Here is a 109,921-nt window from a genome sequence, read left to right on the forward strand (position 1 = left end):
CCCCCCCCTCCGCCCCCCTCCCCCCCCCCCCTTCCCCCCTCCCCCCCCCCCCCCCTCCCCCCCCCCCCCCCACCCCCCCCCCCCCCCCCCCCGCCCCCCCCCCCCCTCCCCCCCCCCCCCCCCCCCCCCCCCCCCCCCACTGCTCGGGGCGCGGGCCAGCCGCTGCTGCGGCCGTTGTCGGCTGGCCGGTACGAGCCGGGCGGTGCCGAGTTGGCTTGGCGCAGGGTGGTAATGCGGCCGAGGTCGTCTGCGGTCATTGCCGCCGGGTCTCAGGGGTTGAGGGGCTGGCCAGGTACGGCGTCGGCGGGTCGGGTCGGGAGGATGCGGGCGGTGATGGTGCAGCAGAGGCGCTGGGCGCTGGTGGCGGCGCCGGTGGTCCGGGCGTTGTCCCAGCGGTAGTAGGGGGGCTCTTCGCCGAAGCGGTCGAGGAACTGGTAGAAGAAGTTGGTGCCGCGTTCGATGATCACGAGCTGGCAGTACCGGCCCTTGCAGGCCAGGTGGAGGATCGCGCCGGCGTCGCCGTGCCGGGTCTGGTGGGGGTGGGCGGAGATTCCGGCGGCGGTGAGGGCGGCAACGATCGGGTTGAGCGGTTCGGGGGGCGCGGGCTGCCAGTCGGCCGGGGTGCCCCATTCCACCGTCTCCAGCTGGTCGGGCCCGCGTCCGGTGCTGTTGGCGACGGTAAGGCGGACGGCCGGGCTGTGGGGCACGTGGGCGGATAGGTCGAGGGGTTGGACGTTGAGGATCGGCGCGTCGGTGACGTTCGGGCCTCCGAAGATCCCTTCGGGGGTGCGGTAGATGGTGGGGCCGGTGTAGGTGCGGCGTGCGGTCATGGCTGCTGCTCCAGGTTCGGGGTGTGGAGGCGTACCGGGTCGGTGATGGGCTGGCAGTTGGCGGGGCAGGTCAGGTATTTCCAGGGGCGGCCGTTGGGGTATCGGTGGTGTTCGTGGTGGCGGTCGGGGTCGTCGTGGGTGCAGCGGACGGGGGTTCGGCCGCGTGAGCCGCAGTGGGGGCAGAGGTTGAGGGGGTCGGTGTTGTTGGCGGTGACGGGGTGGGGGTAGGGACGGGCGGATCCGTCGACGGGGCGGCCGGTGTCGGGGTTGAACTGGTAGTACGACGAGCGAGGGTGGATGGGGATGGACCACCAGCGGTGGGTGGGGTTGCTGGTGAGGATGTGGCGGCTGTTGTGGATGGTGCGGCCGTTGTGGTGGATGTGGGCCCAGCGGACGTGGGCCCAGCCGTTGCCGTGGTGGCGGTGGTGGATGCGGGTGGCGTCGCGGGGGTGTGCTTCGGGGATGGCGGGGGCTGCTTGTTCGAGCTCGCGGCGGGTCCGGGCGATGATGACGGGGACGAGGTCGAGGGGCAGGTTGGTGAGGTCGATTTCCACGGTGGTGGTGTCCTCCGGGGGGTGGGGCCGGGCAGGTGGTGTGCCTGCCCGGCCGGGGCGGTCAGGTGCTCGGCGTGCCGGAGCCTGGTGGGAGGCGGCGGAGGATGCCTTGGCTGTCGCCGATCAGGGCGGCGAGGTGGGCGGCGTCGGGGTGTCCGGCCCAGGTGACGGTCCGGCCCTTCTCCGGGGTGGTGATGGTGAACTCGGTGTCGGGGAACAGGTCGGCGAGCCGCTGGGCGAGGTCGGTGTCGGAGAGTCGGGCGCTGTAGGTGCTGGGGGTTCCGGTGCAGCCGACGTGCCGGCGGTTGTGTCCTCGGCTGGCGCGCAGGTGGCTGTAGAAGAGGTGGCCTGTCCAGTCGCAGCCGGTGCGGCCGCAGTGCAGGTGCCAGTGGACGTCGCTGCCGGGGTAGGGGGCGAGGGGGATGAGTTCGAGTTGTTCGAGGCGTGCGAGTGCCTTGCGGGCGGAGTCGGCGTTGCGGCGGGTGGTGAGGTCGAGCATCGGCGGGTCCCTGGGGGTTCAGTTGGCGGCGGGCTGGTGGGCGGGTATGCCGCTGCGCAGGAAGGAGTCTTCGGTGAACAGGCGCAGGATCGTTTCGTCGCTGGCCGGTTGGGTGTGGGGGCTGCGGATGTGGTTGAACCAGCCGCCGTCGATGCGCTCCCAGATCACGTCGCCGTGAACGACGTGGTCGCCGTCGGCGAAGCTGACGGGCACGGCCGGGTAAGGGACCTTGGGCAGCGTGTCGGGGTCGACGTGACGGTGCGCAGCGACGGGCACGAGAGTGCTTCCGCTGTGGCGCAGGGTGCTGGGGAACTGCCACCAGGTGGCGGGCAGGCTGGTCATGGGGCCGCGTGCGGCCGGGGTGATGGTGCGGGCGGTGCGCTTGTACTCGCCTCGGCCGAGGTGCCGGATCGCGGTGACAACGGATTCGTGGCCGGTGGCGGCGTGCACGATGACGTCGCCGCGGCGTAGGAGCCTGGCCGGGAGGTCCATGATGCCGTTGGAGACGCGGCGCTCCGGGTGGCGGGCTGCCGGGCTGTTCGGCCAGTTGGTGACGTAGGTGGCGATGGTGTCGACCATGTCGGCGAGGGCCTTGGCCCTGTTGCTTCTGCGGTCGAGCTTGTGGTCGAAGAGGGTGATCTCTTCGCTGGGCTGGGCGTCGTGCGGGTCGCCGAGGTGGTGGATCGCTGAGAGTCCGTGGGCTTCGGCGAGGCTGGTGTCGACGCTGCCGTCGTGGTCGGACGTCCAGATGGCGGTGCCGTCGGGCAAGTTGATGGTGAGCCAGCTGCGCTTGCCGCCGAGGTCGTCGCCGTCCTGGGTTGCGGTGACAGCGCGCCGGTGGAGACCGGTGGTGATCAGTTCGTGCAGGGTGGTGTCGTTCATCGCGGTTCCTTGGCTGGCCCGGGGAAGGTTTCGGCCCTTTCCCGGGGCTGGTTGCTGGTTAGGCGGTGGTCTTGGTGCCGCGCCGGGTGCGCGTTGTGGTCTTGGCCGGGGTGTCCGCCATGTCGGTGGTGGTCTTGGCCGTCGTTTTGCGGGTGCGGGTGGTCTTGGTGGCGGTGGTCTTGGGGGTGCGGGGGGTCTTGTCGGTCGGGGCCTGCTGGGCTCGGGGGGTGCTGGCGGTGCGTTTGCGAGTCGCTTTGGCCTTCGGCGTGGGGGTCTTGGCGGGGACAGGGGTGGCCGGTTGCGCGGGCTCGTCGGCGGCCGGGGCGGTCTCGTCGGCCGGGGGCGTGTCGGGGTCGGGGGTGTCTGCTGCGGTGTCGGTCTGCTTGGTGGTGGTGTCGGCTTCGGCCGGTGGGGCGGTGTCGTGCGGGTTGGGGTCGGTGTCCGGGGTGGGCGGGGTGGTGTCCGCCGGCTGGTCGTCGGCGCCGCTGTCGGCGGCTTCCCAGGGGCGGTGGCCGATGCACAACGGCTTGGTGTCGAAGGCGGGCAGGAGGTCGCGGGTGAGGGTGTCGTGGATCAGTTGGGCTGGGTCGCCGTCGAGGCCGTGGAGGTGCATGACGGTGTGGTAGCTGCGGCCGGGCTGGAGGGGGCCGGTGCGGATGGGGCGCGGCTCGCCCGGGCGGATGCCGGGGGCGGTGATCCACAGTTGGAGGGTCATGCTCTCGATGCGGGTGCGGGCGCCGATGGTGCGGCCGTCGGTGTTGGTGAGGCGTTGGATGTTGGGGTCGTCGTCGGGCCTGGGGGCGAGGGTGTAGCCGTCGAGGTGGGTGGTGAGGTTTTCGAAGGCGGTGGCGAGGGTGGATGCGGTGAGGATCACGACGGGTTCCTTGGCGGGTGGGTTGGGGGTTCCCAACCCACCCGATCGCTAGATTTAATACTCACATTGGGTATGGGTGGCCGCCGGGGCGGCCGGTTGAGCTAGCAGCCCCCGCAGTCGGGGTCGTTCTCGTGCCCGAAGACGCGGAAGTGCGTGACCGTGCGCTTGAGTTCGGTGAAGACCTGCTCGCAGGTGCGGTGATGGAAGGTCCGGCGACTGCCATAGAGGCCTTCTCCGGCGGGGTCGACGCGGCTGAACTCGATGAGGTTTCCGTCCCAGCGCCCGCGGCGGTAAGTGACGGTCATGCGGATCACGAACCCCTGGGCCCGGCCGTCGCGGTCGCGGGGCGCGAGAGTGGGCGTTCGCCGCAGGTTTCCGCGCTGGCGACGTTGAAGGTGTCCGCAGCGAGCCATTCGCCGACCTGCTTGGCGGTTTTCGCGTACATCGAAGCTCCCCTCAGCTAGGAACTCCCTCCTTCCATGTAATTAGATTCTATACTCACTTAGGGGTGGGTGTCCACTCGGCTTCCCCAGGTCAGGCCGCCGGGTCCGCCACCGCCCCGGCCATCATCGCCTCGGCCCTGCCGATGGCGGCGATCATCGTCGCGCCGCCCAGCAGGCTGTCGCGGTGTTTGAAGATCGCGGCCCTCTCCTCCAGGGCGCGACGCTCGGTGTCGCCTTGGGCGAGAACGTCCCCGCGCCAGACCGTGGCGTTCGGGCCGAGGCCCCACAGGATCACGTTGACGGCAGCTCCCGCCGCGGCGATCGGGTCGATGTCGTTCAGGTGCCAGCGCATTGCCGCCGGGTCGATCTGGTGCTCGCGCAGGAGCTGGGCGGCGGCGCGGGTCATCCCGCCGGTGCCGCCGGCGGGGTCGCAGAAGCTGAAGCCGGGCTGGACGTCGGAGCAGTCGCCGAGTTGCATGCGGGCCATGAGTTCGCAGATCTCCGGCGGGGTGTGGTACTCCCCCAGGCCCTTCGTTGCGCCCCTGCTGCGCAGGCCGGTGATCATCCAGGACATCAGGTCGAACTCGGCGTGGTCGTAGGGGTCGCAGGAGCCGGTGAGGTCGAGCAGACTGTTGGTGATTGCGGCGTGGGCGACGGCCTTCACGCAGGCGAGTTCGTGTTTGCTCAGGGGCTCCTCCGTCCAGGTGGCGATCGGCGCGGCCCGGTGTACCAGGTCGGGGCGGCGGATCCACCAGTGGGCCCAGCACTTGCGCATCATCTGGACGAGGTCGTTGGCGTCGAGGCCGAGCATCCAGTCGGCCTGCTTCGGGGCGTCGGGGCCCTTGAGCGGCCACAGGGAGAGGGCGGCGACCACGCCTACGGGGATCTCCATCCGGCTGCCGCCGTGGTGGCTGTGCCAGGCGTCGGCGGTGGCCTCGGCTATTCGCTGCGCGGCTTCGTGCGCTCGGGTCCCGTACAGCACTGGGAAGGTGCGGGCCTTCGGCTTCAGCTTCGTCGGCGGTGCGGGCGCAGCCGCGTCGTCGGCGGGGACCGCGGCGGGCGCCGGGACGGCGGTCAGTACCGGGCGCGGCCGGGGCTCTGCCTTCTGCTGGAAGAAGTCGAACTCGTCGTCCTCGTCGGGGCGCGGGGCGAACAGGTCTATCTGCTGAGACCGCTTCATGACGGTTTGTCCTTTATTTCTGGGCATGAAAAAGGCCCGGCCGGTGGCGGACTGCGACCGGCCGGGCCGCGTGGACGTGCGAGGAGAAGAGCAGGAGGGTCAGTCGGCGGGCTTGTCCCGTGCAGCGTCTTCGAGGTGCTGCGCCTGCGTCTCGACGAGGTGACGGGCGACGGCCACGGCGTAGCGGCTGCCGATCGGCCCGCCTCCGGCGAGCCGGGAGGCGATCGCGAGGGTCAAGGTGTCGGCCCGCCCGTAGTCGAGGCTGTTCAGGTACTCGGCGGCGGCGCGCACCTCAGCTTCGAGGCCGGGCGTGGTGTCGGCCAGGCCCGGCTCCGCGTGGAAGACGCCGCCGCGGGGGCATCCGATCCGGGGGCGTGACCGACCCGCAGGCGCGGCGGGCGGGTCGGACGGCGGACCGGCCAGCGCGCGGTCCAGGATGTGGAGGACGTGGGCGGCGGCGCGCGCGTACTGGCCGGACAGGTGCAGCGCGGTGTACGTGTAGACCGCCACGACGGCCTCGTCTGTGAGCTGGGCCTCGTACTGTTCCGGGCTCAGCGCCTGTTTCTCCTCCGGCCGGTGGCCGTAGGCGCTGGCGAGCACGATGTCCAGCGCGGCGCGGGCGGCTCGCTCGATCTGTGGGTTCAGGCGCAGGCGGGTGCTCTCTGCGCGCAGGGCCTCGTCGGTGGTGCTGTTCATCGGTGGTCGCTCCCGGTGGTGGCCTCGCTGTCCACCAGGTGGTGGTCGGGGATGTCCCTGCCGTGGTCCAAGAGGTCGTCGAGGACGGTCAGGGCCCGTTCGTGGGCCGACGGCAGGGAGTAGGCCCGCACGACGAAGACGGTGTGGCCGGTGTCGCCGATGGCGCGCGCCTCGGCCTTGCTGAGGACTCCCCGCCGGATCTGCGCGATCTCCGCGTACTCGTCGAGGACGACCGTCCACTGCGGCGCGGTCGGCAGGTCGTCGTGGACGCCGCAGGCCTCGCAGCCCCGGTGGGGGCGGTGGTACTCGCGGGCCAGCTCGGCGAGGCGCTGCGCGACGGGCTCCGGGGCGCCGGGCGCGTCTTCGACGGTCTGTGCCCAGGCGTGGGGGCGGCCTTCGTTGGCCGTCCCGGAGTCGACGACGTGAAGGTGCAGGCGCGGCTCGTCCGGGTTGAAGCGGACCTCGGAGTGCACGACACGGCGACCTTCGAGGTAGCCATGGATCTTGGTGCGGCCGGTCAGGACGTCACGGTTGACGATCAGGTCGAGGCGGGCGGGCTCGTCCTGCAGTGCGGCCTGCATCGCACCCAGGCCGGTGAGGGAGGTCATAGCGTCGGCCAGGGCGCCGGCGACGGTGGGTTCGGGCGTGGTCATGGTGTGCTCCGTCGACGCAGCGGTGGTGGTCAGCGGTGGAGGTGGCAGTCGCTCGCGAGTGCGGTCGCGACGAGGTCTGCCATGTGGTCGACGCGGCGGAGGTCGCCGTGGTGGTGCAATGCCGCGTGAAAGAGGTCGTCGTAGTGGAAGTGGCCGACCGTGTCGTGGAACTGGCTGAGGTCGAGGCTGCGCAGGGTGTCGGGGCGGCGTGCCCATGCGACGGTGATGGCCTGCTGGAGCAGCGTGCCGGTGGCCATGACGAGCTCGGGGCAGACCTCGTGGCCCACGATCGTCGACACCACCTTGGGCAGGTGGTTCTCGGGAACGAAGTACAGGTCGTCGGGGAGGCTGGGGGTGGGTCGGGTGATGCTGGTGTGCACGGTCGTTGTGCCCTTTCGAGGTTGGTGAGGGGCGGGTCGATCAGAGGTTGAGCTGCGGGTCGCTCAGGAGCGCGACCGCGATGTCCGAGGCGACCTCGGCGATCCGGTCGAAGTCGGCGTCCAGTGCGAGGGCCCGGCGGTAGAGGTCGGCGTAGTAGCGGTCGCGGACGAGCTGGTGGAACTGGGTGAAGGTGAGGGCGTGGACGCTGTCCGGGCGGATGGCCCAGCCGACGGAGACGGCGTGTTCGACCAGGCTGAAGGCGCTGCGGACGGTGCCGATGCTGATCGGGTCGGTCGAGGCGAGGATGTCGAGGATGGCGAGCTGGTGGTGCTCGGGGCCTCGGATCTCGACTCCCACGACGGAGATGGAGGCGATGTCGGTGGTCATGGCGTTCTCCGGTTGGTGCTGGTGATCGCCCCAGGGCTGTTCGCCCCGGGGCCGGGGTGGTGGGGTCAGCGGGTGAGCTGCGGGTCGAGGAGCAGCGCGGCGTTGATCTCGGAGGCGAGATCGCCGGTGTGGTCGGCGTGGCCGAGGTCGAAGGCTCGGGCGAGGAGGGTGGCGAAGTGGGCGGCGTGTACGAGCTGCCGGTACTGGGGGAAGGTGACCGCGTGGAGGTCGGCGGGGCGCTGCGCCCAGGCGACGGCTACCGCGTCGTCGAGGAGCCGGTGGGCGGTGCGGGCTACGTCGGGGCCTTCGTCGAGGTGTGCTCGGATGGTTGTGGCGGCGGCGCGCTGGTGGTGGCGGGGCGCGGTAACAGCCGCGTCGGCCGGGAAAGTGGCGCCGGCCGGGTATCGGGACCTCAGGTCGCGTATGGCGGCGGTGGCCTGTCCTGCTGTCTCGGCGAGGGTGGTGTCGAGGCTCGGGAGCAGGAGGAGACCTGTCGTCGCCAGGTCGCCCCAGACACAGGCCTTCATGGCCAGCGGGTCGATGTCGTCCCAGTAGTCTCGTGGGGTCGGTTTGAAGGTGACGGTGAAGCCGTCCGCGCGGTCTCGGATGGCCGTCAGGCGTTCGTGGAGGCCGAGGGCCCGGGCGGTGTCCTCGGTGAGGCGTTCGGCGTGCCAGGTGGGGCCGAGCAGTTCTGCGGTGTACTCGGCCAGGTCGCTCAGGTCGAAGTCGATGCGTTCGCCGGCCAGGGGTCGGGTGTGGGTGGGGGTGGTGGGCATCGCGTTCTCCATCTGCTGGGCCCGGCCGGTGGCCGGGCCCCAGGGCGGGTTAGGTCAGGCAGTGAGGTAGTCGAGGACGGTGAAGGAGAAGCCGCCGGGGAGGGCGCCGGGGCCGGCGTCGGGGCTGGTGGCGTAGTTCTCGGCGATGGCGAGGTTGTCGAGGACGGAACTCTCGCGGTCGGGGCGGTTCAGGAGTCGGGCGACGGAGTCGAGGGCGAGGGCGGCGGCGGAGAGGGTGAGGCGGTGGGTCTCCTGCTCGGCGCGGGCGGCGCGGGAGCGGGCGAGGCGGGCGTAGTAGCGGGCTTCGTCGGCGGCGGCGGTGAGCGCGTTCACGGTGGTTCCCTCCCTGGTGGGTGGGGGCCTCTCCCCCTCCCTTCATAGTTAGATTCTATACTCATTGCGAGTGGGGGTCCACTCCTTTGAGAAGATCTCAAGAGGTGGACCCCGCCGCCTTTTGGCAGGTCAGCGCGCCGGGAGGGCCACCATGAGGGCGCTGGCGTTGTCGGCCCGATCCTCACTTCCCTTGCGGAAATTCCTCATTGCCCGCTCGACGGCGTCGCTGACCAGTTCCCCGGCCGTGGACTTGACCAGGGAGTGTTCGACGGTCACGTACGAGTACCAGTCGATGGCGGTTCTCACCCTGCCGCCATTCTCCAGAGGGTGGTAGGCGCCGTCGGTGCACAGCAGCAGCGTGTCGACGGTGCCCCGGTAGACGGTCCGCTCCCCGATGTCCCCGTATCCGACGTCGGACAGTAGGAGGTTGTGGTCCCACCGGTGCAGCGGCTTGCCGCACCGCAGCTTCACGGCGGCCAGGTTGTGGTCCTCGGTCACCGGCTCGCAGTGTCCCGACGGGCTGAACTGTAGGCCCGGGAGTCGCCGGACCAGGCGATGCGCACCTCGTCCCAGTCAGGGTGCCAGGTCGCCGCCACCGCCGTCGAGGTGGGCTCGCCCTCCAGGCCGGAGTGCCGGTGCCAGTCGGGCAGTTCGGCCCGGACCGTCCGGATCGCGTCGCCGGGAGAGCCCGCCTGCGAGGCGACTCGCGCCAGGCGCGGGGTGACGTGCTGCACGAACGCGGCCGTGGCCTCGGTGTCGCCGACGCCGTCGCAGACCACGAACGACCACACCCCGCTGGCCCGGTCCCGGTGCACGGCGAGGGCGTCGCACTGCTTGTCCCGCTGGCCCTGCAGCTGCGCCCCGCTGATGACGGGACCGCCCGGGCGCACCCACTGACGGGAGTTCGCAGCCTCGGAGAGGCGGTCGAGGTCGGCCCGGGCGAGCGGCCCATACGTGCCGTCGGGGCGCCGGCGGCCGGTGATCCACACGGCGCCCCGGAAGAACGGGGCCCGTCCGCTGCCCGCGAGCGCGGTCCACATCTGCTGCCCGTACCGGTTGGCCTCCTCCGCGTACGGCCGGGTTCCGCAGTGCACGGTGTACCGGCCGATCGGCAGCGACGAGTAGCCCACGCCGAAATTCCGGACTAGCAGATCCAACTGTTCGGCGCCACGCGGCGGCTGGCGCAGCTCGTCCTGGGTGCCGTCCGGGTCGACGGCAAGCGCGAAAGTACTACCGGGCATGGTTCAACTCTCCTTCCCTGATGGGCCTTTCAGAGCCCGCCGGTGGCCCACTGGTGGGCGTAGGTGCAGTCCTCGCAGCACAGCTCGCCGTCGACCAGGTCGACAGGGTCGCCGGGTTCGACGGTGAACGTGCACCGCGGGCAGGTGATGGATTGCAGGGCGACGAGCAACGGTCCTGCCTTCGTGCTGCGGTGATGGGCTAGCAGGGGACGCGGCGCCGGCGCTCTGACCGTTGTTCCGGGTGCGTGCGCCAGTGGTTGTCGTAGACCTGCTCCCACGGGTGGGTGAGGGTCATCACCGCGTGGGCGTCTGCCAGCAGCGACATGCCGACCAGCCCCTCGACCGCGATGCGGGCCAGGTCCTCCCGGGCCTTTCCGGGCGGCACCGTGTGCCCGCTGATGTACGGGCCCGGGTCTTCACGCCAGGCGATCCATTCGACCGCCGGGCACTCCACCCTCCACAGTGTGCGGATCTCCACGGCGCCGAGGATGTCCTGCTCCTCGGTCCATCCGGGCAGGGCCCGCAGGAAGGCAGGGCAGCCGTCCTCCCCGAAGTGCGGGATGCAGTCGCGGGCGTCACTGATGTACCAGCATGCGTCCCTCGCGGCGTCCCCCGGGTCAGAGCCCGCCTCGTCGGCCCACCGTTCGGCGTCGAGGCCGATGTGAAGGTCGATGCGGATCCTCACGTCTCGGTCGGGATGCGGAGCTCGGCCCGCAGGACGCTCATCAGCTGTTCGAGGGCAAGGCGCTGTCGGCTGTGGAGGTCAGCGGGCGCCCCGTCCCTACCAGCGGGACCCATGAACAGGGCCGGGCCTTTCACCGTGAGAGGGGCGTCGTGCCGGAGCACGTTGAAGGCCAGGCTGGCGTAGTAGTTCACCGGTATGCCGTCGTTGTCCTCCAGGACGGCAAGGCTGATCACGGGCGTGTTGTGCGGGCACGTGGCGGTGTAATAGATGCACTCGGCCTTACCACCAAGGTGCTGCTCGACCACGGCGCGCCGGGCGACCGGATCGACCGGAAGGTTCACCGGCACGGCGTCGCCGGTGGGGGTGACGAGCAGCGCGTTGGGCGGAGCGGCGGTGAGCTCCTTCGGCCAGTAGGTCAAGGGTCCGCGGGCGGTGTCGTCGTCGAGGGTCACGGCCCAGGGACCGTCCGGACCTATCTCGTCGGTGACGGTGCCGAGACAGCCTGCGCTTCCGCCAGCGGTGATGCGGACTCGACGGTCAGAGCGTGGTGCGCTCGCGGGCATGGCAGTGCTCCTTTGTAGTTGCGGGCCGGGTCGTCCGGCCCAGGGGATGTTCAGCAGTCAGCTGCGGGCGGGTATTCGTCTGGCGAGGGCCCGGTGTGCGTGTCGTAGAGGTATCGGACCCTGGCTGCCGCGCTTGCCCTGGTCGGGGCGATTACGCCGTAGGACTCGAATCCGTCGACGAGCAGGGACTCGGTGAGGTTATTGCTGGTACGCGCGCACAGGGGTTCGAGCATGATCCGGGCGATGCTCACCCCGGAGCCCTGGACCTGGATGGCGACGCGCCATCCGACAGGCTGAGCAGCAACCGGGGCCGGGGCGATGAGGGCAGCAGCGATCATCACACGAAGGAGCACGGTCTTCTCCGGGTCGTCATGGCGAGGGATTGGGCCGGGGGCCGCCGGCGTGCGGCCCCCGGGCCTAGGAGGCCTCAGGCGACCGGCGGGTACCAGAGTTCGATCACGTCGAGGAGCGTGTTGTGCAGCTGCTTAGCCGCGTTCGGGATCGAGGTGACGTCGTACTCGCCACTGGAGGTGTCGAGGGAGGCCTTCCTCGCGTCGAACAGAGTGAACTCGGCTCGGGCCCAGCCAGTGGTGGAGCCCGGGGTGAACGTGATCTTCACGGTGCGCTCGTCGTCCGGAGTGACGTCCACGTACACGGAGTTGAGGATGGCACGGGCCTGGATGCCCGGGTTGTGGATGAGCTTTGCGGCGTCCTGGGCGAGCTGGGTGAACATGTGCAGTTCCTTTCAATGGAGGGGAGGCCATTCCCTCCCCTTCGCCATGCTTTGATTCTATACTCATTCAGAGCCGGTGTCTACTCACTCGAAAACCAACTCAGACCACACGAAGGCGAGTTGGACACTACGAGTGCAAACCTTCTATGCTAAGCAGGGAAGAGCAGACCCGGGGGCCACCGGCGAGCGACCCCCGAGCCCGACGGCCTCAGTCGACCGGCGAGAACCAGACCTCGACCAGCTCAAAGACGGCCCGGTGCACCCGACCGGCCGCCCGGCCGACCGAGAGGATTCCAGTCACGGTATCCAGCGCGGCCTTCGACGGGTCAAGCAGGGCGAACTCGACTCGGACCCAGCCAGTGGTGGAGCCCGGGGTGAACGTGATCTTCACGGTGCGCTCGTCGTCCGGAGTGACGTCCACGTACACGGAGTTGAGGATGGCACGGGCCTGGATGCCCGGGTTGTGGATGAGCTTCGCGGTGTCCTGGGCGAGCTGGGTGAACATGTGCAGTTCCCTTCAATAGAGGGGAGGCCATTCCCTCCCCTTCGTTATGCTTTGATTCTATACTCATAAAGGGTTGGTGTCCACTCACTCGAAAACCAACCAGGCCTGCACAAAGGCGAATTGAGAAATACGTTAACGAACCTCCCGCACCCAAACAGGGAAGAGCACACCCGGGGGCCGCCGGCGAGCAGCCCCCGGGTCCGACAGGCCTCAGGAGGCCAGCGGGAACCAGACGTCGATCAGAGCGAAAACGGCCCGGTGCGCCCGACCGGCCGCCCGGTCGACCGGGAGGATTCCGCTCACGGTGTCCAGCGCGGCCTTCGACGGGTCAAGCAGAGTGAAGTCAACCCGCACCCCGCCCGACTCGGGGGTGAACGCGATCTTCACGGTGCGCTCGTCGTCCGGAGTGACGTCCACGTACACCGAGTTGAGGATGGCACGGGCCTGGATGCCCGGGTTGTGGATGAGCTTCGCGGTGTCCTGGGCGAGCTGGGTGAACATGTGCAGTTCCTTTCTTGAGCGGGGGACATCCCCCCTGCTTCTTAGTTCGATTCTATACTCATTCAAAATGGGTGTCCACTCCGGCGAACCCTCAACTTCCTCTCTCACTAGAGGACTTCGGGGCGCGGTGATGGACGTCGACCACCAGGACTGTGCCCTCGCCGCCCCTACCCGGGTATCCCTGGATGCGGGCGAGGCGACCCGCGGCGCTCTTCGGGTCGTCCGCGTAGCGCAGGATGTCCTCCACGAGGTAGCCGTTGCGCGACAGGTGCAGGCCTGCGTCGTGCGTGGCCAGCGTCAGCCAGGCCGTGCCGCGCAGCGGGACCTCCCGGTAGGTCACTGGTCCCACGGCGATGCCCTCGTGGTCGACTTCAGAGGTCAGCGCAAGTACCTCCCCGGGGGCTTGGAGGCGGTAGGCCGACGCCATGCCGGTCCAGGCCAGTTGGAGGAAGGCGGCATCCTCGTCCCACATCGCGACGATGGCGCCGGCCAGGGAGCGGCCCCACGAGTACGGCTCCGCTTTCACGGCGCGCAGTTGCTGCCGGATGGCGCCGAGCGGGTCTCCGGCCTGAGCGCGTGCCGCGAGAGCGGCCGCGTGTCGCCGGGCGTAGTCCCGGCCGAGTCCTCCGCCGCCGGCGTCGCACAGGGCGACTACCCGGCGGCCGGATTCGGCACCGTAGGCGACGCCGTGGCCACTGGAGCCTTCGGGGCGGCCGCCGGGTGTGGTGGCCACGCTCAGATCCCATCGGCGACGCCGGGGCCTCGGCGTGAATCGGGCGATGTCATCAATCGCGTAGACAAGGTTCTGCGGGTTGCGGGTGAGAGGTATACCAGGGTGCGGGTGGGGGCCGAACCATACGGGTCCGCGGAACATGGGAGTGGGCCCGGTTCTGGCGATCTCCCTCCAGACATGCTGGGCGAAGTGGTTGACGCTCTGGTGGTGCGCTCGCGGGTCAGTGTGGACGAGGAGGGGGCCGAGTCGAGTAGTGAGGGCGTGGGGCGGGATGGCCCACCGTTCGTAGTCGCCGATGGTGGCGGCGTGTCCATCGGCGGCGAGTCGGACGGTGAACGGGTTGTTGTTCATGGTGGGGCTCCGGGTCAGTGGCCGAGGTGGTCGGCCAGGGCGTCGAGGAGGGTGCGGGCGGTGTCGATCTCGCGCAGCGCGGTGTCGTTGTCGCGGGCGGCGGTGGCCGACAGGTGCAGGGCGGTGGCGAGGAGCGGTGCTGGCAGGTTCGCCAGCCACTCGCCGTAGGGCGTTTCGTCGCCGTGGGCCTCCCAGGTGCTGTGGGTGGCGCTCTCTGTGACGGCGGCCGCGTAGGTGGCCGCCAGTGCGCTCAGGTTCCGGTCTCGGGCCAGGTGGGTGGCCAGGGGGCTGCGGTTGTCGGCGGCGAGCAGGTCGGAGAGTGCGGGGATCTGCAGGGTGGTGGCCATGGTGCTCCTTGGCGTGGGCAGTCCCCGGCCGGGGCTGCCCACGGGCCGGTTAGTGGTGGTGGAGGCGGGGGTGAGGTCGTGGTGGCGGCCGATCCAGTTGTGCAGTTGCCCGATGGCCGTGAGGTCACGGAGGTCCGAGGGTTCGACGGCGGTGGACATTGGCTTCTCCTGCGGGGTCGGGGGGTGGGGGTTGTCGTGGGCGGGGCGCCGGCTGGGCAGTGGCCCGGCCGACGCGTGCGGGTCACGTCCAGAACCGGAAGTACGCCGCCAGCTCGGCCTCTCGCGCCAGGTACTCGGCCGCGATGGCGTCGAGACGAGCGATCTCGTCGCGGCTCTCCGGCTTCGCCCAGGTCAGGCCGTCGGGCTCGACGCCCGGGTTCGCCTCGGTCTGCGTGTATGCCGCGAAGGCGGATTCGTAGGTGGGGTGGCCGGTCGAGAGGAACCAGAAGCTGTCGTAGTGGTACTCGACGTCCCACTCGTCGTCGCAGTCGTCGTCCGGGTCGCCGTCTTCGAGCGTCCACAGACGGGTGAAGCCGTAGTAGCCGATGCTCCAGGTGCTGTCTTCTCGCTGCCAGGCGATGCCCTCGCGGTGCGTGCTCATCTTGGGTCCTCTCCTCAGCCCTTATAGTTAGATTCTATACTCTCTTTCTTGTTGGGGTTTACTCCGGCGACAGAAAATTTCCAACAACTCATCCTGGTAGCCGACTAGTTGGGAAAATTCCCACCGGCTACTACGCCCCTGGCCAGGCGGCTCCGGCGAGGGCGCGGCGGTGCTGTTCGGGCAGGGCGACCACCGGGTGGCCGAGCCAGTCGCGGCCCATGTGCGCGAGGATGCTCGCGTCCGCCTGGTCGTACCGGCCCGGGCCCTCGCACTCCAGGCCGTACCGGGAGGCGACGGCGTCGCGGACCATGCCCTTCGCCACCCGGGCCCGCATCTTCTGGGGGTGGTCCTTCGCCGGGTTGGCGACCCCACACGCGTAGATCTTGAGCGAGGCGGGCGGGACCTGGGCGTACGGGATTCCGTTCTCCCACAGGGCCTGGGTCACCATCCACCACAGTCCGGCCAGCTCGTGGTGCCCGGCCTGCGCGCCGTGCCCGTAGGCGGCGCCCTCGATGACGACGAGGTCGGCGCGGCGGACCCGTTCGGCGATCTGCCGCAGATGCCAAGCGAGGCGCGGGTGGCCGCGCAGAGTGTTCTTCGGACGCAGCGCGTCGGCCCAGTCGACGCCGGCTATGCCGGTGGAGGTGAGGGATAGGTCGAGGCCGATGACCAGGGGGGCGGGGCGCTTGGGCTGGTCGGCGCTGTCGGTGGTGCTCATCATGTTCCTTCTCGGTGGTGATCCGCGACCGGCCCCCTCGCGGGCCGCGGTGATCGAGCTGGTGGTGCGGGCGAGGTGCGCCCGGCCCGGGCCGCCGCGGTTCGCGGCGGCACGGCTGGGGCGGTTGAGGGTCCGGCTGGTGGGGCGCGGGCGGCCGACGGGGTGAGATCAGGCCGCGATCGCAAGGGCCAGCTGCTCGTCGGCGGGGTCGCTGTTGGGCTCGGTGTCGGCGGCTGCCTGGCACGGCTCGCAGGGCTGCTCGCCGACGGTGTAGTGCCGGGCGTGGCCTTGGAGGGTTCCGCAGATGTCGCGGGGCTTGCCGGGCAGCGGCAGGTCGGTGTCGTCGACGCCGTCGGCGGTCGCGATGACCTCACCGTCGAGCCACAGGCGGCCACCGGCCACGCCGTCGAACTTGGCCGGGTGGGGGCGGGTCTGGCGCATGCACATGGCCCGGTGGGGGCAGGGCACGCACTCCGGAAGGACCGGCATGCACTTCTCGATCAGGTCGTCCTTGTTCTTCCAGTCGCCTTCGGCGGGGCTGTACCGGGGGTCCCGGTAGCAGGTGGGCGTAAACAGGTCGGTGTCGGGCAGGGCGGTGAACACGGGTGGGTCTTTCTCGGGCAGGGCCTGCCTGGCCGCCCCGGAAGGGGAGCGGGGCGGCCAGGCAGGAGTTCAGGAACGGGCGGTGGGGCGCCGGTGCAGGCGCAGCAGGGTGAGGCGGCGGTCCGGGTCGTGGCACACGCAGGTGACGTAGCGGTCGTACGGCGGGCCGCTGTCCCAGCCACCTGCGCCTTCGCAGTGGCGGCAGGCCGGGTCGGGGACCTGAGCGAGGACCAGTGAGCGGCGCGGCGGCGGATCCAGGCGCAGGCGCCAGCGCGGCCGGGGCTTGGTCACAGGACTTCCAGGAGCTGGCGGCCGATCCAGTGCGCGACGTTGCACGACACGGCGTTACCGGCCTGCATCGTCTGCTCGGCGCCGGTGCCCAGGACGATGTAGTCGCCGGGGAAGCGTTGCCCGGCGAGCTGCTCGCGGGGCTTCAGCATCCTGAACCAGCAGTCCTCGATGCTCTCCGCAGTGACGACGACCGCCGCCGAGTCCCGGGTGGACAGGGTGTGGAGCGGGTAGCCGGCGTGCTTGGCAGTGCCCTTGCGGTAGGGCACCACCAGGGTGTTGCGGTCGCGCGGGTCGACGCGGCGGCCCGGCATGACCAGGCCGTGGTGGTTGCCCTGCGCGCTGATAGTGGAGACGGGGGCGTGCACCGAGGATGTGGAGGAGTGGTTGCGGAACTCCACGATGTACGGGGCGGTGAGCAGGGCTTCGGACTCTCGGGTGGTGCGGGTCCGTAGCGGCTGCTCCGCCGGGTACGGGTCGGTGTTCCACGAACCGCCGGTCGGCACGATCAGGGCCTCGCCCTGCTTGGTGCTGCGGGTCGGCATCGGGCGTTCGGCGACCGCGTAGGCCCGGTCTCCGCCGTCCTTGCCGTGGGTGAGGGTGATCGAGTACGGCTGGTGCGGGTACTTCGCCCGTCCGGCTTCGATGCGCTGCATCGTCGTGTCGGCGAGCTTCTTGCTGCGGGAGCCGATCCGCTGGCCCAGGTCCGTCCAGTCGATCGCCGCGCTGGCTGGGCGCACCCACGGCTCGATGAGGGAGCGGTTGCAGCGCGTGTGGGGGCAGCGGTAGTCGTACTGCTTGCCGTACTTGCCGATCGTGATCTTCGGGTCGCGCCACGTCTGTACGGCGTTGACCTGCTCGCCACAGTCGAAGCACCACGCTGGCGGCGACGGTGTGAGGTTGGGCTTGCGCATGCCCTTGCGTGTGAAGGTGATGTAGATCCGGTCGCGCCACTGCGGGGCGCGCAGGTTCGTCTCGTCGCCGATGTGCGCCGAACTGACGGAGGTGATCTGGTAGTTGTAGCCGAGGGACTTCATCGCGGCGATCCACGCCGGGAACAAGATCCAGTCGGTGGCAAATTCCAAGACGTTCTCCACCACCACGGCCCTGAACTTGTGGACCTCGGCGGCCCGCACGACGCACCACGCGGTCACGCGGGTTCGTTCGAAGGCGTCGTCGGGCAGGACCTTGAACTCGTCGTCGCCGTCGAGGAGGTCGAGCTGGGCGGTCTCCCGGCGGCGGCCTCCGGCGGGGCTGATCTCCGTACAGATGACGCTCGCCCACAGCACATCGGCCTTGGGCAGGTAGCGCATCGGCATGCCGGACACGTCGATGCACAGGTGGTCGGCGCGCTTGTGGTTGGCGGCGTGGGTCTCCAGCGCGAGCTGCCAGTGGTTGACTCCCAGGCGGAGTTCAAGTCCTGCTTCGACGAGCCCCGTTGAGGAGCCGCCGGCGCCGCACAGAAAGTCGAGAAAGGTGAAGGACATGGGATTGGTCTCCTCTCAGCTCTGGGGGTCGCCGGTCGGGGCTGCGGCGGGCGGGCTGGGTGGGCCGGCGGGGTCTTCGTCCGGGCGGCCGGTGTAGGGCTCGACGGCGAGGTGCGAGTGGTCGGCGGCTATGCGCACCTCGGGCGGCGGCGCCGGGGTGCTGTCGTGGGTGGTCATCAGGGAGTCCAAGAGGTGATGTCGGACACTTTGAAGTGTGCCCATACAAGTTGAGGTCAGTAGACGCGGATGCCGCGGTGCTGGACTGCCAAGCGCAGGAAGGGGATCCAGCGGCGCCAGTCGGCGAAGCAGGCTTCGAGGTCCCGGCGTTCCAGGGCGGGCCTGGCGTCGTAGGCGGCGAGGGCGGCGGTGATCTCGGCGGGGACGATCAGCCAGTGTTCGAGGTTGCTGTTGAGCTTGTAGTGCGGGATGCCACGGACGGCGGGTTCTTCGGCGGCGGCGCGTATCGCTTCGAGGGCGGCTTGGGCGGCGGCGAGGTTGGCTTCCTTGCCGGGCACGACCTGTCCGGGGCCGGTGATGTCGCTGATGGTCAGGTCGAAGGTGCTCAGCGGGGGGAGGTTGGGGGGTGTCGGCCGGGTGAGCATGCCGAGTCCGTGCATGGTGCTGCGGATGGCGGCCATTCCGAGGTTGCTGGTGTTGTACCAGGGGGATTCGATGCTGGTGCTGTCGCCGGTGGTCTCGATGTTGAGCTGGAAGCCCATGTGGTTGCTCCGAGGTTTCGGGGCCGGGCCCTCCTTGTGGGAGTGGCGCGGGCGGGCGGGTGGTCAGGCGCGGCGGATGCCGCCGTGGGCGGCGGCGCGGCGCAGGAACGCGAGCCAGGTCAGCCACGCGGGGTACCCGTCTGTCGGGTCCTCGACGGTGCGGCGCACGGAATCGGGTAGGGCGTCGTAGGCGGCGAGGGCGGCGGTGATCTCGGCGGGGCTGATGAGCCAGTTGCCGGGGCGGGTCAGCTTGCTGTCGGGGATGCCGGCGGGGTCGGGGTCCGTACTGTCCGGGTCGATCTGGAACAGGCGGCGGCGCTCCGGGCCGTCGAGGTCCGGCCACAGCAGCGGTTGGTAGTCGGTGAGCATCCCGAAGCCGCGCATGGCGTCGCGCAGCAAGTTCAGGCCGAGGGCGCTGACGGTGTGCTGGTCGTGGTCGGCGGTTGCGTCGGCGGTCACGATGGTGAAGTGCAGGGTCATGGTGGTGGCTCCGGTTGCGGGCGGGGCGGTGGGCGGTCAGGTGCAGCGGAATCCGGCGTGGTCGCCTGCGATATGGAGGAATTCGATCCAGCGGTCCCAGTCGTCGATGAGGTCGCTCACGGCGGTGCGCTCGCCGTGGGGGGCGCGCTGGTAGGCGGCGAGGGCAGCGGTGATCTCGGCCGGGGTGACCAGCCAGCCGTCGCCGGTTGCGAGTTTGTACCGGGGGATGCCGGTCGGGTCGGGGATGCTGGCCGTCAGGACGGCACGGACCTTCGCCGCGACGGCCTCCTGCGGGTCCACGGCGATAAGCGCATGGGCAAGGTCGTGAGAGCAGCCGGCGACGTGGGCCAGGTCGTAGGGCAGGTCCTGGATCATGCCGAGGCGGTCCATGGCGCGGACGACGCGGTCGTGGGTGAAGTGGTCCAGGAAGTAGGTGACGGTGGGGTCGGCGGCTTCGAGCTGGAAAGCCCTGCCCATGGCGGTCTCCTTGGGGTTGGGCCCGCCGCCGAGGGCGGCGGGCCGGGGTGGTCAGTTGGTGTCTGCGAGGGTGGTGGCGCACCGGCCGCCGTCGGTCGCGCTGACGGCGTCGAGGTCGCAGCCGGTGCCGCATTCGGTGCAGGCCCAGCCGCTGCAACTGCCGCCAGGACAGCCGGAGAAGTAGGCGGGTCCGCCACAATCGGGGCACCCACGCTCGTCGACGGCGTCGTGCTCGGAGAACGGGTTGGTGATGGCGGCCTCGACGGGGCCGCGGCCGAGGTCGACGGTGAAACGGATCTCGCTCACGGTGCTCTCCCGTGCGGGTGGGGTCGGGGATGGGGCGCCCGGGCCCGGCGGTCGGCCGGCCCCGGGGCGTCGTGGCGTTTCAGCCGCGCTTGCGGGGCCGCCGGGCTCGGTAGGCCGCGCAGGCTGCCACGGCGGCCAGTGCGAACGCGGTGACGCTCAGGGCGAGGGCGAAGTCCTCGATGGTGTTCATGGGTTGGCGCCTTCCGGGTGCTTCGGCGGTGTAGGTGGCCGTGGTGGTGGCGATGTCGGTGTGGCCGAGGTGGGAGGCGCAGCCGCGCGGGGGGCCCGCCGGTGACCACGAGAGCTCGAACGGAGGGATCACCCACTGGCCGGTGAAGTCGAGGGGCGACCGGGGGGCGTCGTCGCTCGGCGCGCGGTCGTCGGGGTCAGCCATGGGGGTTCGCCTTGCGCGCCGGGCACTGCGGGGCAGTGAAGAGACGGACCGCGGCGAGGTAAACGCCTGTCGCGTCGCCGATCTTGAGGGCGTACTTGACCTGCTGAGTGAGCTGCTGCTCCTCTCGCCGGGTCTGCGGGTGGACGAACCGGCATGCGCACTGGCGGTTCGAGGAACCGCTGTCGAGGGCGAGTTCGGCGAGGGTCGCCTGCACGACCCGGGTGTGGTCGCGTCCGACCAGCGCATGACGGGGCCACGTGGGGCTGGAGTGGCGCAGGGTGATTGCCCCGGCCAGGCCTTCAGCCAGGCCCTCAGCGATGCCCCGAACGTGGTGGGCCGCCGTCAACGCGTTCGGGAGGATCTTGCTGGCCGTGTGGGTGGCGGGACCGTGGTCGTGGACTGTGGTGACCGTGACGACGGCGGGGTGGGCGTGTGGGATGGCCGGCAGCGCGATGCCGCGCGCGGCAAGGTAGGTGTCGATGGCGACGATGAGGGGGGACAGGAGCGCGGCGTGAAGGAAGTCGGGGCCGTCGGCGGTGGAGTCGTATACGACATCGTGGACCGTCGGGTTGTCGGTGCTCTCCCTGGTGACCGACCAGGAGGTCGAGCTGTCGCAGTCGTTCGGGAGGCCGCCGGAGCCGTCGCCGGCGTCGATCCGCAGGAAGGTGCCGTCGGGCAGATCCGCGAGGATCTTCTCGGCGCCGTCGCTCTGGTCGACGTCGGTGACGAAGCCTCGGCGGCGTAGCGCGGCGATCAGGGGCTCGAAGGCCGCGTAGCGGGCCTGCCAGTCGGGGTTGTTGAGGCGGTCGTGGGTGGGCAGCGGTGCGAAGGTCATCGCGGGTCCAAGAGATCGAAGGTGGACGGTTCAGGTGAGGCGCAGGAGGCGGCGCAGGAGGCGGCGCTGCCGGACGGGGGTGGGCTTCGGGGAGGGGGTGGGGGGCAGGTAGCGGGCGAGGGCGCCGAGAAGGGGGCCTGTGTCGGTGCCGAGGTGGTGGTAGCGGCCGGTGAGGGTGGAGTCGTAGACGGTGGCGCGCTGGCCGGTGGCGAGGGTACGGGTGACCGCCCAGCCGGTGGCGCCGCTCGGCCTGCGGGCTGCTGCTCCGCCTATGCCGTCGTCGGTGATGACGAGGAGTGACCTGTCGGGCAGGTGCAGGTGGAGGCTGGTGTGGCGGCCATAGGTGGCGAGGTGGAAGGAGATGCCGTGTCTGCGGGCGAGTTCCGTGATCGGACGGTAGGCGGGGGCGAGGACGGGCAGGTCGGGCGATAGCACGGTCTCTCCTGACATGTTCGACGACTCTTGAATGAGTCCCCATACAAGTTTGGGGCGGCCGGGGGTTGCGACCCCCGGCCACCGAGGGGGGGTTAGGCCGCCTGCTCGGCGATGTGCCGGCTGGCCCAGGCGGTGAGCTTGTCGGCCATCGCGTGGAGCTTGGCAGCTTGGGCGCGGGCGTCTCCGATGTCGAACTGGTTGGGTTCGGCGGGGAATTCGTAGCGGCGGTGGCCGAGGGAGTCGAGGAACTGGTCGACGCGCTCGGAGAGTTCCGCCGCGGGTTCGTCGGCGGCGTCCCGGTCGGGCGCGGCCTTGACGTGCTGGGCAAGGTCGGCGATCTGGTCGAGGTCGTGGTCGATGCCCTCGCTGTCGGCACGCTCGGTGGCAATGTCACGGATGAGCGGGTCGAGGATGCTGGAGTAGTCGAGGGCGCAGGTCCATCGCCCCTGGTCGTCCTTGGTGTTGATGAGCGCGGGCAGCAGCATCGACGTTCCCTTCGTTCCCGTGGGGCCTCCCCCCACGTCATGATTAGATTCTATACTCATTTCTCTTCGGGGCACAACTCCCGACACCCAGTTACCTATTCGTTATCTCTGGTGTGGAGGCGAGCCGCCCGAGCGGCCTCGTACGCCTCCCGGCGCGCGGCCTGCGCCGCCTCCGCGTTGGCCTCTGCCTGCCGCCGCTGCTCCTGCGCGTCCCGCCGGAACTCGTCCATCCACTCCTGGTCCCTCTGATGCTGAGCGACCTTGCGGTGCTCCTCCTCCGACTGCCGCTGCGCCCTGGCACTGGTGCCGCACGCCCGGCAGTTCTTCGCGACCTTCCGGTGCCGCGAGCACGGCCGCGCCTTCGGCTCCTCCGGGTCCGCTGTCTCCCCCGCGGCGCCAGCCGTGGGGGGTAGGGGGGTAGGAAGGACGTAGGAAGGAACAGGAAAGGAAGGGGTTCCCCCAGGGCAACCTGCTGGGTTCCCTTGGGGCGACGTGCTGGGTTTCCCCAGAGCAACCTTCGGGCCCGGTGATGGTGGGTTTCCCTCGGGCGACCCACGGCGCTCGGCCGCCAGAAGCTCCCGCTCCTCAATGTCCCGGTACGTGCGCGCGGGAGCCGCCGGCGCAGCGCGCGGGGTGCGGGGCCGCGCCAAGCGGGGGTTTCGCGGCGCGGTGACCGCCGCCCGCTGCCGCTCGCGCAGTTCATCCCTGTCCGGGGTGGTCGGAACGCCGGACGGGAACACCCGATAGAGGGCCGCACGGCCCGGCCTGCCGACCTCCACGCGCTCGACCAAGCCCTTCTCCACGAGGTGGGTGATCAGGGTGATCGTGCGCTTCTCCGACACGCAGGTCCAGGCCGTCATGCGGCGCAGGCCGGGACTGGACAGGCGGCTCTCGTCGTCCGCACTGTCGCAGATCTTCATCAGCGCCAGCTTCTCGGCGGGGTTACTGATGACCTCCGGCGGCAGGTACGCGGCGGCGACCATGAGTTGTATCGACATGCGGGGCTTCCCCTCGGCGGCACGGTGCGGGTCGGTGCTGCACCGCGCTCACTCGCGGGCCGCCTTGACCTCGATCCGCCGCGTGGCCCTCTTGACGACCCTGCGCGTCGGCACCGCGATGCCGGCGGTCACGAGGGCCCTCACCATGCGCTCCGCGTCCGGGACCGTCGGGATCGGCGCGTCCAGGAAGTCGAACAGCTCAATCATGCCCTTGAGGTCGGGCTCCTCCGTCTCCTTGTCCTCACCCCGCCACGCCAGGTCGTTGCGCCCGTACGTGCCTGCGGCGACGCCGTCGACGGCCTTGCGCACGAACTTCTTGATCCGGTCGGCCTCCGCCCAGTCCTTGTGGGCGTCGGCGTAGTCCGCGAGGTGCACGGCCACGTCCTGGCGGTCGTGCACCACGTTGGCCTGCACCGGCCGCCCGGCCTTCGGCTCGCCCCAGCACTCGGTGACGAACGGGCAGAAGTCGCACTGGGCGTCGATACCGGGGCCGTAGAACGTGCGGGGCGCCTGCTCGGGGTGCTCGGTCTCGGTGATCCGCTCCAGCCACCACACCGCCTCTTCGGCGATCTCCGGGTCGTAGGGGAACTCCTGGACGAATTCCTCGCCGTTGTCCCGGCAGATGAACCGCATCCGAATCCGCTGAATGTCGATCGGGCCGAGTCGGGCCAGAACCCGCTGCCCGTCGACATCGGCGAAGCCGCCGGTACGCAGCAGCCGCACGTAGGTCATGACCTGACGCAGCTCACCGGCGGTGGCGCCGTAGCGCATGACCTCGTCCCAGCGGTAGATCGTGCGGGTCTTGATGTCCTCCACGGTGTTCACGTCGGCGGGCACCCGGGGGCGCAGACGTCGTGGCAGCTGCCGGGCGGTGGCCCGGTCGAGCTGGACGACGTCGATGCTGCCCCGGATCACCGAGGCGGCGACCCGCTTCTCGACGAGCCAGCCGAACTCGCGGCGGGCGGCGGTGGTCAGGCCCTCGTGGATGTAGGTGCCGAGCATCGCGGCCGGGCTGACGACGCGATCCGTCGGCTCCCAGCCGTGGTGGATGTACGCGGCACGGCGCTCGCACACGAGGTCGGACGCGCCGAGCTGGCGCTGCGCCGACCGTGGCCGGGCCTGGTCGACGGCGTCGGCGGCGACCCAGATGGATGGCGACTCCGGCAGGTCGAGAACGGAGGTGGACATGGGTGTACTGCTCCAAGAGGTCGTGAAAAACGGGGCGCGGCAGAGGCGGGCCGCGCCCCGGGACGGTGAACGTGGGTGCCGGGCCGATCAGGTGCCGGGCGGGCAGTCGCAGGGCGGGACGCATTCGCAACCGGCGCAGCCGGGGCACCAGTCCTCGGGCGGCATGCCGCACTCGGTGCAGCAGTCGCAGCGGTCGCGGCAGGCCGAGCCGTTGCAACGTGGCTCTACGGCAGGTGAGTTGGCGTTCATTTCGGATTCCTTCCGGTCGGGCCGCCCGGTCTTCGGACGGCCCGGCCGGGGCGCTAGGCGACAGCCGCCGACTCGGCGAGGACTTCGGCGTCGGCGTCAGCCTGCTGCACCTCGGCGGCGGCCCTCAGCCGGGCAGCGTCGCTCTCCTGGGCATCGTCGATAGTCGCCCGCGGCGCAGCCAGTTCCCGCACCCGAGCCTGGATGGCCAGGCGCACCGTCTTCCACTCGGCTTCGGACAGCCCGGTCTCCGGGCCCGCGTCGAGTTCCTTCCACAGAGCCACACAGGCGTCCCGGTCGGCCGCCTCGGCGATGCGCCTCATCCACGGACCGGTGCGGTCTCCGGTCAGCTCGGGCATGTCGCGGGGCTGCGACTCGATCGAGCAACCGAGCATGTCGAAGATTAGCTTCTCGTAGGAGAAGTTGAGCAGCGGCATAGGCTTACCGCTCTCGACGCGGAAGCGCAGGGTACGGGCGCGGATCAGCTCGGTGGCCTTGTCGCGGCGCATCCGCAACCAGACGGTGCTGTCGAACCCGATATCCTTCTGCGCGCTGACCTTCCACTCCTTGACGGGGCGCCCTCGGACGACGAGTGGCTGCCCGTTGCCGTCGGTGGCGGAGATCTCCTTGCCGCGACCGAGCATGATGGCGATGCCCGGCATGGTCTGGAGCATGTGGATAATCCGGTACCACCGCATGGTGGTGTCGTTCCACAGGTGGCGGCCGACATCGATGGTCGCATCAGGATTCTCAGCGAGCTTGGCGCGGTTGCTGTTGCTGCGCTTGGCCCGCTCGTAGGTCCAACTGGAGAGCATCTTCCACAGCGCCGAGCCGGAGTCTATGACGAACACGACGGGCGGCTCGCCGGCGGTCTTGGCTCGGTGGGCCTCCCACCACACCGCTTCGACCTGGTCAGCGATGGACTGGTAGGAGCCGTCGTGGACGATCACCTCGAACTTCGCGCCGGGGATGCCGGCGTACTCGTCGGCGGAGCCCTCCGCCAGATCCATCACGTACATCTGGCCGACGCGGTCACAGCCGCTGAACTCGATTGCACTGTAGGTCTTTCCGGCGCCCTCGTCGCCCTCGACGAGGATGAACGGCCAGGGCACGATGCCGGTTGGTTTACGGGAGTTGAGCTTGGGGGGCACGGGTGTTTCTCCAAGAGGTCATGTGGTGCTCAGTCCGTACGCAGGGCGCGGACCTCGAAGTAGTTCGCCCACTCCGGGTGCTGTTCGATGAGTAGACGGGCGTAGCGGCTGCGGAAGTCGTTGTTCAGCCGGAAGTCGTCGTCGCCGAGGGTGGCCCGGCCGTAGCTGTAGCGGACGATCTCGAAGAGCATCCCGAGGCTGACCTTGGCGAACTTCGCCTCGATGCACTCGGCGGTGAGTCGTTCCAGCTCGACGGCGACCCAGGGGTTCGCCGCGTGGAACTCCTCGAACCGCTCCTGGATCGATGCCGCCCGGGACAGCCGGGACACGGGCACGACGATGCGGCGAACAGCTTCCAGACCAGGCAGGTGGTCTTGAGTGACAGCGGGCACGGCGCCCCTCCCCTCTACTTGATGGGGATACTAAGCAAGAGTCCCCATACAAGTCGAATCTCCAGTCGGCCGCCCTTTCGGGATCGGACAACCGGGCGCCGCCTGCTACGCCAGTGCGCTACGGGGAACGCATCCTCATAAGCGATTCCTAACCCTGGCGGGCAAGCCCTTCGCTCGCCCTCATGAGTTACATTCTATACTCACTAGTGAGGGTGGGTCAACTCTCCTTCTTCTTCACGCCCCGCGTGAGGATCTTGGAGCCGGGCCCGTCGTACAGCCCGCGCCGCAGGCTCTCCACCACCGACTTGTCGAGCACGGGCGGCTTGACCCTGGCCACCCCCTGCATGGCCACGACGCCGGCCAGCGCGGAGTCCAACAGCCACAGCGGCGAACCGGACAGGTACCAGTCCGGCTCCGGGAACGTGCCGGCCTTGGTTGCCGCATCCATCCGGGCCGACCACTGGTTGCTGTCCTCGTTGACCATCGCGGCGGCCTCCTGCCTGCCGATGATCGGCGGCAGCTTGTCGCGGTGCACCGTCAGAGCCGACACCAGGCTGCGCCCCGGCGACTGCGCCGTCAGCAACTCCTCGACCACCGCCATGTTCGGCGCCTTCTCACGCGCGAACGTCTCCCCCAGGGTCACGGCGAACCCCAGCGGCCAGTAGGCCCGACCGCTGATGATCACCGCTTCGCTGTAGTCCAGCTGCCCGCGCTGAATCCACTGCGCCGTGTTGCGCGGCGGCCCGTCGTAGATCGCCGCGAGTTCCGTCGCGCCGACGATCACCGGCTTCGGCTCCGTACCACTCACTTTCGCCACTCCCTGCCAATCTGAAAAGTGAGTATTAAGTCTATGCCCAGGCCTGTGGAAAACTAGGTGCCGGGCCGGATGATAGAGTAGAAAATCCAAGAGGTCGGGCCCCCATTCCATACGGAACGGGGGCCCAACTTGTCTTCCCGGACGGCACTCTTCCCGCCTAGCTGCGGGCGCCACGCTGTCCCTGCCCGGTCGGTCCGACGATCACCGGGGGAGCCGGTGCACGGCAGCACGGGCAGGGCCTGCGTCACTGCGGCAGAGCAGCCTTCTCCACCGGGTAGGCAGGCGGCTTCGCGTAGCCGAGGAGCCAGCCCCACCGGGGCGACAGGCAGTGCTCGGCGAGCCGGAACACCGCGTAGTACGCGAAGGACACCACCGGCACCAGGATGCTGGCGAGGGCGCCGGAATCGAGGTCGAGGCCGTAGCGGGCGGCGACCGCGACGAGCCAGCCCACCAGGGCGGGCACGCCGGTGCGCAGCAGCGACAGGTACAGGTTCACGGGGCTCTTCTCGGGTGCGGGGGTGTTGGTCAGGACCACAGTCGGCTCCAGGTGGAGGGGCCGGGCAGGCCGTCCGCGTCGGAGCCGGCCCAGCCCTGGGCGCGCTGGAACGCGGCAACGTTCTGCCGGTCGGCCTCGCCCCAGGACCGGCCCGGCCCGACCTTGTAGGCGCCGCCGAAGCCCTTGCGGACCAGCTGCTGGCCGAGCTGGAGGATCGAGTCGTTGACCCGGCCCGGTCCGAAGGCGTCCCGGCCCGGGAACGGCGGCGGTCCGGACGGCTGCGGGGTGGGCCGGTTGCCGAGGCGGGCGGCGACCCGGGCCCGGAACTCGTTCATGTCGATGCCGCGCGGGTCCGGCTTGCCCGGCTGCCATTCCTTGTGGCCGATGACGGATCGCTCGGACCAGCCGTGCGCCCGGCACACCGCGGCGGCGGCCCGCACCATGGCGTCGACCTGGCCGTCCGGCCAGCCCTCCGCCCCGGTACCGGTGTTGATGCACTCGAAGCCGTAGAAGCGGGTGTTGCCGTCGGTGTTGGCCTGGTCGGGCGACGGCAGGGCCCGCTCGGCGATCACGGCCTGGAGGACGTCGCCGTCTCCGGCGCCGGCGTGGTTGGTCCTGCCGTAGCCGACGAGGTGCACGCCGCCGTCGCGGTCGATGACGCCGTGGCACAGCGGGCCGGGCAGCCCGGCGTAGCCGTCGCGGCAGATCTGCACGGAGTTGTCGGTGCCGGAGGTGGCGGTGTGGTGGATCACGATGCCGTTGACCGGCCCCCACGCGCCCTTGTGGTTGCGGTTGTGGTTGCGCCAGTCGCCGACTTCGGTGACGGAAAGGCCCTCACCTCGAAGGGAGTTGAGGAAGCCGTCGGCGCTCAGTGGTGTTGCCAATGTGGTTCGCGTTTCTCCCCCGCGCACCAGGTGATGTTGCTCGGCGCCAGTTGCCTACGCGTGCCCGCCCTTGGAGAGGAGCCACAGTTGCAGCGCGGCCACGACCAGCGGCGCGATGAACGCGCCGACCAGCCACCGCCGGGCGGCGACTGCCGCCGTCTCGGCGGCCTCCCGGGCCCGCCCCTCTGCCGCAAGGTCCCGCTCGATGACGACGAGACGCTGGTCGATGAGCCGCTGATCGGACGAGTAGACGTCCTTGGTCACGGCCTGCTCGATCCGCCCGGCCAGGACCTGGAGGTCAGCCCGCAGGGTTTCTCGCAGTCCGGCGATGCCGTCGCGCTGGTCCTCCCGGAGTTGGAGCAGGGCACGCTGGAGCTCCCCCAGGGTGGGTTCTGCGGTCGGCGGGACGCTCACTACAACTCCGTACAGGCGTTCCCCGCGCCAGAAACCATCGTACGGCCTGCCCGGCAGCGGGCGGAATCACCGGGTGGCCGCACGGCAGCGGGCCACACAGCAGGTCGAGGCCCACGTCGAGCCTGCGGCCCGGGTCGTGGAGCAGGCAGCCTGCCCGCGCCGTCGTCGTCGGATCGTGAACCGGCGGCGTCCCGGCGGGCGCCGGGCCTAGCCGACGGTGGGCCCGACACCCGAGTCGGTGTCGGGCCCACCGGCCTCAGCGCAGCTGTCGTCAGTCGACACAGGACCACTGCACCCCGCTGAACGAGACCCAGCCCCCGTACGACCCCGTCGTGTTCCACACCTCCACGTTCCCGTTCGGCTGGAGAAAGAGCGTCGCCGTCGGCGGGCTCGCCGCGGCCACGGTGAACACCTCACCTTCCTTGGGCCTAAGCGCCGGGTCGTCGACGACGGCCACGACCCCGCCCCCGAATTTGGCCGGGACGGCGGCGATCCCACGCAACGCCACCATCCCGTCGGGCATCCGCTTCACGCCGACCGAGCGCCACCCTGCCAGCGAAGTGCAGCCGTTCTGGAAGCTCGGCGCCACCCACGATGCGCCCTCGAACCGGACCACGCCGGTGGTGACCACGACGTCTCCGCCCTGCACCCGGATGCCGGTGCTGCTCTGCACCAACACCCCTCCGGCCAGCGCCTTGACAGTCAGCCCGGTCTTGTCGAGGTAGGTAGCGGCGACCTGGTCAACGAGCTGCACAATGTGCTGGGAGCAACTGAGCAACTGGATAGCCGACTTGGCGTTGTCCTGGCGCCGCGCCGTGGCCAGGACCATCGCCTCGGCGGACCCTGAGGTCGTTCCGGCGACGGTCGCGACCGAGGCACCGCCGGACTGCCACGCACCGACCGCTTCCAGCGTCGCCCGGCCCTGGGCGGCATATCCGGCATCCGGCCCGCCAGCGGACAGGACCAAGCGGCTGGTGTGCGCCCCGTCGGGCGTCACCTGCGGACTCGACAGGGTAGTGCTCGGCGCGCTTCCGTCGGCCGTGTCTTGGACGTAGGCGGTCAGCCTGGCCGGCGCCCTCTCGGCAGAGGCTCCCGAGTACAGAAGCGTGGAAGGCGCGGAGATGCCGTTCACGGGATCGGTCGGAGCCAGCATGACTCGCCGCCCGGTCTGGCTGGTCTGGATGGTGCCGCCGGTGACGGTTCCGCCAGTGATCGTGACGCCCTTGATCGTGCGTCCATCGATGGCGTCCGCAGACAGGGACGCGGCGGTGACCGAGCCAGCGGCGAGCTTGTCGGCGGTGATCGAGTTCGCGGCGAGCTTGTCGGCGGTGATCGACATGGCCTTGATCTCGCGGGCGGTGACGGTATCTGCGGCGATCTTGCCCGCTGCCACCGCGTCGGCGGCGAGCTTGGACGTGGTGATCGCGTTGCTGGACACCTTCGACGCCGTGACGGAGCTGGCTGCGAGCTGGCCGGTAGTGACGGCTCCGGCGGCCAGGCTGGATGTGGTCACGGCGCCGGCCGCGAGTTCGCCGGTGGTGATCGCTCCGGCGGCGATCTCGCGGGCGGTGATGGCGTCGGCGGCGATCGTGCCGTTGGTGACGGCGTCCTGGGCGATCTTCCCGGCGACGACGGCGGCCTGGCCGAGCTTGGTGGCGGTCACGGCGGCATCGGCGAGGGCCTTGTCGCTGATCGAGCCGGTGGCGATCTTCGCTGCGGTGACCGCGTCGGCGGCGAGCTGGAGTTCACCGACGATGCCGGCCAGAACTTCCTGGGCGACGACCGGGGCGGGCCCGGCGGACGCGGCGACTGACGGCGCCGACGCCTTGCCGGAGGTGGTGCGCGCCACCAGAACGACCCACACCGGGGTACTGGTCGGGACGGTGACGACGCCGCCCTGCGGGGTGTCGATGGTGGTGACGAGGGTGGCAGGTGACGGGGCGGTGCCGGCCGTAGGTGCGGCGTGGACCTCGACACGGGCCAGGTCCAGGGGGCTGGGCGAGCCGTCGGCGAACCGGCCGTCCCAGGTGACGCGGACGCCACCGAGGGCCGGTGTCGCGGTCGGCGTGGCCGGGGTGGGCGGGACGGGACCGTTGACGGCGGTGATGCCGGTGGTGCCGTCGGGCTGCTGGCCGATGATGGCGCGCAGCTTGCCGCCGGAGGTGACGGTGAGCGCGCCATCGTCGATGCTGCTGTAGGCGAGCCGGGAGGACCGGCTCGCCTCGGTCACCGACGTCTCCAACGCCGATATCCGGCGTGCGAGTTCATCGATCGGGTTGGGCACGGTCAGGCTCCGGTGGTGTAGGCGCGGGTGAGGCGCAGGGTGGCGGTCTCGGGGTTGTCGCCTTCCGCTGGGCGTAGCTGCCAGCCGGTGATGCGGCACCAGCCGTCGAAGTCGCCCCACTCGTCGTGGACGCTCACCTGGACGTCGTCGCCCACGGACCAGGAGCCCATGGGCGCGGCCGGGTGGTCGATGACAGTGATCTCGTCGACCGTGGCCGGCTGCTGGCGCCGGGCGCGTTCGGCGCGGGCGAGTTGAGCGAGGAGGCCTTGGTCGGTGACGGACGGCCGGTCGAGGACGTGTTCCATGCGCAGGCGTCCGTCGCGGACGGCGTCGGTGGCGCGGATCCGGGCAGAGCCTTCGCCTGCACCCAGCGCGACGACGACCTGAGCGAACTCGTCGGCGTCGGTGGTCACCTGTGGGGTACGGGCGATGTTGACGCCGCTCGCGAAGTGCAGGTCGTCGCGGCGAGTGCCCAGGCGCGGCCAGGCGACGGTGACGCGCCGGTCCGGGCGCTCACCGTCCCAGGCGACGGTCTCCGTCCACTCGGGGCCCCGGTCGAGCGCGGTGCAGTCCCGGACGATGTTCGCCAAGGCCGGGGCTTCCCACTCCTTGGTGGTGTAGGGGTGTTCGGTGTCGCCCAGGCGTAGCGGCGAGCCGTCGGGCGGCAGCTCGACCCGTACGCCGAGGGAGCCGTCGGGCTGCTCCTGGCAGTACGACCACACGTCGGCGATCACCCGGCACGGGTCGACGCCCGGGTAGGGGCCGCGCCCGGCCAAGTTGCCGTGCAGGTCCCTCCGTTTGGTCAGGTAGGAGCTGAACCCGGCTGCCTCGATCGGTCTGCGGTCGCCCTCGGGCAGGGCGCGCCAGATCAGCCCTCCCCACATGAGCTGCTGGTCGCGCTCGGCCCACAGGCACACCGTGCCGGCGTCGCTCTGCCGGGGGCCGAGGTGCGCGAACTTCGGTTCGAGGGTGCCGCGCATGGAGCCGGACCCGGCCAGCTCGGGCCCGAAGCTCACGTCGGTCAGCGGCAGGTCCCAGGCCAGGACCTCGCCGGTGACGGCGTGTGTCGTGAAGTACCGGTAGGCGGGGCCGGGCATCAGTAGACGCCTTCGACGAAGTCGACCTCAACGTGCATGGTGGTGTTGCCGTTGACGTCGATGTCGCCCTCCTTGGCGTAGCGCGCGGCCTGCACCGTGAGCGTCTGGCTGGTGCCGCGCTGCTCCGGGCGCCACCAGTACTGGTCGACCATCTTGGAGCGGGTACGTCCCATGTAGGAGACGGCGTCGGCGTCGACGATGTCCACGTTGCCTGCGACGCCTGCGATCATCTGCCGAAACCCGATATTGACGCTGTCGGTGATGCGCAGGCCGTTCAGTTCCGTCACCACGTACGCGGACGTCGCCCACGCGGGCACGTCGATGCTGACCTGGGCCCCAGCGGAGGCCGGCCACTCCTGCCACACCTCGGTCTTGCCGCCGATAGCCGAGTACCCGAAGGAACCGATAACCCGGACCTGGTGCTCACTTCGCGGGTTGGCGACCTTCCGCAGGTCGGTAATCATCGCGTCCGTGACGGTCTGGCAGTTCGGCGGGATCGTGATGCGGGCGAGCGGGAGCGCGGTCATACCCGGCGGCGCGCTGGCCGTCGCCGAGACGCCGGGTATGACATGGAAATAGCCGATGTCCTCCTTCACCGGGTCGCGCGTCCCTTCGAAGTCGGGGTCCTCAACCCGCTGGACCAGCAGGTCGGTTCGGCCGGTGCCGCCGGTGGGCGCGATCGGAACCAGGTGGTCGCCCACGTTGTACTGGGTGTAAGAGCCCTGGCCGAACGCCGCGCCGAGCACGATCGCGGAGCCTGCGCCGACCCGCACCCCCGGGCCGGGGGTGGCGGTCTGGCGAACCTTGAGGTCGCCGCCCTCGGTCACCCCTTGGGAGCCTCGGGACAGATCGCGGACCATCATGCGCAGGGCGCGGGCGGGGTGTACGGCGCCGGTGACCATCAGGGGCGGCTGGATGAGCGTCATCGTCAGGGGTCCTTACAGGGAGGAGTGGGCGTCTCGCCACGTCACGGACAGGCGGGCGGTGTTGGTGGCGTCCTGGGCGGTCCAGCGGACCTCGGTGCGGCCCGGCGGAATCTGGAAAGCGTCGAGGCGCGAGGCGCGGCGCAGTGCGCCGGCCGCTGAGCCCTGGCCGCCGTTGCGCAGTACCCAGCGGGTGCCGGGCCTGGTCTCGATGTCGATCCACTCGCCATCGCCGAGCGCGAGGTCGAAGTCGAGGACGGCGCCCGGGACGCCTTCGAGCCACACCTTGGGGTTGACGACCGGCCCGGTGATGCGCAGGGTCGGCCAGGCGGGCCGGTTGCCGGCGTTGGGTGCCCAGCCGGGCCGGGCGGCCGGGTTGGCGGTGCCGGTCGTCATCGGGGCCCGCAGCGGCGCTTCGAAGCCGTCCTTGCGCTGGGGGTCGACGTCCAACGCGAGGAGCACTCCGGACGGGGTGTCGGCGTACCAGGCCGGGTCGAGGCCGCTGAAGATGATCTCGACGGGGATCCACCCGAACGCGGCGGTGGCGAGGCTCACGGCGCGGGCGGTGAGGACGCGCCCGTACATGCGGCGGGTCGGCCGCCCGGGGCGCCGTACCCGCAGGACGTCCGTTGCTCCGGGGGTGCGGCGGACCTCGGTGTCGGCGGTGGCGACGAGGGCGGCGAGCCGGTCGAGCGCGGCGGCCGGATCCCCTGGGGTGCGGATGCCCGCCCGGATGCGCAGGGTCTGCGGGCCCAGCTGGTCCCGGCCCGGGTAGGCCCCGTCTTCACCGGGGATCTCCCGTGCGCCCTGTTTCTTGTCGGGGGTGCCGATGCCGTCGACGTCTTCGACCGGGATGTCCGTGCCGTGGCCGATGAGGACACCGGCCACGTCGAACTGCCAGTCGGCGATGAGCTGGTCGGTGGTCACAGCTGGCCCCCGCGCTTGAGGTGGCGAAGGCGGCTCATCACCGCGTCGGCGACGTCTTCGCCGGTCACGTTGGTGCCGGTGACGGTGATCGGCATCGAGCCGACCAGCGGCGCCGGGGCGCCCTCTCGGACGACGACGGTCGTGCCGCCGCGGGCGGGGACGAGTTTCGCCGCGACGGGCCGGGCGGCGGCCGCGGTGCGGGTGGCGGTGACGATGCCGCCGTTGGCGAGGTGCAGCTTGCCTGTGTCACCGCCGTACGTCACGGTGCCGCCGAACCTCCTGGCGGTCTCCTCCAGGATCGTCTTGGAGCGGGCGCGTTTGGCCGGTGCCAGGGGGATGTAGCTCTCCCCCAGAGTCTCCGGCTCGCCGAAGACCCGCCAGGTGCCAGCGGGGACGATCTCCGCGATGTGGTTCTCCGGGCCGCGTGGTGCCCGAAGTCCCCCGCGGATGCCGCCGTTGGCGTAGAACTCGACGATGCCGCCGTTCGCCTTGACTGCCGCGAACGGGGAGTCCCAGGCGCCGCCGTTGAAGTTCGCCGCGCCCTTGGGGGACAGCACGACTGGGATGTCGATCCGGGACGGGGCGTTGACGTCGACGTTGATGGTCTTCGATCCGGGGATGGACTTCACGGACGCGCCGATGGCGTTGAGCTGCGCCTGCACGGCGGCCATGTCGCCGCTGAGCAGCGCGGAGGTGAGGGCCTGCGCAGCGGCGGCGCCCTTGGTCTGGGAGACCTGCGCGATGAGCGTGAGCATCGACGACCACTCCGAGTTCGCGGCGCCGCCTGCGTTTTTGAACGCGCCGATGACCGCCGACAGGTCTGGTGCGTCGATCGGCTGCTTGCTGCCCCAGATCGTCTTGAGGATGTCCATCGCCGCGTTGATATCGCCGGCGAGCAACGCCTGCGAGAACGCCTTCGCCGAGTCGAGGCCCTTCGCACCGGCAACCTGGGTCACGAGGTCAAGGCCGGTGGACAGTTCGGTCTTGGACGCCTCGGCTCCGGCCCGTGCCGCGTTGGTCATATCGGTCACGGCCATCTGCTGCATGATCTTCCCGAACGCCGCGATGTCGTCGGTCTCGGCGGCTGCCGCCCAGGCGCGGGCCGTGTCCTGGCCGTACTTCTGCGCGATCATCGGGACCTGCTCCAAGCCCGCTCTGTAGGCGTTGGTGGAGCGGGCGGTGCCCTCGGTGACGATCGACTCCAGCTCGTCGGCGACCTTCGTCTGGCCGCTCTTCAACTGGCCGACCAGTTCGGCAAGCATGCCCGAGCTGGACACGCCCAACTTCGAGAAGTGGTCGGCCAAGTCCAAGCGCCCTTGGACGGCGAGTTCGGACAGGTTCGACTGGAAGTCCTTCTGGGTCTGGAGCTGGCGGCGCATCTCCCCCATGTAGTCATCCAGGCCCGCCTTGGTGACCCTGGTCAGGTCGGCCAGCTGCTCCGCTGCGCCGGACTTTCCCGCACGCAGGTTCTGCACGAGTTCGTGGGCCATGCCCGCGCTCGCGTCGCCGAGCTGCGCGAAGTGCTGGGCGAGCGGCCCGTAGCCGCGCGTGCTCAGCTCCTCCAGGTCCTGCTGGAAGCCCTTCTGGGCCTGGGCCTGCTCACTGAGGGCCTTGATGTAGCCGGACACCGACGTCTTGGCGAGGTCGAGCTGCACCGCCCCGGCGCGGCTGGACGCGGCGACGCGGTCCTGCGCCGCCTTGAACGCGTCCGCCGGCTCGACGATGGAGGCCATGACCTTGGCCATGTTCTTCATCTCGTCGGTCCACCGAGGCGTGCCGTTCTTGTCGGTCGGCAGCGACATCGACGGCGACCACACGTCCAAGTTCGCCTGCACCGAGGCCTTCATCTTGGCGGTGACGAGGTCCATCGCGGTGGCCTGCTCTGCGTCCTTCTTGACCGCGTCGGACCAGGATTGCCGCCGGTCGTCGAGGATCTTCTTCGCCTTGTCGAAGCTGGCGTCGTACCCGCCGGCGTTGGGGTCCCAGCTTTTCGCCTTGGCCATGTCGATCTTGTCGTTGAGCTGGGCGAGCTTGTCGCCGCCGCTCATGAGGCCGTCGATGACCTCGGTCATCTCCAGTCCGGCGGCCTTCAGCTTCTTCATGTCGTCGCTGCTGGCGAGGGACTGGGCGAGGGCGCGCATGCCCGCGCCGACGTCTTGCTGCTCGCGTTCGGCGCGCAGGGCCTGGGTGAGGTCGTCGGTGACGGCCTTGGCCTTCTGCTTCGACGAGGAGTACGCCGCGTAGCCGAGGACGCCGAGGGCGAGCACGCCGGTGAGGCCGGTGACGGCCAGGCTGGTGCCGCGCAGGATCGCGGGCAGCGCGGAGCCGCCCGCCTGGGCCTCGGCGACGGCCGTGCGGAACGCCGTTAGCTGGGTGGACAGTTGGGCGACGCCGGCGCGGGTGACCAGGGCGACGGCACCGAGCGCGACCAGGACGCCGATCGTCTCCTTCACCCCGGGCGGCATGGAGTTGAAGGCGCTCGTCACGATCGACGCATCCTGGGCGAGTTCTTGGAGGACGGGCAGGAGGACGCGGGCGATGTCCATGCCCAGTGCGGAGGCCTTGTTTTTGAACAGGTCCCACTGGCCTGCGGTGGTGTCCATCTGGATCGCGTAGGCGCGCTGGGTGGCGTCCGCGCGGTTGATCGCGATGGCGATGCCCTCGTAGGTGTCCGCGTAGTTCTTGCCGTCTGCCGCCCCCAAAGCCAAAGCCGCCCTGACAGCCCTGATGTCCTTGAACAGGTTGACGGTTGCCTCGGCCTGGCCGCCGGTCGCCGCGTTGACCTTGTTCATGACGGTGTACAGGCCGTCCTGCTCGATGGCACTGGCGGCGGACTCGTAGCCGAGGTCCTTGAAGAGCGCGCCCAGTTCCTTCGTGGGCTTCATGAGCCTGGTCATCAGCATGTTGAGGCTGGTCGCGGATTCGGCCGCGGGGATGCCCGCCAGGGTGATCGCCGCGAGGGCGGCGGACACGTCTTCGAAGGAGACGCCTGCGGCGGCGGCCATCGGGACGACGTCGCCGAGCTGCATGCTCAGCTCTTCGAACGAAATGACACCCTTGTTGACGGTTTGGAACATAATGTCCATAACGTCCGCCGCCTTGGACGCGGGCATGCCGTAGGCCTTGAGCACACCCAACAGCCCGGTCGCCGACGTCTCCGTGGTGGTCAGACCCGCCGAGGCGCCCATCGCCGCCACCCGCAAAATGCCCATGGCCTCGGCGCCATCGAAGCCCGTCGACACGATCTGATACAGGCCCTGCGCCAACTGGCTTGCCGTCTGCGGGAGTTCCGTCGACATTCGGACGATCTCGTCCGTGAACGCGCGGACGTTCCGGCTGTCGATCTGCTCGGAGATGGTCAGGACATTGGCCATCTCCCGCTCAAGGCGGATCGCACCGATAGCACCGGCGGCGAGAACCGCGCCGAGCGCGAGGCTGCCGGTGACCCACCCGGATATTCGGGACGCCGTGGCAGCCTGCGACGCGGCGGCGGCCTCGGTCTGCGCGCGGCTGACCTCGGCGGCGGCGGTCGCGGCACGCCGGGCGGCCTGCTCCTCGGTGGCGGCCAGCGCGGTACGGGCCTGCGCGGCGGCGGCCCCGGCCTGCGCCGCGGTGGCACTGGTCCGCTCGGCGAGCCCGGCCGCACGGGCGGCGGCTTCCTGCGCGGCAGCGGCCCGGGCGGCCTGCACCACCTGGGCCTCGGCCGCGCGGGCAGCCGAGACGGTAGCGGCCTCGGCGGTGCTCTGCGCGGCGACGGCACCCGCACCGGTGGCGGCCTGGGCGCGGGCGGCCATCGTCTGGGCGACCTCCTGGGCGCGGGTCGCCCGAGTCGTCGCCTCGACCGCGGCCGCGTGCTCGGCCTCCGCGCGGGCAGCGGCCTGCGACGCCACCACCTGGGCGCGGCCAGCTCGTTCGGCAGCGGCCGTGGCGGCCTGCTGCGCCACGGTGGAGCGTTCCGTGGCCTCACGGACCACGGTCTGGGAGGCTGCGGCCTGCTCGGCGGCGACAACCTGGGCTCGGCCCAGGCGGGCGGCGGCCGCCTCAACCCGTTCCAGCTCGCCGCGCGTGGCGGCGAGCTGCCCGTCGAACTGCCGCAACTGGGCTGCGCCACCGCGCAGCCCAGCTTGCAGCTGCGGGAAGGACGCCTGCAGTTGGACGTAGAGGGTGTAGGCGCCCGCCACGGGGCTGCTCCTAACTGGGCTGGATCAGCCCGATGCGCACCCCGCGCCCCTCGGCCCCCTCGGGGACCTGCTCTTGCTCCATCTCAATCAGCTCGCAGCCCAGGCAGCGACTGGTCTGCGCCACGTAGGCGTGCCGGTCTCCGCCCTGCTGCTCGTCCCACTCAGCGGGCCGCGTGCCGCACCCCTCGCACACGGCCGCTCGCCACGCGGCCCACGCCAGCGCCTTCGCCCGGTCCAGCGCGCTCCACCGGCCGTCCCCCGCGCCCATCAGCTGCGAGTGCGGGATCCGGTAGGCCTCGCACAGCTCCATCTCGCTGCGGAACTGCGGTTCGGCCTCTAGCCTTTTCCCAGGTCAACGCGCAGGGTCTGGTTAACGGCCAGCGCCCCGGTGAACAGCAGCTTCGCGTCGCTGTCGGACCACTCGTCCAGCAGGACCTGAGCGTCCTCCACGGTCATGCCGTCGACCTCGGCGCCGGTCTCGTCCCGCTCGACGTGGGACGCAGAGATCAGCGCGGCCGGGAACGTCTCGATGTTGTACTCCATGCCCTGGTCGGCCTGCTCCTCCGTCGGCGCGTGCGCCTTGAGCAGCGCCTCCCACGCCGGCCTCGGCAGGGCCCGGAACGTGATCCCCACCGTCGCGTCGGCCAGGGCCCGTTCGGCCGTGGCGAGCACCGAGCGGGCGATGACGACCTGAGGGTGCGCCTCCGTGAAGGCGTCCACCTCGGCGTCGTTGATGCCCTGCCCGGCGCCGGCAGTGCGGGCGGCCGCGCGGGCCTGCGCCAGCCGCATCTGCGCCTCGGTGACGGCGAGCTTGGCGTTAGCGTCGTCGCAGATGGAAACGGTCCGCTCCGGCAGCGAACGGGACCGGAGCCGGGCCATCTTGGCCCGCCAGTGCGCGTCCCGGGCCACAGCGTGCACCGGCGGCTCAACCATCATGGTCGTCATCGCCCGCCCCCTCAGACCGCGGTAGCGGCCGGAACCGGCGCGTCCAGGGTCGGCAGGTCGCTGATGCTGAAGCTGACCTTGAACTTCGCCGGCTCCGCACCCGTGCTATACGACGGCGCGCGGGAACCCACGCGCACCGGGAAGATGTCCATCGACTTGGACTGCGGGACGTCGCCCTTGCGGAGGATACAGACGTAGCCGGTCACGTCCTTGGCCAGCAGCGTCTCGACGGTGTCGCTGGTCATGTCCTCATAGAACGTCAGCGAGCTGTTCGCCGCCTTGTCCTCGCCGGGGATGCTCGTCGCGAACTTCGCACCCAGGTCCGGCGTTTCGATCGGGCTGTTCTCGAGACTCCAGCCTTCGATGTCAGAGATCTGCCGGGACAGGTCGGTGCCGGCGGTCAGCTCCTGCCGGGTCGGGACGTTCGTCGCGGCCGCGACCGCCTTGAGGAACAGAACCTTGGTGACGCCGCGGCGCATGTACCGCTGCTGCTGCGTGGATGCCACGCTGGACTCGCATTTCCGGGGACACGATCACCCGGGATGCGGTGCGCCGCCGGAGACCCGTCCCCTCGTCGCACCACCCCAGTGCAGGGCGGCGGAAGGGAGTCGGCCCGTACCGGTGGTCGGGCGTCCGTGCGGGGGTCTCCACGGTGAGATGCGGCCGCCGCAGGTGGGCGGCGGGCGGGTTCAGCTGTCAGGTGTGGTCACGTGCAGGATGATCCGCGTGATGTAACTGTATACGCCGTTGGCGACGGACTGGCCGTCCTCCTTGTCGATCTCCCGGCCGACAACGGTGTGCCCGGCCGGGAGGATCGGCGTCGCGAAGCCGCCCTTCGGAGAGCTGCCGAGGATCGCCGCGCGGACCTTGTCGGCCATCCACTCCGCCTGCTCCCCGGTCGTCGCGACGCTGGTGACCTGGTACAGCAAGCGGCCGTCGCCGGCCTGGTCGCCGAACGGCGGCCCGCTGCTGGTGCCGCCCAGCGGGTACAGCACGCTGTAGGGGATCGTGGTCCCGGCGGGCTTGTCCGCCGCGACCGGCGGCGCCCCGTACCCGCAGCTGCGGCCCGTCGCCGCAGCTATGGCGTCCCGCAGCGCCGTCGACACGACCCGTCCCTGAACCGGCATCTACTCGTCCTCCTCGTCGTCTTCGTTCCCGCCGCCGATCTGGCACGCGGTGATCTGCCCGGCTAGGTCCAGGTCGGCGTAGCGCAGCATCCCGGCCCGGTCCCACACCGGCATGTCCGTCGGCGACGTTTCCAGGAACAGGCCCAGCTCCCCCGTCTCCTCCTCAACAACCTCCAGGACGAGTACCGCGCGGGAAAGCAGCCCGGTGCCGTGCGCGCGCAGCACTCCGGCCACGACCTGGTGGATGTCGTCGGTGAGCTGACTCATCCCGCCACCACCGCTTCGGCAACACGGCCCATCGCCAGCAGGAACAGCGGCTCGACGCGCTGCACCGCGGGGGCGACGTGCGGAAGCGGCGCCTGGTGGTACACCCGGCCGAGGCTGTCCGCGCCGGTGAAGCCGTACTCCAGGCGTGCGGCCTGCGGGCGGCTGGTGCCCACGGTCGCTTCCACACCGGTGGCGGTGGCGTGGACTTCCGTGGTCCACGACCGCCGGTACTCGCCGCTCTGAACACCGGGCCCAGGACGGCCCGATGCGCCGGCGCGGATCGCGGTCTCCAGGATCATCGCGTGGTGCCGCACCACCGCCGTGGCCGCCGGCACCGCGACGGCGGCCCTCGACTCCAGCTGCGCGGCCAGGACCCCGGCGTTGCTGGTCACCTGCGCCATCAGCCGTCCACCGCCCCGGACTCGCCGGGCTGCCGCACTCCGAGCGCCCACTCGCCCAGCTGGGTGAGCAGCGCCCGCGTGAATTCGTGCGCGCCGCCGTCGAGGAGGTCGTGCCGGGCCAGGACCGCGCGCTCGGTCTCGGCCGGGTCGAGGGCGGCCAGGAACGCGGCGGCGGCCGGGCCCGGGTCCGGGTCCTCGCCGACCACGACGCGGGCGGCGCCCTCCCACTCCGGGTTGGCGGTCGGGCGCAGCAGCAGCTGGAGTTCGGGGAGCTGCCCGGCGGTGTGCCGCAGCTCGTACGAGCGGACCTGGTCGGCGAGGTCCTGGCCGTCGATCTCCAGACGCGCGGTCGGGCCGGTCGCCTGGATACGGACATGCCGCTGCTCAGGGGGATTGGTGGGGGTCATGGTCACGAGCCTAGGAGACTCGACGGACACGGCGGCCGCTCCCGACCGTGGCCCGGCAAGCACGCCCAGGCGCCGACCGCTTCGCACTCCAGCGCCACTTCACCCAACGCATCGCTCGCCGCTGACTGTTGGGCACCGCGCCCGTGGCACAGGCCGTAGTCTCGCGGCATGCACAGGACCTTTGAGGACCCTCCCACGCTGGCTCACGAGGCGGCGGCAGAAGCTCTGGAGAGGGCTCTGAGCGGACGCTCTACAGGTGACGACGCGGCTTATGCCCTGGCCGGAATCGCTCTGCACGGAGACGACCGCGACTTCGTCGAGCACTGGTGCGTGCAGACCGGCACACGGGCCGCACCGGGCAGTCCCCTGCTGGGGCTGGCCGTCCTGTGCCTGAGCCACATCGCCCGCCGCTTCGGCCGCCTCAGCGACGAAGCCCTCGACCTGGCGCGCTCCCTGGCGCAGCGGGCCGCCGCCGACCCGGCAGACGTGGACGGACGGGCCCTCGACGGCTACGACGACATCCGGACCTTCCTGCACCTCTGGTGACGGAGAGGACGGTCACGCCTGCCGAACTAGCGTCTGACAGGCGTGACCGCCTTCGCGACCGCTCGCCCGCCACCCTGGCCCGCTCTCCGAAGGCGAGGCGCCGACTACGGGGCTACGACCTCGTCGAGGCGGGTGATCCGTGCGACTTCCACCGTGCCGGCCTCGCCCGGGTCGAGGGCCTGTCAGGGCCGACGGCCACCAGGCCGCCGCGTTGCACGAGCGGCACGGACAGCGGGGTGACGAGCCCATATCAGAAAGGCGTTGCCCTACAGCCAGCGGTCGCTGGCAAGGTGCTCGACAGCGGCGAGGCCGTGGGCAGAGAGCACCGCTCCACTGCCCTCCCAGACCTTGGTCGTCGATGTGGACCCCACCGGCCCGGTTTCAACGTCCAGCGGCGGCGTGCCGGTCAGCCGACTAGGCCCAGAATGATCGGGATCCTCAGCACGGATTCCTTCAAGTGCCGCTTTTTAGAATAATTTTGACGGTTTTTTAGACACCCTGGGCATGCGTCTACCCCGACCGTCTCACCGTCTGCTTACGGTCGTTCCCGAGAGCGGCGGCCCCGGGTACGCATAGGGCGCCCGGCTTGAGCGCCGCTCGTGGGGGTGGACCTTTGCTACTACGTCGAGCAATCACGATCACCGCACTCGTGGCCCTGTACGCAGCCGGAGCCGGCAGCGCAACTGCCCAGCAGGATACGGAGGTGAACCACGCCGCCGTGGTCTTGAAGCCGGTGCGCAATGGGGACCAGGCAGCACCAGGGCCAGGTCAGACGCCTGCCGTAGCAGCGTCTCCCACGACCTGCGCGCATCCCGCCGAGGGACAGACCACGGCTTGCTTCACCGTGACCAGTCCAAACGGCTTGGCAACAACCGCCCTGGCGGCGACCCCGTCTCTAGCAGCAGGAAACCCTGCCCCCCAGTGGTGCATCGACAACGCGTTCAAGGGGCGCCTCGGCCTTCGCACCGAGGTGTGTGAGATCACCGGCGGAATCTACAACACCTACAGGAACACCAACGGCACGATCACGGTGACCGGGGAGGCCAAGCTCAACATCATCAACTACCAGTTCTCCGATACCGGACTCGAATACTGGGGACACCAGATTGAGGTCGGGGCGTACTCCGGCTGGGGCGACGCCCTCAAGGGCACAATCGAGGGAACGATGACTCCCACCGGATCCTGCACCGTCAAAAAGTCAAGCTTCCCGGCGCAGGACATCTCGCCGCTTGCGACCTGGCGCCTTGGCGAGGCGTTCCTGTCGACCACTGCCGTTGCGCCCGGCGCCGTCGGCTCCTGCAAGACAACGTGGCAGCTCAGTATGCAGGCCCCCGGGTATGCGCCGATCCAGGCCACCTTCAGTTACGAAGACATTCGGTGCGATAACGCAACCGCGGGGAACCCCAAGATCGGGTGCGTCGTCCCGTGGTACGCGTCTCCCGTGACCTACAGCCGTTCCGCAACCCCGTCACTGGTCAGCCATGTCGAGCGTGCCCAGGCGTCCGGCCTGCCCGGCGCCACGTTCGAAGCGCCCCTGACCCGCACAACCAACGACGCGTTGGTCAATGCCAACAGGGCGCAGGCATGCGGCGACGCACCCAGCATCACGGGATACAGCTGCGACGAGTACCCGCTCGCCTCGACCTACCAGGGCCTGACCGCAGGAGGGACCCGCAGGACATTCGACGGCTGCAACTTCAACCTGCCGAACCAGACAGGACCCGCCGGAGTCAGCGTCTGCATGATCCCCGAAGGTGAGAACAACTCCCAAGGTGGAACGATGTCGCAGTTCTACCGCTGGCAGCGTGTCTTCGACGGCGACCCCTACCGGGTCGTGATCGGGACCTGAGCGCCGATTCACGGGCGGTCTGCGGCACAACTCGGTCATGCCGCAGACCGCCCGCAGCACGGTTCGGCTCCCCTCACCCTCCAGAGTGCGTACCGTTGAGACAGCACCTCACGAAGGGAGTTGGGCATGTCAGCGAAGTGGGTCCATGTTCGGGCGATCGATCACTCGATCGGCGTGCTGGACAGCGGGCAGATACCCACGGAGTCGTCCGACTACTCGACCGGCCTGATCGTCCAAATGTCCGCTGGCGCGCGAATCTACACCGGGATCGACACCGGGCCCGTCCGCGTCCACGCTTCGGCCCTCGACGCGCGCCCTCCGGCGCCAACCGACATGGACGAATCCTGGTCGGAGATCGTCGAGGCCAGCGTCTTCTCTCCCTCGGGCAACCTCCGTGTGGAGTCCCTCGCCCACGGGCGGATCCCCGACCTGCCGAACCTCAGTTCCTCTGGAAGCGGCTGGTATCGGCTGCACGTGTGCGCCCGGGGCCGCGACACAGCTTTCGACCAGGTGAGCGAGGAGCCCGTCGAGGACTACCTCATCACGGTATGGCCCGAGGAGCCCTCGCAGGCCGTGACCGCACGGTCCCATGACCGATGCGGCCAAGGCCTGCGCGCCTCGGCGTCAGCCGCAAGAAACGTTCCAGTCAGGCCGACCGCCGAGAAGGCAGCATCAGTCGATGCAGAAAGGAACCGCCTTGCAGCTATCAGGCGCAAGCTCCTGGAAGCCGCTGGCCCCACGGATCCGTCTCCGGGCCCAGAGCCCGACTTGATGCCGACCACGCCTCAAGAGCCAGCCTCTCCTCCAGCGGGCTGGCAGCCCCGCCGCTAGGGGTGACGTCTTGAGGTGGGGGCGGCACCAGCCCTTACCTCCGTTTCAAGGGGCAACCACCTCGTCGAGGCGGGTGATCCGGGCGACCTCTACGGTGCTGGCCTCGCCCGGGTCGAGGGCCTGCCAGGTCCGGCCGACGGTGCCGGCGGTCGGTTCCTTCGCGGTGACGACGGTCACGAGGTCGCCGCGCTGCGGGAGCGGCGCGGACAGCGGGGTGACCAAGCCGTACCAGGAGGCGTTGTCCTCCAGCCAGCGTCCGCCGACCAGATGCTCCACGGCGGCGAGGCCGTGGGCGGAGAGGACCGCGCCGCTGCCCTCCCAGACCTTGGTCGTGGGTGTGGGCCCGACCAGTCCGGTTTCGACGTCCAGGACGGGGGTGCCGGTCGGCCTGCTGATTCGTACGGTGTCGACCATCACGGTGGTCTCCATGGTGTGGCGGACGGCGTCGAGATCGATAGGGGTACTCACGCGGCAGCACCTCCGGCCTTCTCGATGCGCATCCACGTCCTGCGGACCACCGCCAGACCGCCGGACTCCCCCGGGTCCAGCACCTTGAACGTGCGGCCGACAGCACCCGGGTCCGTGCTCTCCACGATCGTGACGGTGTTGCCCTCGGCGGCGACCGGCGCGTCCAACGGGCTGAACAGCAGGTAGCGGCCGTCGCCGTCATCCTTGTACGGCTGCCCCTCCAGGCGCAGCACGACCCCCGGACCGCCGGACGCCCGGTGCAGGCCTGGGCCCTCGTACTTCGCGACGTCGGGGCCCGGCACGTACTGGCCGGTGTTCGGGTCGAAGACCTGCGGGCCGGACTCGCTGATCCGGACCTTCTCGGTCAGGAGCAGCCGCTCGACGAGGGTGGTGACGCCGCCGGATTCGGGCGCGGCGGTGCCGGAGTCTGTGGTGGGGGTGGTCATGATCCGAGCCTAGGAACCGCTGCCGACACTCCCCCGCCACCCGGCGCGCACCGCTGCCGTCGCTAGCCTCTGCGCCATGAGCAGCAGTGATCACCTGGCGGTCACCGGCACGTGGCCAGCGTGCGGCCACGAAGCCCCGTCCAACTCCCACACCGAACCAGGTGTCGGCCGTTGTGTACGCCCGCGCGGCCATCTCGAACGCGCCGACGGCACCGGCCTCCTGCTCCACCACGACGGCGTCCACGAGTGGGAGCAGCAGCCCGACCAGCCGTGGTGGGTCGAACTCGGGCTCGGCAACAACGGCCGACTCCCGCCGCCGGGCGGGTTCGGTCAGGTGGACGCGCCGGGCCTTGGGTAACCCATCCGCTCGCAGGCGGCCGCTTCCTCATCGAGGTAAGCCAGGGCGCCCCCGTGCCCGTGGGCGTCCAGCAGCATGACCGCAGTGCAGACCGCGATCACGTGGATCTGGTCCACGAGCCCCAGGCCGTCCACTGCTTCGGCGAAGCCCGCTTCCTTCGCCGCGACCCGGCGCGCGGCGGCCGTCGTCGCGAACTCGGACTCCGGCGGCGCCAGGGCCGCCGTCTCGTCGAGGTCTCGCACGTTCATGGGCGGCTGCCCTAGATCGCCGAGGAGGTCGTCGTAGGACAAGGCCAGCAGAGCGAGTACGAGCTCCAGCCGTTCCGTGTCCAGGCCGTCGACGCACGGTGCGACCCGAGCTCGGTCCCTCGACACGTAGGCCCGCACCAGGTCGCTCCCACGCCACTTCGCGTCCACCACCCACTGACTTATCTCTGTCACACCTCCACCTCTACCGGACCTTCGGGAGTTGTGGAGGCATTTCAGGACTGGTTCGCCAGTTCGGGACGGCATCAGCACCTCGCACCTTCAAGCCGGCACGACGCCCGGCGGGGGGCCTCACCAACTCTCCGGGCGGTGCTGCCCGAGGCCCGTTTCGGACAGTTACCTATGGGGACAGTAAGCGGGCCCTCAGGGCGGTGACTCCCCATAGGTGGGGGCCCGGCAGGGGGTCGCTACTGGTACCAGTCAGGGGTTCCTTCGGGAGCCCGGTCGACGGGGTACTCGATGCGCCAGCGGTCCCGTACCTGGGTGACCTGCTCGCGAGTCGGGGCCAGGTATTCGTGCCAGCGGGCTTCGATGCCGTGCGGGTAGTCGAGGAGGTTATTCAGCACGCTGTGTACGGCGTCGTCCTCCACGTGAGTGGCGGTCGGCGGCGATGGCCAGGATGCTGCGACTGCGGCGATCTCGTCCCGGGTGAAGCCCATGAGGGTGTGGAACTCGCAGTCTTCGAAGAACGGCCCGTTCACGGCCGTGTCAAGGCACTCCTTGATGATCCGCAGCTCTTGTTCGGTCATCCGCTCGATCGTGTCCACGGCTGCAATGTTCTCATCGCTCGCCGTACCCAGACGCACACCACCCACCCGGCGGCTACGCGTCGAGCGGGATGGTGGCGATGGTGTCCCAGCAGATTCTCCAGCCCGAGATGTCCGCGCCGTCGACCGGAGCGCGCTGCCAGTACACCTCGATCAGCACGATCCGGCGCAGCGTGAAGGCGGCGTGGCCGGGCCGGACGCGGTGGATGGCCTGTGCCAGTTCGTCGGTTGCTCGGTCCGTCGCCAGCGAGGAGCAGTTCAGGACACCCCTCCGTCCACACGACTGGGCCTGTTCGCGCAGAGTTCATGAACAGATCACGCTGGCGCGCATTCACGCGACGGCGGAAGCCGTGACCGACGCCAGCACTCGGTGCGAGCTCGGGCCGTCCGCCGGTACCGTCCTTGTAGTAGCGCGGGCCTGCGGGCCGATGTGGTCGCGATCTCGGGAGGGCGACGATGCTTGAGGAACGGGAATCGATCGGCAAGCGGGTGCGGCGAGCGCGACTTCGGCTGGGGATGCCCCAGGCCGATCTGGCCGCAGCGATCGGCCGAACCCAGGGTTGGGTCTCAAAGGTCGAAAAGGGGGCAATCGAGCTCGACCGGACCGGCATCATCAACCAGTTGGCGGCGGCGCTTCACTGCCACCCCAACGACCTGATAGAGCGGCCCTACGTGGCAGGCAAGGCCTCGGAGAACCAGTGGCAGGTCTCTGCGGCCTCCATCCTGCGGGAGCTCCGCCGATACGACCTGACACCGGTCTTCGACGGGCAGCCACGTCCGGCGGCAGAGCTGTGGCTCGACACTGAGCGGCTGCACCGGCTGCGGGACGCGGCGGCCAACGTCGCCATCCTGAAGGTACTGCCGGACATGTTGCGTGAGTCCCGGGCCCTGGCCGAGGTGTCCTCCGGGCGTGATCGCGAGGAGGCGTTCGCGATCTACGCGGTCGAGTGCAAGTTCGCGCACACGGCCGCACACGCGCTGGGCCACCCGGAGTTGATCGCCATGGCCTGCGAGCGGGCGTCGTGGTCGGCCCGTCTCTCCAGTGATCCCGTCATGGAGGCGGTGACGGACTGGATGCGGGTGTGGGACATGTGGGCAACGGCCGACTGGGACGACTCGCTCGCCCTGTCAGACAAGGCCCTGCGATCGATCGAGGACCTGTACGACTCCGGTGATCCACTGGCTGTTCGCGCGTGGGGCACGATTCACCTTCGCGCCGCGGTGGCCGCCGCACGCGCCGGCCGCACCCTCGAAACGGAGGACCGGATTCGGAACGCCGAGGTGGCGGCTGGCCGGATGGATACCGGCGGCGAGCCGCTGTTCGACCGCCACTCACTGACCTTCTCCAGCGGGAACGTCCAGATCCACGCTGTGTCGGTGCAGTTGGAGATGAAGGACCACGTCAAGGCCCTGGTCCTCAACGAACGCGCGGACCCGACCAAGGTTGCCGCCCTACCGGGCTCCCGGCGCGGCCACCACCACATGGACCTCGCTCGGGCGTGGCTGTGGGACGGCAACCGCGACAAGGCCATCAAGGAGTTGGAGACAGCGGAGAAGATCGCCCCGCAGCTCGTACGGAACCATCCGATTGGCCGGGCGACCCTGCGCAAGATCGTGTACGCGGAGAGGTCGGGTACCCGCGAGAAGCTGCGTCGGATGTCCGACCGCTTTCACCTGGACGGATAGGGCAGTATTCCGCTGATTCATATTCAGCAGTAGCCGACTGCTTACCTTCTGTCGGCATGAGCGGACGACGCACAACTCCCAAGGCCGCGCACGACCCCGCACCGCCGACCTGGACGCCCCGCCTGGGCGACCTCGCGTTCGACAGCTCCGTCAACGAGACGGGCGTCGTGGTCGAGGTACCGGGCGAGGGCGTCTACAGCTACCACCTCCGCCCCAAGCCCGGCGAAGTCGGCGACGAGTGGACGGCGCCGGCGAACGGCTCCACCCTCAGCCCGGCTGACAACGCCCCCAAGGGCGTCTGAGCCATGGCCGCCATCACCAGGGGGGAGCCGAGGAGCACCCCGGTACTCGTCGGTCTTTCGCACGCCAAGGGCCTTCACCGTGGCCAGCATTCCGACCCGATCGGCACCTTCCTGACCAGCCTATGGGCTGTCGGCAACCTGGCTGCGATCTCCCTGATCGGGGTCGTCGCCCACGACCAGCTCGCTGGCCGTCACGTCTCCGCGGCTATGGCCAAGGACGTACCAACCTGGGCCTCCGACGACCGTCCGTTCTGAACGCATCCCTGATAGGCCGGCTCGGGCCGCCGCCTCCCGGTTGCCCACGCTGCAACAGCAGCTTGGCAGCCTCCTGCACCCAACTACCCATGCACTGGGGAACCTTTATGCAGACCACCCTGACACACCCCCGGACCACTCTGACCAGGGCGGTCGTCACCGGAGCGGCCGGATTCATCGGCTCGCACCTGGTCGACGCCCTCCTCACCGACGGAACGACCGTCATCGGCGTGGACCGCCGCAACCCGCATACCGACCCGAACGCGGCAGCCAACCTCGCCGGAGCCCTGGACCACCCCGGCTTTACATTCGTCGCCGCCGACTTGAGGACCTGCCCGCTTCAGGCCCTCTTCCTCCAGACCGACGCTGTCTTCCACCTCGCCGCCCTGCCGGGCGTGCGCGGCTCCTGGGGTGAACGGTTCGCCGAGTACACCGCCTCCAACGTCTTCGCCACCGAACGCGTGCTGGCCGCCTGCGAGGACGTCCGCGTTCCCCGGCTCGTCTATGCCTCCTCGTCCAGCGTCTACGGGACCACCAACGGCGGCCCCACCAACGAGGAGAACACGCCGAGTCCCGAATCTCCGTACGCAGTCAGCAAGCTCGCGGGAGAACAACTGTGCCTGGCCCACGCGGGCCAGGTCACGTCTGCGGTCACTGCGGTGGCGCTCCGGTTGTTCACCGTCTACGGCCCCCGCCAACGCGACGACATGCTGATCGGCCGCGCTCTGACGACGGCGCTCGGAGGCCCGGCGCTCGACCTCTACGGGGACGGCAGCCAGCACCGCGACTTCACCTACGTCGGCGATGTCGTCCAGGCCGCCATCGCCGCCGCGACCACCCCGATCAGCACGACTGTCCTCAACATCGGCGCCGGCGTGAGCACCAGCGTGCTGGACGTACTGAACGCCGTCGAGGAGCTGAGCGGCCACCCGGTGCCGGTCAACCGGCTGCCCGCCCAGGCCGGCGACGTCGAATCCACCCTCGCCGACAACTCCCGGGCGGGCGGCCTCCTCGGCTGGAGGCCCCGTACCGCCCTCCTCCAGGGCATCTCCCGCCAGCTCGCCCACCTGACCGCCAACTCCCCGCAGCCCGCCGGCGCCTGAACCCCGCTGCCGTCCCACCGGAGGAATCGTGTTCGTCACCACTGCGGACAGCGCGAACGCGCTGTTCACCCGTGCCAGCAAGACCATCCTCACCCAGGGGCGCAGCGTCGCCCCGCGTGGCATGGCCACCACCGAACTCATGGGCGCATACCTCAAGCTGACCGACCCGACGGCCCGAATGGTGCACCTCAGCCCGCACCGCGTGCTGAACCCGGCCTTCGCCGCCGCCGAGACCGTCTGGATCCTCTCTGGCTCCAGCGCCGACTGGATCCACGACTTCAACAGCCGCCTGGCCGCACTCACCGACCACGGCGCCCTCCAAGGTGCCTACGGCCCGCGCCTGCGACGCTGGCACGGCCAGCTGGACCAGCTCGACTACGTGCGCCGCCAGCTGACCCGCGACTGCGAGAGCCGTCGCGCCGTCGTCCAGATCTTCGACCCGGGCCGTGACACCGCCGGCCACAAGGACGTTCCCTGCACCCTCGGCTACCGGTTCTACCTCCGTGAGGGCCGCTTGGAGATGCACACCAGCATGCGGAGCCAGGACGTGTGGCTGGGGCTGCCGTACGACCTGATCACCACGACCGTCCTGCACGAGCTGATGGCTGGCTGGCTCGGCGCCGAGGTCGGCGACTACCACCACCACGTCGACTCCCTGCACCTGTACGCCCAGCACCAGGACACCGCCTGGGACCTGGTCGGAGAGGTGCCCGCCTCGCCCGTGTGGCAGCCGCTCGGCATCCCGTGGGGGGACTTCGACCTGGTGATGAAGCAGGTCACGATGGGCGAAGGGGTCGGCCATCCGGTCTGGGACGGCTTCGCCGCCGTCCTGGCTAGCTACCGGCTGTGGAAGGCCGGGCGCCGCGACGAGGCCCGCGCCACGGCCGCCGAGGTGCCGGGGCCGCTGCCCGAGGCCCTCGCCACCTGGTACGACCAGCGCGAGCACCAGGTGCCGCTCGCGGCGATGCCCTCCCCCGCGATCCCGGCGAAGAGGTGACCGGCGATGACCACCCGCAACCGCACCGTGCTGGGTCTGTGCTCCTACACCCATGACTCCGCCGCCGCCCTGCTCGTCGACGGCCAACTCCTCGGATTCGTCGAGGAGGAGCGGCTCAGCGCCGTCAAGCACGACAAGGGCTACCCGGCCAAGGCCGTCGACTGGCTCCTCGACGATGCGGGCCTGACCCGTGCCGACATCGGCACCGTCGCGTACAACTTCACGCCGCAGAACTACCTGCGGGCGATCCCCGCCGCGCTCACCCACGTTGTGCGGCCCGCCACGGCGGCACGCACGCTGCCGAGGGCCCGGTCGTTCGCCCGGGTCGCCGCCAACACCCGCCAGCGCCTGACCTGGCTGGCCGAGGCCTTCCCGAACGCCGCCGTGCAGCCTGTCTTACACCACCGCGCCCACGGTCTCTACGCCTTCGCCGCGTCCGGTTACGAGGAGGCCGCCGTCTTGGTGGTGGACAGTCTCGGCGAGGTCCAGGCCACCACCATCGGCCACGCGCGGCAGAGCGCGCGCGGCTGCGCGTACCGGATCGTCCACGCCCTCGACGACCCCGCCTCCCTCGGCTACGTGTATGGCGCCGTCACCGAGCACCTCGGGTGGCGGCGCGGAGACGAGGAGGGCACCGTCATGGCCCTGGCCGCCCTCGGCGACCCGAGACGGTTCCGGGCCCTGTTCGCCAAGGCCGTCCGGCTCACCACCAACGGCTTCGTCCTCGACCACCGGCTCATCGCCCTGCGGGTCATGGACCGCCGCTACCCCCGGCTGACCAGCGCCTTCACCGCCCTCGCCTGCCCGCCCCGCCGGCCGGGTGAGGAGGTCGCTCAGGTTCACTCCGACCTCGCCGCCGCCCTCCAGGAACGCACCGAGCAGGTGATGCTGCACCTCGCCCGGATCGCCCGCGAGCGCACCGGCGCCCGGCTGCTGTGCGTGGGCGGCGGGGTCGCGATGAACTGCGTCAGCATCGGCAAGATCATCGCCTCCGGGCTGTTCGACGAGGTCGCCGTCCCGCCCGCCCCTGGGGACTCGGGCACCGCGATCGGCGCCGCAGCCTCCGTCTACCTCGACCGGCACGGCGACCTCCCCGCCGGGCTGGCCCGCGCCTGCCACCTCGGCCCGTCCTTCCCCGACCTGGAGCTGCCCGCCGAGCCGAGGCCCGGAATGACCGCGCGCCGCCTGAACGACGTGGCCGCCTTCGCGGCCCGCGAGCTGGCCGAGGGCACGATCATCGGTCTGTTCCAAGGCGGTGTGGAGGCCGGGCCCCGGGCGCTCGGGCACCGCTCGATCCTCGCCTCCCCGCTGCGGACGGGCATCGCCGACCGGCTCAACTCCACGGTGAAGTTCCGCGAACCGTTCCGCCCGTTCGCCCCGGTCGTCCTGGCCGACCAGGCCGCCGACTACTTCACCCTCGGCCAGGAGGCACCGTTCATGTCGATGGCCTCCCCGGTCACCGACCTGGCCCGCCGGACGATCCCGGCGATCGTCCACACCAACGGCACCGCGCGGGTCCAGACCCTCACCCCCAGGGACAACCCGCTCCTCGCCGGCATCCTGACCGCCTTCGCAGAGCTCACCGGCGTGCCCGTGCTGATCAACACCTCCCTGAACATCAAGGGCAAGCCGATCTGCGGCACCCCGGAGATGGCACTGGACTGCCTGGCCGAATCCGGGCTCGACGCGCTCCTCATCGAGGACTGGTGGGTGACCAAGGCATGAGGATCGGCTACAGCTGCTGGGGCTTCCTCGGCTCCGGCGTCACCGACACCCCCGACGGCGGACGCAGCCACCGCCGCACCCTGGTGGACGGCCTCATCGCCGCCGGCCACGAGATCATCCTCCTCCAGGCCAACCGAGACCTGGTCGAGGCTGGCACCGACCTCACCCCCAGCTACCGGTGGGACGGCGGTCTGCCTGAGGTCGACGCCCTGTTCCTGGAGTGGCGCTGGCCCGTCCCCGGCCGCAACACCACGGCGTGCGGCACCGACGGGCACACCTGCGACCTGCACCGGCAGCAGGAACTCCTCGACCACTACACCCACCGGCACGCCGTCCGTACGGTCCTGTGGGACAAGGACCGGCAGTTGCCTGCCGACGACCCGCTGCGGACCGTTGGGCACGTGCAGGTGTGCGAGCCTGCCCTCCACCCGTCGCCCGGCGCCGTGAGCCTGCTCTTCCCGGTCGCCGACGACGCCCTCGACCAGGCCCACCCGGCCGCTCTCGCGGCCCACGGGCGCCCGCTGCCGCTGGTCTACATCGGCAACCAGTACGACCGCGATGCCGCCTTCGGTGAGTTCTTCGCCCCGGCCGCCGCCCAACTGCCGCACCGGGTGGCAGGGAAGTGGCACGACACCGCCCGCTGGCCGCACGTGAACTTCACCGGCCGCATCCCCTTCAACGAGGTCGCCCCGCTCTACCGCTCCGCGGTGGCCACCATGCTCCTCGCCCCCGACCGGTACGCGCGAAGCGGGCAGTTCACCCAGCGCCTCTTCGAAGCCGCCCTCGCCGGCTGCCTGCCGCTCGTACCCAGCACGCTGCGGGCCGCGGAGGACGTTGTGCCGCGCGAGTTGATCGTCACCGGCGCCGCCGATGTCGTGGCCACCGTCACCGCGCTCACCCGGATCGCGGGCAGCCAGGTCCACGCCGACCTGATCGCCCGCTGCATCGACCACCTCGACCCGTTCCGCCTCACCCGCCAGCTCCGCACCCTCACCGCCGTGCTGGCCGGCACCGCCATCCCGCCCCTGCTGATCGAAGGAGCCCGCGCATGACCCAGGCCGCCGCCCCCGCACTCCCCGGCATCCAGCGGGTCGAGAAGCTCTACCTGGAGCTGCTGTTCCGCTGCAACTTCTCCTGCACCACCTGCTACCACGGCGAGGACCTCAAGCGCCCCGACACCGTCACCGTCGACCAGGCCACCGCCGCCCTCTCCTACTTCGCCGACCGCTACGACACCCGCTGGGTGTGCCTGCTCGGCGGCGAACCCCTCCTGTTCGAGGGCCTGCCCACCGTCCTGGCTTCCGCCAAGTCCCTCGGCTACCGCACCGAGATCTGCACCAACGGCTACAAGCGCCGGGCCTTCCTCACCCGGGCCGCCGAGTACCTGGACATGCTCCGCGTCTCCCTGGACGGAGGCACCGCCGAGGCCCACGACCGCATCCGGCGCCCAGGCTCCTTCGCTGCCGCCTTCGACACCCTCGCCTGGGCCCACGGCCGCACGCTCCCCTTCGGCGCCACCTGCACGCTCACCGGCGAGAACATCGCCACCATCCCTGCCCTCGCCGAGCGCCTGCGCGACCTCGGCGCACGCGACCTGATGCTCCACCGCGTCCGCCTGGTCGGCAACGCCGCCGACAGCGGTATCACGCCCGTCACCTGGGACCAGACCCAGTACCTCCACGAACAGCTGACCGGCATGGACCTGGGAGGCATGAAGGTCAACACCGACATCCTGCTGCCCGAGCGGTGCCCGCCGCCCAGTGACGTCGTCGAGAAGCTGGAGATCTCGCCCGACGGGCGCGTCTACCTGTCGTGCGCCGAGGTCGCCGGCCCCGGCCGCGAGGTCCGCTACGACTTCGACCAGGCCGCCCTGATCGCCGTCGACGCCGCGTGACCAGCGCGAAGCGTCCCGGGCCGGACGTCGGCCCGGGACGAACCCCGCGCGGACCGAGGCGACCGCCGTCCGGCCCGTCGCTCGGCTCGGTAGCCTGTAGCGACATGGACAGGATCGCCATCATCGGCTGCGGCGGCAGCGGCAAGACCACCATGGGACGCCAGCTCGCCGAGAAGATCAACGCCCCCGTCACCCACCTCGACGGCGTCTACTACGACTCCGACTGGAACACACTGCCGCCGGAGAAGTTCGCCGCCCTCCAGCAGGAGTTGGTCGCCGCACCGCGCTGGGTGATCGACGGGAACTTCGCCTCCACCCTCCCCATCCGCCTCAAGCGGGCCGACACCGTCGTCTTCCTCGACATCCCGCCGATCGTGTGCCTGTGGGGCATCCTCCAGCGCCGCCGCCGCTACCGCGGCGGCCAGCACACTGAGCAGGGCGTCTTCGACCGCATCCACTGGGGCTTCATCCGCTACATCCTCGGCTACCGCCGCCAGATGCGGCCCAAGGTCCGCACGCTGATCGCCGAGCACGCCGGCCACGCCCGCGTCGTCACGATCAGCAGCCGCCGGGCCGCCCGCCGGTTCGTCGCCACCGTGCCCCGGCAGACATGACCTGACCCATTCCGCACCGGGAAGGCTCCACCTGTCCATGACCGCCAACCCGTTCCTCGACACCGACCGCGTCCGCCACGACCTGTACGCCGACGCCGACCGCATCACCCAGCGCACCAGCGCCCTGGCCCGCGCCAAGACCGCAGGCCCCCACCCCGCCACGGTCATCGCCAACCTCGCCGCCACCGGCCTGCGCGGCACCGTCCTCGACATCGGCTGCGGACGTGGCACCACCACCGTCGCCCTCGCCGAACGACTCGCCCCGCCCTGCCTCGTCGCCTTCGACCAGTCCGCCGCCCTCCTCTCCGAAGCCGAGAGCAGGCTCGCCGGGCACACGGGCGTGGAGATCATGCGGGGCGACTTCCACGCGATCGCCCTGCCCAACTCCTCGGTGTCGGTGGCCACGGCCGCCTTCTGCCTCTACCACTCGCCCAGGCCCGCCACCGTGATCGCGGAGATCGCCCGCTGTCTGGCCCCCGGAGGCCTGTCGATCACGGTCACCAAGTCCGCCGACAGCTACCGCGCCCTGGACGAGGTGATCGCCGCCAGCGGCCTGGACTCTGAGGCCGCGAGCCGGCCAAGCCTGTACGAGACCTTCCACAGCCACAACCAGGCCGACATCGTGGCCACCTGCCTCGATGTGCAGCAGGTGATCCACCACGAACACCGCTTCCGCTTCGCCGACGCCGACCACATCGCCGCCTACGCGGCCACCAACCCCAAGTACCAACTCCCGCATGACCCCACCGAGATCGCCCACCGGCTTCGGGAGACCGTCGGCGACGGACCGCTGGAGACCACCTCCACCGTCACCTATGTCATGGCCGCCCGCCGATGAGGACTTTCACCAAGACCTACACGACCCCCCAGCTCCAGCATCGGGCCCTGGCCCACTATCGGTGGATCGCCCGCGCCAATCCCGACGTGCGTATCCCCGCGCTCGTCCAAGTCCGTCCCGCCGCCATCGACTTCGAGCATCTTGACGGCCACCACGGCACCGCCGACGACCTTGTGATCCTGGCCGATCTGCTCGGCCGCCAGCACACCACCGCCCACACCCGCGACCTGCACGCTGCCCGCTTGGAGGCAACCCACACCAGCGGCGACGTCACGATCGCCGGATTCGCCGACAGCCGTCGCGAACGCCTTCACAACCTCCTGGCCACCGGCACCGTGCCGGGCCCGGCCCTGACCCGTGAGGCGATCGACGGCTGGCTGGAGCGGGCCGCCACAATGCCCGCCGCCTTCTACAAGGACGCCAATCCCCGCAACTTCCTCGTGGCCGACGCCACGGTCGCCGTCATCGACTTCGACTCCCTCACCCTCGCCCCCTTCGGCTACGACCTCGCCAAGATCGTCGTCACTACCGCCATGACCACCGGCCCACTACCCGAGGACACCATCCGGCGGACCGTGGACGCCTACAACCGCCACCCCAGGCAGCACGGTCTTCCCGGATGCTTCTGGCGCGAGTTCGCCGCGTGGTGCGAGTTCCACCACATCCTCACCACGCCCTACCACGGCACCAACGGCTACGAGTTCAGCTGGCACGCGATCAGGCCGGCCTGGACCATCGACATCCTTCGACGCTTCGACAAGGAGTGGACACCGTGACGAACACCAGCGTGATGAACAGCCGCAACGCGGTCTGCGTGATCGTCCACGACAAGGACACCGACACGATCGCCGCCTTGCACTACGCCGCCCGTAACTGGTCCCCACACCCCGCCTGGACCGTCCCCGGGGGCAAGGCGGAACCCGGCGAATTCCTCGACCAGGCAGCCGCCCGCGAGCTCAAGGAGGAGACCGGCCTGCTCGTCGACCCGGTGGACCTCGAACTCATTCACGTCGTCCACGTCGAACAGGGCTGGGACCGGGCCGGACAGTTCGTCCTCTTCGTCTTCGCGACCGACAAGTGGACCGGCGAACTTACCAACGCTGAGCCCGACAAGCACCTGGCCGCCCAGTGGATGGCTGTGGACCGTCTTCCCGAGCCCGCGTTCCCGACCGCCACGCTGGCGCTGGCCGCGTACCGAGACGGCGGCCCCGCGTTCTCCCGCTACGGCTGGCCTGCCACAGCGGCGTAGTCATCTTCGGCATCCGGGTGCGGACCGAACGTTCGACTGCATCGGGGGTGGGAGATGGGCCACTCGGCGGCTTCCTCGACTGTGCGAAGGGTGCGGGTGGCCTTGTCGGGGTCGGGGTGGCTGGTCCATCCGCAGTCGTGGCCGTCGTAGACCTCGACCTGGTGGATGCCGTACGCGCGGGCGGTGTTGAGGGTGCCGGCGTTGTGGGCGACGGCGGAGCGGGCGGCGAGGGCGGCTTCGGCCCAGGCCCGGACGGGCATGCGCGTGCCGTTGCGGTAGACGACGCGGTCGAGGCGGTAGGCGGCGGCGAGGCGGTCTGCGAGGGAGCGGGCTGCGGTCGTGGCGCCGGCGCGGTCTGCGGTGAGGAGGGGGAGGTCATGGCGGGCTGCGGAGCGGGCGGCCCGGTAGAAGGCGCCCGCTGTGCGGACGCTCTCCTGGGCGCGGTGCAGCAGTTCGGTGTAGGTGTCGGCGCTCAGGGCCCGTAGGGCGTCCTGGTGGGCCGGGGTCCAGTCGAAGGTGCGGCCGAGGCTCGCGGCGGCGTCCCGGGCGGCCTGCTCGTAGAGGTGGGGGACCTCGCGGTGCGCGTAGTCGCGGATCACGCCGTCCACGGTGTGGTGGAAGGTGCGGACGGCGTCGGCGAAGTCGGCGAGAGTGGCGGCCAGGCGGGCGGTGCGGCGGCCCTGGGTGAGTGCGGCGAGGACGGCGGCCTGGGCGGCGGCCAACTGCTGCCAGGCGTTGTCGAGTTCGCCGGGAACGTCCGCCGCGTCGTCCGGCTCGTCCGTGGTGGTGTCGGCGGTGCGGTTCATCGGGTGCGGCGAGCGGGCACGAGGGTGCCGGTGTCGAGGTGGGGGGTGATGTCGTCGCCGGGCGCGGCCTCATCGGGCCCCAGGGTGGTCTGGAGCTGGGCGAGTTGACGTTCGACGCCGGTCAGGTTGGCCGTGCGGTCCACGGTGACCACGCCGTCCACGACGAGGCGCAGCGGGTCGGCGAGGAGGGTGGCGCGGCGTTCGGTCAGGACTTCGGTGGCGACGGCGCGGGCGGTGTGGAGGCGCTGGTAGCGGGTGGTGAGGTCGTCGGTGGGGGTGGCGGTGCCGAGTTGGGCGTGGAGCCAGGCGAGGACGGTCGGTTCCATGCGCTTCTCCTACGAGTACGAGTGGTCGGGGGTCGTGGTCTCCCACAGGGTTCGTGCGACGTTGTCGAGGCCGTGGTCGTGGCGGGGCCTGGACGGGGTGTCCCAGCCGCTGCGGGGGGCTCGGTCTCCGACGCGTCTCCACCCTGCTGCTCGCAGGCTGGTGCCTGGTTCGCAGGCGTGGGTGTAGGTGATCATCCGCCGGTATCCGCAGGCGCGGGCTGCCCGCCATGCGGCGCCGTAGAGGGCTGAGCACGCGTTGGGGGTTCCGTCGGTGGCCAGCCGTGTCACTTCCAGAGTCCGTCCGTCGTCGAGGGCCCTCGCGACGGGGCGCCCGATGATGGCGACGCCGACGAGTTCGGAGCCAGCGGTCACGCCGATGGAGAACTTGTGGCCGCGGGGGCGGCGGTGGTGGCGGTGGAGGCGTTCGACGGCCTCGCACGCCTCGCGGAACCCGAGAGGAGTGATCGTGAGGGACAGGGGCATGGCGGTGTTCCCGTTGAGGCGTTGTCCGGCAGCGGGCGGTGCCGGACCGGCACCCTGGTGAAGGGTGCCGGTCCGGCGGATCGGGCTACTCGGTGTCCGCGCTGGCCTTGCGGGCCCGGGTGGTCTTGGCCTCCGGCTCCTCGTCGCCCTGGTCGTCCGGGTCGTCCTCGTCGTCTTCGGAGGGCTGCCAGGCGTCGGGGTTGGTGATGAGGGCGGCCAGTTCCCGGGGCGGGATGTGGTCGGGCAGCAGGACGAGGTGTTCCCCGGTGCCGGGGTGGTCGAGGTGGACCGCGTGGGCCAGGCGCCGCTTGCCCATCACAGGACCTTGGCCACGATGTGGCAGTCCGGGGTGTGCAGGACCGGCATGGCGACGGCCGCGCCCTTGGTCCAGATCTGCACCGGGTCGTCCTGGACGCCGCGGGTGAGGATGATGCCGGGGGCGTCCTCCTTCATGATCTCGGGGTTGGTTCCGCGGGAGAGGACCAGGGCTTCGGCGGTGATGCCGTAGAGGGTCTGGCCCCACTTCGCGCGGTCCGGGGGGAGCATGATCCACCGGTCGTCGGGCAGGACCTTGGTGGCGGTCCCGTCGACGTTGACCTGCGCCTTGTAGAGGGTGACCGGCGGCAGGCCGTAGTCCCCGCGCACGGCGTTGACCTCGGACACGGTCAGGGTTCGGGTCGGGGTGTTGGAGGGGTTGACGGAGCGGTAGTAGGCGGCCCGGTAGGCGTTGTTGCGGGCGAGCTGGCTGAACGCCCTCTTGCTGGTGATGACCATCTCCGGCTCGGGCGCGCCGAGGTCGTCCAGGTAGGACATCCAGCCGAGTTCGTCGGCGAGCGGGTCCGACGTCGGGTCCGACCACGGCTTCGGCGCGACCGGCATGTTCCCGGCGGGCACGTTGAAGTCGATCTCGATGCTGAGGCCGTTCTCGGTCGCCGCGTCGAGGGTGAACCGGCCGTCCAGCAGCACGTCGCCGGCGGCGAGTTCGAGCCGGGAGCGGATCGCCTCGATGTGGCGCTCAACATCGTCGAACAGCAGCTCCAGCAGCCGGTCCTGGTCGGCGCCGTGCGCCTGCTCCAGGAGGATCTGCTGCTGCTCACCGACGATGAGCTTCTGGCCCAGGGCGGGGAGCAGGCCTTCGCGCGTGCTCTCCCACGCTGTGCGGTCGGCGAACGCCACACTGGAGTCGTAGGCGCGGTACTTGGCGGTGTTGACGCGTCGGCCGTTCTGCTTGATCCGCCACTTCACCTCCGGGGTGACCAGAGTCGGAAACACCGTGGAGGTCAGCAGGAAGTCGGACGGGGAGGGGATGGCGCGGGCGAAGGTGGTGAGATCGGCCGCGGACACGCCCTTGACGAGGTCCTGAATCGTCATCGCTCAGACCCCCTGAACCCACCGGATCAGAGCGCCGCCAGGCGACGCCGCGATCTTGGCGGTGTCGATCCCGCCGGGGATCTTGGACGCTCGGGCGGCGCCGTGCCACAGCAGGGCGCACGGGATTCGCGGCTGGCCCGGGGCAAACAGCGCCTCGTCGAAGACCAGGCCCGCGAGGACCTGGCGACCGTCGGTGGCGGCCGGGTCGTACGGGCCGTACAGGCCAGACGCGGTGATCCGACCGAGAGGCAGGCCGGACACGAGGCGGCTGTAGGGCTGGGTGGAGTCGGTGGACGCGACGTAGTGGGTGCCGGCGGTCAGCTTCGACGCGTCGATGGTGACGGTCTCGGTCTGGTCGGTGCCGTGGGTGGACGCCAGCCACGGGCGTCCGGCGGTGTACGTCGCCGAGGTGGTGATCGGCTGGGTGGTCAAGGTGTGATCGCCTTTGCGGGAGCTGGCGGTCACGCACTCACCTGCTGGTGGTGCCGTCCACGTGCGGGGGTGCGGGGCGTGGTCCCCTGGTCCCGGTTCACTGCCGGGTCAGACGCTCAACGTCAGGCCGTGAGGTAGCCGCGCCGCTTGGCCATGTCCAGGCCGACGGAGGCGGGCGCGGGGGCGTGGCCGCGCGGCGGCGGCCCGCCGGCGGGCGAACCGCTCGGCGCGGGCGGCGCCGTAACGGGCGCGCCCGCACCGAACAACTCGGGGCGGCGGTCGGCCAGTACCGTCGCGGCCTCCGTGACGGCCTGCTGATCGGCGTCGGCGGGCACGTCAAGAAGGCGGATCGCGTCGTCAAGAGCCTGGCCGGTCGCACCCAGGCGGCTCAGCGCGGCGTGCCGCACGGCCTGGTTCAGGCGGTCCAGGGCCTGCTGCTCACGCTGGAGCGCGGCCTGTTCGCGCTGCACGGCGGCCTGCTCGCGGCGCTCGACCTCGCCGAGGGCGGCCTGCTCGGCCGTGCGCTGCGCCTCGACCCATGCCTGGAGGGCGGCGGCGTCGGTGAAGCCGAGGTCGGCGACCAGCTTCTTCACGCCGGCGCGGGAGCCCTGGTCCTTTTCGCGGCTGAGGAGCCGCGACAGGGTGTCCTGGGTGATGAGGGTGCTGCCCGGGTCGGTGGCGGCCGGAGGCTGCACGGCGGCCGGGTCTCCGGCGGGCGGGGTGGGAGCAGTCATCGGATTCCTCCGGAACAGCGCCCCCGCGCCAGTGATCAGTGTAGCTACTTCCCCGACCCGGGCGACGGAGGCGAGCAGGCCGCCAACGAGCCTTGCACTCGCTCCCGTGTGGGTTCCCCGGGGGGAACCCACACGGGGGCGAGGCCGTGGGTTCCCTTGGGGAAACCCAACAGGTTTCCCCAAGGGAACCCAACAGGTTGCGCTGGGGGAACCCCTTCCTTTCCTGTTCCTTCCTACCTCCTACCTACCCCCCAACCCCCACGGCTGACGCCGCAGGGGGCCAGGAGAGCCCACCCGAACCGACCTGGCCACGCGGGGTCTTGGAAGGCCATCTAAGGCCCCTTGGGGGCGTCGGGGGTGATCTTCTGTCCGGAGGCCTCCGGGAGGGGCACAGGGGGCACGTCAGGGCCTCCGTCGGGCAGGCCGAGGAAGGTTCGTACCACCCGGGTGTCGCCGGTGGCGTCGGCGAGACGGGCGGCCGAGTCGAAGGAGCGGGCCTGGATGCGGCGGATCTCGTCGGTGATGTCCGTGATCGGGAACCCCGCGTCGGCGAGCATCCGCACACAGGTCTCCAGGCTGAACAGCCCGGCCTCGTAACCCTTCACTGCGAGGTCCAGGGCCTCCGTCTTGTCGGTGGGCAGGTGCGGGCCCCACACGATCTGAGCGGCTGGCAGTTCCCCGGCGGGCCAGCCGACCTGGCCGGCCTGGAAGAGCCTCCCGGCCATCCGGAACAGCAGCTGGTACTTGTGGGCTCGGGCGAGGCGCATCTCCCCCACCAGGGAGCCCAGCGGGCCCAGCGACAGCGACAGGGCGTAGCCGGAGGGCACCTCTGACGGCTTCACCACGCCGAGGCCGGAGGCGGTGAGCCGGGAGTTCCCTGCGACGCGGTCGAGGAGGTGGTTGGTGCGCTCCCGCAGCTCCCGTAGCTGCGAGGACGTGTCCAGGGCGCTCATCGACCCGCCCTCGTTCAGCGACCACACGGTGCCCGCCTCAACTCGGAGCGGCACCGGGGCGCCGGTGCTGCGGTCCTTCGGCAGCCGTACCCCTGACAGGGCGACGATCGGCGCGCCGGTCGTGCCGGAGGCCGCCGAGGAGTCCGTGTCCGTGGCCGACAGTTCGTCGAGACCCTGCATCACCCGGGAGATCACCGGCTGTCCCCAGTGCTCACCGACCTCGACGATGCTGTTCGTGATGTGCACGACGGGCACAAAGTCGATTTGTAGATCGAGCCCTTGGAGGACTTCGCCGTCGCGCCGAACCCGGTAGCGGGCCTTGTCGGCGGGCAGGTTGTAGACGGTGTGCGCGGCCTTGAGGTCTTCAAGCAGCCACTCGGCGTCGGTCAGGTAGCAGGTCGTGTGCGACGGCTTGTCCGGCGCCCACGGGTAAGTGCGCGAGATCATGCCGCTGGCCGCGTCCGCGCGGTCTCCGGGCAGCAGCACCATCTGCCCGTCCTGCCCCGTCGCCCACTCCCTGTGCGGTCCGCCCTTCTCGGGGACCACCGAGCGGGTCGCGCCAGCGATCGGCCCCAACTCGTAGGTGATCCGCCGGAGCCTGGCCTTCCGGCCTGTAGCCGGGTCCTCGGGCAGCTCCCATGCGAAGTGCACCGTCGTGGGGAACTCGCCGCCGTCGGCCTCGTCGTCCGTCCGCTCCGGGAAGTACCAGCCTGGGTCCATCGTGCGCAGCTGCGGCCGCCCGGCCGCCGCGTCCCAGGCCAACGTATAGATGCCATCGCCATAGCGCACCGCGGACCGCTCGCACTGCTGCATCCGCATCGGCAGCAGCTCCCGCCGCGCCCACTCCCTCAGCCGCTCCTGCACCTCGCGGGCGAGTGCGGCCTGCGGCGCCACCCCAGCGCCGTCGCCGTCGCCTTCGGCGCCCGGCACGACGATGGACTGCGACGGCCCCAGCAGGTAACCGAGCGCGGCCGCGACCAGCTTCGCCGGGTCGCCCAGCTCCCGCCGGTCGAGACCCTTCTCGTCCCCATCCGCATACGCCACCTGCCCGGCCTGGTTCTGGTCGTAGGCAGCCAAAACCTTGTACGTCTGGAGCCGACGCAGGTCCTCCAGCGGCACCCAGCCGGAGGTGAGTTCACCGAACGGCCCGACGCCGCGCCGCAGCGGCTGAGACATGATCGGCTTGTAGTTCAGCCACGACCACGCATCGATGATCAGCTCACGCAGGCCCAGGCCCATGAGTACTGCCCTCCCAGGCAACCAGGCCCCACGCCGCCCACCAGCCTAGACGCCAGCGATTCCGGGTCAACGCGGCTCAGTCACTGGGCGGCCGGTGCAGGCCGCCTGCTCTGCGGCAAGCCCGATGGTCTACGGCGGAGTCAGGCAGCCGTAGTCGAAGCCCTGCCAGTCGACCATGACCTTCTGCGCCGGCGTGAACCTTTGCCACTCCGCTTCGCACAGCTGCGCGTCCCCTTGCCGTTCACCGCGCTGCACGCCGGCGAGCTGGGCGTAGCGGCCGACGACCCGGGAGGCATCCTGAGCGTGGGTTCGAGCGGTACCGAAGCGACGACCGTTCTTCAGAAATCGCCATCGACTGCGCCCGCCGATCGCCAAGCTATACACCGTGGATGGAGCTACTGGAAGCACAGTTCTCGCCCTGATCGGCGTCCTCCTCGGGACGACCGGAACACTCGTAGGGCAACACCTGGCGACGCGTGTGGAGCTGCGGCGTGACCAGCAACACCGCTCGGACATGGAGCGCACCGAACGCAAAGAAGCGATCCTCGGCTTCCTGGCCGTTGCACAGCAGGTCGAGTTGATACTCGACCGCCGGAACTCTGGCCTACCGGCTGCCGACGACCCCGAAGACCAGAAGCTGCATGATCTCTGGCTGGCCAAGAAGGCCATCGAGCTGGTCTGCTCGCACACGGCAGTTCAGGCTGCACATGACTACACCGCGTCACTTCACACGCACATGCGGAACACCTCCTCGTCTGGAGAGCCCACCCACCGCGATTGTCGTCACGTGTTCATAGAGATGGCCCGCGGCGAGTTGGGGAGCGGCCGACTGCACATAAGCCGCTGACGCTTCGATGACCGTCCGGCCACCCGGACCTGGAGTTCTGCCCATCTGACCCGCCGATCAGGTGGGCCCAGGTGTAGTCCTAGGGCTACACCCGGGCCCACTTAGACAGGTGGTCACCGACGACCAGCCAGCCGGTTGTCGTCCATGCCCTGCGCGAGGGCGTCGAGTTGCCCGGCGCCGGCCAGCTCGGTCAGGCCGTGCACCGCGGCGTCCATCCTGTCGGGGCTGTCCATCCCGGCGACCCAGGTCACCATCTGCCCTTCCAGCTCCGGGTAGTGGCCGACGTGGTGGACCCGGCCCTGCTCGTACAGCTGCGCCACCGGCTCCGCTCTGAGTCTCTTGCCGACCTTGGCGTTGACCTCGACGATCAGCGGCATCAGCTGGCCGCGGGTCTCGCCTTCGCGGGCGAGTTGGTCCCATGCCTGGCTAAGGATCTGGCGGGCCATGTTGCCGCCGTAGTTCGCCTCGACCACGACGGCGTCGGCGCGCAGCCGTAGCGCAAGTCGGCAGGCGGTGAGGCCCCAGTCGTTGGCGCCGAGGGTGCCGGACTCGTCGGCGACGACGTACAGGTGGTCCTGGTAGTCGAGGCCGAGGCCGACGATGCCGGTCTCGTCGTTGACAGAGCTGTCGCCGCCGGACGGGTCGACCGCGACGACCACCCGGGCCAGTTCGATGCCCGAAAACTCGACGGCGGTGATCCGGGCGGTGTCGATCCACGCCCGCCGCCACACCCCGCCCTCGACGGGGCGGGGCTTCTGCATGAACAGGCTCCACCAGACCCGCTCGCCGACAGCCCGACGGATACCTGCGAGTGCCTTCTTCCCGTACCGGGCTGGCCACAGCGGTTCGCCGACCTTGCGGCCGAGGGCGTCGTCGTCGCTGTCCGCGATGGCGGGCAGGTCGATGATCGTCCAGTCGGACGCGGTCTCCCCCGCGAGGATGCGCCCGGCAAGGTCGTCTTCGTGCCAGCGGGTCTGGATGACGATGACGGAGCCCTCGGGCTCCACGCGGGTGAGCAGGACAGACGTCCACCACTCCCACAACCGCCTTCGCATAGTGGGCGATTGAGCGTCGGCGTCGTCCTTGATCGGGTCGTCGACGATCGCCAGGTGCGCGCCCTTGCCGGTGAGGCCGCCACCGACACCGGCGGCGATCAGCCCGCCCTCCCGGCCCGCGATGTCGAACCTGTTCGCGGCCTTCGAGCCGGGGTGCAGGGTGATGCCGAGCCGGTCACCCCACGTGGTGATCGCGTCCCTGATCCAGCGGCCGTGGTCGTCCGCGAGGTCGGACGAGTACGACGCGATCATGACCCGGTGATCCGGCCGCTGGAGCAGGTACCACAGCGGCGCCCACCGCGCGGCCCGCCGCGACTTGCCGTGCCGCGGCGGCATCGTCAGCAGCAGGCGGATCGTTTCTCCTGCCGCGATGCGGCGGAAGGCGTCGTCGACGAGGTCGAGGTGGGCGGCCTGCATCTCCCGGCCGTCGGTGAGGACCGCGGCGAGCGAACCCGGCGAGTGCCGCAGCGCGATGTCGCGCTCCACCGCCGCGAGCCGGGTGCGCAGCGCCGGCGACGCCTGCTCGGCGATCGCCCTGCGCCGCTCGACCGGGAGGCTGCGGTACTGCTCGACCAGGCCGTCGGCCCCGGTCACTCCTCGTCCCGGGCGGCGGCCGGGTCGGTGAGGGCGATCAGCGCGGCCAGCTCGTCGCTGGTGGCGTCCGCCGCAACCTCGATCGGGCCGCCGTCGTGCCCGGTGATCTCCGTGCGCACCGGCTGGTCCAGGCCGAGGAGCCGGGCCCGGCGCTCCATGATCCGCAGTGCCCGGTCGATCGCCTGGAGTTCGCCGTCGCGCACCGCCCGCCGGTAGGCAACGAGGAACAGCCGGTCGAGGCGGGCGTCCTCCAAAACACGCAGCGCCTCGACGTCGGCCTGCGCGGCGGCAAGCCGGTGGTCGAGGGCCTGGGTGACGTCTCGGTTGACCGAGCGCACCAAGGTGTCGTCGTCCGGGCCGGGGCGGCCCTTGGAGTACAGCTCGTAGCCGTACCCGAACGGGTAGGCGACCCGATCAGAGTTCAGGGCCGGATCAGCAGCGAGCTTCCGGCCGACCGTCAGCGGATCGGCGCCGGCAAGCCGCAGCTCGACAGCATCGGCCCGCCGCTGAACGATCGCGGCGCGCTGGGCCCGGGTGGGGCGGGGCATGGGCGCAGGTCCTCCGTGGTGCGCCCCCGCGCCACCACCCATGATCCCCTACAGGGCCGCGCCGGTCGGACGGTTCGGTCGGGCCGTCGGTGGACTGGGACCGATGCGCGTGATCGACGTCACTTCAACCTCGTCCGGCAGTCGGGAATCTGCAGGTACCGCCGGGCGCTGACCCTCTTCGACAGGCAGGAAGGCTAGATCCTCATCTAACTTTAGCCAGGAACTTGAGCTAAGCTGCGTGAGCAGGTATCTTCGCAACCATGGAGGAGGTGCAGATAATGAATGAATCCATTCGGCCGGGTGACACGCTGACCCGTCGACAGGTCCACAACCTGTTTGGCGGCCGGCTGCAGGGCGGGATCTCCCCGACCAAGGGGGGCCGCATCCTGGTCTTCATCGACCCCCCCAAGCCCGGCAGCCCCGCCCCCGGCCTGTCACCGGATGGCACCCTCCACTACGTAGGCGAGGGCGCGAAGGGCGACCAGCAGTTCACCCAGAGCAACAAGGCCCTCCTCCACCACAAGGAGGACGGGCGACGCGTCCACGTCTTCCAGGACCGCGGCACCCACCTCATCGGCGGCGATCGCCTCTACAAGTACATCGGCGAGTTCGAGGTCGCCGCAGACGATCCCTACTACTACGCGGACGAGGTGGACCGGCACGGCCAGGCCCGGCGTGTCATCAACTTCAGGCTGCGCCCGGTCGGCGCCGACAACGTGCCGTTCATAGACCCGGGCCAGGTCGCCCGACGTCAGCGGGAGGCGGCCTGGCGAAGCAGCCCCCCGAACGAAGCCCTGGGCACTCGGACCCCTTCGCGGAATCACGGGACCGACCTCGTGGCAAGGTTCATCGCCCATCTCCACGCTCGCGGCCACAGGACCTCACGGATCGCGCTTCCGGTGCCGCACGAACCCGGCAGTGGTCTCGTCGACCTGTTCGACGAGACCACCCAGACCATCTACGAGGTGAAGTCCTCGGCCGCACGCATCGCGGTGCGCCAGGCGATCGGGCAGCTGCTGGACTACCGCTGGCGGCAGGGGGGCACGGCCTCCATGGGCATCATCCTGCCGTCCGAACCGTACCCAGACCTGCTCGACCTGTGCGCCAGCCTCTCCATCGAGGTCGTCTGGCCCGACCCGGACACCGGTTTCCGGTCCAGCAAGAACTGATGCCGGGGGTGGGGACCCCCGGCATCAGGCGCAACCAGCCACTCGCGTCGTTTCTCAGGCTCCGCGAGCCGGCAGCTCACCGCCCATCTCACCGAACAGGAGCAACCCCCAGTATGACCGGCTACTCCCACCTGCCGAAACCGTCGGCCAACGGGTGCTAGAGGCATCTCTCCCGTACGCGCGAAGCGCCGGGCCGACACCAGCCCGGACGCCCGAGGGTGCCCCCGAGCACACCACCATGGCCGGCTACGGGCCGGGCAAGTCGACACAACTTCACCTCTCCGGCGAAGATCAACACTCCTGGGGGAACGACGTGCACCACGTCCTCGAATCGCTGTGGTCCAACGCGAACACCATGAAGGTGGCCATGCTGGTCGTCGGCATCCTTCTGGACCTTCTGCGCCAGACCCTGGCGCAGAAACGCAGGCGGCCCGGCCGACTGCCGAGCCTCACGACGGCACCGGACTCCGAGGCGGCGCCAGCGGTGGCCGCCCCGGACCCGCTGTACCCGTCGCGGCGAGTCGGCGAACTGCACCGCGCCGCCGCGCGCCGGCGCCGCGGCCCGGCAGCCCCGCAGCCGTTCGTCGAGGTCCGGATCGTGGCCCAGGCCCGCCGGTCACCCGCATCGAAGGGGCGTAGCGTGAACCGCCGTCGCCCCGGCAACCGCCAGTCGTAGCAGCACCTCGCCCAACCTGTGGGCCCGGCACCAGCACGGTGCCGGGCCGCCGCACCTTCCCCACCAGGAGGGTGCCGACGAGGCACTGCGAAGGTCGCCCCCAGCGGTCCGGTCGGCACAGTGCTCTGGCTATCCTGGGCTCGGCGCCTGCCGGTACCGCGAGACGCACATCTTGAGGGCCACCACCGGCAGGCGCCAGCTGAACCGGAGTGCACCGAGCCGGGCGCCGGCCAGCTCGATCACGGCCGTGGCAGTCGGTCGTCCCGGCGGTTCAGCCCGAAGGCGTCGACACACCGGCCGACCTCTGCCCGCGCGGGCCAGACCACCAGATCCGCCGTGACCAACTCCGGCCGCTTCCCTTTCTCTCCATCGCCTCGGCGGTGTTATCACCACAGTATTTCGCTCACCCGTTTGGCGGGCCCAGTGTTCGAATTCCGGTGACTACGCTTCATTCTCGCGCCCGGGAAATTTCCTGAGGGAAATTTCCTGAGGCATTCACCTGCACAGCCAGGTGGCCAGTCATATCTTTCTGGACTCCTGGCTAATCGAACACGAGAGGGGATGGTCGCAGTGGCGGTCTACTGGAACGGCATGCCGGCCGGTTCGATCGAAGCGGTCTGGATCAAGAGCAGCACGAGCTCGGCGAACGGCCAGTGTGTGGAGGTCGCGCTCACTGGGGGCGGGGAGATCGCCGTTCGGAACTCGCGCGATGCGCAGGGCCCCGCCCTGCTGTTCACCGGCGGGGAGTGGGGGGCCCTGCTGGCAGGCGCGAAGGACGGGGAATTCGATCACCTGATTACCGCCTAGTATTCAGGCGGGAATAGCATCAGCAAACGCGCGGGCCCCGGTTCATGAGACGATGAGACCGTTTACTTTCCGGTCTCTCTCAACACTGGGGCCCGCGTGTCCGTTTTTGGTGCTTCCGACGCATTCAAGCGATATGTTCCGGCCAATCGTCCGGACGCCGACCCGGAGCAGAACCCCACCGTGGCAGCCGTGGTCGTCAGCGCCACACTCCGCTCACTGCGGCTGGGCCGAGGTCTACAGCAGAACCATGTCGCTGTCGGCAGCAAGATGTCGGCTTCGAAGCTTTGCAAACTCGAACGCGGAACCGTACCGCCGCAACCGCAGGACGCGGAGTTCCTCGCCGACTTCTACGAACTGCCTCCCACCCAGAGGGCGTGGCTCATGCTACTCACCAAGCAAGCCCACCAGCCGTCGGCGTGGCAGAAGGCGGGCCTCTCCGTCCGCCCCTTCATGGAACAGCTGGTCGGGCTGGAGCCCGCAGCCGACAGGCTGTGGACCTTCGAGCCCACCTTCATCTCCGGACTCCTTCAGACCGAGGCCTACATGAGGGCCGTCATGTCCAGCGGCCAGCCTCCGCTCGACGCCGACGAGATTGAACGGAGGGTGAGCCTGCGCCTCTACCGGCAGGAGAAGCTCTTCGCCAACCTCCCGGAGTGCATCTTCCTCTTCGACGAGAGCATGCTGCTCCGCCGGATCGGCAGTCGACAGACGATGGTCGAGCAACTGGACCATGTCATCGAGGTCGCCGGGGATCCCCGGATCCAGGTCCGAGTACTCCCGCTGGACGGCGAGCAGATCGTGACAGACCTGGCCTCCATGACACGACTCGATTTCGGCAAGGGAGCGACAGGACTGCCTTCCGTGATCTACATGGAGGTCGGCGAGAGCAGCAAGTACTTCATCAATGGCGCCGAACCGGAAGAGAAGGGCACCCCGTCGTTCGAGCGCCACAGCACCACCATGACGCTGCTGCTGGGCCAGGCCGCCGGCCGCGACGAGAGCCTGGAGATGATGAAGGCGGCCCGGCAGCGGTTCGCCCGCTGACGGGCCCCGTCCTCACGGGATTCGGGCGACGCCTCCGAACTCCACCCACTCGTGGGTCTGCTGCGCACGGCGCAGGCGGAGTTCATTGTCCGGCCGCCAGTGGGTCACGTCCACCAGGTACGGAGACAGGACGGTCAGGCCATCGAAGTAGCGCCGCACGTCCAGCTTCTCCCGGACCCGGCCCCACTGGTCACCGGTGCCGTCCCTCATCAGTCTGGTGACGTCCTCCCGGACCGTCTCGTCGTCGCTCACCAACTGGCAGATGACCATGTAACTGCCGGGGGCCAGCCGCTCCCGCATGCGCCGGATCATCTCCGCGGGCTCCTCCGCATCCTTCAGACAGTGGATCACCGAGACGTAGAGAGCGGCGACGGGCCGGCCGAAGTCGATGAAGCCGCCGCTGGAGGCCTGCTCGACGATACGTTCGGTGTCGGTCATGCTGGCCTCGATGAAGCGCGTCCCGCTGTTCACGTCCAGCGACGTGCGGCCGTGCGCGATCACGATCGGGTCGATGTCTATGTAGGCGACCCGGGCGTCCTGTGGGTGGATATCCTGCGCGACCTGGTGCACGTTGGGCCTCGTCGGCAGGCCCGAGCCATGGTCGACGAACTGGGTGATCCCGCAGTCGCGGGCGAGGAAGCGGACCACACGTTCCAGGAACCACCGGTTGTTCACGGCCAGTTCGCGGCTGCTGGGAGCGATCTTCAGGAGGTCCAGGCAGGCCTTGCGGTCCGCTTCGAAGTTGAGCTCTCCGCCCAGTAGCCAGTCGTACATGCGTGCTGCACTCGGGATCGAGGTGTTAATGGCATGCGCATGCCCATCCTCAGTACCCACGGCGCCCCTTCCGTGGTCGGACAACCCAGGGGTTTCCCCGGGGAGTTGGAGACCAATCGTAAGCAGGCACGCACGGCTACGCCATGACGCCAACCGGGTGAGAGGAGCACCCGGTAGCGCGCCATGGCGAACAAAGCGCAAATCCGCGCAGGTCGCACGCCACCCCACGCCCAGAAGGAATCTCTGATGGTTCGTTAAAATTTTAACGCCGCACGTCGAGACTTCGTGTCATGTCCGGGCAAGCATGCGAAGCGCCGCCCGCAGCTCAACCTCCACGACGCCCTCACACACCCCCATCAGGTGCGCGGCGTCGGACAGTTCGAAGCCCAGCCGGTACCGCAGAAGAACAGCGTCCGCGGCAGGTGCGGGCAGCACAGTGTGCAACCAGTCACCGCCGCGCCGGCCCGGCGCGCTGCGCCGCGTCACCGCCTCGCGCAGCAGAGCCCAGCTCACCGCCGTCGGCTCGGGGCTAGCCAGCACCGAATCCCAGTCGGCCTCGACATAGCCCAGAGTCCACGCCACCGCCTCCGCGCCGAGCTCCGCGTCGTCCAGGCGAGCCCGCGCATACCGGCCGTACATCAGCCCGTACAACTGCACGAAACCCTCGAAGCCGCTGCGTGCCCGGGAACTTCGCGCCCGACCTCCGGGCACCAGCGGGCAGCCCGACGTCCTGGTCCATGGATACGCCCGCATACCTCCGCCTCGCCGCTCATCAATGACCCCGTCCACGAAAGCAGGGCGGTCCTCCCCCCGTCGGAGAAGGACCGCCCCTCAGAATTCAGACCACCCGCACGCGCCGGACCCGGACCACCACCTCCCGGGTGCACCGCAGCAGGCACAGAAGCAGGGCCACCCGGGAGGCGGCGACCGGGCCGTCACCCAGCACAACCCAGATGAGCAGGGGGACCGCCAGCACGCCGCTTAAACGCGCAACGACATCAATTACCCCGATCGAGCGCAGAGCCCGGCCGGAAAGGAAATTGCTGGTAGCTTGAGGGGAATCGGAGCACGGCAGGTCACACTGCCGCCCGCCGCGAAATCGATCGAGCATGCCTATTCTCGTCGTTCTTGATCGAATCGGTGGGGACCCCGGGCGTGGTGGGGCAACCACACCCGGGGCCGTGCCGGTTGACCGGCATGAACATCAACCTACCGGCGGTTTGGGGCCGCAAGGCAGTTGAGGCCGAGACGCGCAATTTCTGATTGGGCAGAGACTCCGAAACGGCCCAGGAAACCCTGCGTCTACTCAGAAAGCATCCCGTTCCGAAACAGTCCGGTCACTCGCGCGCTCAATTGCGTCATTTCGGATCGATTCATTCCGATTGTGTTCCTATCGCGGGCGCCGTGGCTCGGCCGGTGCGGCTTCGGCGAGACCCATCACCGTCCCCTTCAGTTTTCTGCCCGGTCCACGCCACTGGCCCGTCCCCTCACGTTGACGAAGCCCGTGCTCCTCCGGCCGTATCCGGGGCACCGGAAGCGCCCCCGCCTGGCGCCCGGCAGCGCACACGGCCCGGAGCAGGTCATGAGGAGCGCAGCGCGCGCTCGCAGTCCAGGCAGCGCCGGTCGCTGAGCGGCGGCGGGTACCAAGGTTCCCCGGGGCGAGTCGGCCGGTAGTGGGCGTGTTCCATCGGCCCGGCGCCCAGACCACACAGGGTCTTGGCCTGGGAGTCTTCCGGGACGTCCGGGTCCGCACCGGCAGCGTGCACGGTCAGCACGACCGGCTCGCCCCCGTCCGGGCCCAGTGCCTCGTCCTGCTCCAGCTCGAACAGAACGATGATCGATCCCATGAGGTCGAGCATCACCCCGACCGACGCGTCTCACAGCTAGAGGTAGGCCGTCCGGGCCGCCCCAACACGACGCCGGCGCCCCTGCCCGGTCTCAGCCAGCAAGGACGAGCGGTCCCCGGCGAGGAGCAGGAACACTGCCGCCACCTCCAGTCACCACCTCGAACATGCCGCTGTACCCAGCGTCCGGCGCCAAGCCCAGCCCCAGCGCGTACGTACCCGGCCACAGGTCCGACGGAACGAGCCACACGAACTGGCCAGAGGCGCCGTCGACGGTGTCGCTAATGGTCTGGACGGCGAACAGGGAGGTCTCGTCGCCGGTGAACAGCTTCAGCACACGGTGGTCGCCCGTCCCGCCATCCCAGGCGATCAAGCAGGGTTCGCCGCGCACGACGATCGCATCGGGCGCCGGCTGGGTGACGGAGGGCCGGCCAGGGTTCGTCGGAGAGCGGCCGATCAGGCCAACCGCGGAAAGGGCCGCCAAGCCGAGGCGCAGCAGGCCACCAGGCACGCCAGGGGTCATACCCCCCATTCAACGACAACCTGCGATGACTCGTCACTCAAACCGGCGAATACTCATCCAAACGGTCAAATCGACCTTGGGCAGGCGCAGGTACGCGCTGTCAGCGGGGCCGTACCGGCCGGCCGAGCTCCACACGGCGGCGTACGTCGACAGCCCACTGCTCCTTCAGCGCCTCGATGATCTGAGGGCGCCGGACGTCGAACGCAGCCAGCGCGCCACGTTCCTCCCCGCAAACCACCTCCCGGCCTGACGATCACACCTGGCGTCGGGCGGGTGGAGACGGGCCACCGATCCCAAGCCGAGCGCAGCAGACCGCCGAGCGCAGGGGGTTCGCACTCCCCTTCCGGCGAGGCAACCGACAAAGCGTCGCCGGCTTCCCTTGCGCGTCCCTCCGAACGGTCAACTCTTCCATGCCACAGCGCCCTTCAGCGCCGAATCGCGAACTTTTCGCGCGTTGTCGGTGGGGGCCGCTAAGGTCTCACCACACGTTGCCGGACAGCTGCGGAGAGGGGGTGGACTGCGCCTTGTTGCAGGAGACTTTGCAGGCCTTCAAGTTCACCCTTGACCCCACGCCTGCCCAGGAAACAGATCTGAACCGGCATGCCGGTGCCGCCCGATGGGCCTTCAACTGGGCGCTGGCCCGGAAGATCGCCGCGCACCGTGAGTGGCGCTCCCAGGTCGATGGCCTCGTCGAGAGCGGGCTGAGCGAGCGCGACGCCCGGAAGAAGGTCACCGTCCGGGTCCCGGGCCAGGCCACGATCAAGAAGCACCTGAACCAGGTCAAGGGCGACTCCCGTCTCGACGACGGGCGCCCGGAAGGCTTCCACGGCCCGTTCCTGCCGTGCCCGTGGTGGCACGAGGTGTCCACCTACGCCTTCCAGTCCGCGTTCTACGACGCCGACGCCGCGTTCAAGAACTGGTTCGACTCCCTCACCGGCCGCCGCGCTGGCCGAGCCGTCGGCTACCCCCGATTCAAGAAGAAGGGCCGCGCGCGGGACTCCTTCCGGCTCCACCACGATGCGAAGAAGCCGACGATCCGACCCGACGGCTACCGGCGACTGCTCATGCCCCGCGTCGGCTCGGTGCGCATCCACGACTCCGCCAAACGCCTCGTCCGCCTCATCTCCAAGGGCAGCGCGGTCGTCCAGTCCGTCACCGTCTCCCGCGGCGGAAACCACTGGTACGCCAGCGTCCTCGTCAAGGTCACCCGCGACATCCCCGACAAGCCGACCCGCGCCCAAACCGAACGCGGCACCGTCGGCGTCGACTGGGGCATCTCACACCTCGCCACCCTCTCCCAGCCCCTCAACCCGGCAGACCCGGCGAGCGTCCACGTCGACAACCCCCGCCACCTCGACGCCGCCGCCCGCCAACTCACCAAGGCCCAGCGCACCCTGTCCCGCACCCAACGCGGCTCCAACCGCCGCACCCGGGCCGCCCGCCACGTCGGCGCCATCCAGCATCGCATCGCCCAACGCCGCGCCACCACAATCCACCAACTCACCAAACAGCTGGCCACCCGCTTCGCGACCATCGCCATCGAAGACCTCAACGTCACCGGCATGAGCGCCTCCGCGAAAGGCACCACCGAGAAACCCGGCCGCCGAGTCCGCCAGAAGGCAGGACTCAACCGGGCCGTTCTCGACGCCTCCCCCGGCGAACTCCGCCGCCAGCTCACCTACAAGACTTCCTGGCACGGCTCCAGCCTCGCGGTCGCCGACCGCTGGCACCCGTCCAGCAAGACCTGCTCAGCCTGCGGGACAGTAAAACCCACGCTGTCCCTGGCCGAACGGGAGTACCACTGCACCACCTGCGGCCTGACGATCGACCGCGACCTCAACGCGGCCCGCAACATCGCCCGGCACGCCGTCCCTCTGGTAGAGGGGGACGTAAAAGCCCGTAGAAGTCCGGTAAGCCCCGCCCGTGAGGGCAGGCACGGACGCGCCGAAAGGCAGACGCGGGAAGGCCTGCCGTCAGACGGCGGGTCACCTCGGCGGGAGTAATCCCTCGACAGCCCACACCCCACCCGACTACCGCTCGGGCCACAACTCCACAGAGAGCAAAGAAAGCGCAAAGCCTGCAGAAAAGCCCAGCTCGCGAAGGGTACGGCCCGGGCGCGCGAGGGCTGACCCACCGCGGCTCGATGGACGAGGCGATGGGGAGCGTACGGCCCGGGCGCGCGAGGGCTGACCCCACGCAACTATCCCAACGACGAGGGCGATTACGTACGGCCCGGGCGCGCGAGGGCTGACCGTGCACGAGGTTGGGTGCTGCCCAGCGCCAGCGGTACGGCCCGGGCGCGCGAGGGCTGACCGTAGTCGCCCGCGCGCCGGGCGCCGGATTCCGCGTACGGCCCGGGCGCGCGAGGGCTGACCGAAGTGGCGGTGGGCCCTGCCGGCGCCCGCCAGTACGGCCCGGGCTCACGAGGGCTGACCGAAGCCGATGAAGGCCACGACGCGGACCATTGCGTACGGCCCGGGCGCGCAAGAGCGGACCGGAAGTGGCGTACCTCGTCCGCTGTGGCGCCCAGAGGGCTCCCGGCCGGGCTCGGCCTTGCTGTGGCCGATCTGGCGGTCAGAGCTTAATGAGCAGCACGGCCGACCCGAGCAGAGCCGTGGCGTGGAGCGCCTGATCTGCCAGATACGGGCCCAAAATGCCGCCAGCCTGGAGCGTGGCGAACTTGGGCGAGCCGCTGTGTTCCAAGATGAGACGGACGACCCATCGGCGGTCCAAGATCGCGTGTGTGCCGGCGGACCAGAGGATCGCCGTGGTGACGCCGAGCCACGTCGCGGGCAGGGGCACGGCGAGCCGGACCAGCCCGTAGAGCCCGACGACGACCAGGTGATACAGGCCGACATGTGCCAGGCACGCGGCCCAGCCTCGCCTGGGGCTGGCTCCGTCCTTCACCTGCTCTCGGGTCGGCGCGGCCTTGTTGGCCGCCTGGTGATCCGTCTGGCCGAGGACGTGGTCGGCCAGGGTGTGGCCGGCGCTTAGCACGGCCCAAACGGCGCCGAGCGCCGCCAGTTGCAGCGTCTGGCTGTACTCCATCGGGAGTTCCCTTTCTGGTTCGGCCAGGCGCTCTGCCCGGCCCTAGAAATGCGTGAAGGGGGCCAGCACCGAAGTGCTGGCCCCCTTCACGTGGGGTGGGTGGTGCGCGGTTCGCCCGCTACGTGCCGCTCTTGCCCTTGCCGCCCGCAGTCCCCTTCCTGGTCTTCTTCTTCCCGGACTTCTCCGGCGCTTCGCCGCCATCTCGGCCCTGGTCTTCCAGGACCCGCAGCCAGCCGTCCCGAACCGCACGTCCCGGTACGTCCTGCGCTGGCTCTACTGCGCCGAGTCGCAGTTGGTGCGGGACGGGCCCGGACTGGTCCTGGGGCTCTCCGTTCGGCCGGGCGTGCCCGTTGTCGGGGGCGCCGGTCTCTTTGTGCGTGGTGGTGGCGATGCGGGGCGGCTTGGGGAGGAGTTCGCCTTGGCCGTTGCCGGGCCGCAGGGTGGTGATGCGGGGTCGGTCGCCGTGGACGTGGGGGACGCCGCAGGCTCGGAGGTAGTGGGCGAACTGCCAGTTCCGGCAGGTGCGGAAGAGCGGGTCGTTGGCGTGGGGGTCGTCGTCGGGGATGTCGGTGTCGGTGAAGGGGATGGGTCGGATGCCGTCGAGGTGGACGGTGAGGTCCTGGACGGTGAGGTCTTGGGTGTGCCCGGGGGCGGCTTCGAGGGCGAGGTGGGGGTTGTCGGCCCAGCGGTAGGGGCCGGTGGTGACGCCGCACAGGTACCAGGCGAGGGCGTGCGGGAACTCGTTGAGTTCGACGGTGGCGTGGCGGGTGGTCTCGTCGATGTGGCGGCTGTAGCGGCCGTGGAGGGCGACGGCGCAGTGGCGACTGAGGTCGATGCCTGTGACGTACTTGAGCCACAGGTGCCGGTACCGGCGCTCTCCTGCCTCAATGGTCATGGACGGCAACTTGGTTGTCCTGTCTGCTAGTTGAACAATCCTTTCGCTTATATTTTATACTCTTAATTGGTGGTGTCCTAGCCGCCGCCCCGCTCCCAGTAAGAACCCCTAACGAAATGATCTTCTTGGTGGTTGGATCACTTCGGGACTGCTGCTGTGGGGTGCGGGTGGCTCGGCCGAAGCCGTGGGAAGTTGACGACGGGTTGTGGGTGGTGATCGAGCCGCTGTTGCCCAAGGTCAAACGTCGGGCCCGGTATCCCGGGCGGAAGCGGCATCCGAACCGGTTGGTGTTCCAGGGGATCCTGTTCGTGTTGCATACCGGGATCGCCTGGGAGCACCTTCCGCAGGAGATCGGCTTCGGTTCCGGGATGACCTGCTGGCGTCGCCTGGCCGAATAGACCGAGGCCGGCGTATGGCCCCGGCTGCACCAGGTCCTCCTCACCAAGCTCCGTGGAGCGAACGTCCTGGACTTCTCTCGGGCGGCGGTCGACGGCTCCCACATTCGCGCGTTAAAGGTGGCAACAAGACGGGACGAAGCCCTGTCGACCGGGGCAGAACCGGCAGCAAACACCACCTGATCACTGATGCCACCGGCATCCCACTCGCCGCAACCCTGACCGGTGGCAACCGCAACGACGTCACCCAGCTGATCCCACTTCTGGAGGCGGTGCCGCCGGTGAAGGGCAGACGTGGTCGGCCCCGGCGCCGCCCGGACGTCCTTCTTGCCGACCGCGGGTACGACCACGACAAGTACCGTCGCCTGGTCTGGGACCTCGGGGTGAAGCCAATGATCGTCCGCCGGGGCACTGCGCACGGCTCTGGCCTGGGAACTCAACGCTGGGTCGTCGAGCGCGCCTTCGCCCATCTCCACTGGTTCCGCCGCCTTCGGATCCGCTGGGAGGTCCGCGACGACATCCACGAAGCCTTCCTGACCCTCGGATGCGCACTTATCTGTTGGCGCCGGCTGTCGGAAGCTCAGCGCCGCCACTCATAGACACCCCATGAGGATTCGAGGACCTCGCTCGGCCATTCCTGTCGTACCTGCGCGAGCAGCCTCCGCTGTTCGTCGATCCAGCCCTCTTCGAGGCACAACGGGATGAACACGGAAACGCACGAACTGCCCAGGTCCTCCACGCGGACAGCGACCGTCTCATGCTCTTCGTTGTAGGGCTGGATCCTGATCTCGGGACTGTGGTCGTCGTCCCTCCAGCAGATGTCCTGACCTGCGGAAAGTCGGTCCAGAGCGCGAGCCCAGCTCTCCAAGTCGGAGGGCCGCAGGGCCATGGCCAGCCGGCCGCTGACGAAGCCGCTCATGACGAGGACCTCCGCGTCGAGCAGGTCATGAAGGTGCAGCACGCCCGGCGACCTGCGCCCCAACACGCGCACCCGGAAGCTGTTGTCGCCATCCGAGAGGCTGATCAGTTCCACCGCGCACCCTCGTCCTTGCCCGCCTACCCTTGTCAGGGCTCATAGTGCTGAAACGGATCTTCAGGCACAACCAGGTTGCCTGACGTCATTCTGTTAGGGGTTCTAAGCCCGGCTGCTGTGGTCTGTCGACGACGGCCCGCATGGCGGTCATGCAGTCGAAGGCGGCGCTGTTCGAAGTCCGGCCCGCTCCCGACCGAACAGTTGGAAGGCCTGGTTGTGAGGGCCCCGGTGGTGGTGTCGCAAGCCTCACCGCCGGGGCTCTGCCGCCTTTGCCTCGCACGACTGCATTTCCGCCCGGGGGCGCTCGATACCGGTGCACGTAAGCAGGGCGAGGGACCCGGGATAGTCGGCTCCCTCGCCCTGCGGTTGCTACGTCAGCTCACCTGGGTGAAAGCTGGCGTGTCATGGGGTGCGTTCGGGTGTGATGGTCCACTGCTGGTTGGCCTGCAGGCCCGGGCAGGTCCAGATGCCGAGGCGGGTGCCCTGGTCGGTGGCCCAGCCGGGGAGTTCGAGGCACTGGCCGCTGGGGTTGTTGGCGGGGTCGACGGTTGCCGGCAGGTAGATGCGGCCGTCGGGGCGCATGCTCCACTTCTGGCCGGTGTTGCCGGTGCAGGTCGTGAGGATGACGCGGGTGCCGTTGCCGAGTGCGTTGTCCTTGGTGGACAGGCACCAGCTGCCGGCGCGGATGGTGCCGTCGGTGGCGAAGCTGAACCGCTGGTTGGCGGTCTGCCAGCAGCTGTAGATGGCAACTTCGGCGCCGTCTCGGGGACCGCCTTCGGCATCCATGCACTGCCAGTTCACGGCGTTGGGGTGGACGGAGACGCTGGCGTCGGCGTAGCCGAGGAACTGCCAGTTGTCGAAGCCGTCGACCTTGTTCGTGGCACCGGTGCTGCTCTTGCCGGGGAAGACGGTGATGGCGTTGCTGTTGTTGATGGCCCAGAGGTCGGGGTAGCCGTCGTTGTTGAGGTCCGCGGCGCCTATCTTCGGCTGGGCTGCAGCGGTCCAGTTGGCGCCGGTCAGGATGGGAGTGCCGGCGTCGGGCTTGGTGAGGGCGGAGTAGTCGACGGTGCCGTCGGCGTTGAAGCCGAGGGGGTAGGCGTAGATGTCGCCGCTAAGGCGGTTGCGTGCCCAGAGCGTGGTCTGGTTCGTGGTCGCCTTGGTGGCGGGGTTGGTCGTGGGCCCGTTGGCGGCGCCGGGGTTGATGAGTTCGAGGTCGTTCCAGCTGCCGGAGAGGGTGGGGATGAGGGTGGTGCTGCTGAGGAGGTTGCCGACGGGGTTGAAGACGTAGAGGTTGTTGTTCTCCAGCGTCATGATGGACGTCTGGGTGGTGAAGACCGTCTTCGTCGGGTCGCCCACCTTGGGGCCGACGGCCTCGCCCTTGGGTGTGCCGAACGCGATCACCTGGGAGACGTTGCTCCAGTCACCGCTGTTGTATCCGTCGCACGGCGTGGTGGTGCCGTAGACCTTGCAGGTGGTGGGGCGGCTGGGTGCCAGGGGTTGGCTCTGGTCGAAGCGTCCGGTGCCGTCGTTGGGGATGACGTAGAGGATCTTCTTGAGCTCGGCCGCGGCGCCCGTGTAGTGGACGACGAGCTGGTCGACGGGCAGTCCGGCGGTGAGGGCGCCGTGGTGGCTGATCTGGTAGTCGGCCCAGGTGGCCCCGTACTTGAGGTTGCCGGGTGCCGCGGCGGCGGGCGCGACCAGGGAGTTCGTCGGGTCGGCGGTACCGCCGATGATCCGCAGGTCGCCGTTCTTGTCGGCGAGGACGATGTCCGGCTGCTGGTCGTTGGTGACGTCACCGAACAGCGGCTGGGTACCGGGCTTCCAGGGCACGTAGAAGTTGTAGAGGGCCGGCTGGCTGTAGTTGCCGGCGTTGTCCATGGCCCACGCGTACAGGGTGTTGGTGCCCCACTGACGCGGCTGGTAGTCGTAGGGCTGTCCCGGCGAGAGCGTGCCGCTCTGGCCGCACTTCCAGCCGACGACCGGGGTCGGGTCGGTGCTCACCCGCACGCAGGCGACGCCCGAAGCCTGCAGACCCGCGCCCGGGGCCGGGTCCTCCGCGTTGATCGCGAACCTGCCCCAGTCGTTCATGTACTTGGCCGGGGTGGGGTTCGGGGTGCCGGACGGCGGGAAGTCGGACGAGCTGATGCTGACGCGCGGGTTGGTCCGGTCGACGCGGAAGTAGCACCAGGCGCTTTCGGGTGAGCTGAGAGTGCCGTCACCGGACTGGGCGTACCAGCCGTACTGGTGGCCGTCGCTGAGCGACCCGGGCGTGACGGACTCGGCGGGGTCGTTGTAGCTGCGGCCCCACCGTCCGTCCGTGAAGGAGAAGTTGCCGTCGTTGTCGTCCCACATGCGGTAGCTGGTGTACAGGGACTGGCCGGCAGGGGAGTAGCTGTTGGCGGTCAGGTAGATGTTCTGGTTGCTGCCGATCCAGCCGGGGTTGTCCCAGGGGTGGGCGCCGCCGGTGGTGCACTCGGCGGTGCTGTTGTTCCAGGCGAAGCCGGGGGCGGGGCTGGTGCGCGGGTACCAGACGGTCGGGGTGATGTCGTAGGTGGTGGTGATGTACGGGTTGTTGGCGATGTAGTGCCGGAAACTCTTGTCGTACTCGTTGTTCATCGGGGCGATGGCGGCGGTCCACCAGGGCCACTGGCCGGCGATCGCCTGCTTCATCATGTCGGTGACGTCGACGGCCAGCGGGCCGGTGCCGGTGATCCACTGGCCGTTGACCGTCGGGCAGTTCTCCATGACGACGGTCTTGCTGTCCCCGCAGGGCTGGTCGTTCCAGCTGGTGTGCTCGTGGATGGGCTTGGGCGCCGAGTACACCACGAGCGGGGTGTTGGTGCTGGGGCTGGAGGCGCCGGTGACCTGGAAGTTGAGGGTGGAGTTGAAGATGGTCGGCGGGCTCTCGGCGCCGCCGGGCTTGGTGTAGAGCGCCGGGTTGATGCCGAATTGGAAGTAGGCGCGCTGGCGGCCCAGGTCACCGCAGTCCAGGCTCGGGTCGCTGCTGTGGTAGCCGCAGTAGCCGGTGGCCAGGTTGCTCTTCTTGTTGAAGTTCTCCGCCGTCTTGTGGTTCTCCTGGACCTCCACGGCTCCCTGGACCGAGCTCGTCGCCACGAGCGACGGATCGAGGTACCACGGGCCGGTGCCGGAGCCGAGCGCGTCCTGGTTCGGCGTCAGTTCGATGGCCGAGGAGGTGACCTTGGTGGAGATCGCGGCCACGTTCGCCCCGTCGCCCGGCACCTCAGCCGACGAGCGAATGCCGGTCGCGGGTGCTGGGTCTGCTGCGGGCGCAGCTGCCGTCCTCAAGGCGGACTTCACGGCCTTGGATGCGGCAGCGGGGGCCGCCGCGGGCGTGGAGGAATCCCACTGCAGGGGTGAGGGCGAGCGGAAACGCAGGTCGCCCTTGTTGTCCTTGACGTCGATGCGGCCCTGGTCGTCGGAGGTGACCGTCAGGCCCTGGGCGGTGATCGGAAAGCGCAGGGTCTTCAGTGCGGGGTTGACGGCGGCCTCGGGCGTGCGGACCACGATCACGTCGCGCCAGCCGCCGATGGGCAGTGCGGTCAGCTGGAGGTCGACGCCGGGAAGCACGTTCGCGTAGGTAGCCGTGTCCTTGTCCAGAGCGGGCTTGGGCAGCGCGAACGGAGCGCCGACGGACAGTTGCTTTCCGTCGGCGGTCGTAACAGTGGCCATCGGGCCGTTTCCACCACCGGACAGCGTCAACGCCGTGCTCGCGACTGCGGGGCTTACGGTGCCATCGGAGTTCTGGCGGAGAGTGGCGTCGAGGTCCGCCCAGCCGTTGTTCTGCTTCACGCGGACCGGCTGGGCATTGTCAGTGGTCGTCAGCTTGCCGTCCGGGTTGGCGACGGTCTTCGACGCCACGTCGGTCAGAGCGTCGATGACGACCGGCTTGCCCGTGGACTTGGCCTTGGCGACAGCGTCCAGCACCGCCTGCTGCAGAGGTGTACGAGGCGGGGTGGGTGTAGGCGGAACAAGTGGGGCCCACCCGCCGACCGGGCCGTGGGTGGGCGTGGCGGCGGGCTCGGCGGCCAGGGCGCTCGGCGCAGCGAGCAGGCCGAGGCTCAGAATGCAACCGGTTCCGAGCGCGGTCAGGCGAGTGGCGCGTTTGCGTATCGACAGTGGCGGTGGCGTGCTCGTGATTGTCCGTGACGTGGTGGACATGGATCTTCGGTGAGTCCCTCCCGGTCGGCAGACACTGCCGTGTGTCTGCGTTCGGATGGGAACGATGTGGCCTGACCTGCGTATACGTCAAACCCATCACCGACTTGTGCCGACATGTCTGATTTCGCGCCAGATTGCGAGATCAAGACTTCATAAACATCTCATGCACGACGCTGGACGGCCGTCCCAGTGTCCGAGGCTTCACATATCGTCACATCGATCATGGCCCTGCTATGCCAATTTGATGCCATGTCGATAATTATGAGGAGATGTGACGATGCTTTGGCCTGCCCGGAAACGGGCTGGAAGATCACCAGGCAGCCGGTGGCGGTCGCCTGCTGTGGCGGCGATGGTCGCCCTGACAATGACCGGGATAACCGCGCCGCCCGCTGTGGCGTGGACCTACCCCGCGCCGAAGGGGAAGATCTGGACGCCCCCGCACACACCGCTGGGTGACTCGACCGTCTCGGTCGCGGGGCAGGACGTCAAGCCGACGGCGTCCAAGCCTGCGCCCGAGACTCCTGACTGGAAACCTGAGCCGACGGTGCCGTTGGTGACCGGCACCGCGACGGTGGCTTTGGGGGCCGACAGCCCTGAGGCGCAGGCCGCGCGCGCCGCGACCGGTGGTGCCTCGCCCGCCTCCGGGGGCGCGACCGGCGCGAAGGCGGGGGCGCTGGCCGTCCAGGTCGCTCCAGGCGCCGGCAAGGGCGAAAGCGCGCGCGCGGTCACGGTTCAGGTGACCGGGCCGGACGCGGGCAAGGCGGCCGGTGTCACTGGTCCGCTCGTCGCCCTGAGCGACGCCGAAGCGCCCGCCAGCGGCGAAGGCCGTGCCGCGAGCGTCACCCTGGACCTGAGGGCGCTGCAGGCGGCCGGTTGGTCCGACCGGGCCCGCCTCGTCGCCCTGCCAGCCTGCGCACTGACCACGCCGGATCTGCCCGAGTGCCGTACCCAGGCGCCAGTTGCGGCGAAGGCCGACGGGCAGGGCAAGATCACCGCCGATGTCACGCTGCCCCCCAGGGCAGTTCCCCAGCCGGGGCAGACCGAAGCCGTGAAGGCCTCGTTCACCACGACGGCAGCGCCCGCGCAGTCGGTGGCCGCCGCCGACAAGGGTGGAAGCGGTGGCTCGGTGGTGCTCTCCGCGGCGCCTTCGCCTTCCGGTGCCATGGGCAATTACACCGCGACGTCCCTGTCACCGTCGTCGGCCTGGTCCGCCGGGTCCAACACTGGCAGTTTCACGTACGGCTACCCGATCCAGGTTCCGCCCGCGCTCGGCGGTGCGGCTCCGACCGTGTCGCTGGGCTACAACTCGGCGGACGTGGACGGCAAGACCTCCTCGACCAACGCGCAGCCCTCGTGGATCGGTGACGGCTGGGGCTACGAGCCCGGCTTCGTCGAACGCTCTTACCGCAGTTGCGACAAGGCCGGCATCACGGGCTCGGGCGACGAGTGCTGGGGCGGGCAGAACGCCACGATTTCCCTCGGCGGCCATTCGGGCAAGATCGTGCGCGACGACGCCACCGGCACATGGCATCTGGAGGGCGACGACGGCTCCAAGGTCGAGCAGCTCACCGGGGCTTCGAAGGCCGCGGGCGATGTCGACTACCAGGGTATGGAGTACTGGCGGATCACCACGTCCGACGGTGTCCAGTACTACTTCGGCCTCAACCACCTGCCCGGTGGCGACGGCTCGGATCCGGCCGCGAACTCCGTCCTCACGGTGCCGGTGTACTCGCCGAACAGCGGCGACCCCTGCTACAACTCCGGTAGCGGGAAGAACTCGTGGTGCCAGATGGCCTGGCGCTGGCAGCTCGACTACGTGGTCGACCCGCACGGAAACCTGACCACGTACAAGTACGCGGCCGAGGGCAACAAGTACAAGCGCGGCCGCGTCCAGAGCGGCGGCAACGGCACCCTCGCCGACTACCAGCGGGCTGGCTACCTCAAGGAGATCGCCTACGGCCAGCGCCTGGACGAGCAGAAGGCCGCCAAGGGAAGCACCAAACCGGCGGCGAAGGTCCTCTTCACCACCGCCGAACGCTGCATGCCCGACGCCACGAACGACTGCTCCGAGGGCAAGCGTGCTTCCAACACCAACGCGTGGCCGGATACGCCGGTCGACCAGATCTGCACCGACAGCAGCTGTGTCAACTCCGCACCGACGTTCTTCACCACCAAGCGCCTGACCACGATCAGCACCCAGGTCCTGGTCAACTCCGCCTACCGCACCGTCGACACCTGGAACCTCAATCAGGAACTCGCCGACCCCAAGGACGGCACCAAGCGCCTCCTGCAGCTCAACTCGATCCAGCGTGTCCCGAGCAACGGACAGGCCGAGATCAAGGACCTGCCGCCAGTCCGGTTCCAGTACCAGATGCGGGCCAACCGCGTCGATGGCCTCGTCCCCGCCTCGCCGATGTTCATGCGCCCGCGCATCCAGAACATCACGACCGAGATGGGCGGCAGCATCAACGTCATCTACAACGACCCCGAGTGCTCCCGGGTCAACAACCACATGCCGTCCTCCGAGGACAGCAACACGATGGCCTGCATACCCGTCAAGTGGTATCCGGACTTCTGGTCTTCCAAGGATCCGGTCAACGACTGGTTCGACAAGCCCCTCGTCAAAACCGTCGTCGAGCAGGACCTCGTCAGCACCCCCAATATCGGTAGGACCACCGAGTACACCTACAACGGCGGCGCGGCCTGGCACCGCGACGACGCCGAGTTCACCGACCCCAAGACCCGCACCTGGGACCAGTTCCGCGGCTACCAGTCGGTGACCACCACCACCGGTAGCGGCAGCTCCAGCGAAGCGCCCAAGACCCAGCAGAAGGTCACCTACCTGCGGGGCATGAACGACGACTACCTCGCCAACGGTACGACCCAACGCAGCGTCCAGGTCCTCAGCCCGCTCGGCGGCACCGTCACCGACAGCGCCCAGCTCGTCGGCCGCGTCGTCGCCACCGAGGTCTACGACCAGGCCGGCGGCGCGGTCACGGCGGTGTCCGGCAGCACTTACAACGGGCAGACGGTCTCCGCGACCCACGCCCAGAGCGCGGGTGCGCCGAAGATCTACGCCTGGCGTCCTGACTCCGAGGCGACCTCGATCACCAAGGCCAGGCTTGCCGACGGCAGCTGGCGCACTACCACGGTGGTCGCGACCACGGAGCCAGCCAACGGCAACCGGGTCGTCAAGGTCGACGACAAGGGCGACGGCACCGCCGCCACCCCGGAAACCTGTGCCGTCACCAGCTACGCGGCCAGCGACAACCCGCAACTGCTCACGCTCGTCTCGGAGAAGACCGCCTTCCAGGGATCCTGCACAGGAAAAGCCACCCCGGCAAACACCCTGTCCAGCGGCCGCACGCTCTACGACGGCAAGCCTTTCGGGAAAGCTGGCGCGGCCGGCGACCCGACGAGCAACCAGGTCCTCGACCGCTTCGACCAGGCAGGCAACGCCGTCTACGCCCACGCCGGCAGCGCGACGTTCGACGCCTACGGTCGGAGCCTGACAACGGCGACCACCGACGGCTCCACCTACAACAACACCGGTGCGCAGCTGAGCGGCCCGTCGACCGCACCCGCGGTGACCAAAACCGCTTTCACTCCGGCCACCGGTGCCCTGCCGGCCCAGATGCAGACCACCGGCCCTATGGGCGCCGGATGGACCACCACAACCACGCTGGACCCGGCCCGCGAATCGGCCCTGACCAGCGCCGACGCCAACGGCCGCGTCATCACCGCCCAGTACGACGCCGTCGGCCGGCTCACTGCCGTCTGGGCACCGGACCGCCCGACCAACCAGCTCCCGAGCAAGCAGTTCACCTACTCGCTCAATGGCGCCAAGGGCCCGTCCACCGTCAAGACCGAATCGCTCAACGACGACGCGGCCACCTACACGGTGAGCATCGACATCTACGACGGTCTGGGCCGCCCCCGCCAGAACCAGAGCACTAGCGCCGCCAAGCCCACCGGGCGTCTGATCACCGATAAGGTCTACGACACCCACGGCTGGGTCATCAAGACCTCGGCACCGTACTACGAGAAGAGCTCCTTCCCCACCGAGTCCATCTTCGTCCCGGTAGGTGACGGCCAGATACCAGGCCAGACCTGGAACACCTACGACGGCAGCGGACGCGTGGCACGGGCTGAGTTCCGCTCCTACGGCAACCTCCAGTGGGCCACCACCGCCGCCTACCCCGGCGCGGACCGGGTCGACAACACCCCGCCCAGCGGCGGCAAGCCGACCTCAACCATGACCGACGCACGAGGACGCACCACCGCCCTCTGGCAGTACCGCACACCGATTGCGACGGGCAACAGTGCCGACGCCGACGTCACCACTTACGCCTACACGCCGACGGGTCAGCCCGCTGGCCGCACCGACAGCAGCGGCAACGCCTGGACCCACACCTACGACCTGCGCGGGCGGCAGGTCTCCGCTTCAGACCCGGACACCGGTGTGACCCAGACGTTCTACGACGTCAACTCGCAGGTCGACCACACCGTCGATGCCAAGGGCAGCACGCTCGCCTATACCTACGACATGCTCGGCCGCAAGACCGGCATGTTCAACGGCACCGTGGCGCCCGCGAACCAGCTGGCGGCGTGGACCTACGACACCCTCGCCAAGGGCCAGCTCACCGCCTCCTCCCGCTACGTCGGCGGCAGCGGAGGCACCGCCTACACCACCGCCGTGACCGGCTACGACACCGCCTACCGGCCACTCGGCACCTCCATCACCATCCCGTCCGCCGAGGGCGCACTCGCCGGTACCTACACCACGACCAACACCTACAGCCCGGTCCTCGGCACCGTCACCGGGACCGACGTCCCCGCAGCCGGCGGGCTCCCTGCCGAATCGATCACCTACGCCCGGACCATTACCGGCCTGCTCTACGGATCCGCCAGCCTCGACCAGGCCATCGTCGCCCAGGTCGACTACGACGCCCTCGCGCGCCCCGTGCGCACGACGGTCGGCGACTACGGCACACAGGTCGTCTCCACCCAGCAGTACGACTGGGCCACCGGGCGGGTCATCAACAACTTCCTCGACCGCCAGGTCGGAACCGTCTCGGTCGACCAGACCAGCTACACCTACACCCAGTCCGGCCGGATCACCTCAGCCACCGACATTCAGGACGCCTCCGCAACCGACACCCAGTGCTTCGCCTATGACCACCTGGGCCGGCTGACCGGCGCCTGGCCCGACACCGCAGGCACCTCCACCACCGCCGACTGGACCGACACCTCCGGCGCCGTCCACGGCACCGGCAGCTCCACCACCGTGCCCGGTGTCGGCGGCTGCAACAACGCGAACGGTCCGGCCACCGTCAACCCCGGCGGACGGACCGTCGGCGGCCCGGCGCCCTACTGGAACACCTACACCTACGACGCGACCGGCAACCGCACCGGCCTCGTCCAGCACGACATCACCGGCAACAGCCTCAACGACACCACCACCACCCAGACCTTCGGAGCCGCCAAGAGCCGCAACACCCCCACCAACTCCCCCAACACCGGCGGCGGAACCGGTGGACCCCACGCCCTGCTCACCTCCACCACCAGCGGGCAGACAGGCACCAAGGCCGTCAGCTACCAGTACGACGCCAATGGCAACACCACCGCCATCACCGACACCAGCGGCACCACAACGCTCGCCTGGAACAGTGAAAACAAACTGACATCCCTCAGTTCGACCGGGGCAGCCGGAACCACCAGCTACCTCTACGACGCGGACGGCAACCAGCTGATCCGTCGAAACCCCGGCAAGACCACCCTCAACCTGCCCACCGACGAACTCACCCTCGACACCGCCACCGGCACCCTGACCAACGTCCGTTCCATCGCCGCAGGGGGGAGCCTCACCTACACCAGAGTCACCTCGGCCATCGGCGGCGGCAACGTCGTCATCCAAGCCGCCGACCCGCACGGCACCAACGGCGTCCAGATCGGAACCGACGCCAACCAGACCGTCACCCGTCGGCCCACCGACCCCTTCGGCAACCCCCGCGGCACCCAGCCCGATGCCGGCCAGTGGGCCGGCAGCAAGGGCTTCGTCGGAGGCACCAAGGACGACACCACCGGACTCACCAACCTCGGCGCCCGCCAATACGACCCCGCCCGCGGGCACTTCATCAACCCCGACCCCATCCTCGACCCGGCCGACCCCCAGCAGTGGAACGGCTACGCCTACAGCAACAACGACCCCATCAACGCCAGCGACCCCAGCGGACTGTTCCTCGGCATCGACTGCAAGTCCTGCGACGACGCCGTCAACAAGGCCAAGCAGGCGGCAAGCGGCGCCTGGCACGAAACCGTCAAGCAATACAACAAGTTGGCCGAGGGCGCCGCGCGACTCCTTGGCGACGACAAGACAGCAGACAACTTCAAGAACCAGCGGGAAAACCCGAACTCCCCGCTCAACCTCACCACCATCGTCTCGGAAGTCGCTGGCCCCCTCGACGGACCGCAGACGCAAAGCAAGGCGTACCAGTGGGGCGTGTGGTGGGTCGACACCATGGGGCCGCCCCTGCCCGTCATCAGCCCTGGCGGTTTCGCGGCCGAGGCGGCAGTTCACGGTGCGGAAGTAGTCGCTAAGCACCCCGGCGTGGTGAAGAAACTCATCAGCAAGATCGCTTCGAAGATCCGGCCGAAGGCCGGCGCGTGCAGCTTCGCGGCGTCGACGCAGGTCCTCATGGCCGACGGCAGCACCCGGGACATCATCGACATCAAACCGGGTGACCAAGTCCAGGCGGCCGACCCACAGACCGGTGAAGACAACGGCCACACCGTCACCGCCACGTGGAAGCACGACGACACCGACCTCGTCGACGTCACCATCCGGTCGGACGACGGCGAAGAGACCATACACACCACCTCCGAGCACCCCTTCTGGGACACCACCGCTCAGATGTGGATCCCCGCGGCCGACCTCCAGACCGGCCACACCCTCAAAACGGAAAACGGGCAGGACGCCACCGTCACGGCCGTCCGCGAGGTCACCGGCCAGCAGACCATGTACAACCTCACCGTTGTCGACCTTCACACGTACTATGTGATGGCAGGGACCACGCCAATCCTCGTGCACAATTCGTGCGGCAGTGTCGACTACGGTTCCCTTACGGGGCCCGCCAAGCAACGGACTGGCATTCGGGCAACAATAACGCAGGAATCTCTCGACAATCCCGGGTTGAAGGTTCCCCGATCGGTTAAGCCTCCAGGCTTCGCAGGAGAAGCATCCGGACATACGCGCGGCCATCTTTTTGGCCGGCAATTCGGTGGAGATAACCGACGTCCCGAGAATTTTGTAACCATGTTTGACGAGGCCAATAATGTCGCAATGAGCAACATTGAAGATGAGATCGCCAAGGTCGTTCGCGGCGGGCCTGGAGTAGCCGGGCAAACGGTTCAGTACTCCGTCACTCCAAATTATTCCAATGAGTTTGCGGAGATCCCATCTTCTATATCCATTTCAGCGCGAGGTGACGGTGGATTCAGCCTCGATGTCACGATCCTGAATAGGCAATGATGAAGACACCCAACCCACTGGGAACCCTTTTGGAGCTATGCCCGCCACCGCGAGACAGCCAGGCCGGGGAATGCCTAGCCCTGACCGAAGAGGAGCTGGGGCACCAACTCCCAGAGGACTACTGCAAGCTTATGGAGGCATACGGCCCTGGATGCTTCGACGAGTTCATGTGGCTCTATGGAAACTCTCCCGAGAATGAGAATCTAGACATCTGCCACAGAACCAAAAAGGCACAGAGGGTATTCTCACGTTCGGCAAGCATCAACCTGAACCTAGCCCTCAAGGAACTTGGGGCCACGCGACAGGATCTCATTTCTTGGGGCGGTACCGATAATGGCGACTTGTGCACGTGGGCAGCTGTAGGCCCATCAAACCGGTGGCCTATTATTATTGTCGACGCACGAGAAGACGCCTATCTCAAGTTCGACGGAAGTGTCACCGAATTCCTTCTCGCCATTTTGCGAAATGAAATAGCGAGCGACATATTTCCCGACGACTTCCCGAGCGAGAGTCCGGGGTTTTCTAGAAATCCATACGGCAACAACTAGGGGATGATTTCTTGAGTTCCCAGAGGGCCCATCGGAATGTCTTTTCGATGGGCCCTCTGGGACGCGCGGGGATGGCCCGATATGGCCGACGGCAGCACCCGGGACATCATCGACATCAGACCGGGCGACCAAGTCCAGGGGTGGTCTCGCTGATGTGGCGGCCATGGAGGGCGACAGCCACAGGTGCCGGTACCGGCGCCTTCCCGTCGCGATGGCGATGGTGGGAAACTCGGGCTTCCTGTCTACTAGTTGAACAATCCTTTCACTTGTATTTTATACTCTCGCCTGGTGGTGTCCTAACCGCCGTCCCGCTCCCGGCAGGCCCTCATCAGCGCCTCCACCAGCGGCCGGTGCCGGTTGTGCCGGTACTCCCCCGGGTACTCCATGTTGAACTCCAGCTCCAGCGCCGCCCGCCGCTCCTCCTCCGGCAGCGCCCTCGGCTTGCGGCACACCGCGTAGATGTTGCTCCCGTTCGGGTTGCCCTGCACCTCCACCTCGTCGAAGTACCGACCCATCAGCGACCGAAGCGACTCAGGGTCGTGGAACCTCTGCATCGTCCACACGCCAGCACGGAAGCTCGCGGTAAACCCGTTGTCGTCCAGGAACTCGACCGACCGCCGGTAGCGGCCGTTGTTACGGGCCTTCTTCCCGCCGACCCTACGCGCGACCGAGCCGAGCGACCTGGTCCCGGTGTAGAAGGTGCCGTTCTTGGCGAGCAGCGAACTGCACGTGGCGACCACGGCGTTCTCGAACTCCAGGGAGGTGACGGAGTTCAGCACCGAGTCCAGTACGACGACGTCGTAGAGGCCGTTCGCGGGGATGTCCCGCTGGAGGTCGCGGATGTGCGAGACCGTGGCCGCCACGTCGAGCGCGTTCTGCTTCCCGGCGGCCTTGACGTGCGGCTCGTACCAGTGCGCGTCCCAGCCCTGGGCCTTGATCCGCTGGATGTAGGCCAGCTCTCCGGCGCCGAAGTCCATGACCCGCTGGCCGGGGCGCAGCGCGGGCAGAACGTGCTGCTCGTAGGTGGTGGACTTGTTGGAGTCGCCTTCGTCTCCGCCGAGGCGGTGCATTTGGCACCAGTGCTGGTTGTAGGCGCGGATGCCGAGCTGGGTGTAGTCGTAGACGCCGTAGTCGCCGTCCAGCCACACGGCGAGTTCGTCGGCTTCCTGCACGGACATGCGGTAGCACAGCAGCGGCAACTTCAGGTCGGAGACGACGACCGCGTAGTCGTTGTTGAGGATGACCCTGCCGTCGCTGTCGGCGACGACGGAGCCCCACGTGCCGTAGCGGGTGACCAGGCGGCGGATCTCGGCCTGGATCGCCGGGTTGGAGCGGGACACGGCGGTGACGTCCTCGGGCTGGATCCACTCCCAGCCCTGCGCGTCCGGCCCGGATGCGGGCACTCGCACCTTCGAACCGTCGGTCTCGATCGAGTTGTGCAGCAGGTTGAACTGGACTTCGTCCTGGGTGGAGACGTGCCCGTCGAGGAGGATCGCCGGGGCGTGAGTCTGGCCGATCGCCTTCAACGACTTGGTCCGCTGGTGGCCGGCGACGAGGATGCCGTTGCCGTTGACGATCACCGGCTTGACGCACCCGAACAAGGCCAGGGACCGCTGAAGCCGGTCGAACGCCTCCTCCGACAGGCGGCGCGGGTTGTAGGGCGCGGGCTTGAGGCCAGCCAGGGCGTACGCCTCGACGAACTCAGGCATCGACGGCCTCCTGCTCCGCGTCGTGCTGGTCGAGGAGGTAGTGCGCGAAGCCAGTGTCGGTGCCGCGGGCCTCGTAGAACGCCTCGTGGATGTTGTTCAGCCGTTCGACCTCCTCCTTGGTGATCTGCACGCGGGTGGTGCCCCACTGCACGAAGCCCCACTGCAGGTGCTCGTCGGCGGTCTTGTCGCCTTCGCGGTCGCTGGTCTCGGCGGCGAGCTGGGACGGCAGCTCGATGCCGTCGAGGAGGTCGTCCACGGCGTCCTGGTCGTAACCGGTCCCGTCGAGGTCGGGCAGGGCACCCAGGATGTCGGCCAGCAGCTCTGTGTCGTACCCGGCCAAGTCGCTGGTGCGATTGTCGACGATCACAATCTTCGCGGCCGCATCGTCGTCGACGTCAACCCAGGAGACGGCGATCTGGTCCCAACCACGCTGAACGGCGGCATCCCAGGTGTGGTTGCCGGCGAGGATTTCGTTCAGGCGGCCCGTGAGGGTGCCGCGGTTGGCGACGATGGGCTTGAACTGGCCGTGCCACAGCAGGGAGTCGGCGACAGAGTTCACGTCGCCGCGCCTCGGGTTGCGGTGGTACCGGTTCAGGTCGCCGATCGGAACGGCGAGGGGCAGCAGGGAGTCAACGATCCGGTCGACGGGTTCACGCACGGAGCTGGTCCTTCGTAGGCCGATTCCCCGCGCCCTACGCGGCAACAGCCTACTAGTCCGTGCGCTGGTCAGATTCCGCGTAACTGTAAAGATGCTCAAGCGCCAGATGTTCGGCCGCGCAGGCTTCGAACTACTCCGTGCGTCCTGCTCTCCACGTGACACCCGGGCACAACTCTGGCTCGTCAACGCAATAGCCTCAGCCTGTGACCCGCAGCCGCAGACAGACCGAGCAGTCGTGCCCCGCCGAGCTCCTTCCTTTTCAGGCGCTGCTGGACAGCACAAACTGGGCGTCGCTCGCCACAGCCTGCGGCACGGGTGAATCCCTGCCGGCGGCGCTGACACTCCTGACCAGCTCGGACCCGGTCATCAGGGAGTCCGCTCTCCAGGATGCGCTGGGACCCGTAACTCACCAGAACAGCATCTACGAGGCCACCGTGCCCGTGGCACTCTTCGTCGCGGCGATCCTCAACCACCCGGCCATCACGGCAGGCGACCACAGTCACGACGCCACGACACCCCCGACCCGCCCGACCCTCGTGCAGCTCCTCGACTGGCTCGGCGACAGCGCCTACGACGCCGACGACGAGTGCGTTGCCATTGACGAACGTCTCTACGGGGAGGGATGTCTCGATGAGTACGCGGAGATGCGTGCGTTTAGGAACGCACGGCCGGCGATCTTCTCCGCTGTTCAAGCCCTCCTCGGCCATGACAACGCCGAAGTGCGCCACGCCGCTCTGATCGCTGCCATTCCCCTCATAGAGCACCCCCTCCTCACTCAGCACCAGGCCGATCTGGCCGGCCACGCACGACGTCTGCTGGCCACCAGCACTGACCGGTACCATCGCAACCGCGTCCTGGACGCGCTGAAGGCATGGGGTCACGACACCAGCGGGTTGGAGAACGCGTCCGACATCGCTGCCCGCGAGCACTATGCCCGTCTCAGGGCTGCACGCGGTTCTTGGGACGGCAACTGGGTAGGCGGCGGCTACAGCGAAGACCCGCCGTTCTGACTCAAGGCCCAAAACGCTCCGAATCATCCACTGCTCACCCCGCGTGGCCGCACCACAAGAGGTGAACCAGAGCCTACTTCACCCCACTAGAAACGCTGGTGGTGTGCGGGACGTGGCGTCGGCTGCGCAGCCCAGGGGCGCGCAAGGCGACACGGCGAGCCTGTCCTCGCGCGCCAAGCGCCTCTGGACGGCAGGAGCGGGCGGTGCCAGGCTTGTTGATCGCCGGAGGGGTGAGCGGCTTCCGGCGGATCCGCTACTCGACGGGGAGAGGCCTCCCCCGTCGGACCCTACGCCGACGCCACCGGCTACCGCTTGCCGTCCGTCTTGCCCAGCGGTCGAAGAAGGGGGCGGGGAAGTCGACTTCCCCGCCCCCTTGCCCTGCCCGGTGCGGGCTCATGCGGCGCGTCGTCCGCTCGACGGGCTGTTACTCGATGTCGAACAGTGACTGGAGCAGTTCCTCGACGTCCTGAACGCTGGAGTCCGGCGGGATCACCCGGACGTTGTCGGGGTTGGACGCGACCATGGCCACGGCCCGGGCGTCGGCGGGGAGGAGGCTGAGGAACCAGGCGATGGTGTCGGCCCACAGGACTGCGTCTCCGTCGCGCAGGATGAGCTGGCCGTGCTCGAAGTAGCTGCACTGCCGGGTCGTCCCGTCCAGCTCGACGTCGAAGTCGATGTAGTCCTTCTCGCTCACGGGGGCGTGCTTGTGCCAGGACTCCATGTCGGGGAAGCGGCCGAGGAGGTGGTCCTCTGCTTCTTCCGGGGTGATCGGCCAGGTGGTGCCGGGCGCTGCGCCGATGTAGATGGTGTCCACCAGGGGTTCCTTGCCGGGTTAGGGGACGACGCGGACGTTGCTCTTCACGTGGTGCTTGGCGAGCAGGTACTGCCAGTACCCGACGGTTGCGCTGTCGGGGGTGTCGACTTCAAGGTACTGGGCGTGGTTGGCGGGGTTGTCGATCGCCGCCTGGTAGCGGGTGAGTTCGGATTCGTCGTCGGCCAGGACGAACTGGGTGTTGAACCGGTCTTCCTGCAGTCCTTCCAGTGAGCGGGGGCTGCATCCCTTCTTGCGGACGTTCTTCGCGTCGATGAGCGCGCCGTCGGCTGGCCGGTAGCCGTCCGCCCACACCTTCTCGCCGTCGGCTCCGAGGACCCGGCGTTCCGGCCTGCCTGCGACCTGCACCTGGTAGGCGCGGTCGGCGGGGGTGCCGTAGTTCGGGTCGCGTTGGTCCATCCCGGCGATCCACGTCCTGGCGACCATCTGCTGTGCCGGGGTGTAGAGGGGGTAGGGCGGCGGGTTCGGCGGGGCGATGGGCCCTACGGCGGGGTTGGCGAGCGGGCTTTGGCCGGGGACGGCGGGCTGTCCTGCCGGGTTCTGCGGGCCAGTGGGGGTGGTGGCGCTGGCGGAGTCGACGCCGGCGACCGTGGTTGCGGCAACGGCGGTGCCAGCGAGAACGACCAGGCGTGCGGCGAGCGAGGAGACGATGGCCTCGGCCTCCGCGACCGCGGCTGCGGCCGCCATCTGGGCCTCGGCGGCGGCAAGAGCCTCGGCGGCCACCGCTGCGTCGGCCGCCAGGGCCGCGTCCGCGGCGGCCGCGGCGGCATCTGAGCCGCCGAACGTGAAGACGGTCAGGAGGACGCCTGCCGTGGTGACGACTCCGGCGGTGATCCCCAGTCCGATCAGCGTGTTCTGGCAGTCGTCGATCGCCTTCGCGTACTCGTTGCAGATGGCTTGGAGCTCCCGACACGCCGCTGAGATGTTCTCCATCAATGACAGCTTCGACGACACCGTGGTGCCGCCAGCAGGGCAGGCGTTGAACACGGTCGCGGCATACGCCTTGAAGCCTTCGAACGCATCGCCCGAGCACTTCGCGATCACCTCCGCCGAGTGGAGCCCGGCGTTTCGCTGCGCCTGGTCGATCAACGTGGCGCACTGTTCCCAGACGTGGGCGGCGCTGCGCAGGCGTTTCGGGTCTCCCTGGGGCCAGAACTTCCCGATGATCGGGATCTCGTGGACTTCCTTGGAGCCGGTGACCATCGGGAGGCTGGCGTGGGCCTCGTTGGGGTCGCACTGCTGGGCGCCCTTGGCGAGACCCGAGGAGGTGTTGATCTTTCCGGTGAACGAGGCGGCGACGGAGTCCTGGACGGCGAGGTAGTTGGAGGCCATGGTCAGCAGGCGGCTGGAGATGGTGGCCATGCCCTGCCCGGCTTTCCCGATGGCCTGGACGATGCTCTTCGCGGCCGGTTCGTACTTGCTGGCGAAGGAGTGGGCGATCGAGTCGTCGCCCGCCATCCCCCCTGTGGACGCAAGGTCACCTGCTATGCCGTCGGCGATGCTGTAGACGAAGTCCTTGGTGTCGAGGAACTGCACAGACGCCCGGAACGCGATGTCCGGGTTGACCTCGAATCCCAATGCCACGGTTCGTCCTCCCCGGGTACGGCTGCCAGTTTATCGGGGCTACGCGCTGGCAGTCAGGCAGTCGTGGGTACAGCTGTGCCCGACCGGGTGGGGGCCTGGCCGGGCACGGTCGGGGCGCTACTCGCCCCGATCTGCGTTCTGGCCCTCCGTCCACAGGAGCCGTCGAGCAGCGGCGAGGTGGCCAACTGTGGGTGTGCTGCCGGCGGCCTCGCCTTGGGCTTCGGCGAGGAGCGTGTCGGCTCGGTCGGCGAGCCCGAGGGACGCGGCGTCGACGCGGTACCGCTCCAGTGCGACAGCGGCCTGGATGGCCGTCGTCGAGGTGGTGGCCCACCCGAGGGTGGCGTGTCCGCCCCGGCTCCCCGGCCGGGTGGTGCGCGGCCGGGAAGTCGGGGAGGAGTTCATTGGTCGCCCCGGTCGATGGCCAGGGCCTGCTGCGAGGTGATCTCGCCCTCGCAGAGGCGGCGGACGATGTCGATCCGGTCCGTGGCGTCGCTGTAGCCGGAGTTCAGGAGGTCGGCGGCGGTCTTGAGGCGGGCCTCGGCGGCTTCGGCTCGTTCCCACAGCTGGTCGAGTTCCGGGTCGGTGATGGTGCTGGCGGTGGGCCGCTGGGGGGTGTTGGTGTTGTCGGTCATTTTGGGCTCCGTTCCGCTGGTCCGAGTAGACGGTAGCCGGTGCGGCGTGGCTGGCCGTTGGCGGTGGTGGCGGTCGGGTGGAGTGCGTTCAGGAGGATGTCGCGGCGGCGGGCCGGGCCCGGGCCGAGGGTTTCGACCTCGGCCCGGTTGCCGGTGACGGCCAGGACGCGGATGCGTCGCTGTTCGTCGAGGGGGTGGCATGCCTCGTACTCCTGGCCGCCGGCTACCTGGTGGGTGGTCATCGGTTGTTGCAGCGGCAGAGGCTGGAGATGGGGTCGCACCAGGAGTCGCAGGCCTTGCACCAGATGGCCCCGGGGCGGGGCGGGGTGCGCTCGGGTTCGGTGGTCGTCGGGCTGGTGGTCACTGCTTCGTCCCCTGCTGGTGGAAGTGGAGGGCTTGGAGGAGCTGTTCGCGGTGCCGGGCGGCGTCCGGGTCGGGCCAGCGGTTGCTGTACCTGCGGACCCGAGGGCGGGGTGGTGGTGCCGGGGCGGGCCGGTTCTGTTCGGCGCAGAGCGCCGGCAGGGGTCCGTACCGTTCCTGCATCAGCCGGGCGTATGCCTCGGGGTCGGCCGCGCCGTCGGCGGCGTACGTGTGGTGCACGGTGTGCCTCTTTGGGTATGCGCAGGCCCGCCCGACTCGGAGAGGAGATCGGGCGGGCCTTGGTCGTGACGTGCTTGCTGGCGGGTCCTCTCGTGGCGTGCTCATGGGAGCTGCCCGGTTCTGGCGGGTGGGGCGCGGGGGGAGTGCCGCCTGCCAGGTCCGTGAGAGGGGTGTCACGGCGCATGTCGCCGGGGGTGGGCCCAGGGGGGCGAGCCCACTTCCCGGCGACATGCCGACAGTATCATCAAGAGTCCCCATACAAGTCAGGGGTGAGGGAAGGTTCGCCGGCAGGCCTCAGCTCTCCCACGGTGCAGCCGTCGAAAGGCGTCGTCCCGAAGTCGTCGCTGTCCGGGTCATGGCCGGGCGGATCGAACAACGCACCCTGCTTGCCGGTGTCGTACCAGGCAGCGGGTGGCATCTGGAGCCAGTCAGGCCGGGGCATGTACATACCTTTCGTACGCGGGCCAGCGCGTGTCACTTGTGGCGGGCATGACCCACTCGAACTGCACGGGCCGCGAGTTCCGGGGCGGGCATCGGGAGCACGCTACCCAATCGCGGGGCGGCTGTTCCCAGCGTCGCGAGCACCCGGTGAAGGAGGTCGGCTCCGTCGGCGATCTGCTCCAGTGCGACCCGCACGTGCTGGTCGACGATGACGGCGGCCGCAACCGGGCCATCGCGGCCGGGACGAGTCACCGGGCTTCCTTGGCATCGGGTGAGGGGGTTCTCGTCCGTAACCGGCAGCCCTGTGACCGGCGGCCCCCGGGGGGCCGCCCTGGTCGGCAGGATCAGGCCGCGACGGGCACCGGGGCCTCGGCGGCGTCGGCCCGCTCGGCCTCGCCGCTGGTGCGATCGGCGGTCTCGGTGACGACCTCCGCGAGCATGGTGGCGAACTCGGCGTCAAGGTCGGCGCCGACATCCTGCGCCGCCTCCTGCCCACTGTTCTGCTCGGGTGCGGTGAGAATGGGGGCCTTGGCCGCGTTGGAGGCGACGATCTCACGGGCGTCAGCGAACGCCTTGGCCTGCCGGACCTGGAACTTGGCATCCTGGAGGCTCTTGGCGGTGCGCTCCAGCTGGTCCAGGCGGGCCCCGATCTGCCCTTCGAGTGCGGCGGCCAGCTCCTCGATGGGGGTCTTGGCCAGCTCCTCCAGCAGGGCACGGGTTCGCTCGATCTGGTCGAGCTTGTTGCGGGTGCCCTTCTGGACGGCGATCCGCTCGGCCTTCTGCTCCTCGGTCAGCTCCTCGATGGTGAACATGCCGGGCTGGCGCTCCTGCTCGCGGACCTGGTGGGCGAAGTGCAGCAGCTCGTTCTCGTCCATCGCCTTGCCGCTGTCGCCACCCTGGGCCCACTTGGTGATGACGGCGTCCTGGTTCTCCGGCGTCAACTCGGAGATGCGGTGTGCGGCGGCGAGGCCGATGTGACCGTGGGTCAGGTGGTGCTGCACCTTGGGGACCAGGTCGAGCAGCTGGAGACGGATCTTGACGTAGCGGGTGGACTTGCCGAAGGCCTTGGCGACGTCCTCCTCGGTGAGCTGACCACCGTCGTCGCTGGTGTCCTCGTCGAGGATGCGCCGGTAGCCGCGCCCCTCCTCCAGGGGGGTCATGTCGGCGCGGTTGACGTTCTCGGCCATCGAGCGGCGGAACGCCTTGATGTCGGACGCGACTTCGACGATCTCGGCCTTGATGGTGGGGTTGCCGACCTCCCGGTTGGCGCGGTAGCGGCGCTCACCCATGACGATCTGGTAGCCGCCTTCGGGGCGCCGGCGGACCTCGATCGGGGTCATGACGCCGAACTCCCGGACGGAGGCGACGATTTCGGCCATCTTCTCAGTGTCGAAGTACTCGCGGGGCTGACGCGGGTTCGGGTGGATCTGGCTCATCTTGAGCTTCTTCGCCATGGTGTAACTCCCATCAGGTTTTGGGGGTGTGACCCCCTCTCGTATGGTTAGATTCTATACTCACTCGGGGTGGGGTGCAACACCGGCAGAAGATTGATCAAGAAATTCCCTGGCCAGGCCTCAGATTTAACGACCCCAGATAAGAGGGGTTCACCCCGTCAGGGTCGGGAATCGCCGCCGGCATCGCCCGGGGGACCCTGCCCCAAAGGGCGGGAATCCGGGAGGGGCGATCGCCCGCCCCCTGCGAAGAGAATGAGGGCGTCGACGGCCCCCTGACCGGAGAGGGGGCTTTCGCTTTCAGACTCGGCCACGAGTCCGGCCCGGCGCCGTTCTGCGAGCACGCGCAACACGCCTGCACTGCCGATCGCCACCAGAAAGACCCCTCATGCCAGCGCGCAGGCCCGGCGTCGAGCCCGCGCGATCCAGCCCACGGCACCGTTCGCCGCGGACCCAAGACCGCTGACCTGGTCGAACTCGCGACCGGCGGCCACAGCTTGCACCCGAGATCAAGAAACTGTCAAAGAATGATCGTTTGGATTCCGGGCACCGACGGCCTGTACTGTGCCTGTTGCCGATCGACAACAAGAATTCTCATGGCACAAAACCACAGGGGGCCTCCAATGACCACGCCAGCCGATACGGCCGACGGGCTATGGAGTCTCGCCGAGAAGCTCAAGTTCCTACGCGGGCGACTCACGCGGGAAGGCGAGAAGCCTCCCACTACGCGTGATCTTGCAGCCCGCACGTCCGACGAGAGTGGAAAGCCGACGCTGGATCACACGGTGATTCACGCCACGCTGTCCGGAGTGAAAGCCAACCCCCCCTCGCGGACGCTTCTCGGACTGGCCGAGGCATTCGACTGCCCTGCTCCGTACCTGCTGCCCGGGGATCACGACCTGGCCTCGCTGGAGGTCTACTACGAGTATCCGGCGGTCCGTGAGGCGCTGCGCCTGGTCGCCGATCTCGGAGAGAACGGCGCCGCCGGCCTCCTCCAAGCCGCCCTCGCCCTGCGCGAGGCCAGAGGCCTGGCGATCCCCGCCCCGGCCCAACCCGACTCCGACTCGGCGGCCTCGAAGACCCGACGCCGGCGGCGTCTGTCGCGCGCCGAGGCCGCCGAGGCGAGCCGCCAGGAAACCGAGCTGTTCCTCTTCTGCTCCTAGGACCCGCCGCAGGCTGCGGCAGCAACACCGAAACGAGAACCCCGTGCACATCGCACCACTGCTGCTGGGCGCCGCCCTGGTCGCGCTATGCGTCACCGCCGTCGTCGTGACCTGGATGACGCTGCGCCGCGGCGGCCATTCCGACGGCAACACCCGGGCCCTGGCCCGATGGAGCCGCACCACGGCCGCCACCGCAGGCCTGGTCGCTATCGTCCTCACCCAGCCGGGTGTGGCCAGCCGCATCGAGTCAGCCTCCGGAGTCGACAACCTGGCCATGCTCCTGTCCCACCTGTTCGGGATCGTGTCCCTTCTCGCGATCCGCGTCCTGCTGGTGCCATGGACGTACCCCCCGCAGGACTGGACGTCTGCGCTGAGGATCCGCTTCACGGTGGCCGGAGCGGTCGCCACAGCAGCCACCATCGTCTTCACGGTGGCCAACAGCACCGACATTGCGTTCACCAACACCTACGCCACCGACGGCGGTGTGGCCACCTATCTGCTGATCACAGACATCTACTGGGCGCTGGCCGGGGCCTTCATCGCCTGGGACTGTCCGGCCATCGGCAACATCCGGGCGGGCCGCCACGTGCTCGGTGTCAGCCAGGCCCTGATCGCCGTGGGCGGCGCGGCCTGCGCGGTGTGGGGCACGACGGAAGGGCTCTTCGTCGCCATCACACAGGCGGCTGGCGGGGCCTGGAGCGTCGACTTGCAGGACGCGATCAGCGCGACCAGCGCAGGCCTGTTCGCCCTGAGTCTGTTCTCCGGGATCGCGGTCGGCTCTCTGCCCGGCGCCGTCGCCCGGCGGGGGGCGGCGGCTATGCGGCGCGGCGGATCGGCGGCGGTGCGGGCTGGTCGCGCCACCACAGCACCACGCGGCCGGGCTTGAGCCTGCGGGCGCCCCGGCCGCCGGGGTGCACGTCGACGCGGTGGAACATCAGCATCGCCAGACCGGCCCGCGCCTCGGCGGGTGCCGAGTTCCACCACTTGACCAGCTCATCGATGTCCCCGCTGACCGGGGTGGCCGCCGCTCGTCCCAGGATGCGGATCCTGCGGCGCAGGACCTTCTGCTGCTGGGAGCCCTCCGCCTGCGCCTTGGCTGCGCTCGCGGCCGTGATCTCGTGGCGCAGCACCATCCCGCCGAGATTGCCGAGGCCTTCGGTGATCGCCGCGAGCTGCGTCTTGGCGTCGGCCAGTTGGTCTTCCAGTTCGGTGCGCGCCTTCTCCAGGGCCTTCTGCGTGCCGGGTTCGAGCAGCCGGGCGACGATCTGCTCCCCGAGGTGGTCCTCAAGGATCTCGGCAGAGATCCGGACCTTGCCGCAGTCCCCGGGCCGGTCGGCGCGGGGCCCGGCCGAGCAGCAGTAGCCGGGGTAGCCCGCGCTCGTGCGCAGGCCCTGCTGGCTCGCCCCGCACAGGCCGCACACGACAAGATCGTTCTGGGCGAAGGCGTACTCGTAGTCGGGCTGCGGGGCGGCCTTCCGGGCGTCCTCACGCTTCTTCGTCTCGGCGTCGTCGAGGGCCTGGAGTTGTGCGAACTGGTGCGGGGTGATGATGCCGGGGTGGCCCGCGTCGACCAGTTGCCCGTCCCGGCCGGGTTCGAGTCCGGCGATGGCCGGGTTGCGGAACAGCTTGCCCACGGTCCGGCCGGTGAACGCGGAGCCGAGCGTGCCGACGAAGCCCCGAGAGTTGAGGTGCGCGGCGGCGCCGGCGCGGGTGGCGCCGCCGATACGCCGCTCCACGGCCTCCCTCAGGGCCTGCGCCTCGTCGTCCAGCAAGGCGCTCTTGGCCACGTCCGCGAACCCGAAGACCCTCACTGCCACCGCGCGTGTCCCTTCCCGTCACGAGACACCCGTCACGTGATGGAGACCCATGGAAGAGTCTCCATCACGTTGCGTGTATCACGCTTCCACGACAAGGCCGTCAACCTGGAGGAGCCTCCACAGCGACGCAGTAACGACCCGCTTCGTCTTTCCCGCGCTGATCATGTCCAGCGGGAAGGTTCCGGCCCGGATCGCCTCGTACGCCGCATTGGGGCCCAGCCCCAACGCCCGCGCCGCCGTCACCACGCTGATGGTGACCGGCAGGCTCCGCACTTCCCACAGCGTCATGCCACGCTCGGGCTTCGCCTGGACCTCGTCGGTCTTGTCGATCTTCATTTTGAGTCGTCGCGTTTCTCCCCCGCGCCAACTCGGATCAGCGTACCCCGTTCCCCAACACGAGTGAAAGGCGACGACAGCCAGTGAAGGATGGCGACATTTCGTGGACGTTCAACAGGTTTCGCCCGAAGATCCCTCCACGCCCGCCGACACCAACCCCCTTACTCAACAGGCACGTTGCGTGTAGAAATGATGCAGAATCGAACATGCATTCGAGTATGATGAGCGGCAGTTGAAGATGAGCGAAGACAGCGAGTGAAAAGGGGAGGCAGCGATGTGCGCGAGAAGGAGGACACGCTCCGCCCCGCCGTGCAGGCCGCGAAAAGGGCCACGGGCGGCAACTCCAGCCGGAGCTGCCGCCCGTGGCCCTCACCTCACGGCCGCCTACTCCTCGACTCGCGGTACGGGGACGCCGAGGACCTCATGAAGGGCGAGGGTGGGCACCCGCGTTGCCGAACCGAGCCTGAGCGTCTTCACGGGAAAGGAGTCCTCGCGGATCAAGTCGTGAGCGGTGTTCCGGCTGATCCCCAGGGCTCGGGCGGCCGTCTCCACATTGACGGTCACCGGCAGGGCCAGCAGCTCACTCAGGGCCATCCCGCGACCCCGGACATGGCCTTCGCTCTTTGTCGTATTCGTCATAGTCGCCCGCGTTCTCCCCCGCGCACAACGGTAGGGAGCATACCAACGCACCGGTGCGGGCGAAGCACTGCCGGTGCCACACGGTGCGCATCAGTGCACTGCAACCACCCTTAGGAGGGCGAGTGTTCGAGGACAAGACCTACAAGCGGTGCGGCTGCAAGGGCCCGCTCGTACACAAGCGGGGGGCCCTCAAGGGGCAGCCGAAGCTGGACGCCGACGGCGTCCAGCTCATCGGCCCGCTCGACAAGTCCTGCCCGCAGCTCAGCAAGAGGGACCACGGCTCCTGGTACTACAGCATCGAGCTGGACACCAAGGTCGAGGGCAAGCGGCAGACCGCCGTCAAGGGAGGTTTCAAGACCCAGAAGGCCGCCGCCAAGGAAGCCCGGCAGAAGTACGAACTGTCCCGCGCCGGCATCAAGGTCCTCTCCAAGGAAACCCTCGGGCGCTACATAACCGAGTGGCTGGAGACGAAGAAGGAACTCGCCACCACCACCATCCCCGGCTACGAGCGGCACATCCGCCTCTACATCGGCCGGTACATCGGGCACGTCCCACTGGTCGAACTGGACGCCGACCACATCCGGGCGATGTTCGCCGCCATCCACGCCGAGAACGAGGCCCGCGACGCCCACCGGGCCCAGGTCGAAGCCCTGGAAGAGCAGGCCACGTTCTGGGGCCAGATCTGGAAGGAGGAGAAGCCCGGCCCCGACCGGGCCAAGGCCCGCGCGGCATGGACCGAGGCCCGGGCTGCACACAAGGCGGCCCGCAAGGAGCTCAAGCGACTCACCGACACGCCGACACAGCACCGCATCAAGGCCACGCTGTCCTCCGCCCTGGCGGACGCCGTCATAGCCCAGAAGATCGTCCGCAACTGGACCGAGCTGGTCAAACTCACCCCGTACAAGCGGCCCAAGGCCCTGGTGTGGACTGCGGTCCGAATCGCCGAGTACCGGCGTACCGGGAAGAAGCCGTCCCCCGTCATGGTGTGGACCCCACGCCAGACCGGGGAGTTCCTGGACGCGGTGGTCGAGGACCGGCTCTACGCCCTGTGGCACCTGCTCGCCCTACGCGGCCTTCGCCGCGGTGAGGCGTGCGCCCTGCGGTGGTCGGACATCGACTTCGAGGCCCGGACGATCGAGATCAGCAAGCAGCTCGTCGCCATCGCGAGCCAGACCTTCGAGGAACCCCCGAAGGCCGACAGCGAGCGGACGATCACCATCGACCGCGAGACGATCGCCCTGCTGCTGGCCCTGAAAGACCGCCAGGATACGGAGAGGGAGGCGTGGAACAGCGCCCACAAGGAGAAGGTCTGGAAGGACACCAACGCGGTCTTCACACAGGAGAACGGGGAGCACTACCACCCCGACCACTTCACCTACCGCTTCGAGAAACTGATCGAGAAGAACAACCTGCTGCCGATCCGTCTGCACGACTTGCGGCACGGAACGGCGGGCCTGGCCAACGCCGCAGGCCTGTCAATGAAGGACATCTCCGCGCTGCTGGGTCACTCCGGCATCCAGATCACGGCCGACACGTACACGAGCACGTTCGAGGAATTCCAGCACGTCCACGCCGAGGCGACTCTCGCCGTGGTGCCCCGGGCCACCCGGATCACCGAGCCTGCGCCGGCGCCGGCGCCTGCTCCCATCTCTGAACCCGTCAAGGTGGCAGCGCCGGATACGACGCGCCGGGAGCGGGCCGCGAAGCGGAAGCGGGTTCGAGTCCTCGTGCCCGCTTAGGACCCGGTCGACGATGTGCGGGGCCACGGCTCGCACGTCACGGCCCGAAGGCGGGCTGATCGGCCCTCAAGTGGTTCCCATGGGAGGTTCAATCCCCGCGCCGTTCCCATGGCGTTCCCATCTGGGTGAACTTCGGCGTGGCAGCCAGGTTCGGGCACACCCGGTGCCCTAGAGTTCCGATCGGAACATGAGGACGTTTTCGCAGGTCACAGGCACCTGCGCGAAGAACAGCCACGCTGGCCGAGTGTGGGGCGGGTGGGACTCGAACCCACGACCAAGGGATTATGAGTCCCCTGCTCTAACCGGCTGAGCTACCGCCCCGGTTCGCCGCGTGCGCCGGTCGTCGACCACGGCAGCAGCAGACGGCCCCGAAAGGACGTCCCGCGCAGCATAGCCGGTCGATCACCCGTGGTGCGCGCCGGGGGCGCGCACGGGTGCGCACAGGCGTGCGCCTGTCCTGATTGCGCAGTTCGGGTGGCGCCCGGACGGCCGCACGGGCAGCCTGGACGGATGACGACACGTGGGACGGGAGCCGCGGCCGGGGCGCTCGCGGTGCTGCTGGCCGCGGCGGGCTGCACCACCTCGGCCGGGCCCGGCGGGGGCGCGCCGACGGTCAGCTCGGCTCCGGCCACCCGCTCCGCCCGTCCCTCCGGATCCGCCTCGGCCTCCGGCGGCGGCCACGGCTGGAGCCGACAACGGCTCAGGGGCGCCGTCTCCAGGCACACCGGAGTCACCCGCACCGCCAGGCCCACCGTGCTCAACGGCCTGGTCGGCGCCGTCTTCACCCGCAACGCGGACGGCGACCACTTCTGCACCGCCAGCGTCGTCGACAGCGCCGGGCTCAACCTCATCGTCACCGCCGCGCACTGCGTCTGGGACCCCCAACTCGGCCAGCGCAGCGACCTCGTCTTCGTCCCCGGCTACCGTAACGGCGACACCCCCAGCGGCGTCTGGCCGCTGATCGCCGTCACCGTCGACGACGACTGGAAGGACCACGCCGACCCGGACGTGGACGTCGCCTTCGCCGTCGTCCAGGCCCAGAACGGGCAGCAGGTGCAGCAGGTGCTCGGCGCCAACAAGCTGGGCGTCGGCCTCGGCTACCAGCTGCCCGTGCGGATCACCGGCTACCCCGGCACCAGCGACGTCCCGATCACCTGCGCCAACAACACCACCGAGCAGAGCTCCACCCAGCTGCGGATCGACTGCCCCGACTACACCGGCGGCACCAGCGGCAGCCCCTGGGTGACCGACTTCGACCCGAGCACCAGGACCGGCACCGTGGTCGGCGTGATCGGCGGCTACCAGCAGGGCGGCGACAGCCCGGACACCTCGTACAGCAGCTACTTCGGCGACCGCGTCCAGGCGCTCTACGACCGGGCCACCGGCTGACCGGAGGGGCGGCGGTGGCGCCGCCGGGCACGGCCTGATAGATCTTCCTCTCGAACGGCGGAACGCACGGACCCGGTGCCCGCCCCGAGGAACGAGACGGAGCCCCGATGGCCCCCCGCCCGGCACGGCCCCCGCGCGCCGCACGGACGGTCGCGCTGGCGGCCCTGCTGCTCGCCGCCGGAACCGCGTGCGACGGGGGCGAGCAGGACCAGGCGCCCGCCGCCGAGGTCGCGCAGCAGAGCAGCACCCGCGACCGGATCGGCACCCTCTCGGTCCGCACCGCGCAGGGCCCCCGGGCCTGCACGGCGAGCGTCGTCCGCAGCCCCAGGCACAACCTGCTGGTCACCGCCGCGCACTGCGTGCAGAACCGCCGGATCGGCCTGCTGGACGGCCTGGTGTTCACCCCCGGCTACCGCAACGGCTTCATCCCGTACGGCAGTTGGCCGGTGAAGTCGATCACCGTCGACCCGCGCTGGGCGGACGACGACGACCCCGAGTACGACGTGGCCTTCGTCACCGTGGGCACGGTCGGCGGCAAGCAGGTCGAGGACGCCGTCGGCGGCAACCCGATCGCCACCGGCCAGGGCTTCGGGCTCGCCGTCTCGGTGACCGGCTACCCGAACGAGCGCGACGAGCCGATCACCTGCGCGGCCAGGACCCGCTCGCAGAGCCCGACCCAGGAGCGCTTCGACTGCGACGGCTACACCGACGGCACCAGCGGCAGCCCGTGGGTGACGGACAGCGGCGCGGTCGTGGGCGTGATCGGTGGCTACCAGGAGGGCGGCGAGACGGCCGGCACCTCCTACAGCGTCACCTTCGACCGGCGGGTCTCCGCGCTCTACCGGGAGGCGACCGCCTGAACCCGGGCGGCGGCCACCCGGACCCGGGAGGCGGCCGTCCGGGCTCCGGAGGCGGCCGCCCGAGCCGCCCGGCCGTCGCGAGGTGACGAAGGCAACACGAAGGCCCCCCGGTCATCCGAGGGGCCTTCGCTCTGAGCAGTCACCGGGCGGACCCGATGAAGCTCCCGCATTTGGACTCGAACCAAAAACCTGCCGGTTAACAGCCGGCTGCTCTGCCAATTGAGCTATGCGGGATCGCGGTACCGAACTGCCGTACCACGGACGGGAGGAGGGCTCTTGCAAGACCTCTCCCGAGCTCCCCCAATTGGACTCGAACCAATAACCTGCCGATTAACAGTCGGCTGCTCTGCCAATTGAGCTATGGGGGATCGGCTTCCGCCTCGGCCCCCGGTTCCCCGGGCTCCTCGGCGCTCGCTGCGGGACATACATTAGCGCACTCGGGGGGGTGGTCCGCCAATCGCTTTCGCCGGACCGCTCCCGGGGCTCCCGCGCGGCCTCCCACCCGGCGTGCCCGGCGCGCGCCCGGCACGGCCCCCGGGGATGCTGGGGGGCACGGACGGTTCGCCGTCCCGACGGACGGGTAGGGCAATGCGGCAGAAGGCCGCCAGGAGAGGGTGGATCCGATCATGTGGAAGCTGTCGTTGGCCGCGGGGTTCGCGGCCGGCTACGTCCTGGGCTCCCGGGCCGGGCGCCGGCGCTACGACCAGATCACGAAGGTCACCCGGCAGATCGCCCAGAACCCCACGGTGCAGGGCGCCGCCGACCGAGCCAGGCAGCAGGCCGGCGCGGTCGCCGGGAAGGCCGCCGGCGCCGTCGCGGACAAGGTCGGCGACCGGCTGCCGAACGCCGTCACCGACCGGGTGCCGTACTTCAACCGCTCCCGGGCCGAGGACGACGGCTGGGGTACCTTCCGCCCGTGACGGGACGGTGACGCCAGGGTGTACCAGGGCCCTGCGTCGAGTCCCGAACGGGCAACACCTCGCCCGGCCCGGACGCGTCCAGGGCCGGGCTGAGGCATGATCTCGGCATGGCCATCGTCGCGGGGATAGACAGCTCGACCAACCGCACCCGGATCGTCGCGTGCGACGCCGACACCGGCGCCGTCCTGCGCTCCGGCAAGGCGCCGCACCCCGTCCCCGAGGACCCGGACACCCGCCCCGGCGAGGCCGACCCACAGCTGTGGCTGCACTCGCTCGGCGACGCCGCCGCCGGCGGCCTGCTGGAGGGCGTCCGGGCCATCGGCGTCAGCGCGCAGCAGCACGGCATGATCGGCCTGGACGCGGGCGGCGTGCTGGTCCGGCCGGCGATCCTCTGGAACGACCCGCGCTCCGGCGGCGCCGCCGCCAAGCTGCTGGACGCGCTCGGCGGCCCGGCCGCCTGGACCGCCGCGATCGGCGCCGTCCCCAGCCCGACCTACACCATCGCCAAGCTGCGCTGGCTGGCCGAGTTCGAGCCGGCCAACGCCCGCCGGGTGGCCGAGGTGCTGCTCCCGCACGACTGGCTGGTCTGGCAGCTCCTCGGCCACCCCAGGCGCCGCACCACCGACCGGGGCGACGCCTCCGGCACCGGCTACTGGTCCCCGATCACCGGCGAGTACCGGCAGGACCTGGTCGAGCTGGCGCTCGGCCACGAGCTGCGGCTGCCCGAGGTGCTCGACCCCGCCGAACCCGCCGGGCACACCCCCGAGGGCCTGCTGATCTCGGCCGGCACCGGCGACAACATGGCCGCCGCGCTCGGCCTCGGGCTGCGCCCCGGCGACGCGGTGGTCTCGCTCGGCAGCGCCGGAACGATCTTCGCCGTGCACGACCAGGCCGTGGTGGACGCCACCGGGCTGATCTCCTCCTTCGCCGACGCCGCCGGCCGCCACCTCCCGATGGTCGCCACCCTCAACGC

Annotated in this window: 127 protein-coding genes, 3 tRNA genes, 2 pseudogenes and 1 CRISPR repeat array (1 of these 133 running past the window's edge); of the genes and pseudogenes, 34 read left to right on the plus strand and 98 right to left on the minus strand. The window is 69.5% G+C overall.

What is annotated here, in order from left to right; genetic code table 11:
• Positions 1-269 precede the first annotated feature (269 nt).
• The 58 genes from AC07AL_RS00810 to AC07AL_RS01095 all read right to left on the minus strand — a co-directional run bounded on the left by AC07AL_RS00810 (position 270) and on the right by AC07AL_RS01095 (position 41,120).
• Entirely contained in the window at positions 270-830 is a 561-nt protein-coding gene (locus AC07AL_RS00810; RefSeq protein ID WP_478316228.1) for a hypothetical protein, read from the minus strand.
• The gene (locus AC07AL_RS00815; RefSeq protein WP_478316230.1) at positions 827-1,384 is read right to left on the minus strand and encodes a hypothetical protein; all 558 of its coding nucleotides are present in this window, start codon (positions 1,382-1,384) and stop codon (positions 827-829) included. The genes AC07AL_RS00810 and AC07AL_RS00815 overlap by 4 nt, the downstream gene beginning before the upstream one ends.
• A 61-nt stretch (positions 1,385-1,445) precedes the next feature.
• A complete protein-coding gene (locus AC07AL_RS00820) occupies positions 1,446-1,883 on the minus strand; it encodes a hypothetical protein (RefSeq protein ID WP_478316232.1) in 438 nt (145 codons plus the stop codon).
• Between the two features lie 18 nt (positions 1,884-1,901).
• On the minus strand, positions 1,902-2,765 hold the full coding sequence (locus tag AC07AL_RS00825) for a hypothetical protein (protein WP_478316233.1): 864 nt from the start codon (positions 2,763-2,765) through the stop codon (positions 1,902-1,904).
• Positions 2,766-2,823: 58 nt separating this feature from the next.
• A complete protein-coding gene (locus AC07AL_RS00830) occupies positions 2,824-3,639 on the minus strand; it encodes a hypothetical protein (RefSeq protein ID WP_478316235.1) in 816 nt (271 codons plus the stop codon).
• Positions 3,640-3,740: 101 nt separating this feature from the next.
• Positions 3,741-3,944, minus strand: a complete 204-nt coding sequence (locus AC07AL_RS00835; RefSeq protein ID WP_478316236.1) for a hypothetical protein — start codon at positions 3,942-3,944, stop codon at positions 3,741-3,743.
• Between the two features lie 5 nt (positions 3,945-3,949).
• Positions 3,950-4,084 carry a hypothetical protein gene (locus AC07AL_RS00840; protein ID WP_478316238.1) on the minus strand — a complete coding sequence of 45 codons (135 nt, stop codon included), beginning with the start codon at positions 4,082-4,084 and terminating at the stop codon, positions 3,950-3,952.
• An 89-nt stretch (positions 4,085-4,173) separates the two neighbouring features.
• Positions 4,174-5,262: an N-6 DNA methylase gene (locus tag AC07AL_RS00845; protein WP_478316240.1), complete on the minus strand. Its 1,089-nt coding sequence runs from the start codon at positions 5,260-5,262 to the stop codon at positions 4,174-4,176.
• Positions 5,263-5,361: 99 nt separating this feature from the next.
• Positions 5,362-5,958, minus strand: coding sequence for a hypothetical protein (locus tag AC07AL_RS00850; RefSeq protein WP_478316242.1), 597 nt, complete (start codon positions 5,956-5,958; stop codon positions 5,362-5,364).
• Positions 5,955-6,611, minus strand: a complete 657-nt coding sequence (locus AC07AL_RS00855; protein ID WP_478316243.1) for a hypothetical protein — start codon at positions 6,609-6,611, stop codon at positions 5,955-5,957. The genes AC07AL_RS00850 and AC07AL_RS00855 overlap by 4 nt, the downstream gene beginning before the upstream one ends.
• Before the next feature lie 29 nt (positions 6,612-6,640).
• Positions 6,641-6,991, minus strand: a complete 351-nt coding sequence (locus AC07AL_RS00860) for a hypothetical protein (protein WP_478316245.1) — start codon at positions 6,989-6,991, stop codon at positions 6,641-6,643.
• A 40-nt stretch (positions 6,992-7,031) separates the two neighbouring features.
• A complete protein-coding gene (locus tag AC07AL_RS00865; RefSeq protein ID WP_478316246.1) occupies positions 7,032-7,379 on the minus strand; it encodes a hypothetical protein in 348 nt (115 codons plus the stop codon).
• 65 nt (positions 7,380-7,444) lie between these two features.
• The gene (locus tag AC07AL_RS00870; RefSeq protein ID WP_478316248.1) at positions 7,445-8,155 is read right to left on the minus strand and encodes a hypothetical protein; all 711 of its coding nucleotides are present in this window, start codon (positions 8,153-8,155) and stop codon (positions 7,445-7,447) included.
• 54 nt (positions 8,156-8,209) lie between these two features.
• Positions 8,210-8,488, minus strand: coding sequence for a hypothetical protein (locus AC07AL_RS00875; protein ID WP_478316250.1), 279 nt, complete (start codon positions 8,486-8,488; stop codon positions 8,210-8,212).
• Between the two features lie 129 nt (positions 8,489-8,617).
• A complete protein-coding gene (locus AC07AL_RS00880; RefSeq protein WP_478316252.1) occupies positions 8,618-8,986 on the minus strand; it encodes a hypothetical protein in 369 nt (122 codons plus the stop codon).
• Positions 8,983-9,729 (minus strand): hypothetical protein, encoded by a 747-nt coding sequence (locus AC07AL_RS00885; RefSeq protein WP_478316254.1) that lies wholly within the window; start codon positions 9,727-9,729, stop codon positions 8,983-8,985. Before AC07AL_RS00885 ends, AC07AL_RS00880 begins: the two co-directional genes overlap by 4 nt.
• 29 nt (positions 9,730-9,758) lie before the next feature.
• Complete coding sequence (locus AC07AL_RS00890) at positions 9,759-9,899, minus strand: hypothetical protein (protein ID WP_478316256.1); 141 nt, start codon at positions 9,897-9,899, stop codon at positions 9,759-9,761.
• A 29-nt stretch (positions 9,900-9,928) separates the two neighbouring features.
• Positions 9,929-10,414, minus strand: a complete 486-nt coding sequence (locus tag AC07AL_RS00895) for a hypothetical protein (RefSeq protein ID WP_478316258.1) — start codon at positions 10,412-10,414, stop codon at positions 9,929-9,931.
• Positions 10,411-10,977 carry a hypothetical protein gene (locus AC07AL_RS00900; protein ID WP_478316260.1) on the minus strand — a complete coding sequence of 189 codons (567 nt, stop codon included), beginning with the start codon at positions 10,975-10,977 and terminating at the stop codon, positions 10,411-10,413. Before AC07AL_RS00900 ends, AC07AL_RS00895 begins: the two co-directional genes overlap by 4 nt.
• A gap of 427 nt (positions 10,978-11,404) precedes the next feature.
• On the minus strand, positions 11,405-11,710 hold the full coding sequence (locus tag AC07AL_RS00905; RefSeq protein ID WP_478316262.1) for a hypothetical protein: 306 nt from the start codon (positions 11,708-11,710) through the stop codon (positions 11,405-11,407).
• 208 nt (positions 11,711-11,918) lie between these two features.
• On the minus strand, positions 11,919-12,215 hold the full coding sequence (locus AC07AL_RS00910; protein ID WP_478316264.1) for a hypothetical protein: 297 nt from the start codon (positions 12,213-12,215) through the stop codon (positions 11,919-11,921).
• A 210-nt stretch (positions 12,216-12,425) separates the two neighbouring features.
• Positions 12,426-12,716 carry a hypothetical protein gene (locus AC07AL_RS00915; protein ID WP_478316266.1) on the minus strand — a complete coding sequence of 97 codons (291 nt, stop codon included), beginning with the start codon at positions 12,714-12,716 and terminating at the stop codon, positions 12,426-12,428.
• Between the two features lie 91 nt (positions 12,717-12,807).
• Complete coding sequence (locus AC07AL_RS00920; RefSeq protein WP_478316268.1) at positions 12,808-13,449, minus strand: hypothetical protein; 642 nt, start codon at positions 13,447-13,449, stop codon at positions 12,808-12,810.
• Between the two features lie 365 nt (positions 13,450-13,814).
• Positions 13,815-14,306, minus strand: coding sequence for a hypothetical protein (locus tag AC07AL_RS00925; protein WP_478316269.1), 492 nt, complete (start codon positions 14,304-14,306; stop codon positions 13,815-13,817).
• 82 nt (positions 14,307-14,388) lie between these two features.
• Positions 14,389-14,748, minus strand: coding sequence for a hypothetical protein (locus AC07AL_RS00930; RefSeq protein WP_478316271.1), 360 nt, complete (start codon positions 14,746-14,748; stop codon positions 14,389-14,391).
• 130 nt (positions 14,749-14,878) lie between these two features.
• Complete coding sequence (locus tag AC07AL_RS00935) at positions 14,879-15,466, minus strand: hypothetical protein (RefSeq protein ID WP_478316273.1); 588 nt, start codon at positions 15,464-15,466, stop codon at positions 14,879-14,881.
• Between the two features lie 168 nt (positions 15,467-15,634).
• Complete coding sequence (locus AC07AL_RS00940) at positions 15,635-16,069, minus strand: hypothetical protein (protein WP_478316275.1); 435 nt, start codon at positions 16,067-16,069, stop codon at positions 15,635-15,637.
• 69 nt (positions 16,070-16,138) lie between these two features.
• Positions 16,139-16,360, minus strand: a complete 222-nt coding sequence (locus AC07AL_RS00945; RefSeq protein ID WP_478316277.1) for a hypothetical protein — start codon at positions 16,358-16,360, stop codon at positions 16,139-16,141.
• On the minus strand, positions 16,357-17,844 hold the full coding sequence (locus AC07AL_RS00950; protein WP_478316279.1) for a DNA cytosine methyltransferase: 1,488 nt from the start codon (positions 17,842-17,844) through the stop codon (positions 16,357-16,359). The genes AC07AL_RS00945 and AC07AL_RS00950 overlap by 4 nt, the downstream gene beginning before the upstream one ends.
• A gap of 15 nt (positions 17,845-17,859) precedes the next feature.
• Positions 17,860-18,021 (minus strand): hypothetical protein, encoded by a 162-nt coding sequence (locus AC07AL_RS00955; RefSeq protein ID WP_478316281.1) that lies wholly within the window; start codon positions 18,019-18,021, stop codon positions 17,860-17,862.
• Positions 18,022-18,077: 56 nt separating this feature from the next.
• Positions 18,078-18,563 carry a hypothetical protein gene (locus AC07AL_RS00960; RefSeq protein ID WP_478316283.1) on the minus strand — a complete coding sequence of 162 codons (486 nt, stop codon included), beginning with the start codon at positions 18,561-18,563 and terminating at the stop codon, positions 18,078-18,080.
• Positions 18,564-18,626: 63 nt separating this feature from the next.
• Positions 18,627-19,043: a hypothetical protein gene (locus AC07AL_RS00965; RefSeq protein ID WP_478316285.1), complete on the minus strand. Its 417-nt coding sequence runs from the start codon at positions 19,041-19,043 to the stop codon at positions 18,627-18,629.
• Positions 19,044-19,079: 36 nt separating this feature from the next.
• Positions 19,080-19,520 carry a hypothetical protein gene (locus AC07AL_RS00970; RefSeq protein ID WP_478316287.1) on the minus strand — a complete coding sequence of 147 codons (441 nt, stop codon included), beginning with the start codon at positions 19,518-19,520 and terminating at the stop codon, positions 19,080-19,082.
• 51 nt (positions 19,521-19,571) lie between these two features.
• On the minus strand, positions 19,572-19,826 hold the full coding sequence (locus AC07AL_RS00975) for a hypothetical protein (RefSeq protein WP_478316289.1): 255 nt from the start codon (positions 19,824-19,826) through the stop codon (positions 19,572-19,574).
• A 79-nt stretch (positions 19,827-19,905) separates the two neighbouring features.
• Complete coding sequence (locus AC07AL_RS00980) at positions 19,906-20,220, minus strand: hypothetical protein (RefSeq protein ID WP_478316291.1); 315 nt, start codon at positions 20,218-20,220, stop codon at positions 19,906-19,908.
• Positions 20,213-21,055, minus strand: a complete 843-nt coding sequence (locus AC07AL_RS00985; RefSeq protein WP_478316293.1) for a hypothetical protein — start codon at positions 21,053-21,055, stop codon at positions 20,213-20,215. The genes AC07AL_RS00980 and AC07AL_RS00985 overlap by 8 nt, the downstream gene beginning before the upstream one ends.
• A gap of 30 nt (positions 21,056-21,085) precedes the next feature.
• Positions 21,086-21,490, minus strand: a complete 405-nt coding sequence (locus AC07AL_RS00990; protein WP_478316295.1) for a hypothetical protein — start codon at positions 21,488-21,490, stop codon at positions 21,086-21,088.
• Positions 21,491-21,582: 92 nt separating this feature from the next.
• Positions 21,583-21,975, minus strand: coding sequence for a hypothetical protein (locus tag AC07AL_RS00995; protein WP_478316297.1), 393 nt, complete (start codon positions 21,973-21,975; stop codon positions 21,583-21,585).
• 95 nt (positions 21,976-22,070) lie between these two features.
• Positions 22,071-22,973: a helix-turn-helix domain-containing protein gene (locus AC07AL_RS01000; RefSeq protein WP_478316299.1), complete on the minus strand. Its 903-nt coding sequence runs from the start codon at positions 22,971-22,973 to the stop codon at positions 22,071-22,073.
• 48 nt (positions 22,974-23,021) lie between these two features.
• Complete coding sequence (locus tag AC07AL_RS01005) at positions 23,022-24,161, minus strand: PD-(D/E)XK nuclease family protein (RefSeq protein ID WP_478316301.1); 1,140 nt, start codon at positions 24,159-24,161, stop codon at positions 23,022-23,024.
• Positions 24,162-24,463: 302 nt separating this feature from the next.
• A complete protein-coding gene (locus AC07AL_RS01010) occupies positions 24,464-25,558 on the minus strand; it encodes an AAA family ATPase (RefSeq protein ID WP_478316303.1) in 1,095 nt (364 codons plus the stop codon).
• A 29-nt stretch (positions 25,559-25,587) separates the two neighbouring features.
• Positions 25,588-25,887, minus strand: a complete 300-nt coding sequence (locus tag AC07AL_RS01015) for a hypothetical protein (RefSeq protein ID WP_478316305.1) — start codon at positions 25,885-25,887, stop codon at positions 25,588-25,590.
• Between the two features lie 280 nt (positions 25,888-26,167).
• On the minus strand, positions 26,168-26,758 hold the full coding sequence (locus tag AC07AL_RS01020; protein ID WP_478316307.1) for a hypothetical protein: 591 nt from the start codon (positions 26,756-26,758) through the stop codon (positions 26,168-26,170).
• 253 nt (positions 26,759-27,011) lie between these two features.
• The gene (locus AC07AL_RS01025; RefSeq protein WP_478316309.1) at positions 27,012-27,302 is read right to left on the minus strand and encodes a hypothetical protein; all 291 of its coding nucleotides are present in this window, start codon (positions 27,300-27,302) and stop codon (positions 27,012-27,014) included.
• Positions 27,293-28,147, minus strand: a complete 855-nt coding sequence (locus tag AC07AL_RS01030) for a peptidoglycan-binding protein (protein ID WP_478316311.1) — start codon at positions 28,145-28,147, stop codon at positions 27,293-27,295. Before AC07AL_RS01030 ends, AC07AL_RS01025 begins: the two co-directional genes overlap by 10 nt.
• A 54-nt stretch (positions 28,148-28,201) precedes the next feature.
• Positions 28,202-28,561 (minus strand): hypothetical protein, encoded by a 360-nt coding sequence (locus AC07AL_RS01035; protein ID WP_478316312.1) that lies wholly within the window; start codon positions 28,559-28,561, stop codon positions 28,202-28,204.
• Between the two features lie 271 nt (positions 28,562-28,832).
• Positions 28,833-30,845 carry a hypothetical protein gene (locus tag AC07AL_RS01040; protein WP_478316314.1) on the minus strand — a complete coding sequence of 671 codons (2,013 nt, stop codon included), beginning with the start codon at positions 30,843-30,845 and terminating at the stop codon, positions 28,833-28,835.
• A gap of 2 nt (positions 30,846-30,847) precedes the next feature.
• Complete coding sequence (locus AC07AL_RS01045) at positions 30,848-31,942, minus strand: hypothetical protein (protein ID WP_478316316.1); 1,095 nt, start codon at positions 31,940-31,942, stop codon at positions 30,848-30,850.
• The gene (locus AC07AL_RS01050; RefSeq protein ID WP_478316318.1) at positions 31,942-32,868 is read right to left on the minus strand and encodes a hypothetical protein; all 927 of its coding nucleotides are present in this window, start codon (positions 32,866-32,868) and stop codon (positions 31,942-31,944) included. The genes AC07AL_RS01045 and AC07AL_RS01050 overlap by 1 nt, the downstream gene beginning before the upstream one ends.
• A gap of 12 nt (positions 32,869-32,880) precedes the next feature.
• On the minus strand, positions 32,881-33,792 hold the full coding sequence (locus tag AC07AL_RS01055) for a hypothetical protein (protein WP_478316319.1): 912 nt from the start codon (positions 33,790-33,792) through the stop codon (positions 32,881-32,883).
• Positions 33,789-37,973: a phage tail tape measure protein gene (locus AC07AL_RS01060; protein WP_478316320.1), complete on the minus strand. Its 4,185-nt coding sequence runs from the start codon at positions 37,971-37,973 to the stop codon at positions 33,789-33,791. The genes AC07AL_RS01055 and AC07AL_RS01060 overlap by 4 nt, the downstream gene beginning before the upstream one ends.
• Before the next feature lie 10 nt (positions 37,974-37,983).
• Positions 37,984-38,283, minus strand: coding sequence for a hypothetical protein (locus AC07AL_RS01065; protein ID WP_478316322.1), 300 nt, complete (start codon positions 38,281-38,283; stop codon positions 37,984-37,986).
• A gap of 26 nt (positions 38,284-38,309) precedes the next feature.
• A complete protein-coding gene (locus AC07AL_RS01070) occupies positions 38,310-38,918 on the minus strand; it encodes a hypothetical protein (RefSeq protein ID WP_478316323.1) in 609 nt (202 codons plus the stop codon).
• Between the two features lie 11 nt (positions 38,919-38,929).
• Positions 38,930-39,424: a phage tail tube protein gene (locus AC07AL_RS01075; RefSeq protein WP_478316325.1), complete on the minus strand. Its 495-nt coding sequence runs from the start codon at positions 39,422-39,424 to the stop codon at positions 38,930-38,932.
• Between the two features lie 183 nt (positions 39,425-39,607).
• The gene (locus AC07AL_RS01080; RefSeq protein ID WP_478316327.1) at positions 39,608-40,045 is read right to left on the minus strand and encodes a hypothetical protein; all 438 of its coding nucleotides are present in this window, start codon (positions 40,043-40,045) and stop codon (positions 39,608-39,610) included.
• Positions 40,046-40,312, minus strand: coding sequence for a hypothetical protein (locus AC07AL_RS01085; RefSeq protein ID WP_478316329.1), 267 nt, complete (start codon positions 40,310-40,312; stop codon positions 40,046-40,048).
• Positions 40,309-40,713: a hypothetical protein gene (locus AC07AL_RS01090; RefSeq protein ID WP_478316331.1), complete on the minus strand. Its 405-nt coding sequence runs from the start codon at positions 40,711-40,713 to the stop codon at positions 40,309-40,311. Before AC07AL_RS01090 ends, AC07AL_RS01085 begins: the two co-directional genes overlap by 4 nt.
• On the minus strand, positions 40,713-41,120 hold the full coding sequence (locus AC07AL_RS01095; RefSeq protein ID WP_478316333.1) for a hypothetical protein: 408 nt from the start codon (positions 41,118-41,120) through the stop codon (positions 40,713-40,715). Before AC07AL_RS01095 ends, AC07AL_RS01090 begins: the two co-directional genes overlap by 1 nt.
• A 168-nt stretch (positions 41,121-41,288) precedes the next feature.
• On the opposite strand from AC07AL_RS01095, the gene AC07AL_RS01100 reads away from it, so the two are divergent.
• The 3 genes from AC07AL_RS01100 to AC07AL_RS01110 all read left to right on the plus strand — a co-directional run bounded on the left by AC07AL_RS01100 (position 41,289) and on the right by AC07AL_RS01110 (position 44,346).
• A complete protein-coding gene (locus AC07AL_RS01100) occupies positions 41,289-41,666 on the plus strand; it encodes a hypothetical protein (protein WP_478316335.1) in 378 nt (125 codons plus the stop codon).
• Positions 41,667-42,369: 703 nt separating this feature from the next.
• On the plus strand, positions 42,370-43,515 hold the full coding sequence (locus AC07AL_RS01105; RefSeq protein ID WP_478316337.1) for a NucA/NucB deoxyribonuclease domain-containing protein: 1,146 nt from the start codon (positions 42,370-42,372) through the stop codon (positions 43,513-43,515).
• Positions 43,516-43,641: 126 nt separating this feature from the next.
• Positions 43,642-44,346, plus strand: a complete 705-nt coding sequence (locus AC07AL_RS01110; RefSeq protein WP_478316339.1) for a hypothetical protein — start codon at positions 43,642-43,644, stop codon at positions 44,344-44,346.
• A gap of 45 nt (positions 44,347-44,391) precedes the next feature.
• On the opposite strand, the gene AC07AL_RS01115 is transcribed toward AC07AL_RS01110, so the two are convergent.
• Together AC07AL_RS01115 and AC07AL_RS01120 are read right to left on the minus strand one after the other, a co-directional pair.
• Positions 44,392-44,814, minus strand: coding sequence for a DUF6093 family protein (locus tag AC07AL_RS01115; RefSeq protein ID WP_478316340.1), 423 nt, complete (start codon positions 44,812-44,814; stop codon positions 44,392-44,394).
• Entirely contained in the window at positions 44,811-45,260 is a 450-nt protein-coding gene (locus AC07AL_RS01120; RefSeq protein ID WP_478316342.1) for a DUF6093 family protein, read from the minus strand. The genes AC07AL_RS01115 and AC07AL_RS01120 overlap by 4 nt, the downstream gene beginning before the upstream one ends.
• Before the next feature lie 76 nt (positions 45,261-45,336).
• Here AC07AL_RS01120 and AC07AL_RS01125 point away from each other — a divergent pair, with 76 nt between their 5' ends.
• Positions 45,337-45,618, plus strand: coding sequence for a hypothetical protein (locus tag AC07AL_RS01125; RefSeq protein ID WP_478316344.1), 282 nt, complete (start codon positions 45,337-45,339; stop codon positions 45,616-45,618).
• Here the strand turns inward: AC07AL_RS01125 and AC07AL_RS01130 are convergent.
• Positions 45,591-46,058 (minus strand): hypothetical protein, encoded by a 468-nt coding sequence (locus AC07AL_RS01130; protein WP_478316346.1) that lies wholly within the window; start codon positions 46,056-46,058, stop codon positions 45,591-45,593. The genes AC07AL_RS01125 and AC07AL_RS01130 overlap by 28 nt on opposite strands.
• Positions 46,059-46,291: 233 nt before the next feature.
• A complete protein-coding gene (locus tag AC07AL_RS01135; RefSeq protein WP_478316348.1) occupies positions 46,292-46,651 on the minus strand; it encodes a hypothetical protein in 360 nt (119 codons plus the stop codon).
• 456 nt (positions 46,652-47,107) lie between these two features.
• Here AC07AL_RS01135 and AC07AL_RS01140 point away from each other — a divergent pair, with 456 nt between their 5' ends.
• The 12 genes from AC07AL_RS01140 to AC07AL_RS01195 all read left to right on the plus strand — a co-directional run bounded on the left by AC07AL_RS01140 (position 47,108) and on the right by AC07AL_RS01195 (position 57,314).
• Complete coding sequence (locus AC07AL_RS01140) at positions 47,108-48,337, plus strand: helix-turn-helix domain-containing protein (RefSeq protein ID WP_478316349.1); 1,230 nt, start codon at positions 47,108-47,110, stop codon at positions 48,335-48,337.
• Between the two features lie 56 nt (positions 48,338-48,393).
• Complete coding sequence (locus AC07AL_RS01145; RefSeq protein WP_478316351.1) at positions 48,394-48,639, plus strand: hypothetical protein; 246 nt, start codon at positions 48,394-48,396, stop codon at positions 48,637-48,639.
• A gap of 3 nt (positions 48,640-48,642) precedes the next feature.
• The gene (locus AC07AL_RS01150; protein ID WP_478316353.1) at positions 48,643-48,894 is read left to right on the plus strand and encodes a hypothetical protein; all 252 of its coding nucleotides are present in this window, start codon (positions 48,643-48,645) and stop codon (positions 48,892-48,894) included.
• Positions 48,895-49,001: 107 nt separating this feature from the next.
• Positions 49,002-49,997, plus strand: a complete 996-nt coding sequence (locus AC07AL_RS01155) for an NAD-dependent epimerase/dehydratase family protein (RefSeq protein ID WP_478316355.1) — start codon at positions 49,002-49,004, stop codon at positions 49,995-49,997.
• A 28-nt stretch (positions 49,998-50,025) separates the two neighbouring features.
• Entirely contained in the window at positions 50,026-50,994 is a 969-nt protein-coding gene (locus AC07AL_RS01160; RefSeq protein WP_478316357.1) for a thymidylate synthase, read from the plus strand.
• A 6-nt stretch (positions 50,995-51,000) separates the two neighbouring features.
• Positions 51,001-52,719, plus strand: a complete 1,719-nt coding sequence (locus AC07AL_RS01165) for a carbamoyltransferase family protein (RefSeq protein ID WP_478316359.1) — start codon at positions 51,001-51,003, stop codon at positions 52,717-52,719.
• Complete coding sequence (locus AC07AL_RS01170; protein ID WP_478316361.1) at positions 52,716-53,771, plus strand: glycosyltransferase family protein; 1,056 nt, start codon at positions 52,716-52,718, stop codon at positions 53,769-53,771. The genes AC07AL_RS01165 and AC07AL_RS01170 overlap by 4 nt, the downstream gene beginning before the upstream one ends.
• Positions 53,768-54,613: a radical SAM protein gene (locus AC07AL_RS01175; RefSeq protein WP_478316363.1), complete on the plus strand. Its 846-nt coding sequence runs from the start codon at positions 53,768-53,770 to the stop codon at positions 54,611-54,613. Before AC07AL_RS01170 ends, AC07AL_RS01175 begins: the two co-directional genes overlap by 4 nt.
• 104 nt (positions 54,614-54,717) lie before the next feature.
• Positions 54,718-55,227 carry a P-loop NTPase family protein gene (locus AC07AL_RS01180; protein ID WP_478316365.1) on the plus strand — a complete coding sequence of 170 codons (510 nt, stop codon included), beginning with the start codon at positions 54,718-54,720 and terminating at the stop codon, positions 55,225-55,227.
• Between the two features lie 37 nt (positions 55,228-55,264).
• Positions 55,265-56,065, plus strand: coding sequence for a class I SAM-dependent methyltransferase (locus AC07AL_RS01185; RefSeq protein ID WP_478316366.1), 801 nt, complete (start codon positions 55,265-55,267; stop codon positions 56,063-56,065).
• Positions 56,062-56,841 (plus strand): phosphotransferase, encoded by a 780-nt coding sequence (locus tag AC07AL_RS01190; protein WP_478316368.1) that lies wholly within the window; start codon positions 56,062-56,064, stop codon positions 56,839-56,841. The genes AC07AL_RS01185 and AC07AL_RS01190 overlap by 4 nt, the downstream gene beginning before the upstream one ends.
• Positions 56,838-57,314, plus strand: a complete 477-nt coding sequence (locus AC07AL_RS01195; RefSeq protein ID WP_478316370.1) for an NUDIX domain-containing protein — start codon at positions 56,838-56,840, stop codon at positions 57,312-57,314. The genes AC07AL_RS01190 and AC07AL_RS01195 overlap by 4 nt, the downstream gene beginning before the upstream one ends.
• On the opposite strand, the gene AC07AL_RS01200 is transcribed toward AC07AL_RS01195, so the two are convergent.
• The 9 genes from AC07AL_RS01200 to AC07AL_RS01240 form a co-directional block, all read right to left on the minus strand.
• Positions 57,287-58,120: a hypothetical protein gene (locus tag AC07AL_RS01200; RefSeq protein WP_478316372.1), complete on the minus strand. Its 834-nt coding sequence runs from the start codon at positions 58,118-58,120 to the stop codon at positions 57,287-57,289. The genes AC07AL_RS01195 and AC07AL_RS01200 overlap by 28 nt on opposite strands.
• Entirely contained in the window at positions 58,117-58,446 is a 330-nt protein-coding gene (locus AC07AL_RS01205) for a hypothetical protein (RefSeq protein WP_478316374.1), read from the minus strand. The genes AC07AL_RS01200 and AC07AL_RS01205 overlap by 4 nt, the downstream gene beginning before the upstream one ends.
• Before the next feature lie 9 nt (positions 58,447-58,455).
• Positions 58,456-58,929 carry an XF1762 family protein gene (locus AC07AL_RS01210; RefSeq protein WP_478316376.1) on the minus strand — a complete coding sequence of 158 codons (474 nt, stop codon included), beginning with the start codon at positions 58,927-58,929 and terminating at the stop codon, positions 58,456-58,458.
• 85 nt (positions 58,930-59,014) lie between these two features.
• A complete protein-coding gene (locus AC07AL_RS01215; protein WP_478316378.1) occupies positions 59,015-59,245 on the minus strand; it encodes a hypothetical protein in 231 nt (76 codons plus the stop codon).
• On the minus strand, positions 59,245-60,300 hold the full coding sequence (locus AC07AL_RS01220; protein ID WP_478316380.1) for a major capsid protein: 1,056 nt from the start codon (positions 60,298-60,300) through the stop codon (positions 59,245-59,247). Before AC07AL_RS01220 ends, AC07AL_RS01215 begins: the two co-directional genes overlap by 1 nt.
• Positions 60,301-60,303: 3 nt before the next feature.
• The gene (locus AC07AL_RS01225) at positions 60,304-60,732 is read right to left on the minus strand and encodes a head decoration protein (RefSeq protein WP_478316382.1); all 429 of its coding nucleotides are present in this window, start codon (positions 60,730-60,732) and stop codon (positions 60,304-60,306) included.
• 122 nt (positions 60,733-60,854) lie between these two features.
• Positions 60,855-61,466, minus strand: a complete 612-nt coding sequence (locus AC07AL_RS01230) for a hypothetical protein (RefSeq protein WP_478316383.1) — start codon at positions 61,464-61,466, stop codon at positions 60,855-60,857.
• A gap of 332 nt (positions 61,467-61,798) precedes the next feature.
• Positions 61,799-63,658: a hypothetical protein gene (locus tag AC07AL_RS01235; RefSeq protein WP_478316385.1), complete on the minus strand. Its 1,860-nt coding sequence runs from the start codon at positions 63,656-63,658 to the stop codon at positions 61,799-61,801.
• A gap of 129 nt (positions 63,659-63,787) precedes the next feature.
• A complete protein-coding gene (locus tag AC07AL_RS01240; RefSeq protein ID WP_478316387.1) occupies positions 63,788-64,033 on the minus strand; it encodes a hypothetical protein in 246 nt (81 codons plus the stop codon).
• Between the two features lie 139 nt (positions 64,034-64,172).
• On the opposite strand from AC07AL_RS01240, the gene AC07AL_RS01245 reads away from it, so the two are divergent.
• Positions 64,173-64,505 (plus strand): hypothetical protein, encoded by a 333-nt coding sequence (locus tag AC07AL_RS01245; RefSeq protein WP_478316389.1) that lies wholly within the window; start codon positions 64,173-64,175, stop codon positions 64,503-64,505.
• A gap of 113 nt (positions 64,506-64,618) precedes the next feature.
• Here AC07AL_RS01245 and AC07AL_RS01250 read toward each other — a convergent pair whose 3' ends face one another.
• Both AC07AL_RS01250 and AC07AL_RS01255 read right to left on the minus strand, forming a co-directional pair.
• Positions 64,619-66,154, minus strand: coding sequence for a terminase large subunit domain-containing protein (locus AC07AL_RS01250; protein WP_478316390.1), 1,536 nt, complete (start codon positions 66,152-66,154; stop codon positions 64,619-64,621).
• Positions 66,151-66,702 carry a hypothetical protein gene (locus tag AC07AL_RS01255; protein WP_478316392.1) on the minus strand — a complete coding sequence of 184 codons (552 nt, stop codon included), beginning with the start codon at positions 66,700-66,702 and terminating at the stop codon, positions 66,151-66,153. The genes AC07AL_RS01250 and AC07AL_RS01255 overlap by 4 nt, the downstream gene beginning before the upstream one ends.
• 260 nt (positions 66,703-66,962) lie before the next feature.
• On the opposite strand from AC07AL_RS01255, the gene AC07AL_RS01260 reads away from it, so the two are divergent.
• From AC07AL_RS01260 to AC07AL_RS01280, 5 genes and pseudogenes are all read left to right on the plus strand, one after another.
• Complete coding sequence (locus AC07AL_RS01260) at positions 66,963-67,871, plus strand: SRA domain-containing endonuclease (protein WP_478316393.1); 909 nt, start codon at positions 66,963-66,965, stop codon at positions 67,869-67,871.
• A 238-nt stretch (positions 67,872-68,109) separates the two neighbouring features.
• Entirely contained in the window at positions 68,110-68,547 is a 438-nt protein-coding gene (locus AC07AL_RS01265; RefSeq protein ID WP_478316395.1) for a hypothetical protein, read from the plus strand.
• A 561-nt stretch (positions 68,548-69,108) separates the two neighbouring features.
• Positions 69,109-69,354, plus strand: a complete 246-nt coding sequence (locus AC07AL_RS01270) for a DUF397 domain-containing protein (protein ID WP_478316396.1) — start codon at positions 69,109-69,111, stop codon at positions 69,352-69,354.
• A 189-nt stretch (positions 69,355-69,543) separates the two neighbouring features.
• A pseudogene (locus AC07AL_RS01275) lies at positions 69,544-69,723 on the plus strand (helix-turn-helix domain-containing protein); the annotation flags it as partial.
• Between the two features lie 12 nt (positions 69,724-69,735).
• Positions 69,736-70,398 carry a DUF5753 domain-containing protein gene (locus AC07AL_RS01280; protein WP_478316509.1) on the plus strand — a complete coding sequence of 221 codons (663 nt, stop codon included), beginning with the start codon at positions 69,736-69,738 and terminating at the stop codon, positions 70,396-70,398.
• Between the two features lie 12 nt (positions 70,399-70,410).
• Here the strand turns inward: AC07AL_RS01280 and AC07AL_RS01285 are convergent, their stop codons facing one another.
• The 5 genes from AC07AL_RS01285 to AC07AL_RS01305 all read right to left on the minus strand — a co-directional run bounded on the left by AC07AL_RS01285 (position 70,411) and on the right by AC07AL_RS01305 (position 73,539).
• Complete coding sequence (locus AC07AL_RS01285; RefSeq protein ID WP_478316398.1) at positions 70,411-71,232, minus strand: SAM-dependent methyltransferase; 822 nt, start codon at positions 71,230-71,232, stop codon at positions 70,411-70,413.
• Between the two features lie 228 nt (positions 71,233-71,460).
• The gene (locus AC07AL_RS01290) at positions 71,461-71,823 is read right to left on the minus strand and encodes a hypothetical protein (protein ID WP_478316399.1); all 363 of its coding nucleotides are present in this window, start codon (positions 71,821-71,823) and stop codon (positions 71,461-71,463) included.
• Positions 71,824-72,010: 187 nt separating this feature from the next.
• A complete protein-coding gene (locus AC07AL_RS01295) occupies positions 72,011-72,283 on the minus strand; it encodes a hypothetical protein (RefSeq protein ID WP_478316401.1) in 273 nt (90 codons plus the stop codon).
• Positions 72,284-72,752: 469 nt separating this feature from the next.
• A complete protein-coding gene (locus AC07AL_RS01300) occupies positions 72,753-73,019 on the minus strand; it encodes a hypothetical protein (protein WP_478316403.1) in 267 nt (88 codons plus the stop codon).
• A gap of 91 nt (positions 73,020-73,110) precedes the next feature.
• The gene (locus AC07AL_RS01305) at positions 73,111-73,539 is read right to left on the minus strand and encodes a Ser-Thr-rich GPI-anchored membrane family protein (RefSeq protein ID WP_478316405.1); all 429 of its coding nucleotides are present in this window, start codon (positions 73,537-73,539) and stop codon (positions 73,111-73,113) included.
• A 524-nt stretch (positions 73,540-74,063) separates the two neighbouring features.
• Between AC07AL_RS01305 and tnpB the strand changes: the two genes are divergently transcribed.
• On the plus strand, positions 74,064-75,542 hold the full coding sequence (gene tnpB, locus AC07AL_RS01310) for an IS607 family element RNA-guided endonuclease TnpB (RefSeq protein WP_478316407.1): 1,479 nt from the start codon (positions 74,064-74,066) through the stop codon (positions 75,540-75,542).
• A gap of 100 nt (positions 75,543-75,642) precedes the next feature.
• A CRISPR array of direct repeats spans positions 75,643-76,036; the repeat unit is 29 nt; unit sequence GTACGGCCCGGGCGCGCGAGGGCTGACCG.
• Positions 76,037-76,113: 77 nt separating this feature from the next.
• Here the strand turns inward: tnpB and AC07AL_RS01315 are convergent.
• Positions 76,114-76,587 carry a hypothetical protein gene (locus AC07AL_RS01315; protein WP_478316408.1) on the minus strand — a complete coding sequence of 158 codons (474 nt, stop codon included), beginning with the start codon at positions 76,585-76,587 and terminating at the stop codon, positions 76,114-76,116.
• A gap of 118 nt (positions 76,588-76,705) precedes the next feature.
• The gene (locus tag AC07AL_RS01320) at positions 76,706-77,482 is read right to left on the minus strand and encodes a hypothetical protein (RefSeq protein ID WP_478316410.1); all 777 of its coding nucleotides are present in this window, start codon (positions 77,480-77,482) and stop codon (positions 76,706-76,708) included.
• 167 nt (positions 77,483-77,649) lie between these two features.
• Here AC07AL_RS01320 and AC07AL_RS01325 point away from each other — a divergent pair.
• Positions 77,650-78,476: pseudogene (locus AC07AL_RS01325) on the plus strand (IS5 family transposase).
• Here the strand turns inward: AC07AL_RS01325 and AC07AL_RS01330 are convergent.
• A complete protein-coding gene (locus AC07AL_RS01330) occupies positions 78,458-78,910 on the minus strand; it encodes a DUF5959 family protein (protein ID WP_478316412.1) in 453 nt (150 codons plus the stop codon). The pseudogene AC07AL_RS01325 and the gene AC07AL_RS01330 overlap by 19 nt on opposite strands.
• A 402-nt stretch (positions 78,911-79,312) precedes the next feature.
• Positions 79,313-82,855, minus strand: a complete 3,543-nt coding sequence (locus tag AC07AL_RS01335) for a ricin-type beta-trefoil lectin domain protein (RefSeq protein WP_478316413.1) — start codon at positions 82,853-82,855, stop codon at positions 79,313-79,315.
• A 583-nt stretch (positions 82,856-83,438) separates the two neighbouring features.
• Here AC07AL_RS01335 and AC07AL_RS01340 point away from each other — a divergent pair.
• Both AC07AL_RS01340 and AC07AL_RS01345 read left to right on the plus strand, forming a co-directional pair.
• On the plus strand, positions 83,439-90,620 hold the full coding sequence (locus AC07AL_RS01340) for a polymorphic toxin-type HINT domain-containing protein (RefSeq protein WP_478316414.1): 7,182 nt from the start codon (positions 83,439-83,441) through the stop codon (positions 90,618-90,620).
• The gene (locus tag AC07AL_RS01345; RefSeq protein WP_478316415.1) at positions 90,620-91,168 is read left to right on the plus strand and encodes an SMI1/KNR4 family protein; all 549 of its coding nucleotides are present in this window, start codon (positions 90,620-90,622) and stop codon (positions 91,166-91,168) included. The genes AC07AL_RS01340 and AC07AL_RS01345 overlap by 1 nt, the downstream gene beginning before the upstream one ends.
• A 296-nt stretch (positions 91,169-91,464) precedes the next feature.
• Here the strand turns inward: AC07AL_RS01345 and AC07AL_RS01350 are convergent, their stop codons facing one another.
• A complete protein-coding gene (locus tag AC07AL_RS01350; RefSeq protein WP_478316417.1) occupies positions 91,465-92,877 on the minus strand; it encodes a ParB N-terminal domain-containing protein in 1,413 nt (470 codons plus the stop codon).
• Entirely contained in the window at positions 92,870-93,535 is a 666-nt protein-coding gene (locus AC07AL_RS01355) for a ParB/RepB/Spo0J family partition protein (protein WP_478316419.1), read from the minus strand. The genes AC07AL_RS01350 and AC07AL_RS01355 overlap by 8 nt, the downstream gene beginning before the upstream one ends.
• Positions 93,536-93,738: 203 nt before the next feature.
• On the opposite strand from AC07AL_RS01355, the gene AC07AL_RS01360 reads away from it, so the two are divergent.
• A complete protein-coding gene (locus AC07AL_RS01360; protein WP_478316421.1) occupies positions 93,739-94,545 on the plus strand; it encodes a hypothetical protein in 807 nt (268 codons plus the stop codon).
• 424 nt (positions 94,546-94,969) lie between these two features.
• Here AC07AL_RS01360 and AC07AL_RS01365 read toward each other — a convergent pair whose 3' ends face one another.
• From AC07AL_RS01365 to AC07AL_RS01400, 8 genes are all read right to left on the minus strand, one after another.
• Positions 94,970-95,359, minus strand: coding sequence for a hypothetical protein (locus tag AC07AL_RS01365; protein WP_478316423.1), 390 nt, complete (start codon positions 95,357-95,359; stop codon positions 94,970-94,972).
• Between the two features lie 18 nt (positions 95,360-95,377).
• On the minus strand, positions 95,378-96,961 hold the full coding sequence (locus AC07AL_RS01370) for a restriction endonuclease fold toxin-2 domain-containing protein (protein WP_478316425.1): 1,584 nt from the start codon (positions 96,959-96,961) through the stop codon (positions 95,378-95,380).
• 117 nt (positions 96,962-97,078) lie between these two features.
• On the minus strand, positions 97,079-97,363 hold the full coding sequence (locus tag AC07AL_RS01375; protein ID WP_478316427.1) for a hypothetical protein: 285 nt from the start codon (positions 97,361-97,363) through the stop codon (positions 97,079-97,081).
• Positions 97,360-97,593 (minus strand): hypothetical protein, encoded by a 234-nt coding sequence (locus AC07AL_RS01380; protein ID WP_478316429.1) that lies wholly within the window; start codon positions 97,591-97,593, stop codon positions 97,360-97,362. Before AC07AL_RS01380 ends, AC07AL_RS01375 begins: the two co-directional genes overlap by 4 nt.
• Entirely contained in the window at positions 97,590-97,835 is a 246-nt protein-coding gene (locus AC07AL_RS01385; protein ID WP_478316430.1) for a hypothetical protein, read from the minus strand. The genes AC07AL_RS01380 and AC07AL_RS01385 overlap by 4 nt, the downstream gene beginning before the upstream one ends.
• On the minus strand, positions 97,832-97,957 hold the full coding sequence (locus AC07AL_RS01390; protein ID WP_380479749.1) for a hypothetical protein: 126 nt from the start codon (positions 97,955-97,957) through the stop codon (positions 97,832-97,834). Before AC07AL_RS01390 ends, AC07AL_RS01385 begins: the two co-directional genes overlap by 4 nt.
• Positions 97,954-98,193 (minus strand): hypothetical protein, encoded by a 240-nt coding sequence (locus AC07AL_RS01395; protein ID WP_478316431.1) that lies wholly within the window; start codon positions 98,191-98,193, stop codon positions 97,954-97,956. Before AC07AL_RS01395 ends, AC07AL_RS01390 begins: the two co-directional genes overlap by 4 nt.
• A 785-nt stretch (positions 98,194-98,978) precedes the next feature.
• Entirely contained in the window at positions 98,979-100,088 is a 1,110-nt protein-coding gene (locus tag AC07AL_RS01400) for a ParB/RepB/Spo0J family partition protein (RefSeq protein ID WP_478316433.1), read from the minus strand.
• 806 nt (positions 100,089-100,894) lie between these two features.
• Between AC07AL_RS01400 and AC07AL_RS01405 the strand changes: the two genes are divergently transcribed.
• Together AC07AL_RS01405 and AC07AL_RS01410 are read left to right on the plus strand one after the other, a co-directional pair.
• Complete coding sequence (locus AC07AL_RS01405; protein ID WP_478316435.1) at positions 100,895-101,248, plus strand: hypothetical protein; 354 nt, start codon at positions 100,895-100,897, stop codon at positions 101,246-101,248.
• A gap of 43 nt (positions 101,249-101,291) precedes the next feature.
• Positions 101,292-102,134 carry a hypothetical protein gene (locus tag AC07AL_RS01410; protein WP_478316437.1) on the plus strand — a complete coding sequence of 281 codons (843 nt, stop codon included), beginning with the start codon at positions 101,292-101,294 and terminating at the stop codon, positions 102,132-102,134.
• Here AC07AL_RS01410 and AC07AL_RS01415 read toward each other — a convergent pair.
• From AC07AL_RS01415 to AC07AL_RS01425, 3 genes are all read right to left on the minus strand, one after another.
• A complete protein-coding gene (locus AC07AL_RS01415; protein ID WP_478316439.1) occupies positions 102,064-103,065 on the minus strand; it encodes a recombinase family protein in 1,002 nt (333 codons plus the stop codon). The two genes, AC07AL_RS01410 and AC07AL_RS01415, sit on opposite strands and share 71 nt — an antisense overlap.
• Before the next feature lie 78 nt (positions 103,066-103,143).
• Complete coding sequence (locus AC07AL_RS01420) at positions 103,144-103,401, minus strand: DNA-binding protein (RefSeq protein ID WP_478316440.1); 258 nt, start codon at positions 103,399-103,401, stop codon at positions 103,144-103,146.
• Between the two features lie 384 nt (positions 103,402-103,785).
• Positions 103,786-103,995 (minus strand): helix-turn-helix domain-containing protein, encoded by a 210-nt coding sequence (locus tag AC07AL_RS01425; RefSeq protein ID WP_478316441.1) that lies wholly within the window; start codon positions 103,993-103,995, stop codon positions 103,786-103,788.
• 167 nt (positions 103,996-104,162) lie between these two features.
• On the opposite strand from AC07AL_RS01425, the gene AC07AL_RS01430 reads away from it, so the two are divergent.
• On the plus strand, positions 104,163-105,779 hold the full coding sequence (locus AC07AL_RS01430) for a tyrosine-type recombinase/integrase (protein WP_478316443.1): 1,617 nt from the start codon (positions 104,163-104,165) through the stop codon (positions 105,777-105,779).
• A 247-nt stretch (positions 105,780-106,026) separates the two neighbouring features.
• Here AC07AL_RS01430 and AC07AL_RS01435 read toward each other — a convergent pair.
• A tRNA-Ile gene (locus tag AC07AL_RS01435) sits at positions 106,027-106,100 on the minus strand.
• A gap of 189 nt (positions 106,101-106,289) precedes the next feature.
• On the opposite strand from AC07AL_RS01435, the gene AC07AL_RS01440 reads away from it, so the two are divergent.
• Positions 106,290-107,168 (plus strand): trypsin-like serine peptidase, encoded by an 879-nt coding sequence (locus tag AC07AL_RS01440; RefSeq protein ID WP_363586320.1) that lies wholly within the window; start codon positions 106,290-106,292, stop codon positions 107,166-107,168.
• Positions 107,169-107,275: 107 nt separating this feature from the next.
• Positions 107,276-108,028, plus strand: coding sequence for a trypsin-like serine peptidase (locus tag AC07AL_RS01445; protein ID WP_363586321.1), 753 nt, complete (start codon positions 107,276-107,278; stop codon positions 108,026-108,028).
• Between the two features lie 161 nt (positions 108,029-108,189).
• Here the strand turns inward: AC07AL_RS01445 and AC07AL_RS01450 are convergent.
• Together AC07AL_RS01450 and AC07AL_RS01455 are read right to left on the minus strand one after the other, a co-directional pair.
• Positions 108,190-108,262: transfer RNA gene (locus tag AC07AL_RS01450), tRNA-Asn, on the minus strand.
• 61 nt (positions 108,263-108,323) lie between these two features.
• A tRNA-Asn gene (locus AC07AL_RS01455) sits at positions 108,324-108,396 on the minus strand.
• 246 nt (positions 108,397-108,642) lie between these two features.
• On the opposite strand from AC07AL_RS01455, the gene AC07AL_RS01460 reads away from it, so the two are divergent.
• Positions 108,643-108,948 carry a hypothetical protein gene (locus AC07AL_RS01460; RefSeq protein WP_350878155.1) on the plus strand — a complete coding sequence of 102 codons (306 nt, stop codon included), beginning with the start codon at positions 108,643-108,645 and terminating at the stop codon, positions 108,946-108,948.
• 107 nt (positions 108,949-109,055) lie between these two features.
• Positions 109,056-109,921, plus strand: partial view of an FGGY family carbohydrate kinase gene (locus tag AC07AL_RS01465; protein WP_363586322.1) — the 5' portion only. It continues 568 nt past the right edge of the window; the window shows 866 of its 1,434 coding nt (coding positions 1-866); the start codon lies at positions 109,056-109,058; its stop codon lies beyond the right edge, outside the window.

It is taken from the genome of Kitasatospora sp. NPDC043949 (assembly GCF_056435365.1).

Coding starts and splice junctions, on each gene's coding strand:
- AC07AL_RS00810 (WP_478316228.1), bottom strand. CDS start 830: ATGACCGCACGCCGCACCTACACCGGCCCCACCATCTACCGCACCCCC.
- AC07AL_RS00820 (WP_478316232.1), bottom strand. CDS start 1,883: ATGCTCGACCTCACCACCCGCCGCAACGCCGACTCCGCCCGCAAGGCA.
- AC07AL_RS00825 (WP_478316233.1), bottom strand. CDS start 2,765: ATGAACGACACCACCCTGCACGAACTGATCACCACCGGTCTCCACCGG.
- AC07AL_RS00835 (WP_478316236.1), bottom strand. CDS start 3,944: ATGACCGTCACTTACCGCCGCGGGCGCTGGGACGGAAACCTCATCGAG.
- AC07AL_RS00840 (WP_478316238.1), bottom strand. CDS start 4,084: ATGTACGCGAAAACCGCCAAGCAGGTCGGCGAATGGCTCGCTGCGGAC.
- AC07AL_RS00845 (WP_478316240.1), bottom strand. CDS start 5,262: ATGAAGCGGTCTCAGCAGATAGACCTGTTCGCCCCGCGCCCCGACGAG.
- AC07AL_RS00850 (WP_478316242.1), bottom strand. CDS start 5,958: ATGAACAGCACCACCGACGAGGCCCTGCGCGCAGAGAGCACCCGCCTG.
- AC07AL_RS00855 (WP_478316243.1), bottom strand. CDS start 6,611: ATGACCACGCCCGAACCCACCGTCGCCGGCGCCCTGGCCGACGCTATG.
- AC07AL_RS00865 (WP_478316246.1), bottom strand. CDS start 7,379: ATGACCACCGACATCGCCTCCATCTCCGTCGTGGGAGTCGAGATCCGA.
- AC07AL_RS00870 (WP_478316248.1), bottom strand. CDS start 8,155: ATGCCCACCACCCCCACCCACACCCGACCCCTGGCCGGCGAACGCATC.
- AC07AL_RS00885 (WP_478316254.1), bottom strand. CDS start 9,729: ATGCCCGGTAGTACTTTCGCGCTTGCCGTCGACCCGGACGGCACCCAG.
- AC07AL_RS00900 (WP_478316260.1), bottom strand. CDS start 10,977: ATGCCCGCGAGCGCACCACGCTCTGACCGTCGAGTCCGCATCACCGCT.
- AC07AL_RS00905 (WP_478316262.1), bottom strand. CDS start 11,710: ATGTTCACCCAGCTCGCCCAGGACGCCGCAAAGCTCATCCACAACCCG.
- AC07AL_RS00910 (WP_478316264.1), bottom strand. CDS start 12,215: ATGTTCACCCAGCTCGCCCAGGACACCGCGAAGCTCATCCACAACCCG.
- AC07AL_RS00915 (WP_478316266.1), bottom strand. CDS start 12,716: ATGTTCACCCAGCTCGCCCAGGACACCGCGAAGCTCATCCACAACCCG.
- AC07AL_RS00925 (WP_478316269.1), bottom strand. CDS start 14,306: ATGTCCACCGCCGTCGAACCCTCGGACCTCCGTGACCTCACGGCCATC.
- AC07AL_RS00930 (WP_478316271.1), bottom strand. CDS start 14,748: ATGAGCACGCACCGCGAGGGCATCGCCTGGCAGCGAGAAGACAGCACC.
- AC07AL_RS00935 (WP_478316273.1), bottom strand. CDS start 15,466: ATGAGCACCACCGACAGCGCCGACCAGCCCAAGCGCCCCGCCCCCCTG.
- AC07AL_RS00950 (WP_478316279.1), bottom strand. CDS start 17,844: ATGTCCTTCACCTTTCTCGACTTTCTGTGCGGCGCCGGCGGCTCCTCA.
- AC07AL_RS00955 (WP_478316281.1), bottom strand. CDS start 18,021: ATGACCACCCACGACAGCACCCCGGCGCCGCCGCCCGAGGTGCGCATA.
- AC07AL_RS00960 (WP_478316283.1), bottom strand. CDS start 18,563: ATGGGCTTCCAGCTCAACATCGAGACCACCGGCGACAGCACCAGCATC.
- AC07AL_RS00965 (WP_478316285.1), bottom strand. CDS start 19,043: ATGACCCTGCACTTCACCATCGTGACCGCCGACGCAACCGCCGACCAC.
- AC07AL_RS00970 (WP_478316287.1), bottom strand. CDS start 19,520: ATGGGCAGGGCTTTCCAGCTCGAAGCCGCCGACCCCACCGTCACCTAC.
- AC07AL_RS00980 (WP_478316291.1), bottom strand. CDS start 20,220: ATGGCTGACCCCGACGACCGCGCGCCGAGCGACGACGCCCCCCGGTCG.
- AC07AL_RS00985 (WP_478316293.1), bottom strand. CDS start 21,055: ATGACCTTCGCACCGCTGCCCACCCACGACCGCCTCAACAACCCCGAC.
- AC07AL_RS00995 (WP_478316297.1), bottom strand. CDS start 21,975: ATGCTGCTGCCCGCGCTCATCAACACCAAGGACGACCAGGGGCGATGG.
- AC07AL_RS01000 (WP_478316299.1), bottom strand. CDS start 22,973: ATGTCGATACAACTCATGGTCGCCGCCGCGTACCTGCCGCCGGAGGTC.
- AC07AL_RS01005 (WP_478316301.1), bottom strand. CDS start 24,161: ATGTCCACCTCCGTTCTCGACCTGCCGGAGTCGCCATCCATCTGGGTC.
- AC07AL_RS01045 (WP_478316316.1), bottom strand. CDS start 31,942: ATGCCCGGCCCCGCCTACCGGTACTTCACGACACACGCCGTCACCGGC.
- AC07AL_RS01050 (WP_478316318.1), bottom strand. CDS start 32,868: ATGACGCTCATCCAGCCGCCCCTGATGGTCACCGGCGCCGTACACCCC.
- AC07AL_RS01065 (WP_478316322.1), bottom strand. CDS start 38,283: ATGGAGCTGTGCGAGGCCTACCGGATCCCGCACTCGCAGCTGATGGGC.
- AC07AL_RS01070 (WP_478316323.1), bottom strand. CDS start 38,918: ATGACGACCATGATGGTTGAGCCGCCGGTGCACGCTGTGGCCCGGGAC.
- AC07AL_RS01080 (WP_478316327.1), bottom strand. CDS start 40,045: ATGCCGGTTCAGGGACGGGTCGTGTCGACGGCGCTGCGGGACGCCATA.
- AC07AL_RS01085 (WP_478316329.1), bottom strand. CDS start 40,312: ATGAGTCAGCTCACCGACGACATCCACCAGGTCGTGGCCGGAGTGCTG.
- AC07AL_RS01090 (WP_478316331.1), bottom strand. CDS start 40,713: ATGGCGCAGGTGACCAGCAACGCCGGGGTCCTGGCCGCGCAGCTGGAG.
- AC07AL_RS01095 (WP_478316333.1), bottom strand. CDS start 41,120: ATGACCCCCACCAATCCCCCTGAGCAGCGGCATGTCCGTATCCAGGCG.
- AC07AL_RS01100 (WP_478316335.1), top strand. CDS start 41,289: ATGCACAGGACCTTTGAGGACCCTCCCACGCTGGCTCACGAGGCGGCG.
- AC07AL_RS01110 (WP_478316339.1), top strand. CDS start 43,642: ATGTCAGCGAAGTGGGTCCATGTTCGGGCGATCGATCACTCGATCGGC.
- AC07AL_RS01120 (WP_478316342.1), bottom strand. CDS start 45,260: ATGACCACCCCCACCACAGACTCCGGCACCGCCGCGCCCGAATCCGGC.
- AC07AL_RS01125 (WP_478316344.1), top strand. CDS start 45,337: ATGAGCAGCAGTGATCACCTGGCGGTCACCGGCACGTGGCCAGCGTGC.
- AC07AL_RS01140 (WP_478316349.1), top strand. CDS start 47,108: ATGCTTGAGGAACGGGAATCGATCGGCAAGCGGGTGCGGCGAGCGCGA.
- AC07AL_RS01145 (WP_478316351.1), top strand. CDS start 48,394: ATGAGCGGACGACGCACAACTCCCAAGGCCGCGCACGACCCCGCACCG.
- AC07AL_RS01150 (WP_478316353.1), top strand. CDS start 48,643: ATGGCCGCCATCACCAGGGGGGAGCCGAGGAGCACCCCGGTACTCGTC.
- AC07AL_RS01155 (WP_478316355.1), top strand. CDS start 49,002: ATGCAGACCACCCTGACACACCCCCGGACCACTCTGACCAGGGCGGTC.
- AC07AL_RS01165 (WP_478316359.1), top strand. CDS start 51,001: ATGACCACCCGCAACCGCACCGTGCTGGGTCTGTGCTCCTACACCCAT.
- AC07AL_RS01170 (WP_478316361.1), top strand. CDS start 52,716: ATGAGGATCGGCTACAGCTGCTGGGGCTTCCTCGGCTCCGGCGTCACC.
- AC07AL_RS01175 (WP_478316363.1), top strand. CDS start 53,768: ATGACCCAGGCCGCCGCCCCCGCACTCCCCGGCATCCAGCGGGTCGAG.
- AC07AL_RS01180 (WP_478316365.1), top strand. CDS start 54,718: ATGGACAGGATCGCCATCATCGGCTGCGGCGGCAGCGGCAAGACCACC.
- AC07AL_RS01185 (WP_478316366.1), top strand. CDS start 55,265: ATGACCGCCAACCCGTTCCTCGACACCGACCGCGTCCGCCACGACCTG.
- AC07AL_RS01190 (WP_478316368.1), top strand. CDS start 56,062: ATGAGGACTTTCACCAAGACCTACACGACCCCCCAGCTCCAGCATCGG.
- AC07AL_RS01200 (WP_478316372.1), bottom strand. CDS start 58,120: ATGAACCGCACCGCCGACACCACCACGGACGAGCCGGACGACGCGGCG.
- AC07AL_RS01205 (WP_478316374.1), bottom strand. CDS start 58,446: ATGGAACCGACCGTCCTCGCCTGGCTCCACGCCCAACTCGGCACCGCC.
- AC07AL_RS01210 (WP_478316376.1), bottom strand. CDS start 58,929: ATGCCCCTGTCCCTCACGATCACTCCTCTCGGGTTCCGCGAGGCGTGC.
- AC07AL_RS01215 (WP_478316378.1), bottom strand. CDS start 59,245: ATGGGCAAGCGGCGCCTGGCCCACGCGGTCCACCTCGACCACCCCGGC.
- AC07AL_RS01220 (WP_478316380.1), bottom strand. CDS start 60,300: ATGACGATTCAGGACCTCGTCAAGGGCGTGTCCGCGGCCGATCTCACC.
- AC07AL_RS01230 (WP_478316383.1), bottom strand. CDS start 61,466: ATGACTGCTCCCACCCCGCCCGCCGGAGACCCGGCCGCCGTGCAGCCT.
- AC07AL_RS01235 (WP_478316385.1), bottom strand. CDS start 63,658: ATGGGCCTGGGCCTGCGTGAGCTGATCATCGATGCGTGGTCGTGGCTG.
- AC07AL_RS01245 (WP_478316389.1), top strand. CDS start 64,173: ATGGAGCGCACCGAACGCAAAGAAGCGATCCTCGGCTTCCTGGCCGTT.
- AC07AL_RS01255 (WP_478316392.1), bottom strand. CDS start 66,702: ATGCCCCGCCCCACCCGGGCCCAGCGCGCCGCGATCGTTCAGCGGCGG.
- AC07AL_RS01260 (WP_478316393.1), top strand. CDS start 66,963: ATGGAGGAGGTGCAGATAATGAATGAATCCATTCGGCCGGGTGACACG.
- AC07AL_RS01265 (WP_478316395.1), top strand. CDS start 68,110: ATGGCCGGCTACGGGCCGGGCAAGTCGACACAACTTCACCTCTCCGGC.
- AC07AL_RS01270 (WP_478316396.1), top strand. CDS start 69,109: ATGGTCGCAGTGGCGGTCTACTGGAACGGCATGCCGGCCGGTTCGATC.
- AC07AL_RS01280 (WP_478316509.1), top strand. CDS start 69,736: ATGCTACTCACCAAGCAAGCCCACCAGCCGTCGGCGTGGCAGAAGGCG.
- AC07AL_RS01295 (WP_478316401.1), bottom strand. CDS start 72,283: ATGCTCGATCGATTTCGCGGCGGGCGGCAGTGTGACCTGCCGTGCTCC.
- AC07AL_RS01300 (WP_478316403.1), bottom strand. CDS start 73,019: ATGGGATCGATCATCGTTCTGTTCGAGCTGGAGCAGGACGAGGCACTG.
- AC07AL_RS01305 (WP_478316405.1), bottom strand. CDS start 73,539: ATGACCCCTGGCGTGCCTGGTGGCCTGCTGCGCCTCGGCTTGGCGGCC.
- AC07AL_RS01315 (WP_478316408.1), bottom strand. CDS start 76,587: ATGGAGTACAGCCAGACGCTGCAACTGGCGGCGCTCGGCGCCGTTTGG.
- AC07AL_RS01320 (WP_478316410.1), bottom strand. CDS start 77,482: ATGACCATTGAGGCAGGAGAGCGCCGGTACCGGCACCTGTGGCTCAAG.
- AC07AL_RS01340 (WP_478316414.1), top strand. CDS start 83,439: ATGGTCGCCCTGACAATGACCGGGATAACCGCGCCGCCCGCTGTGGCG.
- AC07AL_RS01345 (WP_478316415.1), top strand. CDS start 90,620: ATGAAGACACCCAACCCACTGGGAACCCTTTTGGAGCTATGCCCGCCA.
- AC07AL_RS01350 (WP_478316417.1), bottom strand. CDS start 92,877: ATGCCTGAGTTCGTCGAGGCGTACGCCCTGGCTGGCCTCAAGCCCGCG.
- AC07AL_RS01375 (WP_478316427.1), bottom strand. CDS start 97,363: ATGAACTCCTCCCCGACTTCCCGGCCGCGCACCACCCGGCCGGGGAGC.
- AC07AL_RS01380 (WP_478316429.1), bottom strand. CDS start 97,593: ATGACCGACAACACCAACACCCCCCAGCGGCCCACCGCCAGCACCATC.
- AC07AL_RS01385 (WP_478316430.1), bottom strand. CDS start 97,835: ATGACCACCCACCAGGTAGCCGGCGGCCAGGAGTACGAGGCATGCCAC.
- AC07AL_RS01400 (WP_478316433.1), bottom strand. CDS start 100,088: ATGGCGAAGAAGCTCAAGATGAGCCAGATCCACCCGAACCCGCGTCAG.
- AC07AL_RS01420 (WP_478316440.1), bottom strand. CDS start 103,401: ATGAAGATCGACAAGACCGACGAGGTCCAGGCGAAGCCCGAGCGTGGC.
- AC07AL_RS01425 (WP_478316441.1), bottom strand. CDS start 103,995: ATGGCCCTGAGTGAGCTGCTGGCCCTGCCGGTGACCGTCAATGTGGAG.
- AC07AL_RS01440 (WP_363586320.1), top strand. CDS start 106,290: ATGACGACACGTGGGACGGGAGCCGCGGCCGGGGCGCTCGCGGTGCTG.
- AC07AL_RS01445 (WP_363586321.1), top strand. CDS start 107,276: ATGGCCCCCCGCCCGGCACGGCCCCCGCGCGCCGCACGGACGGTCGCG.